General features: G+C 67.2%; 105 protein-coding genes and 6 pseudogenes (1 of these 111 only partly in view). 46 read left to right on the top strand and 65 right to left on the bottom strand.

Going from position 1 to position 114,461, the window contains the following annotated elements:
- The first annotated feature begins 8 nt into the window (after positions 1–8).
- Together C2R22_RS03255 and C2R22_RS03250 are read left to right on the top strand one after the other, a co-directional pair.
- The gene (locus C2R22_RS03255) at positions 9–815 is read left to right on the top strand and encodes an SDR family NAD(P)-dependent oxidoreductase (protein WP_103424480.1); all 807 of its coding nucleotides are present in this window, start codon (positions 9–11) and stop codon (positions 813–815) included.
- Positions 816–1,201: 386 nt separating this feature from the next.
- Positions 1,202–2,287, top strand: coding sequence for a type 2 periplasmic-binding domain-containing protein (locus C2R22_RS03250; RefSeq protein WP_103424479.1), 1,086 nt, complete (start codon positions 1,202–1,204; stop codon positions 2,285–2,287).
- Positions 2,288–2,407: 120 nt separating this feature from the next.
- Here the strand turns inward: C2R22_RS03250 and C2R22_RS03245 are convergent, their stop codons facing one another.
- Positions 2,408–3,205 (bottom strand): SDR family oxidoreductase, encoded by a 798-nt coding sequence (locus tag C2R22_RS03245; RefSeq protein ID WP_103424478.1) that lies wholly within the window; start codon positions 3,203–3,205, stop codon positions 2,408–2,410.
- A 69-nt stretch (positions 3,206–3,274) separates the two neighbouring features.
- Positions 3,275–4,657, bottom strand: coding sequence for an MmgE/PrpD family protein (locus C2R22_RS03240; RefSeq protein ID WP_103424477.1), 1,383 nt, complete (start codon positions 4,655–4,657; stop codon positions 3,275–3,277).
- A 132-nt stretch (positions 4,658–4,789) separates the two neighbouring features.
- Here C2R22_RS03240 and C2R22_RS03235 point away from each other — a divergent pair, with 132 nt between their 5' ends.
- Complete coding sequence (locus C2R22_RS03235; protein ID WP_103424476.1) at positions 4,790–6,142, top strand: MmgE/PrpD family protein; 1,353 nt, start codon at positions 4,790–4,792, stop codon at positions 6,140–6,142.
- Positions 6,143–6,185: 43 nt separating this feature from the next.
- Here C2R22_RS03235 and C2R22_RS03230 read toward each other — a convergent pair whose 3' ends face one another.
- Complete coding sequence (locus tag C2R22_RS03230) at positions 6,186–7,574, bottom strand: MmgE/PrpD family protein (protein WP_103424475.1); 1,389 nt, start codon at positions 7,572–7,574, stop codon at positions 6,186–6,188.
- 207 nt (positions 7,575–7,781) lie between these two features.
- Here C2R22_RS03230 and C2R22_RS03225 point away from each other — a divergent pair, with 207 nt between their 5' ends.
- Entirely contained in the window at positions 7,782–9,143 is a 1,362-nt protein-coding gene (locus C2R22_RS03225; protein WP_103424474.1) for an MmgE/PrpD family protein, read from the top strand.
- A gap of 45 nt (positions 9,144–9,188) precedes the next feature.
- Here C2R22_RS03225 and C2R22_RS03220 read toward each other — a convergent pair whose 3' ends face one another.
- Together C2R22_RS03220 and C2R22_RS03215 are read right to left on the bottom strand one after the other, a co-directional pair.
- Positions 9,189–10,739: an amidase gene (locus tag C2R22_RS03220; protein ID WP_103424473.1), complete on the bottom strand. Its 1,551-nt coding sequence runs from the start codon at positions 10,737–10,739 to the stop codon at positions 9,189–9,191.
- Positions 10,740–10,807: 68 nt separating this feature from the next.
- Positions 10,808–11,578, bottom strand: coding sequence for an IclR family transcriptional regulator (locus tag C2R22_RS03215; protein ID WP_103424472.1), 771 nt, complete (start codon positions 11,576–11,578; stop codon positions 10,808–10,810).
- 937 nt (positions 11,579–12,515) lie between these two features.
- Here C2R22_RS03215 and C2R22_RS03210 point away from each other — a divergent pair.
- On the top strand, positions 12,516–14,168 hold the full coding sequence (locus tag C2R22_RS03210) for an aldehyde ferredoxin oxidoreductase family protein (RefSeq protein ID WP_103424471.1): 1,653 nt from the start codon (positions 12,516–12,518) through the stop codon (positions 14,166–14,168).
- A 136-nt stretch (positions 14,169–14,304) separates the two neighbouring features.
- Complete coding sequence (locus C2R22_RS03205; protein WP_103424470.1) at positions 14,305–14,931, top strand: MBL fold metallo-hydrolase; 627 nt, start codon at positions 14,305–14,307, stop codon at positions 14,929–14,931.
- A 35-nt stretch (positions 14,932–14,966) separates the two neighbouring features.
- Here the strand turns inward: C2R22_RS03205 and C2R22_RS27255 are convergent, their stop codons facing one another.
- Both C2R22_RS27255 and C2R22_RS27250 read right to left on the bottom strand, forming a co-directional pair.
- A complete protein-coding gene (locus C2R22_RS27255; protein ID WP_343125783.1) occupies positions 14,967–15,392 on the bottom strand; it encodes an FAD-binding protein in 426 nt (141 codons plus the stop codon).
- A 98-nt stretch (positions 15,393–15,490) separates the two neighbouring features.
- Positions 15,491–16,327 (bottom strand): annotated as a pseudogene (locus C2R22_RS27250) (FAD-dependent oxidoreductase); the annotation flags it as partial.
- A 205-nt stretch (positions 16,328–16,532) separates the two neighbouring features.
- Here C2R22_RS27250 and C2R22_RS03195 point away from each other — a divergent pair.
- The 3 genes from C2R22_RS03195 (at position 16,533) to C2R22_RS03185 (ending at position 20,641) form a co-directional block, all read left to right on the top strand.
- Positions 16,533–17,489, top strand: coding sequence for a succinylglutamate desuccinylase/aspartoacylase family protein (locus C2R22_RS03195; RefSeq protein WP_103424469.1), 957 nt, complete (start codon positions 16,533–16,535; stop codon positions 17,487–17,489).
- Between the two features lie 101 nt (positions 17,490–17,590).
- Positions 17,591–18,343, top strand: a complete 753-nt coding sequence (locus C2R22_RS03190; RefSeq protein WP_103424468.1) for a DUF7260 family protein — start codon at positions 17,591–17,593, stop codon at positions 18,341–18,343.
- A 600-nt stretch (positions 18,344–18,943) separates the two neighbouring features.
- On the top strand, positions 18,944–20,641 hold the full coding sequence (locus C2R22_RS03185) for a glycoside hydrolase family 13 protein (protein WP_103424467.1): 1,698 nt from the start codon (positions 18,944–18,946) through the stop codon (positions 20,639–20,641).
- A 64-nt stretch (positions 20,642–20,705) separates the two neighbouring features.
- Here C2R22_RS03185 and C2R22_RS03180 read toward each other — a convergent pair whose 3' ends face one another.
- On the bottom strand, positions 20,706–21,500 hold the full coding sequence (locus C2R22_RS03180) for a CBS domain-containing protein (protein ID WP_103424466.1): 795 nt from the start codon (positions 21,498–21,500) through the stop codon (positions 20,706–20,708).
- Positions 21,501–21,848: 348 nt separating this feature from the next.
- Positions 21,849–22,913 (bottom strand): TrmB family transcriptional regulator, encoded by a 1,065-nt coding sequence (locus C2R22_RS03175; RefSeq protein ID WP_103424465.1) that lies wholly within the window; start codon positions 22,911–22,913, stop codon positions 21,849–21,851.
- A 387-nt stretch (positions 22,914–23,300) separates the two neighbouring features.
- Here C2R22_RS03175 and C2R22_RS03170 point away from each other — a divergent pair, with 387 nt between their 5' ends.
- Together C2R22_RS03170 and C2R22_RS03165 are read left to right on the top strand one after the other, a co-directional pair.
- Positions 23,301–25,064: a glycoside hydrolase family 13 protein gene (locus C2R22_RS03170; protein WP_103424463.1), complete on the top strand. Its 1,764-nt coding sequence runs from the start codon at positions 23,301–23,303 to the stop codon at positions 25,062–25,064.
- Entirely contained in the window at positions 25,061–26,584 is a 1,524-nt protein-coding gene (locus C2R22_RS03165) for a substrate-binding domain-containing protein (protein WP_103424461.1), read from the top strand. Before C2R22_RS03170 ends, C2R22_RS03165 begins: the two co-directional genes overlap by 4 nt.
- A gap of 91 nt (positions 26,585–26,675) precedes the next feature.
- Here C2R22_RS03165 and gfcR read toward each other — a convergent pair whose 3' ends face one another.
- A complete protein-coding gene (gene gfcR / locus C2R22_RS03160) occupies positions 26,676–27,329 on the bottom strand; it encodes a transcriptional regulator GfcR (RefSeq protein WP_103427550.1) in 654 nt (217 codons plus the stop codon).
- Between the two features lie 318 nt (positions 27,330–27,647).
- Between gfcR and C2R22_RS03155 the strand changes: the two genes are divergently transcribed.
- On the top strand, positions 27,648–28,766 hold the full coding sequence (locus C2R22_RS03155; RefSeq protein WP_103427549.1) for an MFS transporter: 1,119 nt from the start codon (positions 27,648–27,650) through the stop codon (positions 28,764–28,766).
- 27 nt (positions 28,767–28,793) lie between these two features.
- Here C2R22_RS03155 and C2R22_RS03150 read toward each other — a convergent pair whose 3' ends face one another.
- Both C2R22_RS03150 and C2R22_RS03145 read right to left on the bottom strand, forming a co-directional pair.
- A complete protein-coding gene (locus C2R22_RS03150) occupies positions 28,794–29,018 on the bottom strand; it encodes a hypothetical protein (protein WP_103424459.1) in 225 nt (74 codons plus the stop codon).
- A gap of 90 nt (positions 29,019–29,108) precedes the next feature.
- Positions 29,109–29,936 (bottom strand): alpha/beta fold hydrolase, encoded by an 828-nt coding sequence (locus tag C2R22_RS03145; RefSeq protein ID WP_103424457.1) that lies wholly within the window; start codon positions 29,934–29,936, stop codon positions 29,109–29,111.
- A 187-nt stretch (positions 29,937–30,123) separates the two neighbouring features.
- Between C2R22_RS03145 and C2R22_RS03140 the strand changes: the two genes are divergently transcribed.
- Positions 30,124–31,560, top strand: a complete 1,437-nt coding sequence (locus C2R22_RS03140; protein ID WP_103424455.1) for a CARDB domain-containing protein — start codon at positions 30,124–30,126, stop codon at positions 31,558–31,560.
- Positions 31,557–32,438, top strand: coding sequence for a PH domain-containing protein (locus C2R22_RS03135; RefSeq protein ID WP_103424453.1), 882 nt, complete (start codon positions 31,557–31,559; stop codon positions 32,436–32,438). The genes C2R22_RS03140 and C2R22_RS03135 overlap by 4 nt, the downstream gene beginning before the upstream one ends.
- Before the next feature lie 6 nt (positions 32,439–32,444).
- Here the strand turns inward: C2R22_RS03135 and C2R22_RS03130 are convergent, their stop codons facing one another.
- Entirely contained in the window at positions 32,445–33,065 is a 621-nt protein-coding gene (locus C2R22_RS03130) for a GTPase (protein WP_103424451.1), read from the bottom strand.
- A gap of 164 nt (positions 33,066–33,229) precedes the next feature.
- On the opposite strand from C2R22_RS03130, the gene C2R22_RS03125 reads away from it, so the two are divergent.
- Both C2R22_RS03125 and C2R22_RS03120 read left to right on the top strand, forming a co-directional pair.
- Positions 33,230–34,252, top strand: coding sequence for an aldo/keto reductase (locus C2R22_RS03125; RefSeq protein ID WP_103424449.1), 1,023 nt, complete (start codon positions 33,230–33,232; stop codon positions 34,250–34,252).
- A 90-nt stretch (positions 34,253–34,342) separates the two neighbouring features.
- Positions 34,343–36,586 carry a sensor histidine kinase gene (locus C2R22_RS03120; protein WP_103424447.1) on the top strand — a complete coding sequence of 748 codons (2,244 nt, stop codon included), beginning with the start codon at positions 34,343–34,345 and terminating at the stop codon, positions 36,584–36,586.
- Here the strand turns inward: C2R22_RS03120 and C2R22_RS03115 are convergent.
- Positions 36,583–38,109, bottom strand: a complete 1,527-nt coding sequence (locus tag C2R22_RS03115) for a sensor histidine kinase (protein ID WP_103424445.1) — start codon at positions 38,107–38,109, stop codon at positions 36,583–36,585. The genes C2R22_RS03120 and C2R22_RS03115 overlap by 4 nt on opposite strands.
- 637 nt (positions 38,110–38,746) lie before the next feature.
- On the opposite strand from C2R22_RS03115, the gene C2R22_RS03110 reads away from it, so the two are divergent.
- On the top strand, positions 38,747–39,472 hold the full coding sequence (locus C2R22_RS03110) for a DUF1028 domain-containing protein (RefSeq protein ID WP_103424443.1): 726 nt from the start codon (positions 38,747–38,749) through the stop codon (positions 39,470–39,472).
- Here C2R22_RS03110 and C2R22_RS03105 read toward each other — a convergent pair.
- From C2R22_RS03105 to C2R22_RS03090, 4 genes and pseudogenes are all read right to left on the bottom strand, one after another.
- On the bottom strand, positions 39,469–41,640 hold the full coding sequence (locus C2R22_RS03105; protein ID WP_103424441.1) for a dipeptide ABC transporter ATP-binding protein: 2,172 nt from the start codon (positions 41,638–41,640) through the stop codon (positions 39,469–39,471). The genes C2R22_RS03110 and C2R22_RS03105 overlap by 4 nt on opposite strands.
- A complete protein-coding gene (locus tag C2R22_RS03100) occupies positions 41,637–42,596 on the bottom strand; it encodes an ABC transporter permease (RefSeq protein WP_103424439.1) in 960 nt (319 codons plus the stop codon). Before C2R22_RS03100 ends, C2R22_RS03105 begins: the two co-directional genes overlap by 4 nt.
- The gene (locus tag C2R22_RS03095) at positions 42,596–43,555 is read right to left on the bottom strand and encodes an ABC transporter permease (RefSeq protein WP_103424437.1); all 960 of its coding nucleotides are present in this window, start codon (positions 43,553–43,555) and stop codon (positions 42,596–42,598) included. Before C2R22_RS03095 ends, C2R22_RS03100 begins: the two co-directional genes overlap by 1 nt.
- 21 nt (positions 43,556–43,576) lie before the next feature.
- Positions 43,577–45,228 (bottom strand): annotated as a pseudogene (locus tag C2R22_RS03090) (ABC transporter substrate-binding protein).
- A 300-nt stretch (positions 45,229–45,528) separates the two neighbouring features.
- On the opposite strand from C2R22_RS03090, the gene C2R22_RS03085 reads away from it, so the two are divergent.
- The 6 genes from C2R22_RS03085 to C2R22_RS03060 all read left to right on the top strand — a co-directional run bounded on the left by C2R22_RS03085 (position 45,529) and on the right by C2R22_RS03060 (position 51,418).
- A complete protein-coding gene (locus tag C2R22_RS03085) occupies positions 45,529–46,779 on the top strand; it encodes a Zn-dependent hydrolase (RefSeq protein ID WP_103424435.1) in 1,251 nt (416 codons plus the stop codon).
- 306 nt (positions 46,780–47,085) lie between these two features.
- Positions 47,086–47,901 (top strand): IclR family transcriptional regulator, encoded by an 816-nt coding sequence (locus tag C2R22_RS03080; protein ID WP_103424433.1) that lies wholly within the window; start codon positions 47,086–47,088, stop codon positions 47,899–47,901.
- A gap of 512 nt (positions 47,902–48,413) precedes the next feature.
- Positions 48,414–48,773, top strand: coding sequence for a hypothetical protein (locus tag C2R22_RS03075; protein WP_245902866.1), 360 nt, complete (start codon positions 48,414–48,416; stop codon positions 48,771–48,773).
- 10 nt (positions 48,774–48,783) lie between these two features.
- Positions 48,784–49,500, top strand: coding sequence for a DUF7546 family protein (locus tag C2R22_RS03070; RefSeq protein WP_103424432.1), 717 nt, complete (start codon positions 48,784–48,786; stop codon positions 49,498–49,500).
- Complete coding sequence (locus C2R22_RS03065) at positions 49,497–51,122, top strand: hypothetical protein (protein WP_162562358.1); 1,626 nt, start codon at positions 49,497–49,499, stop codon at positions 51,120–51,122. The genes C2R22_RS03070 and C2R22_RS03065 overlap by 4 nt, the downstream gene beginning before the upstream one ends.
- Before the next feature lie 8 nt (positions 51,123–51,130).
- Complete coding sequence (locus tag C2R22_RS03060; protein ID WP_103424428.1) at positions 51,131–51,418, top strand: DUF7410 domain-containing protein; 288 nt, start codon at positions 51,131–51,133, stop codon at positions 51,416–51,418.
- Positions 51,419–51,474: 56 nt separating this feature from the next.
- Here C2R22_RS03060 and C2R22_RS03055 read toward each other — a convergent pair whose 3' ends face one another.
- On the bottom strand, positions 51,475–51,777 hold the full coding sequence (locus C2R22_RS03055) for a hypothetical protein (RefSeq protein WP_245902865.1): 303 nt from the start codon (positions 51,775–51,777) through the stop codon (positions 51,475–51,477).
- A gap of 49 nt (positions 51,778–51,826) precedes the next feature.
- Complete coding sequence (locus C2R22_RS03050; RefSeq protein ID WP_103424426.1) at positions 51,827–52,495, bottom strand: helix-turn-helix domain-containing protein; 669 nt, start codon at positions 52,493–52,495, stop codon at positions 51,827–51,829.
- A 157-nt stretch (positions 52,496–52,652) separates the two neighbouring features.
- Here C2R22_RS03050 and C2R22_RS03045 point away from each other — a divergent pair, with 157 nt between their 5' ends.
- The 3 genes from C2R22_RS03045 to C2R22_RS03035 all read left to right on the top strand — a co-directional run bounded on the left by C2R22_RS03045 (position 52,653) and on the right by C2R22_RS03035 (position 55,104).
- Positions 52,653–52,901, top strand: a complete 249-nt coding sequence (locus C2R22_RS03045) for a hypothetical protein (RefSeq protein WP_103424424.1) — start codon at positions 52,653–52,655, stop codon at positions 52,899–52,901.
- A gap of 243 nt (positions 52,902–53,144) precedes the next feature.
- Complete coding sequence (locus tag C2R22_RS03040; protein WP_103424422.1) at positions 53,145–53,969, top strand: hypothetical protein; 825 nt, start codon at positions 53,145–53,147, stop codon at positions 53,967–53,969.
- A gap of 121 nt (positions 53,970–54,090) precedes the next feature.
- Positions 54,091–55,104 (top strand): hypothetical protein, encoded by a 1,014-nt coding sequence (locus C2R22_RS03035; protein WP_162562357.1) that lies wholly within the window; start codon positions 54,091–54,093, stop codon positions 55,102–55,104.
- Positions 55,105–55,182: 78 nt separating this feature from the next.
- Here the strand turns inward: C2R22_RS03035 and C2R22_RS03030 are convergent, their stop codons facing one another.
- Positions 55,183–55,419 (bottom strand): hypothetical protein, encoded by a 237-nt coding sequence (locus C2R22_RS03030; protein ID WP_103424418.1) that lies wholly within the window; start codon positions 55,417–55,419, stop codon positions 55,183–55,185.
- 197 nt (positions 55,420–55,616) lie between these two features.
- Here C2R22_RS03030 and C2R22_RS24820 point away from each other — a divergent pair, with 197 nt between their 5' ends.
- From C2R22_RS24820 to C2R22_RS24815, 5 genes are all read left to right on the top strand, one after another.
- Positions 55,617–55,766 carry an HVO_2142 family zinc finger protein gene (locus C2R22_RS24820; protein WP_162562301.1) on the top strand — a complete coding sequence of 50 codons (150 nt, stop codon included), beginning with the start codon at positions 55,617–55,619 and terminating at the stop codon, positions 55,764–55,766.
- 521 nt (positions 55,767–56,287) lie between these two features.
- The gene (locus C2R22_RS03020) at positions 56,288–58,375 is read left to right on the top strand and encodes a HAMP domain-containing methyl-accepting chemotaxis protein (RefSeq protein ID WP_103424414.1); all 2,088 of its coding nucleotides are present in this window, start codon (positions 56,288–56,290) and stop codon (positions 58,373–58,375) included.
- 322 nt (positions 58,376–58,697) lie between these two features.
- Positions 58,698–59,309: a TlpA family protein disulfide reductase gene (locus C2R22_RS03015; RefSeq protein ID WP_103424412.1), complete on the top strand. Its 612-nt coding sequence runs from the start codon at positions 58,698–58,700 to the stop codon at positions 59,307–59,309.
- 1 nt (position 59,310) lies between these two features.
- Positions 59,311–59,979, top strand: coding sequence for a cytochrome c biogenesis protein CcdA (locus tag C2R22_RS03010; RefSeq protein ID WP_103424411.1), 669 nt, complete (start codon positions 59,311–59,313; stop codon positions 59,977–59,979).
- 64 nt (positions 59,980–60,043) lie between these two features.
- The gene (locus C2R22_RS24815) at positions 60,044–60,205 is read left to right on the top strand and encodes a hypothetical protein (RefSeq protein ID WP_162562356.1); all 162 of its coding nucleotides are present in this window, start codon (positions 60,044–60,046) and stop codon (positions 60,203–60,205) included.
- A gap of 82 nt (positions 60,206–60,287) precedes the next feature.
- Here C2R22_RS24815 and C2R22_RS03005 read toward each other — a convergent pair whose 3' ends face one another.
- From C2R22_RS03005 to C2R22_RS02980, 6 genes and pseudogenes are all read right to left on the bottom strand, one after another.
- Positions 60,288–60,548: a cytochrome C oxidase subunit IV family protein gene (locus tag C2R22_RS03005; RefSeq protein WP_103424409.1), complete on the bottom strand. Its 261-nt coding sequence runs from the start codon at positions 60,546–60,548 to the stop codon at positions 60,288–60,290.
- Positions 60,549–60,560: 12 nt separating this feature from the next.
- Positions 60,561–63,209, bottom strand: a complete 2,649-nt coding sequence (locus tag C2R22_RS03000; RefSeq protein WP_103424407.1) for a cbb3-type cytochrome c oxidase subunit I — start codon at positions 63,207–63,209, stop codon at positions 60,561–60,563.
- Positions 63,206–63,916: a cytochrome c oxidase subunit II gene (coxB, locus tag C2R22_RS02995; RefSeq protein ID WP_103427547.1), complete on the bottom strand. Its 711-nt coding sequence runs from the start codon at positions 63,914–63,916 to the stop codon at positions 63,206–63,208. Before coxB ends, C2R22_RS03000 begins: the two co-directional genes overlap by 4 nt.
- A 114-nt stretch (positions 63,917–64,030) precedes the next feature.
- Complete coding sequence (locus C2R22_RS02990; protein WP_103424405.1) at positions 64,031–64,549, bottom strand: DUF6789 family protein; 519 nt, start codon at positions 64,547–64,549, stop codon at positions 64,031–64,033.
- Positions 64,550–64,667: 118 nt separating this feature from the next.
- A complete protein-coding gene (locus tag C2R22_RS02985) occupies positions 64,668–65,030 on the bottom strand; it encodes an SHOCT domain-containing protein (protein WP_103424403.1) in 363 nt (120 codons plus the stop codon).
- A 263-nt stretch (positions 65,031–65,293) separates the two neighbouring features.
- Positions 65,294–66,015: pseudogene (locus C2R22_RS02980) on the bottom strand (sporulation protein).
- A 100-nt stretch (positions 66,016–66,115) separates the two neighbouring features.
- Between C2R22_RS02980 and C2R22_RS02975 the strand changes: the two are divergent.
- Together C2R22_RS02975 and C2R22_RS02970 are read left to right on the top strand one after the other, a co-directional pair.
- Positions 66,116–67,236: pseudogene (locus C2R22_RS02975) on the top strand (site-2 protease family protein).
- 554 nt (positions 67,237–67,790) lie between these two features.
- Complete coding sequence (locus C2R22_RS02970) at positions 67,791–68,177, top strand: CBS domain-containing protein (protein WP_103424401.1); 387 nt, start codon at positions 67,791–67,793, stop codon at positions 68,175–68,177.
- Positions 68,178–68,246: 69 nt separating this feature from the next.
- Here C2R22_RS02970 and C2R22_RS26835 read toward each other — a convergent pair whose 3' ends face one another.
- The 6 genes from C2R22_RS26835 to C2R22_RS02940 form a co-directional block, all read right to left on the bottom strand.
- On the bottom strand, positions 68,247–68,369 hold the full coding sequence (locus C2R22_RS26835; protein WP_281259257.1) for a hypothetical protein: 123 nt from the start codon (positions 68,367–68,369) through the stop codon (positions 68,247–68,249).
- Between the two features lie 144 nt (positions 68,370–68,513).
- On the bottom strand, positions 68,514–70,286 hold the full coding sequence (locus C2R22_RS02960) for a histidine kinase N-terminal 7TM domain-containing protein (protein WP_103424397.1): 1,773 nt from the start codon (positions 70,284–70,286) through the stop codon (positions 68,514–68,516).
- 84 nt (positions 70,287–70,370) lie between these two features.
- Positions 70,371–71,249: a UbiA family prenyltransferase gene (locus C2R22_RS02955; protein ID WP_245902862.1), complete on the bottom strand. Its 879-nt coding sequence runs from the start codon at positions 71,247–71,249 to the stop codon at positions 70,371–70,373.
- Between the two features lie 367 nt (positions 71,250–71,616).
- On the bottom strand, positions 71,617–72,186 hold the full coding sequence (locus tag C2R22_RS02950) for a hypothetical protein (protein WP_103424393.1): 570 nt from the start codon (positions 72,184–72,186) through the stop codon (positions 71,617–71,619).
- A gap of 93 nt (positions 72,187–72,279) precedes the next feature.
- The gene (locus tag C2R22_RS02945; RefSeq protein WP_103424391.1) at positions 72,280–72,939 is read right to left on the bottom strand and encodes a helix-turn-helix domain-containing protein; all 660 of its coding nucleotides are present in this window, start codon (positions 72,937–72,939) and stop codon (positions 72,280–72,282) included.
- A 248-nt stretch (positions 72,940–73,187) separates the two neighbouring features.
- On the bottom strand, positions 73,188–73,901 hold the full coding sequence (locus C2R22_RS02940; RefSeq protein ID WP_103424389.1) for a hypothetical protein: 714 nt from the start codon (positions 73,899–73,901) through the stop codon (positions 73,188–73,190).
- Between the two features lie 168 nt (positions 73,902–74,069).
- Here C2R22_RS02940 and C2R22_RS02935 point away from each other — a divergent pair, with 168 nt between their 5' ends.
- On the top strand, positions 74,070–75,722 hold the full coding sequence (locus tag C2R22_RS02935) for an alkaline phosphatase D family protein (RefSeq protein ID WP_103424387.1): 1,653 nt from the start codon (positions 74,070–74,072) through the stop codon (positions 75,720–75,722).
- 9 nt (positions 75,723–75,731) lie between these two features.
- Here the strand turns inward: C2R22_RS02935 and C2R22_RS02930 are convergent, their stop codons facing one another.
- The 3 genes from C2R22_RS02930 to C2R22_RS02920 form a co-directional block, all read right to left on the bottom strand.
- Positions 75,732–76,313 carry a hypothetical protein gene (locus tag C2R22_RS02930; protein ID WP_103424386.1) on the bottom strand — a complete coding sequence of 194 codons (582 nt, stop codon included), beginning with the start codon at positions 76,311–76,313 and terminating at the stop codon, positions 75,732–75,734.
- Complete coding sequence (locus C2R22_RS02925) at positions 76,310–77,083, bottom strand: nucleotide-binding protein (protein ID WP_103424384.1); 774 nt, start codon at positions 77,081–77,083, stop codon at positions 76,310–76,312. Before C2R22_RS02925 ends, C2R22_RS02930 begins: the two co-directional genes overlap by 4 nt.
- Before the next feature lie 81 nt (positions 77,084–77,164).
- Positions 77,165–77,476, bottom strand: coding sequence for a transcriptional regulator (locus tag C2R22_RS02920; protein ID WP_103424382.1), 312 nt, complete (start codon positions 77,474–77,476; stop codon positions 77,165–77,167).
- A gap of 369 nt (positions 77,477–77,845) precedes the next feature.
- On the opposite strand from C2R22_RS02920, the gene C2R22_RS02915 reads away from it, so the two are divergent.
- Both C2R22_RS02915 and C2R22_RS02910 read left to right on the top strand, forming a co-directional pair.
- Positions 77,846–78,343, top strand: a complete 498-nt coding sequence (locus C2R22_RS02915) for an Lrp/AsnC family transcriptional regulator (protein ID WP_103424380.1) — start codon at positions 77,846–77,848, stop codon at positions 78,341–78,343.
- Positions 78,344–78,635: 292 nt separating this feature from the next.
- A complete protein-coding gene (locus C2R22_RS02910; protein ID WP_173862766.1) occupies positions 78,636–79,463 on the top strand; it encodes a TrmB family transcriptional regulator in 828 nt (275 codons plus the stop codon).
- 11 nt (positions 79,464–79,474) lie between these two features.
- On the opposite strand, the gene C2R22_RS26830 is transcribed toward C2R22_RS02910, so the two are convergent.
- Positions 79,475–79,603: a hypothetical protein gene (locus tag C2R22_RS26830; RefSeq protein ID WP_281259256.1), complete on the bottom strand. Its 129-nt coding sequence runs from the start codon at positions 79,601–79,603 to the stop codon at positions 79,475–79,477.
- Between the two features lie 215 nt (positions 79,604–79,818).
- Positions 79,819–81,126, bottom strand: coding sequence for a methyl-accepting chemotaxis protein (locus C2R22_RS02905; protein ID WP_103424378.1), 1,308 nt, complete (start codon positions 81,124–81,126; stop codon positions 79,819–79,821).
- Positions 81,127–81,366: 240 nt separating this feature from the next.
- On the opposite strand from C2R22_RS02905, the gene mobA reads away from it, so the two are divergent.
- Positions 81,367–81,987 carry a molybdenum cofactor guanylyltransferase gene (gene mobA, locus C2R22_RS02900; RefSeq protein ID WP_103424376.1) on the top strand — a complete coding sequence of 207 codons (621 nt, stop codon included), beginning with the start codon at positions 81,367–81,369 and terminating at the stop codon, positions 81,985–81,987.
- A 21-nt stretch (positions 81,988–82,008) separates the two neighbouring features.
- On the opposite strand, the gene yqeC is transcribed toward mobA, so the two are convergent.
- The 16 genes and pseudogenes from yqeC to C2R22_RS02820 all read right to left on the bottom strand — a co-directional run bounded on the left by yqeC (position 82,009) and on the right by C2R22_RS02820 (position 96,642).
- Positions 82,009–82,752 carry a selenium cofactor biosynthesis protein YqeC gene (yqeC, locus tag C2R22_RS02895; RefSeq protein ID WP_103424374.1) on the bottom strand — a complete coding sequence of 248 codons (744 nt, stop codon included), beginning with the start codon at positions 82,750–82,752 and terminating at the stop codon, positions 82,009–82,011.
- Between the two features lie 87 nt (positions 82,753–82,839).
- Positions 82,840–84,414 (bottom strand): cobyric acid synthase, encoded by a 1,575-nt coding sequence (locus C2R22_RS02890; RefSeq protein ID WP_103424372.1) that lies wholly within the window; start codon positions 84,412–84,414, stop codon positions 82,840–82,842.
- A gap of 85 nt (positions 84,415–84,499) precedes the next feature.
- A complete protein-coding gene (locus tag C2R22_RS02885; RefSeq protein ID WP_216824786.1) occupies positions 84,500–84,805 on the bottom strand; it encodes a hypothetical protein in 306 nt (101 codons plus the stop codon).
- 91 nt (positions 84,806–84,896) lie between these two features.
- A complete protein-coding gene (locus tag C2R22_RS02880) occupies positions 84,897–85,691 on the bottom strand; it encodes a cob(I)yrinic acid a,c-diamide adenosyltransferase (RefSeq protein WP_103424370.1) in 795 nt (264 codons plus the stop codon).
- 39 nt (positions 85,692–85,730) lie between these two features.
- Positions 85,731–86,288: a DUF7504 family protein gene (locus C2R22_RS02875; protein WP_449329043.1), complete on the bottom strand. Its 558-nt coding sequence runs from the start codon at positions 86,286–86,288 to the stop codon at positions 85,731–85,733.
- 172 nt (positions 86,289–86,460) lie between these two features.
- Positions 86,461–87,111 (bottom strand): DUF7504 family protein, encoded by a 651-nt coding sequence (locus C2R22_RS02870; RefSeq protein WP_162562355.1) that lies wholly within the window; start codon positions 87,109–87,111, stop codon positions 86,461–86,463.
- Positions 87,112–87,279: 168 nt separating this feature from the next.
- Entirely contained in the window at positions 87,280–88,566 is a 1,287-nt protein-coding gene (locus tag C2R22_RS02865; RefSeq protein WP_103424364.1) for an MGH1-like glycoside hydrolase domain-containing protein, read from the bottom strand.
- 80 nt (positions 88,567–88,646) lie between these two features.
- Positions 88,647–89,969: a cobyrinic acid a,c-diamide synthase gene (locus C2R22_RS02860; protein WP_103424362.1), complete on the bottom strand. Its 1,323-nt coding sequence runs from the start codon at positions 89,967–89,969 to the stop codon at positions 88,647–88,649.
- A gap of 16 nt (positions 89,970–89,985) precedes the next feature.
- Complete coding sequence (locus C2R22_RS02855) at positions 89,986–90,699, bottom strand: adenosylcobinamide amidohydrolase (RefSeq protein ID WP_103427544.1); 714 nt, start codon at positions 90,697–90,699, stop codon at positions 89,986–89,988.
- A gap of 22 nt (positions 90,700–90,721) precedes the next feature.
- On the bottom strand, positions 90,722–91,726 hold the full coding sequence (gene cobD / locus C2R22_RS02850; RefSeq protein ID WP_103427543.1) for a threonine-phosphate decarboxylase CobD: 1,005 nt from the start codon (positions 91,724–91,726) through the stop codon (positions 90,722–90,724).
- Complete coding sequence (locus tag C2R22_RS02845; protein WP_103424360.1) at positions 91,716–92,765, bottom strand: nicotinate-nucleotide--dimethylbenzimidazole phosphoribosyltransferase; 1,050 nt, start codon at positions 92,763–92,765, stop codon at positions 91,716–91,718. The genes cobD and C2R22_RS02845 overlap by 11 nt, the downstream gene beginning before the upstream one ends.
- 40 nt (positions 92,766–92,805) lie before the next feature.
- Positions 92,806–93,360: an NTP transferase domain-containing protein gene (locus C2R22_RS02840; protein ID WP_321169892.1), complete on the bottom strand. Its 555-nt coding sequence runs from the start codon at positions 93,358–93,360 to the stop codon at positions 92,806–92,808.
- A pseudogene (cobS, locus tag C2R22_RS02835) lies at positions 93,345–94,103 on the bottom strand (adenosylcobinamide-GDP ribazoletransferase). The gene C2R22_RS02840 and the pseudogene cobS overlap by 16 nt, the downstream one beginning before the upstream one ends.
- Positions 94,094–94,990 carry an adenosylcobinamide-phosphate synthase CbiB gene (cbiB, locus tag C2R22_RS02830; protein WP_103424358.1) on the bottom strand — a complete coding sequence of 299 codons (897 nt, stop codon included), beginning with the start codon at positions 94,988–94,990 and terminating at the stop codon, positions 94,094–94,096. The pseudogene cobS and the gene cbiB overlap by 10 nt, the downstream one beginning before the upstream one ends.
- Before the next feature lies 1 nt (position 94,991).
- The gene (locus C2R22_RS02825; RefSeq protein ID WP_103424356.1) at positions 94,992–95,621 is read right to left on the bottom strand and encodes an HAD family hydrolase; all 630 of its coding nucleotides are present in this window, start codon (positions 95,619–95,621) and stop codon (positions 94,992–94,994) included.
- A gap of 37 nt (positions 95,622–95,658) precedes the next feature.
- A complete protein-coding gene (locus C2R22_RS02820; RefSeq protein WP_103424354.1) occupies positions 95,659–96,642 on the bottom strand; it encodes an aldo/keto reductase in 984 nt (327 codons plus the stop codon).
- Between the two features lie 126 nt (positions 96,643–96,768).
- Between C2R22_RS02820 and C2R22_RS02815 the strand changes: the two genes are divergently transcribed.
- The 3 genes from C2R22_RS02815 to ftsZ all read left to right on the top strand — a co-directional run bounded on the left by C2R22_RS02815 (position 96,769) and on the right by ftsZ (position 98,934).
- Positions 96,769–97,332: a double zinc ribbon domain-containing protein gene (locus C2R22_RS02815; RefSeq protein ID WP_103424352.1), complete on the top strand. Its 564-nt coding sequence runs from the start codon at positions 96,769–96,771 to the stop codon at positions 97,330–97,332.
- A gap of 226 nt (positions 97,333–97,558) precedes the next feature.
- Positions 97,559–97,738, top strand: a complete 180-nt coding sequence (locus C2R22_RS02810; RefSeq protein WP_103424350.1) for a ribbon-helix-helix domain-containing protein — start codon at positions 97,559–97,561, stop codon at positions 97,736–97,738.
- Positions 97,739–97,740: 2 nt separating this feature from the next.
- Positions 97,741–98,934, top strand: coding sequence for a cell division protein FtsZ (gene ftsZ / locus C2R22_RS02805; protein WP_103424349.1), 1,194 nt, complete (start codon positions 97,741–97,743; stop codon positions 98,932–98,934).
- A gap of 302 nt (positions 98,935–99,236) precedes the next feature.
- Here ftsZ and ncsA read toward each other — a convergent pair.
- Positions 99,237–100,204: pseudogene (gene ncsA / locus C2R22_RS02800) on the bottom strand (tRNA 2-thiolation protein NcsA).
- Positions 100,205–100,268: 64 nt separating this feature from the next.
- Positions 100,269–101,762 carry a hypothetical protein gene (locus C2R22_RS02795; protein WP_103424347.1) on the bottom strand — a complete coding sequence of 498 codons (1,494 nt, stop codon included), beginning with the start codon at positions 101,760–101,762 and terminating at the stop codon, positions 100,269–100,271.
- Positions 101,763–101,853: 91 nt separating this feature from the next.
- On the opposite strand from C2R22_RS02795, the gene C2R22_RS02790 reads away from it, so the two are divergent.
- On the top strand, positions 101,854–102,501 hold the full coding sequence (locus tag C2R22_RS02790; protein ID WP_103424346.1) for a DUF7095 family protein: 648 nt from the start codon (positions 101,854–101,856) through the stop codon (positions 102,499–102,501).
- A gap of 17 nt (positions 102,502–102,518) precedes the next feature.
- Here C2R22_RS02790 and C2R22_RS02785 read toward each other — a convergent pair whose 3' ends face one another.
- Positions 102,519–102,704, bottom strand: a complete 186-nt coding sequence (locus C2R22_RS02785; protein WP_103424344.1) for a hypothetical protein — start codon at positions 102,702–102,704, stop codon at positions 102,519–102,521.
- Between the two features lie 88 nt (positions 102,705–102,792).
- On the opposite strand from C2R22_RS02785, the gene C2R22_RS02780 reads away from it, so the two are divergent.
- Positions 102,793–103,011 (top strand): zinc ribbon domain-containing protein, encoded by a 219-nt coding sequence (locus C2R22_RS02780; RefSeq protein WP_103424342.1) that lies wholly within the window; start codon positions 102,793–102,795, stop codon positions 103,009–103,011.
- A 13-nt stretch (positions 103,012–103,024) separates the two neighbouring features.
- Here the strand turns inward: C2R22_RS02780 and C2R22_RS02775 are convergent, their stop codons facing one another.
- From C2R22_RS02775 to C2R22_RS02760, 4 genes are read right to left on the bottom strand one after another with little or no spacing between them, the layout of a single operon-like run.
- Positions 103,025–103,483, bottom strand: a complete 459-nt coding sequence (locus C2R22_RS02775; protein WP_103424341.1) for an OsmC family protein — start codon at positions 103,481–103,483, stop codon at positions 103,025–103,027.
- A gap of 37 nt (positions 103,484–103,520) precedes the next feature.
- Complete coding sequence (locus C2R22_RS02770) at positions 103,521–104,360, bottom strand: class I SAM-dependent methyltransferase (RefSeq protein ID WP_173862765.1); 840 nt, start codon at positions 104,358–104,360, stop codon at positions 103,521–103,523.
- Positions 104,361–104,419: 59 nt separating this feature from the next.
- Positions 104,420–105,253: a deoxyribonuclease IV gene (locus C2R22_RS02765; RefSeq protein ID WP_103424339.1), complete on the bottom strand. Its 834-nt coding sequence runs from the start codon at positions 105,251–105,253 to the stop codon at positions 104,420–104,422.
- Between the two features lie 54 nt (positions 105,254–105,307).
- The gene (locus C2R22_RS02760; RefSeq protein WP_103424337.1) at positions 105,308–106,132 is read right to left on the bottom strand and encodes a lipoate--protein ligase family protein; all 825 of its coding nucleotides are present in this window, start codon (positions 106,130–106,132) and stop codon (positions 105,308–105,310) included.
- Between the two features lie 209 nt (positions 106,133–106,341).
- Here C2R22_RS02760 and C2R22_RS02755 point away from each other — a divergent pair, with 209 nt between their 5' ends.
- Positions 106,342–107,004, top strand: a complete 663-nt coding sequence (locus tag C2R22_RS02755; protein ID WP_103424336.1) for an AIM24 family protein — start codon at positions 106,342–106,344, stop codon at positions 107,002–107,004.
- Positions 107,005–107,065: 61 nt separating this feature from the next.
- Here C2R22_RS02755 and C2R22_RS27330 read toward each other — a convergent pair whose 3' ends face one another.
- The gene (locus C2R22_RS27330) at positions 107,066–107,197 is read right to left on the bottom strand and encodes a CDGSH iron-sulfur domain-containing protein (RefSeq protein WP_103424334.1); all 132 of its coding nucleotides are present in this window, start codon (positions 107,195–107,197) and stop codon (positions 107,066–107,068) included.
- 18 nt (positions 107,198–107,215) lie between these two features.
- Positions 107,216–107,653: a hypothetical protein gene (locus tag C2R22_RS24810; RefSeq protein WP_162562354.1), complete on the bottom strand. Its 438-nt coding sequence runs from the start codon at positions 107,651–107,653 to the stop codon at positions 107,216–107,218.
- 459 nt (positions 107,654–108,112) lie between these two features.
- On the opposite strand from C2R22_RS24810, the gene C2R22_RS02745 reads away from it, so the two are divergent.
- Both C2R22_RS02745 and C2R22_RS02740 read left to right on the top strand, forming a co-directional pair.
- Positions 108,113–109,015 carry a serine/threonine-protein kinase RIO2 gene (locus C2R22_RS02745; protein WP_103424332.1) on the top strand — a complete coding sequence of 301 codons (903 nt, stop codon included), beginning with the start codon at positions 108,113–108,115 and terminating at the stop codon, positions 109,013–109,015.
- A gap of 184 nt (positions 109,016–109,199) precedes the next feature.
- On the top strand, positions 109,200–109,694 hold the full coding sequence (locus C2R22_RS02740; protein WP_103424330.1) for an MOSC domain-containing protein: 495 nt from the start codon (positions 109,200–109,202) through the stop codon (positions 109,692–109,694).
- Between the two features lie 92 nt (positions 109,695–109,786).
- Here C2R22_RS02740 and C2R22_RS02735 read toward each other — a convergent pair whose 3' ends face one another.
- Both C2R22_RS02735 and C2R22_RS02730 read right to left on the bottom strand, forming a co-directional pair.
- Positions 109,787–110,077: a DUF6360 family protein gene (locus C2R22_RS02735; RefSeq protein WP_103424328.1), complete on the bottom strand. Its 291-nt coding sequence runs from the start codon at positions 110,075–110,077 to the stop codon at positions 109,787–109,789.
- Position 110,078: 1 nt separating this feature from the next.
- Positions 110,079–111,848 carry a nitrite/sulfite reductase gene (locus C2R22_RS02730; RefSeq protein WP_103424326.1) on the bottom strand — a complete coding sequence of 590 codons (1,770 nt, stop codon included), beginning with the start codon at positions 111,846–111,848 and terminating at the stop codon, positions 110,079–110,081.
- A 508-nt stretch (positions 111,849–112,356) separates the two neighbouring features.
- Between C2R22_RS02730 and nasA the strand changes: the two genes are divergently transcribed.
- Positions 112,357–114,461, top strand: the 5' portion of a protein-coding gene (nasA, locus tag C2R22_RS02725) for an assimilatory nitrate reductase NasA (RefSeq protein ID WP_103424324.1). 10 nt of this gene lie beyond the right edge of the window; 2,105 of the gene's 2,115 nt are visible here — the first part of the coding sequence; it begins with the start codon at positions 112,357–112,359; the stop codon falls past the right edge of the window.

The raw sequence follows: 114,461 nt of genomic DNA, 5'->3' as shown, positions 1-114,461 counted from the left end.
TCTGCACTATGGCGGAGACAGAGACGGTACGCTATCCAGGACTGGACGGAAAGACGGCCCTCGTGACCGGGTCGAGCAAGAACATGGGGCGGTCCATCGCCATCGCGCTCGCCGAATCAGGGGCGAACGTCGGAATCACCGCCCGGAGCGACCGAGCGGGCTGTGAGGAGACGGCCGAAGCGGTCGAGGCACTGGGCGGCGAGACGGTGATCACGCTCGGCGACCTGGGGAAGCCCGAAGACATCGAGTCGATGGTGGCCGACGTTCGAGACGAACTCGGACCCATCGACGTCCTGATCAACAACGCGGCGATCCGACCCTCGGTCCCGTTCGAGGAGATCACGCTCGAGGAGTGGCAGCACGTACAGGACGTGAACCTCCGCTCGGCGTTCCTGCTGTCGCAGGAGGCGTACAGGGACATGAAGCCCAGGGGCGAGGGGACGATCGTCAACGTCCTCGGACTGATGGCCCTGCAGGGACGACGAACGAAGGCTCACGGGGTCGTGACGAAGACGGGGCTCATCGGTCTGACGAAGACGCTCGCGGCGGAACTCGGGCCGAACGGCGTTCGGGTCAACAGCGTCATCCCCGGACGGAAAGTGAAGACCGAACGCGGCGAACTCACGCCGACCGAACGCGAGAACTTCCGGAAACTGGAGGAGGCGACACCGCTGCGCCGGCGTGCGGAGCCCGAAGAGGTGGCGAGCGTCGTCCGGTTCGTCGCCTCCGAAGAGGCGTCGTTCGTCACCGGCGAGGTCATCAAGGTCGACGGTGGCCTCAACACCTGCATGGACATCGAGAACATCTCGGTCTGAGTCACGGGCTCGCAGGCGGGCCCGTCGTCCGCGGCGAGTATTGCTGTGTCTGATTTCGCGTGCGCACACGCGGAGAGCGCAGAACCGAGAGCGAGAGGCCGCACCGCTGATCACGGTTTCCAATTCTTCGAGGACGCATATATGCACCAGAGTCATATCAGGTGTCCCACTCATAGAAAGAATTATTAAGGATGGCAAAAAGTGTGAAGCGTAGTACCATGGTAGACAGAAGACAGTTCGTTCGTGCACTTGCAGCTGCGGGTGCAGTAGGGATCGCTGGCTGCTCGGGACAGTCCGGCTCGTCCGAGGGTGGCTCGAGTAACGGCGGCGGAAGTACAGAGTCCGGGTCCGGTGGGTCCGGCGGCTCGGGTGACGGCGGTGAGAGCATGGAGACCGAGTCCGGTGGCTCGGAGTCCGGTGGGGAGGCGTCGTGGCCCCCGTCGCGGAGCATCGTCGACATGATGGTCGACACCGACCCGGGTGGGTTGATCGACATTCTCGCTCGGACCTGGTTCAACTACATGGACGACAGCGACGTGTATCCGGGCGACATCACGACGACGGTCACCAACCGTCCGGGTGCGCAGGGCGTCGTGCTGATGAACGAACTGGCCAACAACACCCCGACCGACGGCGGGGGACTCGGCGGGATGCGGATCAACTCCGCCATCGTGAACCAGATCGGCGCCAGTCAGGCGAACTACGACCTCAGCGAGCTTCGTGCGACCGTCAGGTTCTCCGCCGACACGCGCGCGCTGCAGTTCAACCCGCGGACGACACCGGTCGAGGACCACTTCGAGATGACGTGGGAGGACTTCCAGAACCTCGCGGAGGAGCGCACCCTGCGCTTCCCGTACTCGAACGCCGCACAGTTGGTGTTCGCGACGTACCTGCGCGCGAACGACCCGGTGCTGAACGAGGACAACTGGCAGTTCGTCGGCGTCTCCGGCGGGAGCGAGGCCCGCGCAGCGATCCAGCGCGGCGACCTGGACGGGTACTTCGGTTCGTACGTCTCGAACATCTCGACGCGGAACGACTCGTACTACACCCAGTTCTGTATGGTCAACCCCGAGGCGACGCCGGACTTCTACGAGGCGATCAGCCAGGTCCTGCCCGAAACCTCACCGACGGCCTCCCGCGAGGAGAAGACGCTGGCGAACAACGAGGACGCGATCATCATGAACACCTCGTACCCGCAGGAAGCGGCCGCGAAGGTGTCCGAAATCGTCAACGACCACCACATGGCGTGGCTCCCGCCGGGAACGTCGGACGAAATCTACGACATCCACGTCGAGGCGTTCCAGGCCGCGGCCGATTCGGAGGAAGTGGCGGAGCAAGTCGCGACCACGTTCAGCGAACCCGACCACAACCCGCTGGTCGGACAGCCCGTCCAGGACATCGCCAGCAACAAGTTCCAGACGCTGTACGAGGACGACGAGATCCGCACGCTGATCGAAGAGAACCTCTTCTGAGCTGAGGGTTCTTCCGCTCTTTCTGTTCTGTTCACCCGCCTGGAGCGACGGCGTTCGGTCGAGCGTGTCGGAGCCGTTCGAACCGGGGAGCGCCGCGACTCGATACCGCGCCGTCGGGAGCTACAGCGCGCCTCGCGTCCAGCCGCCGTCGACCCGGAGGACGTCACCCGTGATGTAGCTCGCCTGTGGCGAGACGAGGAACACGACCGCGGTGGCGAACTCCTCGGGCGTCCCCGGGCGGTCGAGCAGCACCTCGTCGTTGCGCGACTGCATCGCCTCCTCGCTCGTGATCTCTTCGTACTCCGCGCGTCGTTCGATCTTGTACTCGATCCGCTCCGTCATCACGTACCGAGGGGCGACGACGTTGGCACGGACGTCGGGGGCGTACTCGCGGGCGATGGTCTTCGTCAGCCCGTACAGTCCGAGGCGGAACACGTTCGACAGCGCGTGGTTCTCGGGGGGTTCCCGGGCGGACGCGCTGGTGATGGTCACGAGGCACCCGTCGTCACTGTCTGTGAGGTGTGGAAGCGCCGCTTCGCTCAGCCACACGTTGCTCTTGATGACGAGTTCGTACGCGTCGTCCCACTGCTCGTCGGTCGCCGCGTCGAAGGTGACGGCCGGGGGTCCGCCGTGGTTGTTGACGAGGACGTCGAGGCCGCCGAACGTCTCGACCGTCTCGGCGACCGCGGCCTCGATGTCCTCGCGGCTCCGCACGTCACAGGGCCGTGCGAGGAGGCGAGACGGGTCGACGCCCGTCTCGTCGAGCAGATACGCGCGCGCGTCGGCGAGGTTCGATTCGCTCCGCGAGGTGATGGTGACTGCGGCGCCCTCGTCGAGCAGTCGGCGGGCGATTGCTCGCCCGAGCCCCTTGCTCGACGCGGCGACCAGTGCCGTCTTATCCGTGAGTCCGAGGTCCATACGACGTGTCCGCACACCGCGTACTAACCTCTTCTGCTCCAGTAAAATCGCAGAGACGGGCGGAACTGGTCAGACCGCGAGCGCCTCGACGAGCGGATCGACCGCAGGCAGGGTTTCGAGGTCGTCACAACAGTCGACGATGACGTCGATCGCTTCGTCGCTCAGCAGCGGTTCAGCCATGGATCTCATCTTCGCTTCGAGCGCAGCCTGCGACAGCGGGTTGCGCGCGTGGCCAGGGGCGTAGTCGACGTGTGTCTCGTACTCCTCGCCGTCGACGATCAGCCGGACGAGAGAAGGGGTCGAGTCCGGGTGCCGGACTGCCTCGGCGTTCATCTCGTCGGAGGCCTCGACGGTGACGAGGTCCATCAGGCGGTGAACGGTCGGGTCCGTCCGGTAGGAGTTCGCATAGTGTTCCGGCCGAACGTCGCCGTGGATGGCCGCAATGGCCGTCGTGTAGGGGATACTGTGGTCGGCGCTCTCCCGCGTCAGGTCCGTCGACCACTTCTCCGCACCGCCGAGAATCGACGCCGCCTCGTCGAACGTCTCGACCTCGATCCTGTCGATGTCCTCGTGAGCGATGTCGTGTTCGGTGACGAGGTCGCGGACACCTGCGATCATCGGCTGCATGTAGTAGCCGCACGGGAACGGCTTGACGTGCGCATCCGTGATTCGATACGCCGCGCTGTCCCGTCCACCAACACGGTCGACGTCAAGCGGCCGGCCGGCGACGACCTCGAAGAACCCGCCGGGACCCTCGAAGACGCGTTCCGGACCAGTCATGCCGGCACGGGCCATCTGACACGCCTGGATGGCGTTGTGGGTGACGTACGGATGGGCGACGCCCTTCCACATGCTCACGTCGCCCTTCCGGGAGACGATGAGCGTCAGGTTCGACGCCCCCGCGATACCGACCGCGTGCTGGAGTTCCATCCGAGAGAGACCCATGAGCGTTCCCACAGCCACGGCGCTGGAGAAGCTCCCCCAAGTCACGTAGTCGTAGTCGTTACCCCAGAGGACACCCGTATCGAGACCCATGCCCTCTATCTCGTAGGCGAGCACGATGGCCTCGACGAGTTCCGCGCCGGTGCGGCCCTCGGCTTCGGCGACCGAGACGAGAGCGGGGATGTGGTCGCTCGGATGGCAGGCGCGACCCTCGCTGATGTAGGTGTCGTTGTAGTCGAGGTACCGGACCATCGTGGAGTTGATGAGGCCCGCGTACTCCAGCAGCGTGGACGTCCCCGAGCCGAAGACCGTCGCGGTCTGCGCACCAGGGCCGTCGAGGCGGCCGTACGTGGCTCGCAAGTGTTTGCTCGGGGGACTCGCATACGCCCCGAGACAGCAGCCGACCGAATCGAGGACGAGTCGCCGTGCAGCGGCGACCGCGTCGTCGGAGATGTCGTCTATCGAGAGGTGATACGCGTAGTCGCTGATCGTCTCGCTCGTGAACTCCATCGACTGTGGCTCGACCGGGGAGTGGATAAGCGTTGGCCCAGACACCGACTGGCGGGTTGTACGGGGTCAGAGAGGGTAAAATCGAACGTATCCAGTCGGTATGTTTATTTGGGAGTACTCAGACCGTAGGACGTGAACGAGACAGTAGCGTTAGCACGATTCGTCGAAGAGACATCTCTCACGGACGTTCCGGACGACGTTCGGCAGAAGGCGAAGGAAGCGATCACGGACCTCGTCGGAGTCGCCGTCTACGGATCGTACCACGAGGTCGGGGAACGGGTCGCGTCGTACGTCGACGCGACGTTCGCCGAGGGGACCGCTACGGTGTTCGGCCGTGGCGACGCGAGTCCACCCGGTGCGGCGCTGGCGAACGCCTCGTTCGGCCACGCCGTCGACTTCGACGACACGTTCGAATCGATCGTCATCCATCCGACGTCGCCGGTGTTCTCGGCCGCACTCGCGGTCGGCGAACAGGTCGACGCGACCGGGCCGGAGGTGCTCACTGCGTACGTCGTCGGGGTGGAGGCGGCCTATCGAACCGGACACAGCACGTATCCGGAGCACTACGAGAACGGGTGGCACAGCACCGGAACCGTCGGGACGTTCGGCGCGACGGCGGCGGCCGCCTCCGTGATGGGCCTCCCGACGGAACAGGTCCGCCACGCGTTCGGTATCGCCGCGTCGGGGTCGTCCGCGCTCAAGAAGAACTTCGGGACGATGACGAAGCCGCTCCACTCGGGACACGCGGCGCAGATGGGAGTCCGCGCGGCGACGCTCGCCGCCGAGGGCTTCACCGCCGACCCCAGCGTGTTCGAGGGGAAGATCGGATACGGCACCGTGATGACGCCCGGCGGAACGTACGACCCCGACGAACTCACCGAGGACCTCGGTGAGACCTGGGCGGTCATGGACATCGGTTACAAGCCGTACCCCTCGGGCGTCATCACCCACGCCGCGATGGACGCACTCAGAGAAATCGTCGTCGACCACGACCTCGAACCAGAAGACGTCGAAACCGTCACCGTCGCACTGGACGACGCGGCGTCGGAGATGCTCCACCACGCGAACCCCGAGACCGGGCTGGAGGCGAAGTTCTCCATCGAGTTCTGTCTCGCGTCCGTGCTCCTCGAACGGGACCCCGGCATCCACGAGTTCACCGACGAGTACGTCACCGCGCCGGCGACGCGCGAACAGACGCGGAAGGTGACGCGCGCGTTCGAGGAGAACCTCTTCGGCGGGAACTACGCGAACTACGCCGCGCGCGTCGAGGTGACGACCGTCGAGGGCGAGCGGCTCTCGAACGAGATGATCCACGCGCCTGGCTCGCCGAACAACCCCCTCTCCGAGGAGCGTCTCCGGGCGAAGTTCGACGAGTGTGCGCGTGACGTCCTCTCCGACGCGGACGCCGACGACGCGTACGAGGCCATCATGGACCTCGAATCGGACGACGCGGTCGACCGCCTGACCGACGCGGTAAGCGCGTAATCGGCTCTTTCTTTCGGCTCGTCAGCGGCGCATCAGCCGAGCGTCAGCCGGCGGTACGGAGCAGGTCGACGAGTTCGCGTCCCGTGGTCGATTCGAGGTCGCGGACGCGACCGACGAGGCGACGGCGGTCGTCCGCGTCGAGCGCCGGGACGAGGTCGGCGACCTTGCGTTCGAGGTCGTCCCACGTCATCGGGTGGTCGGGTTCGCCCTGGACCCACTCGCGGAACAGTTCGTACGACTCGGTCGCGGTCTCGACCGTGACGCGGGCGGGGTACAGTTCCGGGAGGTACGCTTCGAGTTCGTCGCTCGCGACCGTCGTCGTGACGTCCATCACGCGGTCGAACGCGGCGGGGCGGTCGTCGGAGAGCGCCGCCTCGAACGCGGAGAGTCCGGCCTCGCGATAGACGACGGCGAGCGCCGCCGAGAAGGGCATGTCGAACTGCGCCTCCGCGGACGAGGTCGGGTGGGCGTCGCCCTCGCTACGCCCGAACATCGCCGCGCCGGAGGTCGGCAGTTCGACGACGATGGACTCGACGTCGTCGGGGGCGAGTTCCTCCTCGGTGGCCAGGTCGATCAGCAGCGCGAGGGGGACGTGCGCGAACGTCCCGACGGGGTACGGCTTGATCTTCGTCCGGGCCGCCTCGTACACGTCGCCGAGACCCGCTGTCGCCCGTTCGGGCGCGGGCCTGTCGGCGTACGCCTGCAGGAAGCCGAGGTCGCCCTCGATAGGGTCGGGTGGCCCCTCGAACCCGTTCGTGGCGAGGGCGACGGCGACGAAGGCGTTTCTCGCGGCCAGTCCCGGGTGGATCCGTTTGTTCCACCCGCCGGTGATGCTGCACTGGTAGGACCCGCTCGCCTGGCTGCCGTTGACGGCGAACGCCGAGACGAGTTCGTCGGAAGCGAGGCCGTAGACGACGCCGACGGCGGCGGTGGCGCCGAACGTTCCGCACGTCCCCGTCGGGTGGAAGCCGCGTTCGTGCGAGGAGCGCGGGTTGCAGGCCATGCCGAGGCGGGCGGTGACGTCGTAGCCGGCGACGAGCGCACGGAGGAGGGTTTCGCCGTCCGCGTCGGCCGTCTCTGCGGCCGCCAACGCGGCTGTGACGACCGAGGAACCGATGTGGAGGCTCCCGGGGGAGTGTCGGTTGTCGTAGTCGAGGCTGTGTGAGAGCGCCCCGTTGACCAGCGCGGCGTCCGCGGGCGACAGGCGGTCGCCGGTCGCCAGCACCGTCGCGGTTCCCTCCGGCCCCCGTGTCCCGTGGAGGGCCCGACCGGCACCGACCATCACGTCGGCCGAGTCCGACCAGTGGTAGCCCCCGACGGTCGTTCCGAGCGTGTCCAGGAGAAGCCCTTTCGTGTACTCGACGGTCTCGTCGTGGAGGTCGTCGACCGACAGGTCGACGCAGTACTCGGCGAACTCGCGTGCAATCGTCATCTGACCACCTGCATACGCTCCACTCACGGAGGTCGGTCTTGATACTGTCGTCTGTGACCGCGTGAGGTGACGTGAAGCGATTCGACACCCCGGGGTGCCGAATTCGCCACCGACGGACAGTCGGCAGGACGAGCGTCCGCCCGGCAGCGCGCCGGCGGAACGGGTATGAAAGTATAAATCAGTGAGCCCAGAAGGCTAACCGAAGGCATGACCACGACAGCCGACTTCGCAGATTTCATCGACGCGACCGAGTACGACGACCTCTCCGAGGAGGTCGTCGAGGGGATCAAGAAACGGATCCTCGACTCGATCGGCATCGCCCTCGGATCGATCGGCGACGAACCGGTCGAAATCGTCCGCGAGACGGTCCGCGAACTCGACCCCGAGGGAGGCGCGTGCGGTATCTGGGGCTCCGACGAGACGGCCTCGCCCCCCGAGGCGGCGATGATGAACACGGCGCTGATCCGCTATCTGGACTACATGGACGCGCTGTTGCTCCCCGGGGAGACGCCGCACCCAAGCGACAACGTCGGTGCCGCCATCGCCAGCGCGGAGTACGCCGACTGCTCCGGGGAGGACCTCATCACCGGCGTCGGCATCGCGTACGAGGTGCACGGCGAGATGGCCGACAAAGCCCCGGGCCGTGACATCGGCTGGGACCACATCCACGTGACGTTCGGGTCGACCGCCGCGGCGTGTAAGCTCATGGGCCTCGACTACGAAGGGATTCGGAACGCGGTCGGTATCGCGACGGCGGCTTACAACCCGCTCCGCGTGACGCGCACCGGCGAGATATCGATGTGGAAGGGAATCGCGTCGGCGAACCTCGCGCGCAACGCGGTGTACACGACGATGCTCGCGAAGAACGGCATGGAGGGCCCCGTCGACGCGTTCGAGGGGCAGAAAGGCTGGAAGGAGATCGTCCAAGAGCGCGACTTCCAGGTCGAGTTCACGCCGTGTGAACGGATCCTCGAAGTCATGACGAAGAAGTACATGGCCGGCACGCACGCCCAGACGGCCATCGAGGGCCTGCTGGAACTGCTCGAACGCGACGATATCGACCCCCACGACATCGAACAGCTTCACCTGGTGACCTACGAGAGCGCGAAGCACGTCATGGGCGGCGGCGAGGGCGACCGCCACGTGCCGAAGAACCGCGAGCAGGCGGACCACAGCATCCCCTACACGCTCGCGGCGGCCGCCCTCGACGGGCAACTGATGAAAGAACAGTACGAACAGGAGCGCATCACCCGCGACGACGTCCGCGAGTTGATGGGGAAGATGACCGTCGAGGGGAGCGCCGAACTCACCGAGCGGTTCGAGGCGGGCGAACAGCCGTACAACATCACCGTCACGACGGCGGACGGGAGCGAACACCGCATCGAGAAGACCGCGTTCGAGGGGCACCCGACGAACCCGATGTCCTGGGAGCAACTGGAGGAGAAGTTCCACGGCATCGCCAAAGACGCGTTCCCCGAATCGCACCGGAACGAAATCGTCGAGACGGTCAGGAACCTCGAACAGTACGAGACGAGCGACCTCACGGCGTTGCTGAACGCCCGGTCGTAGGTCGCGTTCGGTCGCAGTCGCCCCTCGACGAGTCGAGCGGCGACGTTACGGGTTCCGTGCGGTCGAAAGCGCCTCGACGACGGACCGAGCGACGCCGAGGAGGGTCGCCTCGTCGAACCGGGAACCGAGCAGTTGGAGTCCGACCGCCGGTCCCGCGTCGACCCGGTTAGGTAGCGTGAGGGCGGGCGCGCCCGACACGTTGGCTATCTTCGTGTACCGGCCGAAGCCGTACTGCGCGCCTTCGACGCCGTCGTAATCGACGCCGGAGTCGCGCGCGTCCTCGACGAGCGGGGCCAGACGCGGGACGGTCGGCGTCAGAACCGCGTCGACGCCGTCGAGTCGCGCCCCGAGTTCCTCGCGAACCGTCTCCCTGGCGGCGAGCGCCCTGACGTAGTGGCGACCGTCGTGCGCCGTGGCGAGGCGAGCCCCGGTGAGGAGGCGACCCCGGTAGAACTCGTTGAGTTCGCCGTTCGCGGTGCGGGCCCGTCGGGCGAACCCGAGGTGGTCCGCCGTGTTCTGGACGCCACCGCGTCGGACGGCAGCACCGCCGTCACGCCAGTAGGCGGCGAGTTCGACGTAGCTCAGGACGTTCTTGACGTGTTTGACTTGGTCGAGAAACGGAAGCGCGACTTCGGTCAGTGTCGCTCCTGCATCCTCGAGTTCGTCGAGGGCGTGTCGGTGTCTCGCGGCGACGGTCTCGTCGATGTCGTCGTCGAGTCCCTGCGTCGCGACGCCGAGACGCAGGTCCGACACCGGCGGCGGCGACCGAACGGCGTCGCGGTACCCGCCGGTCTGATACTGTTCGTCGCCCGCCGCGGCCATGCTGGCAGGGTCGGCACTGTCCGTGCCGGCGATGGCTTCGAGTACAGTCGCGGCGTCCTCGACGGTCGACGCGATCGGGCCGACGTGGTCGAGCGTGTACGTGTTCTCCACCACGCCGGTGAGGGGGACGAGACCGTACGTCGGCTTCAGCCCGACGAGTTCGCAGAACGCCGCCGGTTTCCGGATCGACCCGCCGGTGTCGGTGCCGAGCGCGGCGTCGACGATGTCTGCGGCGACGGCAGCGGCGCTCCCGCCGGACGACCCGCCGGCGATCCGTTCCGCGTCGACGGGGTTGCGGACGAGGCCGCGGAACGACCGCCCGCGCCCGCCGCCCGCGAACTCGTCGAGGTTCGTCTTCGCGGTGATCGTCGCACCGGCCGCCCTGAGTCGCGCCGTCACCGTCGCGTCCCCGCTCGGGACGAACCCCTGCATCACGGCCGACCCACACTGCATCGGGACGCCGGCGACGGCGATGAGGTCTTTCAAGCCGAGCGTCGTGTCGGCGAGCAGTTCGCCGTGTCCCGGGGTCGGCGGGACGTGACACGCGACGCTGAGTGCGTTGTACGGGTCCGTCGGTTCGCGCCAGGTTCGCTCGCCCGGATTCGCCACCGAGTCGTCGACGGGAATCTCGTAGAGGCGGTCGAGTTCGTCGTCGAGTCGGTCGTTCACGGCCGACGCCAGTGCGGTCGACTCGTCTCGGCTCACGTCGAAGCGGTACAGGTCGGCCAGTCGCCGAACGTCCTCGCCGGAGACTCGTCTGAGCAGGTCGCGCATGGCTCAGTGTTCCAAGCCGAGTTATCTATAGTTTGTGAGCGGAGGGCCGACGACCGTCGCGGCGCGGGTCAGGAGTACCTGATGTTGAGTTCGATCTCGTTCGCGTGACCGAGGAGGAGGTCGGGTATCTCCTCTCGGTACAGCGGTCCCTTCAGGCGGTTGCTCGGGCCGGAGACGCTGAGCGAACCGAGGACGAATCCGTCGGCGCCCCGGACCGGAACGCCGACGGCGCGGAGTCCCTCGACCGACTCCTCGTTGTTGTACGCGACGTTCGACTCGCGAATCTGGTCGAGTTCGTCGAGGAGGTGCTCCCGGTCCGTGATCGTGTGCTCGGTCTCGGCGGGCAGTCCGTGCTCGTCGATGATCTCGTCGATACGGTGGTCCGGGAGGTTCGCGAGGATCGCCTTGCCGGCCGCGCTCGAGTGGAGGTACCGGCGGATGCCGGCGTGTCTATCCGTCAGGACGGCCCGCGCCTCCGAGGCCTCGGTGTGGAGGTAGATCCCGCGGCCGTACTCCTCGACGACGAACTGCGCGCGCTCGCCGGTCTCCTCGGAGATCTCTCTGACCTTCGGGATACTGAGTCGGTACCCCTTCTTCCGGTTCTTCGCGTACGTCCCCAGGTCGAGGAACTCCAGTCCCACGTGGTACACGTCGCCCTCCTTGACGACGAATCGCTCCTTGGCCAGGGTCGCCAGGTACTTGTGAGCGGTGCTCGGTGCCATGTCCAACTCCTCGGCCAGTTCGGTCACACGTGCACCCCCCAACTCGCGTAACGCTCGAGCCACCTCGAACCCCCGTTCGATGGTCGAGAGGGTTTCGCTCGGTCGTTTACGATTCATAATGAGCGTAACGTGGTGCACCTATATTAAATTCACTATGCCGAGAGCGAACTGTCGCGCTGTTCGGCCTATCGGAACGCACTATAATTATAATTCACTATAGATAAAACGAGGACGTGTGTCACGACTCGCCTCCGGACAGGTCCTCGAGACGACTCACTCGGGCGGGGACGAGTCCGTCCGAACAGTTGCATGGGACCGACGTCCGAGAGACGAAAGCGTGTCGTGTCCCTCCGCACTCGTGCCCGACGAACCGTTCACGGAGCGACCAGTACCGCCGGCCTGCGGCGACGGCGAGTATAAAAGGTTCATCATCCGGAAAACACGCGAAAACCGCCATCTCACCCACAAACGCGGGAGTTCGAGGAACTGAGCCACGAGGAGTGATGACTCTTGTCAGGGAGTGCCGTTCACTTCTTCGAAAACAACTCGTCACTCGATACCCTCACATCGAAGACAGTCCGTGTATCGGCCGGACGCCGATTCCGGTCGCCCGGACCGACACGCCGCGCGACGCCGCGTCGGACCGAGCGTGCTCCGCACCAGTACATTACAGTTGTACGACTGTAATGACGTGCTCAGATCCTCTTCAGCCGCTTACGTACACGAACGTCCAGATAATATCAACGCAGAGCTGTGGAGTACAAACGCACCACCGTCGGTGTGTCCGGTCGCCCGACAGAGCGGTCCACGTCGGTCCCTCACCAGACGGACACGTGCACCGGAGTGTCCGTCACGACGAAAAATTTTCGATCGATGCCCCCATATGCGTCGAATTCGGCGTTCTGAGCCGTTCTCGCAGCTTATCTATGATATGTGAATTTTAAGTCCTTTCGGGTGGGGGAGCGGAGTCCGACTCGTGGGGACGACACGGCGGGCAGCACTCGAACACACGGCCCAGGGAACGTTTATCCGGTGGACGCTCGTACGTGTCGCGATGCTCCGAATTACCGGGGAACTGCTCACCGTAGACGTGGGTGAGCGGACCTGGGAAACCACACGGATCGACGACGAGTTACGGTCGTTCATCGGCGGTCGAGGCGTCGCAGTGAAACTCGCACACGATCGGATCCCGTTCGACGCGGACCCGCTGGGGGCGGCGAACCGAGTGTACCTCTCGACGGGGCCGCTCCAGGCCTCGCGGATGAGTTTCACCGGACGGATGAACGCGACGGCGGTCTCTCCACTGACCGACGGACTGGTGTCGACGAACGCCGGGGGGTTTCTGTCGCGGAACTTCGTCGAGGCGGGCTACCCGTGCGTCGAAATCGTCGGCGAGAGCGACGAACTCCTCGCGGTCCACGTGACGGACGAGGAGGTGACTTTCGAGTCGGTCCCCGAACTCGCGGGTGCTACGGTCAGTGAGACGTCGGCGGCGATGACGGAACGCCACGGTTTCGGGGGAGACCACCTGGTGACGGTCGGACCGGCGGGCGAGAACCGCGTCCGCTACGCCGCCCTGATGACCTCCGACTCGCGGGCGTTCGGCCGTGGCGGCCTCGGCGCGGTGCTCGGGGCGAAGAACGTCAAGACCGTCTCGTTCACCGGCGACGCAGAGGTGGACGTCTCGCTTCCCGACGGGGACGTCGCCGACGAGATTCACCGGCAGGCGGCGACCGAAGACCACATCATGAAGCGACAGGGGACGACGAGCGGCGTCGACCTCAAGAACGAACTGTTCTCCCTGCCGACGAAGTACTTCGAACGGATGTCGTTCGACGAAGGCGTCGAGGGGATAAACGGGGCGGCCGTCGAGTCGAAGAAGTACAGACGCGGGACGTGTTCGATGTGTGCGTTCGCGTGTAAGCTCCCGACGCGGGACGAAGCGCGAGGCGTCGAAACGGAGGGTCCCGAGTACGAGACGGTGTTCTCGTTCGGGAGCAACCTCCTCGTCGACGACGTCGTCTCCGTGATGAAGTCGAACGAACTGTGTGACGAACTCGGCCTCGACACCATCAGCGCCGGGGTCACTATCGGCGCGTACCTCGCGTCCGAAGAGCGGTTCGGCGACTCGACGCTGATCCACGACCTGGTCGAGAAAATCGCCCGCCGTGAGGGAGTCGGCGACCTGCTCGCGGAGGGCGTCGACCGGGCCCACGAGACGCTCGGCGTGACCAACTGGACGTCGAAGGGGCTGGAGTTCCCCGGCCACGACGGGCGCGTGCTCCACGGACGCGCGCTCGGCTACGCCACCTCGAACCGGGGCGCGGACCACATGTACTCGAAGATCCACAACCTGGAGTACGAGGGACGGATACACCCGGAGGGGCTCGACGGGAAAGCATCGATCGTCGCCGACCTCGAAGATCTGAAGGCCGTGAACGACTCGGCGGTGATCTGTAAGTTCTCACGGGGCGCGATGAGCGACGAACGCTACGAACGACTGTTCGGGACGGAGTACGACCGACTACTCGAACGCGGGCGAGCGGTCGTCGAACTCGAACGACACTTCAACAACCAGCGCGGGTTCGACCGGAGCGACGACGTTCTCCCGTACGAGATCGACGGACTGGAGCGCGCTCTCGACGAGTACTACGCCTACCGCGGCTGGACGGCCGACGGTGTCGTGCCGGACGAGAACGTGGTGTGAGGCGGTGCGAACCGACGACAGTTCGCCAGTCGAACGGAACTGAGGTCGGACGAGACCCGAGCAGACGGCTTGTGTGGTCGGCAGCCCGGTCCTGCCGATACCACTATCGTGTCGGAGGCGGTACAGTCTCGGTGACATGCCTGTCGAAATCGTGGAAGACGTGTACGACATCACGTGCCTGGACGAACCCGAGGGGAAGCGGTTCCGTGCGTTCCTGTTCACGGCGGGGACGCCGACGCTGTTCGATACAGGACTGGAACGGACCACCGACGCGCTCGTCGAGGGAATCGCCGAGGTCGGAGTGAAGCCGGAACGGGTCGTGATCACCCACGGTGACGGCGACCACATCGGCGGGTTCGACCACGTCGTCGAGGCGTTCGACGTGGAGACGTGGGTTCCCGAGGGACTCGACGTCGAGACCGAACACGAACCGGACAACCGGTACGGAGACGGGGACCGGATCGGCCGGTTCACCGCCATCCACCTGCCCGGACACGAACCCGAGAATCACGGTCTCATCGACGAGGACGCGGGAATCGTGGTGCTCGGCGACGCCCTCTCGGGAGCGGACCAGCGGGGACTCCCAGCCGGCTACTTCCACCTCCCGCCGGCCGTCTACTCACAGGACCTGAACCTCGCCGAGGAGAGTCTCGAACGGCTCTTGGCGTACGAGTTCGAGGTCGGCCTCGTCTACCACGGGTCGTCGGTCACCGAGGACGCGCGGGCGAAGGTCGGTCGGTACGTCGAGTTCCCGGGGAAGTAACGGTCTCTCTCGGGGGAAGTCGTCTCGCGCCGCGCTCACCGCGCCGCGAGGTAGTCGTCCACGTGCTCGGCCGCGACCTTTCCGAAGACGGCCGCGTTCATCAGCCCAGTCCCGCCGGGGTAGTTGTCGTAGAAGAGCCCGCCGGTCGAGTTCCCCGCGGCGTACAGCCCAGGGATAACGCGACCACGGGTGTCGACGACCTCCGCGCCGGGTGTGATCTCGACGCCGCCGAAGGCGAACGTGATGCCGCCGGTGACCGCGTAGGCGGAGTACGGCGGCTCTCTGAGACCGATCGCCCAGTTCGACTTCGGCGGGCGAATCCCGGTCGTCGCGTTCCCGTCGAGGACGTGCGGGTCGAACTCGTCGGGGTCGCAGGCGTCGTCGTAGCGGCGCAGCGTTTCCAGGGCGCGTTCGGCGTCGACGTCGAGTTCGGCGACCAGTTCGTCGAGCGAGTCGACCACGTGGGGTTCGGAGGGTCCCGTCGCACGGGCGAGTTCCCCCCGCGGGCGTCCAGCACGACGTACGCCCGGTGACGCGGCTGCTCGAAGATCCGCCGGCCGAACTTCGCGTACGTGTGCGCCCGAGCGTCCTCACCCTCGTCGACGAACCGCTCGCCGTCGACGTTGAGGATCACCCCGTACTGGTAGCCGTCGACGCGGTTCGCGCCGCCTTCCACCTCGGGGGACGCCGCGTCGATGAGCGCCATGTGCGCCCCCGACCACTGGCCACAGGCGTTCGCGCCGGCGTCGAGCGCCATCTCGATGGCGCCACCGGTGTTGTACCGGCTCCCACGGACCTTCATGTCGTCGTAGCCGGCGCCGTAGTACCGCGCTCGCTTCTCCGGGCTCGATTCGTACCCGCCGGCGGCGACGACCACCGCGTCGCAGTCGAACCGGACGCGGTCGTCGCCGCAATCGGCCACGAGTCCGGTCACGCCGCCGTCGTCTCCGCGTCGCAGCCGCCGCGCCTCGGCCTCGTAGAACACCTCGGCACCCGCGTCTTCCGCGGCGGCGATCACCGCCGCGACGCCCTGCTCGCCGTCGAACCAGGTCCGCCCGACGGTGTAGCCCGTCGCGAGCGGCTCCATGTCCCACTCGATGCCGGCGGCGGTGAGCCACTCGACCGTCGGGGCCGCGTTCTCGACCAGCGTTCGGACGAGTTCGGGGTCGGCTCGGCCGTTCGTCCGGTCCATCACGTCCTCGTAGAACTGGTCCGGCGTGTAATCGTCGATGGCGAACTCGTAGCCCCACTCGGAGAGGTCCGTCTCCGCGGAGGGGACGCGAAACGACTCGCTGAACCTCGTCTGTCCGCCGCGGTGTTCCTTCGGCGATTTCTCCAAGATTGCGACCGACCGATCCAGTTCGGCGGCGCGGAGCCCAGCGGAGAGGCCGGCCATCCCACAGCCGACGACGACGACGTCGTAACGTAGTCTGTCCATGGCGTGTCGAGAAACCCGTTTTGCCCCGTCATATTAATAGTTCCGTCACCGTCGACTGGCGGGCGCCCGGCCAACAACTCCTGCCCGGACGATCCGAATCGCCCGACAGAACGAGGGTCGACGAAACCTAACACCTATTACGCCCTCCCACACTCGGTGACGTATGGTCACGATCGGGACAGCGAGCGCCCGTCCGGGAGAGGTCGACACCGGCCGTCTGGCGGTCGGCGAAACCCGGGACGGGAGCGCGTTCGGGCTCCCGGTCGCCGTCGTCAACGGCGAGAAGCCCGGCAAGACGCTGTACATCCAGGCCGCCAGCGACGGCGACGAACTGAACGGGGTCGGCGTCGTCCAGCGCGTCGTGCCGCGTCTGGACCCTGCGGAACTCTCGGGGACGGTGCTCGTCGTCGGAATCGTCAACTACCACGGCTTTCAGGTGGCCGAACACCGCAACCCGATAGACGGCGTGAAGACGAACCGAACCTACCCCGGCCACGAGAGCGGGAGTTCGAGCGAGCGAATCTCCGCAGCGACCTACGAGGTCGCGAAACGGGCCGACCTCGTGCTCGACCTCCACCAGGGGTCGACCAGCCGAATGCTGAACGAGGTTCGGGTTCGGTGCGGCCGCCGCCACCGTCTCCACGACGCGTGTCTCGAACTCGCCAAGGTGTTCGGGTGTGGCTACATACTCGACATGAAGGGACCGAGCGGACAACTCGCTCGCGTCGCACCCGACGACGGAATCCCGACCGTCGACCCCGAACTCGGCGGCTGTGTCGGGTGGGACGAGACGAGCATCCGACTCGGCGTTCGAGGCGTGTTCAACGTCCTGCGGTACTACGACTTTCTCGGGGCGGACGCCGACCTCGAACCCCAGACGAAGGCCGCGGGGTTCGAGTACTACACGTCGCCGGCCGGGGGACTGATCTCTTTCGCCGTCGAACTGGGCGACCGGGTCCGACGCGGAGACACGCTGTTCGAGGTCACGACCCCGTTCGGGGAGCCGAAAGCGACGGTGACGGCGGCGTCCGGCGGCGTGTTCTGGCGCAGTCGTCGGCTCCCACAGGCGGCGACGGGCGAGTACGTCTGCTCCGTCGGGACCGGCATCAGTCGGTACTGAAAGAGAGGTCACCGAAACGACAGTCAGTCCACAGCGACCCGGAGAGTTCGGGGAAATAGTTTTGTGGGAGCCACGGGGATTCTCGTGTACCAGTCCGGTACATGTGTTCACTCCACACGTCGATACTCGCCGACGCACACGCACTCGCACGAACCGAGAAGCGGCGACTCGCCGCCGAAGCGACCGCGTTCGAACGGTTCGTCCGGCGCGTCGGGAACCTCGAGTTCGCCGGTGCACGTCCGGACACCACCCCGAGACAGCCCACAGCGATACGAACCGCCGCTGTCACCGGTGAGGCGTCCTGTTTCCGGGAGATACGTGCCGCCTACCGCCAGACCGTACTGGCGGTGCCGCACTGGCAGGAGGTGTACGGCGAATCGACGGTCCCCGAGAGCCTCTCCGCCGAGTTCTCCGCCGACCTCGTGGAACTGGTGTTGGCTCCCGGTACGAGGCGGGAATCACCCGAACTCCGGTCGCGGTTGATCGAGGAGAGTCGGTGCTCGATCCGAATACGCGAGCGGACGCGCGCTCGTGTCCACGAGGAGACGAGGGAGCTGAAACGACTCGACCGGGCGCTGAACCCGGTGCTGGATCGGATCGACACGGTCCGGAACGGTCGAGAGACGGTCGTCCGACGGAGGACGCAGGCGCGGGACGCCCGCGCGCGCCTCGAACGCCTCCTCGAAACCCACCAGTCGTATCTCCACGGGCAACCGCGACGGCGCTACGAACCGCTCGTGACGTCGCTGTATGCCGACCTCGACGTGAAGCGGTACCCCGGCTTGGCGGCCATCGCAGGGGTGTGCGGTCGGCTCCAGCGGGCCGAACTCGGGCTGTGGGCCGGCCTCCGCTGACGGCGGTCGCTGCGTCCGCGACGACCGAACGTGCCGAGGTCAGACCGGGCGAGCGAGTTCGCTCTATCTCCATCTGGTGTATAAAAGTAGTTGTATATTTCAACAGTTCGAGAGACCAGACGAATCGAAGCGCTCGACTCTGAGCCGTCGAGACGACGGCGGTCGGAACCCCCCACGGGACGCGATAGAGGGCGAGACGAACGCTAGAAACCCACACAGATGTGAACCAGGAGACGAGTTTCACATGGTGATTCGTCTACCACGGAGGGAAAGCAGAGAGTACACGCCAGATCGGACGAAACCCCCGGCAGACACGGAACACGTGCCCCGTCTTCCGAGTCGGAGGGAGGAGACTGAGACTCGAACGGAGGCTCTTCTATCGGGCCGTCCTCGACGTGTCGTAATCCGAGTAATTATATCAACTATTCGAGACTCACCCGAGTCAGTTCGGACCCGACTTCGAGATGCGAACCGTGATTCTGAACGGGGAGAAACGTCTGGTGGTGTCTAGTTCGACTCGCCGCCTCGATTCCAGCCCGTCGCACCGCAACACCGATGTAGCGCGGGGCCACGGTAACGACTCACGATGGGGCTACGACGATGACCGAACGGAGCCGACACACAGAAATCGACGAGGAGTGGTGGAAAGAGGCGGTCGTCTACCAGATTTATCCGCGGAGCTTCAACGACTCGGACGGGGACGGAGTGGGCGACCTTCCAGGCATCGTCGAGAAAGTCGAGTACCTCGACTCGCTGGGGGTCGACGTCGTCTGGCTCTGCCCCGTGTACGACTCGCCCAACGCGGACAACGGGTACGACATCCGCGACTATCGGGCCATCATGGACGAGTTCGGGACGATGGCCGACTGGGAAACATTGCTCGACGAACTCCACGCCCGCGACATCAAACTCGTCATGGACCTCGTGGTGAACCACACCTCCGACGAGCACGAGTGGTTCGAGAAGTCGCGGCGTCAGGAGGGGAAGTACGAGGACTACTACATCTGGCAGGCGGGCGAGAGGGACGAACCGCCGAACAACTGGGGGTCGTTCATGGGTGGGTCGGCGTGGACCTTCGACGAGGTTCGTGGGGCGTGGTACCTCCACCTGTTCGACGAGAAACAGCCGGATCTGAACTGGCGGAACCCCGCGGTTCGAGCCGACGTGAAGGAGTTGATGCGGTGGTGGCTGGAGAAGGGCATCGACGGCTTCCGGATGGACGCCGTCAACTTCCTCTCGAAGGCCGATGGCCTTCCGGATGGAAACCCCGACGACTGGCCCGTCGGGAACGAGCACACGTACCACGGTCCCCGTCTCATCGAGTACCTCCGCGAACTGTACGACGACGTGCTCTCGGAGTACGACGTCATGACCGTCGCCGAGATGGATTCCACTCCCGTCGACCTCGCTGCGGAGTACCTCGGCGAAGGCGGCGCGGGGCTGGACATGATCTACCACTTCGAACACATGCACCTCGACGCGGGGCCGCGGGGACGGTGGGACCCCGAGGGGTGGGGCGAGTGGAGCCTCGTCGAGTTCAAAGAGGTTATGAGCCGGTGGCAGACCGGGCTTCGGGGGCGAGGATGGAACGCGGTCTATCTGGGGAACCACGATCAGCCGCGTATCGTCTCGCGGTTCGGGAGCGACGAGTACAGAGCTGAGAGCGCGAAACTCCTCGCCACCTTCCTGTTGACGGTGGGCGGGACGCCGTATCTCTACCAGGGCGACGAAATCGGGATGACGAACGCGGAGTTCGACGGACTCGACGAACTCGACGACCCGATGACTATCGGTGCCGTGGAGGACCTCATCGCCGACGGCGAAATCGACTCGTTCGACGAGGCTCGCGGCATGGTCAACTACACGAGCCGCGACCACGCGCGGACGCCGATGCAGTGGGACGGGAGCCCCAACGCGGGCTTCACCGACGGAGAGCCGTGGTTCGCGGTCAACGATACCTATCCGGAGATCAACGTGGCGGCCGCACTGGAGGACGAGGCGTCCATCTGGCACCACTACCGAGAACTGATCGACCTGCGACACGACAACGACGTGTTCGTCTACGGCGAGTACGACCTCCTCCTCCCCGACGACGAGCAGGTGTACGCCTACACGCGCTCCCTCGACGACGAGACGGTGCTCGTCGTGCTCAACTGGTCCGACGAATCGACCCGCTTTTCCGGCGACGCGGTCGACGACACGGACGCGACGGCCCTTGTCGGTACCTACCCGGACCCGCCGTCAGCGCCGACCGAGCGCGCGTTCAGGCCGTACGAGGCGGCCGTGTACCGGCTCTGACGGGAGCCATCGGTAGGTATCGCTCGGGACAGGTCGACGAGAACCGACCGCCTCGACGCGTGAACTACCCGCTCGGCTCCGTCTTCTCGATGAGGGGGTGCTGGACGTAGTCGTTGACGTCGACGTCGGCGAGCGAGTCCAGTCCGCCGAGACGAGCCATCTTGCGGAGGCCCAGTTCGGTGATCTCGTCGGGTGAGACGGTGAGCACGTGCGCGGGCATCCGGTCGATGCCGAGTCGCTGTGCGGCGAGCGCACGGTGGTGGCCGTCGACGAGGAGCGTCTCGTGCCCGTACGAGACGACGATGAGTGGCTCCGCGAGGCCGTTCTGTAGTTCGTACTTGCGTCCTTCGAGTTCGTCCCCGTAGACCTCCCGCTGGGTCGGAATCAGTGACGCGACGTCGACCGCTCGTTCCGAGACGCCGATCGAAACGCCGTGGGTCCGTTCGAGCATCTCGCGGGTGCTCTGGACCTTCGAGGGCGTCGTCCGCTCGATCTGACTCCTGACGGCGTCGCCGTTCGAGAAAATGCCCAAGAGCGTGCCCGCGTCGTCGACGACCGGGAGGAACTGGTGGCCCGTCCGGAAGATGACGCGAGCCGCGTCTTTCACCGTCATCTCCGGGCGGGCGACGACGAGTTCCCGCGTCATGACCTCCGCGACCGACTTCGCGCCGTACACCTCAAGGAGGTCGATGGCCCCGACGAAACCGAGGAGTCTGTCCGCCTCGTCGACGACCGGGAGGCCACCGTACGGCGACCCGCCCTTGAGGCGGTCGACGACGTCCGTCACCCACGCGTCCGGGCCGACCGTGTCGACCTCGGTCGTCATGTACGTCTCGACGGGAACCTCGTCGAACTCCATCGGCGTCATCGACGATCCTCGTTCGTCATAGGAGTGATTCGTTCACAGCCACTACTCGTGGTGACTAAGTACTATCGAACGTGTTCGTTTCTGTTCGTCTCGTCGGAAGGGCGCTCGAACGTCGACGGACCGTTCCCGAACACAGTCGGCCGTGGCGAGCAAAAACGAACGACGAGAGCGGATGTCCGTGTTCGATACCGTATTTGACCGATTACGCCCGGTCGATGGCCGCAGTCGGACACCTCGAACACGACGAGCGGTTCGAACACGCTGGCGGTCACGGTCGTCGACAGTCCCGACCGAGACGAGAGCGGAGCCGTGACCGACGGTTCGGCGTCCCCATCGACATCACGCGGTCCGGAGCGTCACCGTGTCGGCCTCGTAGTCCTCGATGAACGCGCCCGGCCCGCCGAAACTCACCTCGCCGTCGTCGGTGTCGAGGACGATGCTCGTCTCCAGCGTGTAGTCGTTGGTCGATGGCTCGACGAACGCCTGTTTGACGCGACACACCGACCCGGAGACCTCCTCGCCGCCCTGGGTCGTGACGTCCGCCCAGAGGTCCGTCCCCTGCTGACGATGCAGTAAGGCGTGGAGGACGGCCTGACGAAACCAGTCGAACGACTTGGGGAGTGCATCGGGGTCTGTCACGTACACCTCGGTCGAGGCCGGCCAGTAAGCGCTGAGGTACATCCCGTGGACGGAGCCGGTGAGGTGGTGCTGTGAGACGGTCACGGCCTGCTTGTCATCGTGTGGACCCGAGAGGAAGTCCGGATCGCCGATCATCGCCGACGCGTCGTCGACGGCGTAGACGAACGGGAGGCCCGCGTCCCAGACGCGAACGACGTCCGCGACGCCGGCGAACCGCTGCTCGTTCGCCTCGGAGTCCTCGCTGGCGTCCGCTTCGCCCAGCAACAAGAAGACGAGCAGGTCGCGGTCGACAGCGGCCCGGAGGACCGACTCGATATCGGGGAAGACGTTCTCGGGGACGGCGACGAAGACCTCCCGTTCGGCTCCCGCGACAGCGTCGTGAAGTCGCTTCCGCGCCGTCTCCCGGGACTTCACGATCTGAATCTCCGGCTCTCGTGGGGTGGTCGCATCGAACCGGTCTTCGAGGGACGGCGTGAGCGATTCGAGCCGCTCGGAGAGCGACTCGATCGCCTCGCGCGGGGGAATCGCACGGATCGTCTTCGGCGAGGCGTACTCCCTCACCCGGACGAGCCCGCGCCGTTCGAGGCGGTCGGCGATGTTGTAGACCGCCTGTTGGGTGACGCCGGCGTCCTCGGCGACCGTCCGAGTCGTCGCCTCACCCCGGGGAAGCAAGGCGAGGTACGTGTCTATCTCCGCGTCGGAGAGCCCGAAGAGACTCAACTCCGCTCTGAGCGTCGCGTCGTCCGGCTTCTCGGGGCCCGTCATCGATGCACCGCTGTTGGACGTCCGTACTCATAGTTCGTGTCGCTCACTCGTGCCGCGCGCGGCGACATCCGAACGAGTGGACCGTCGGCGAGTCGCCCCGGACACGACGCCGTTAAACCGCGAGTTGTACGAATACAGCCGTCTCTGATCTCCCGTCGCATGGCGTTTTCGACCTCGTTGAGAAAGTTATTAAATCTCTTGTTTAATATTTTTACAGTTAAGTGGATAGCTCCCGTCGTGTGAGGCACGCGAGGGCCGAACGCCCTCGCCTCCCACCGATGGTCTCGACACACAGAAACGGCGAAAGGAGGGCTCAGCCGACACGACGATGAACGACACAGGAACGTCTACACACACGGTGCGAACGCCCGTGAGGAGTGACGAGGGGTGAGTCGAGCAGTTCCGGCGACTCGGGAAGAACGCACCTGGTGGAAGGAGGCGGTCGCCTACCAAATCTACCCGCGAAGCTTCAACGACAGCAACGGTGACGGGGTAGGCGACCTTCCGGGTATCACAGAGAAGGTCGAGTACCTCGACTCGCTTGGCGTCGACGTCGTCTGGCTCTGTCCGGTGTACGACTCGCCGAACGCGGACAACGGGTACGACATTCGTGATTACCGCGCTATCGCCGAGGAGTTCGGGACGATGGCCGACTGGGAGGAACTGGTCGGGGAGCTTCACGCGAGAGACATGCGGCTCATCATGGACCTCGTGGTGAACCACACCTCGGCCGAACACGAGTGGTTCCAGAAGTCGCGGCGGCGCGAGGGCGGGTACGAGGACTACTACATCTGGCAAGCGGGTGAGAGGGACGAACCGCCGAACAACTGGGAGTCCATCTTCGGGGGGCCTGCGTGGTCGTGGGACGAAGAGCGAGACGCGTGGTATCTCCACCTGTTCGACGAGAATCAGCCGGACCTGAACTGGCAGAACCCCGCGGTTCGGGCCGACGTGAAGGAGTTGATGCGGTGGTGGCTGGAGAAGGGAATCGACGGCTTCCGGATGGACGCCATCAACTTCCTCTCGAAACGAGAGGGACTCCCGGACGGCGACCCGGACCGACCGCTCGTCGGTGCCGAACACTACCGGCACGGACCGAACCTGCAGGCGTACCTCGAAGAGGTGTCCGACGACGTGCTCTCGGAGTACGACGTCGTGACCGTCGGCGAGATGGGAGGAACGGCGGTCGACGAGGCCGCGGACTTCCTCTCGGGAGGCAGCCTCGACATGGTGTTCCAGTTCAACCACCTGACGGTCGACGAAGGACCGAACGGTGCGTGGGACCGTGAGGGGTGGGGCGAGTGGGAACTCACCGAGTTCAAGCGACTCGTGACCCGCTGTCAGCACGAACTCGCGGCGGAGTCGTGGGACGCGGTGTTCCTCGGCAACCACGACCTTCCCCGGGTCGTCTCACGGTTCGGAAGCGACGAGTACAGAACTGAGAGCGCGAAACTCCTCGCCACCTTCCTGTTGACGCTGCGCGGAACGCCGTTCCTCTACCAGGGCGACGAGGTCGGGATGACGAACGCCGAGTTCGACTCTCTGGACGAACTCGACGACCCGATGACGACCGGCATCGTCGAGGAACTGCTCGCCACCGGCGAGATATCGTCCTACGAGGAGGTGCGCGAGTTCGTCAACTACCGGAGCCGTGACCACGCACGGACGCCGATGCAGTGGACTTCGAGTCCCAACGCCGAATTCACCGACGGCGACCCGTGGTTCGCGGTCAACGAGAACTACCCCGAGGTGAACGTCGAGCGGGCGGTAGCGGACGAAGCGTCCGTCTGGCACCACTACCGGCGTCTCATCGGCCTCCGCCAGGACGAGGAGACGCTCGTCTACGGCGACTACGACCTCCTCGTCCCCGACGACGAGCAACTGTACGCGTACACGCGCTCCCTCGAAGACGAGACGGTGCTTGTCGTCCTCAACTGGTCGGAGCGGACCGCTCGCTTCGAGACGAACCTCGACACGGACGACGCGGACGTGCTCGTCGGCAACTACGCGAACGTCCCGACGACCCCTGTCGGACGCGAGTTCCGACCCTACGAGGCGGTCGTGTACCGACTCCGCGGGTCGACTGCGACCGACCCCACAGTGCGGACGAATCGGACGACAGAACACACAGAAGGCAACCACGACACATGAACCACAGCGACAGCAGTACACCGAAGAACAGCACCAAGTCAGTCTCGCGGCGGCAGTTCGTCAAAGCGGCGGGCGCGTCGGCGACGGCAGTCGGCCTCGCCGGGTGTGTCAGCACCGGCGGCGGATCGAGCGGTTCCTCCGGTGACAGCACTGAGGAACCGATCGACACCAGCGAACCGACGGAGGAAGTCACCGTCTCGTGGGCGGTCGGCCCGCGCGAGAAGAACCGGAGAGACGAGGTGGTAGCGGCACTCCGCAGTGCGGGCCTCTCGGAGAACATCGAACTCGAGATGCTCGCGGGGTCGAATCTCACGGACAACCGGCAGTCGCGGTACACCCAGTGGCTCTCGTCGGGGCGGGAGACCCCCGACCTGCTCCAGTTCGACAGCGGATGGACCATCCCCTTCATCCTCCGCGAGCAGTTGGCGAACCTCTCGAACGTCCTGCCCGAGGAGATGCTGACCGACGTCGAAGAGAACTACTTCAGCGCCTCCGTCCAGACGGCCTCCCACCCCGAGACGGGCGACCTGTACGGGGTGCCGCTCTTTCCGGACTTCCCGACGATACAGTACCGCAAGGACCTGCTCCGCGAGGCCGGGTACGGCGACTCGGACTTCCAGACCTGGGCGACCGAATCGATGTCGTGGGCGGAGTTCTCGCAGGTCACGAAACAGGCGATGGAGGCCAATCCCGACGTCCAGTACGGCTTCTCGTTCCAGGCGAACGCCTACGAGGGGCTGTCGTGCTGTGACTTCAACGAGTTCATGACCTCGTGGGGCGGCGCGTACTTCGGCGACCCCTCCCAGTACCTGTTCGGTCCCATCGGCGACCGGCCGGTGACGGTCGACGAACAGCCGGTCGTCGACTCCATTCGGATGGTTCGGACGTTCATCCACGGCGAGGACGACCCCGAGGGAATCGGCGGCGACTTCGCGGGCAACATCGCGCCCGAGGCCGTCCTGCAGTGGACCGAAGAGTCCTCGCGCAAGCCGTTCACCAACGGCGACGCCATCATGCACCGCAACTGGCCGTACTCCATCGGCATCAACGGCGCGGAGGACGCCTTCGGCGAGGACCTCGGCGTCATGCCCATCCCGTACGGCGTCACCGCCGACGAGGCGGAGTACCCGATGACGGGCGGGCCGGTGGCGGCACTGGGCGGCTGGCACAACGCCTTGAACCCGAACTCACAGAACAAGTCCGCGGCCGTGCAGGTGATGCGGACGATGATGGAGCCGGAGTTCCAACTCGAGATGTTCGACCTGCTCGGATACACGCCGCCCAGGACCGATCTGTTCGGCTCCGACCGCGCCCGGGAGGTCGCACCGTACGGCCGGTACATGGAGCAACTGCGCATCGCCGGGGAGAACGCCATCCCACGGCCGGTGACGACCATCTGGCCCACCCAGTCGATCCGCATCGCCAGACGCGTCAACGAGAGCTACGCCCAGGAACGGACGCCACAGGAGGCGATGACGCGGCTGAAAGAGGAACTGGAAGGGACCGAGGAGTCGGCCTGAGTCGGCTGGAAACACGGTTTCAGTTCTCGCGGGAGACGATAGAGACGAACGCGACCGAGAACGGGAGAACGGCGACTCCGAAAAGCGGCTGTCACTCGTCGCCGACGCGGACGACGTTGACGAGCGAGTAGACCGGGACGCCGTCGATTGCTTCGACGCCCTGCTTGTCGACGAGCACCGCGCAGGCGACGGGGTTACCGCCCTCCTCCCGAATGGCCTCGACGGTCTCCGTCATCGTCGTCCCGGAGGTGATGGTGTCGTCGACGACGTAGCAGTCGGCGCCGTCGACGGGGGCGAAGTTCTGCGAGAACGACCCGTCGAGGTCGGCGATGTCGCCCGCCTCCCACTGGTGCTTCGCGGGCGCGTACGACCCGAGGTCGGTGTCGAGGACGCGCGAGACGACCGTCGCGAGTGACGCGCCGGCCTTCTCGATACCGACGGTGAGGTCGGCCTCCCGCTCGACGGTCGAGAGGAGGTCGGCCAGCGCCGCACCGACGTGGTCGAGTCGCGCGCTCTTGCGACCGATGGCGCTCCAGTCGACGTGGACGTCCTGCGGACGGTAGCCGGCGCTCCGTGGCCCGGTCCTCGGGCGGTCGGTCCGCGACAGCGTCTCCGGTTCGCTCTTCCTGACGAGCCACGACGCCGTGTCGCGAGAGACGTTCAGTTCGTCGGAAATCTCGCCGTGGGAGGCGCCGCTCGCGGCGAGTGATCCCGCAGCCTCGATGAGTTCGTTGACGTTCATCATGGGTACCACCGTCCTCGTGACCGCGACGCGGCCGTCCGCGCGTCGACAGTCGACATGGGTTATCACAATCGTTCGGACGCTTGTGACTAAATACTATCGAATATGATTGTTTCTGATTTATAATACAGAAATATAATCATCACGGGCGACGGGCCTGCGTGACACGTGGACGAAGCGGACGGGCGTGGGCGTCCGAGCGCGCACGAGTCGACGAGAATACACAGACTCAAACCCCCGCCCCTCCGAAGCGAGCGTGTGGACGGTCGAACCCGGGGGTCACAACGGACGGAGCGCCTGACAAGCGGCCAGGCCGGTCGCCTGCTGGTCACGCTTTCGGTGGGGTGGGCGATCATCCAGGGGGGTCGGTTCGTCCTCTCGCCGCTCCTCCCGACCATCATCGCCGACCTCGGAATCACGGAGGCGACGGCGGGCCTCGCGTTCACCGCGCTCGGCGGCGTCTACGCCGTCGCACAGTACCCGAGCGGACGGCTCTCCGACCAGTGGACCCGCACGACGCTCATCGTTCCGGGCCTCGCGGTCCTCGTCGTCGGCTTCCTGCTGTTCGGGACGGCCTCGTCGTACCTGCCGTTCGTCGCCGCGGCGGTCGTCGTCGGTCTCGGGAAGGGGCTCTTCGCCATCCCCTCGCGGGCGCTGGTGTCGGACCGCTACGTCGAGCGCCGCGGACGAGCACTCGGCGTTTACGCGGCAGGAACCGACGCCGGCGGACTCGTCGCATCGGGGGTCGCGGTGGTCGTTCTCTCGTCGGCGACGTGGCGCGCTCCCTTCCTGCCGATTGCCGTCGCGCTCGCCCTGCTCACCCTCCTCTTCGTGTGGTGGTCGGACGAGCCCTATCAGGTGGAGCGTGCCGACCTCGAACTGGGGACGACGGTCCGGCGACTGGTCGCGTCGAGCGGCCAGCGTCGGACGCTCACCGCGTACGCCCTCTTTTACTTCATGGTCGGCGGCTTCATCACGTTCTTCCCCACCTACCTCGCCGGGTCGAAGGGGTTCACCGAGAGCCTCGCCTCCGTGGCGTTCGCCGTCGTGTTCGTCGTCGGCTTCGGCATCAAGCCGCTGGCGGGCGACCTCTCGGACCGCTTCCACCGACAGGACGTCGCCGCCGCCGGCATGGGGGCGGCGGCGCTCGCGCTGGTCGTGCTCGTGGTCGCCGAGTCGGCTCTCCTGATCTGGGCGAGTACGCTCGTCCTCGCGGTCGGCTACAAGACGCAGTTCCCCCTCGCCGACGCCATCGTCATGGACGCGGCGCCCGACGGGGGAATGGGCGCGGACCTCGGCGCGGCACGGGCGCTCTTCCTCGGGGCGAGCGCCGTCGGCCCCGCGTACGTCGGCATCGTCGCTACCGCCGTCGGCTACGCCGCCGCGTTCGGGAGCCTCGCGGCCTGTCTCCTCGTGGCGGCGCTCCTCGTGTGGCACTGAGAACGGTGGCGTCGAGAAGCGCCCGGGTCAGCGGGTCAACGGGTGCCACTCCGTCTCGCCCTGTGCGCGTTCGAGTCGACAGCCGTCGCCGCACTGCGGACAGGTGAAGAGCCGGTACTCGACGTGCGGACTGAACAGCCCGCCCGTCCGTCGCGACCCGGAGATGAACGGCTCCATCTCGGCCCCACAGTCACACAGGGGCGCACCGTTCGCTCCCAGTTCCACGTCCCCCGAGGTGTGTATCTGGGCCATGTGATACTAGACACCACATACCATATATAACTCCGACGCCGGGCCACCCGCGCGGGCGCATCGTCCGCCGAAGCGGCCGCATCGTCCGTCTCAGCCCTCGTCGCCGACGAGCCACCGCAGCGCCTCGCGGCGACAGTCGAGGAGGGTCCCGAGGTGGTCCGCGTCGAGCGTCCGCAGCGCTCCGTCCACGTCGCGGACGAGACGCTCGACAGGGTCGAGAGGAGCGTTTTCGTCCCGCGACCCGTGCCACGCACGGAGCGGAACGTCCCGTGGCGCTTCTATCCTGCCGACGGCGAACAGGCGATTCTCGCGGGCGGGTGCACGCGCTCCCTGGTCGAGCGCCTCGTCGAAGTCGGCGGCGACTGCTTCGGCGACGGCGTCGTCGACGTCGCGGTCGGTGTACTGCCCGACGACGACGCTCGGGCCGACGGCCGACGCGAGCAGAGTCGAGAGGCCGAAGAGCGCTCGGAGCGCGAACGGCACCCGTGCGAGCGTCGCGAGGCCGCCCTCGAACGGGGGGACGACCGCACCGACGAGGCCGACCCGCGTCACCCGGTCGCTCCGGGCGCAGGCGAGCGCGAACGGGCCGCCGCCCGAGAAGCCGAGCGTCGAGACGTCGTCGAGCGAGTCGGCCGCGAGGAGGGCCGTGCAGTCGGCCCGCCAGTCCGACCAGTCCCAGTCAGTCGGCGGCGGCGACGACCGACCGTAGCCGGGGCGGTCCGGAACAACGAGTCGCGCTCCGACGTCGCGGGCAGCGCCGTCCAGCAGTGCCGCGAACAGGCGCGAACCGGGTGTGCCGTGATGAACGAGCACCGGTGCGCCGTCGGGGTCGCCACAGAGCGTGTACGCCAGCGTCCGACCGTCGGGGAGACGGTGCTTCTCGGTCGTCAGCGAGTCGTGGAGCGTGGTGGAGGGCACGACGTGTCGACCGCCTCCCACCACGGCAATAGCTCCTGTGCTTCGCGGACCAGAGGAGGCAGGAGGAACGTTCGATGGGTCGGGAAATACAAGTATAGATCACATTCTCCAAATTTATCAATTTGATGATATCACGTCTGATACGGGGCACCTCGTCCTTATGTGGGGTCCGCGGAACCGGTCGGATATGCGTTCCAGCAACGACTGGCCCTCCCTCGTCGTCGCGGTGGCGCTCGCGTTCGTGCTGGTCACGGTTGCGGTCACGCCGGTGGCCGGAGAGTCCGTGACAGCACAGTCCGAGTCCAGCCCCGACGGGACGGAGGCCGACACGACGGCGGAACCGCAGTCGAACGAAACGCAGTCGGACGGGACGGAGACGACCGACCGCACGACACAGCGCCCGACCACGACGCCGGGCGAGTCGGCGTTCGTCGTCTCGAACCTGTCGGCGGCGTCGCGCGTCCGCGTCGGCGACAACGTGACCGTCACGGCCGCGGTCACGAACCACGGGACGGCGCGCGGCACCGAGACGCTCCGCTACTCGTTCGACGGCGAGACCGTCGCGACGAGAACCGCGACGCTCGACGCGGGGGCGACGACGCTCCTCACCGTCACCGTTACCGCCGACGAGATCAGCGCGGTTCACGACTCGGTCGAAGCCGGGACCCACGTCCACGGCGTCCGGAACGAGTCGGGGGCCGGCATCGCGACCCGACTCCGGGTGACGCCCGACGTCGACTTCACCGTCGAACGAATCGAGGCGCCGACCGAAGTCTCACACGGCGAACCGTACCTCGTCCTCGCGACGGTCGAAAATCCCGGCGACGTCGCCGTCACGCGGCGGGTGGCGTACGCGTTCGCCGGGCAACACGTCGCCGAGAAGGCGGTCACCGTCTCGGGGAACGACACCAGACAGGTCGCCTTTCAGATCCGCCTCGCGGACGTCGAAGCGGCGGTCGGGACGGTAGCCAACGAGACGACGTACGACCACGCCGTCGTCACCGGCGGCGACCGTTCCGGCGGTGCCGTCCGCGTCGTCGAGCGACCGCACGCCGACGCGTCGTCGCTGGCGGTCGAGTCGTTCGAGGCGGCCGACGACGTCCGGCCCGGCGACTCACACACCGTGAACCTGACCGTTCGAAACGTCGACACGGCCCACTTCGAGGGACAGGTGGCCTACTGGGTCGACGGCTCGGTCGTCGAAACCGAGTGGGTCCGCGTCCCCATCGGCGAGCAGCGGACGGTCAGCTTCCGCGTGCCGTACGACGACGTCGAGCGCGCGGCCGTCCCGCTGTCGGCACAGCGGACGACACACAGCGTCCGCGTCGGCGACGCGGCGCTCGTGACGCGACCCGTAACCGTCCACGCCCCGACGCGGACGCCGACCACGCCGCCGCCGACGTTCACCGTGACGTCGACGGCTCCCGCGCCCACACAGTCGCCGTCGCCCGCGGCCCCGACGCCGTCACCGACGACCGACGGGGGCGAGGGCGATGCGACCTGCCAGCGTGGGTTCTTCAGCGAGTGCGGCGGCAGCCCCTTCGGCGAGGTGTCGCTCACGCTCCTCGGGGTGTTCCTCTCGGGGTTCGGCATCGTCTACGAGATGTACCGGGGGCGACGATGACGCGCGGTCTCCCCGCCGTCTGGAGTTCGCTCTTCGGCCTCCCGTTCGTCGCCGTCGGGGCGTATCTCGTCGCGCTTCAGACGCGGTACCCGCTGACGGCGAACCAGCCCACGGTTCCACCCACCGCCGGTGTCGCGCTGGCCGTCTTCGGCCTGTTCGTCGCCGGGTTCGGCGCGTACGTCCAGTTCGTCGCGATGCCGGACCGACCGACGATGCGAGCGGACGAGTGGGTCGTCGACGACCGCAACCCCGCCCAGCGGAGCGCGCTCGCGAAGGCGCTCGCCGGGGTGCCGTTCCTCGGCGCGGGGCTGTCCCTGCTGTACGCCACCGACCACCCGCTCGTCTACCCGACCGTCGCGCTCGCGGTCGGACTGTACCTGCTGTCGACGGGCCTCCACCAGTACTGGCGGAACACGCTCACGACCTACCTCGTCACGAACAAGCGGATGCTGGAGGAGTACCGGTTCCTGTCGCTGGTCCGCACGGAGGTGCCGCTCGACAAGGTGCGCGCCGTCGAGGAGCGGCAGTCGGCGTGGGACGCCCTGTTCGGACTCGGGAGCGTCTCCGTCCGGGCGGGCGCGAGCGGTGACCTGTCGGTCACGGTTCGGTCGGTGTACGACCCGGACGAGTTCGCCGACGTGATCCGTGACCGACTCGGGCGCGTCGACGAGAAGCCGACCACGGAGTCCGCCGAACCCGACGCGACCGACGAGGCGGACCGACAGCAGCGACCCGAGACCACCCCCGCCGACGGGGTCGTCGTCGACGTCGGCGGCGGCGGTGGAAAACTGCCGTCGGACCCGCCCACCGCGCTGACCGGCCTCCCGGGACGGAAATCGGAGGAACCGTCGGAGACGGACGAGCAGTCGTCCGACTGAAACGCCTCAGCCGAACCGTTCCGCGATGGCCGTATAGAGCGCCTCGGTGTTCTCGCCGGTGAGCCCCGAGACGGGGACGACGTCGTAGTGCGGGAACGCCTCGGCCACCGCATCGGCGTCGGCGTCATCGTGGTCAACCTTGTTGGCGACGAGGACGAGCGGGAGTCCCTGGTCCTCGACGATGCCGAGGAGCATGTCGTTGACCTGCGCGCGGGGGTCCCCCGTCGAATCGAGGACGTAGATGACGCCCCCGACCTCCTCGCGGAGGACGCGCATCGACTCGCCGATGCCGCGGGTCGCCCCGCGAGCGCGCGCCTGTGCGTCGGCCTCGTCGAGGCCGTGTTCGAAGAAGGCGGCGTGGTCGACTTCCGTCGCGACGCCGGGCGTGTCGACGACGCTGACGGTGACGCTCCCCTCCTCGTGGTCTATCTCGATGCCGTCGGCGCGCTGGGCGCGCTGGGTCTCGTGGGGGACCTCGCTCGCCTCGCCGACGGACACGTCGGCCCAGTCGGCGGCGATACAGTTCGCGAGCGTCGTCTTTCCGGCGTTCGGCGGGCCGTACAGGCCGATAACCGCCGGTGCCGAGTCCGGAAACAGGAAGGATCTGAGTCGTGTGAGGATGCCCATCGTCTGTCGTGTCTCTCCGGGGACGCGTGCGGGGAGCTACCGCCCACCGGTACTTGAACTCCCGTCAGACACACGGCCGACACGGGGTGGGAGCGGCGCAGCCGACCCACGTCGACCCCGGAGACGACACGCACCGTTTTGCTCGCTGGCGACCTCTCTCACGCATGCGATACACGCTACTGGGGAACAGCGGCCTGCGGGTGAGCGAACTCGCGCTCGGGACGATGACGTTCGGCGAGGACTGGGGCTGGGGCGCCGGGCGGGAGGCGTGCGCGGAGATGTTCGAAGCGTACGTCGAGGCCGGCGGGAACGTCGTCGATACGGCGAACAACTACACGAACGGGACGGCAGAGGAAATCGTCGGCGACCTCCTCGACGGTCGGCGGGAGGAGTGCGTCCTCGCGACGAAGTACACCCTCAGCACCCGCGAGGGCGACCCGAACGGCTGTGGAAACCACCGCAAGAACATGATGCAGGCGGTCGACGCCTCGCTCGCTCGATTGAAAACCGACTACATCGACCTGCTGTGGGTCCACGCGTGGGACGGCCTGACGCCAATCGAGGAGGTGATGCGGGGCCTCGACGACCTCGTCTCTCGGGGGAAAGTCCACTACGTCGGCTTCTCGGACACGCCGGCGTGGGTGGTCGCCCGGGCACAGCAACTCGCCCTCGAACGCGACTGGGCGCCCCTCTCGGCGATACAGATCAAGTACACCCTCACCGAGCGGACGCCCGAACGCGAACTGCTCCCGATGGCCCGGGCGTTCGACCTCGGTGTGTGCGTCTGGGGAGCGCTCGACGGCGGGGTGCTGACGGGCAAGTACCTCGATGGAGGAGAGGGTCGTGCCACCACCACGGATCGAGAGATCACCGAGAGACAACACGAGATCACCCGAGAGGTGGTCGCAGTCGCCGAGGAACTCGACGTCTCGCCCGCACAGGTCGTCCTGGCGTGGGTACGCCAGCAACCGGGACAACAGCTTCCCATCCTCGGGGCGACGAGCCTCGAACAGTTGCGGGACAACCTCACGAGCCTCGACCTCACGCTGGACGGTGACCACCGCAGGCGACTGGACGAGGTCAGCGCGGTCGAACTGGGATTCCCCCACGACTTCCTCGCCGACGAGACCATCGAGCGAGTCATGTTCGGAGGGACCAAGGACAGCATCGACCCGTACACCGAGTGAGCCGCGTCCCCCGGACGACCCGGCCCTCTCCGCCGGTCGTGTTAGCGTGACCCAATCAACGTTTATTCTCACACGTGGATAACACGGCACATGACTCGGGAGGACTCGACCGAGAGCGTCCTCGCTCTCTGTGACGCGCTCGAACGCGTCACCGACGGTGTCGCCGCGCTGGACGCGGACCTTCGATACACCGTCGTCAACGAGGCGGCCGCGGAGCTGCTCGGTCGGAGCCCGGACGAACTGGAGGGGACGACCGTGTCGGGGTCGTTCGGCGGCGACACCGACGTCGAGGAACGACTCGAGACGGCGATGGAGACGGGGAGTCGGACCACGTTCGAGCACTACGACGCCGAACGGGACCGGTGGCTCGAAATCCGAGCCCATCCCGACGAGGGCGGCCTGTCGCTCGCGCTCATCGACGTCACCGAGCGCAAGGGGCGCGAACGCGAACTCGAACGACAGGAGTACCTCTTCGACAGCGTTCAGGGTCTGATCGACGTCGGGATGTGGGAGTACGACCCGGCGACCGACCGGCTGTTCTGGTCCGACGGCGTCCGCGCCATCCACGGCGTTGACGACTCGTACGAGCCGACGGTGTCGGAGGCGATCGACTTCTACCACCCCGACGACCGCGACGTGATCGCCGCGGCCGTCGAGGACGCACTCGAACACGGCGAGCGGTTCGACCTCGACCTCCGCATCGTGCGCACCGACGGCGAGATCCGCGACGTTCGGACCCACGGGGAGGTCGTCTCGGCCGACGGGCAAAGCGGTGGAGTCCTCCGGGGCGCCTTTCAGGACATCACCGAGCGCAAGGAGCGCGAGCGCGAACTCGAACGCGTCCGCGCGTTCGTCGAGAACAGCTCCGACACCATCAGCGTCGTCGACGAAGACGGCGTCATCCAGTACAGCAGCGCGGCGGCGTATCAGGAAGGGGGCGTCCCGCCGGAGTCGCTCGTCGACAGGAGCGCGTTCGAGCGCATTCACCCCGACGACCGGGCCGAAGCCGAGCGGACGTTCGAGCGGGCGCTCGCGAACCCCGGGGAGAAGTACGTCTGTCAGTATCGTGGCCGACAGGCCGATGGGTCGTGGGTGTGGCTCGAATCGACCTGCGTGCGCCCTGCTGACGGCGACATCGAGGGACTCGTCGTCGTCACCCGAGACATCGCCGAACGGAAGCGACGGGCGCAGGAGCGGCGGGCGCTGTCCGAGGAGTACGAGGCCGTGTTCGAGAACGCCGACGACGGCATCTTCCTGGTCGACGTCGAGACCGAAGACGGCGACCCGGTGTTCCGCTACAGCCGGCTCAACCCGTCGCACGAGGAGCGGACGGGGCTCACGACCGCGGCGGTCAAGGGGCGGACCCCGCGTGAGGTGCTCGGCGAGGACACGGGAAGGGTGGCCGAGACACACTACCGACGCTGCGTCGAGACGCGCTCGGCCGTCACGTACGACGAGTCGGTCACGCCTCCCGACGTCGACGGCGTCTGGCAGACCCGGCTCGCGCCCGTCGTCGTCGACGGCGAGGTCGCCCGAGTCGTCGGCATCGCGCGCGACGTGACCGAACGGGTCGAGCACGAGCGGGAACTCCGCCGGAAGAACGCGCGGCTCGACGAGTTCGCGAGCGTCATCTCACACGACATCCGCAACCCGCTCAGCGTCGCGCTCGGTCGGGTGCAACTGCTCGATGCGGGGTCCGAGAGCGAACACCTCCCGCCCGTCCTGCGGTCGCTGGTGCGCATCGAGGCCATCGTCGACGACACGCTGACGCTCGCCAGACACGGCGAGACCGTCGCGGAGACCGAACCCATCTCCATCACCGGGCTGGCCGGCCAGTGCTGGGGAACCGTGGACGTGGCCGATGCGATCCTCGAAGTCGACGACGAGTTCACCCTCCACGGCGACCGGGACCGGCTGAGACACGTCTTCGAGAACCTGTTCCGAAATTCGGTCGAACACGGCTCGACGAGCAGTCGGTCAGGGGCCGACGACAGCGTCGACCACGGTTCCACGGGCAGTCGGCCAGATGCCGACGACAGCGTCGGACACGGGGAACCGAGCGTGACCGTCCGCGTCGGCCGCCTCGGCGACGACGGTCTCTACGTCGCGGACGACGGGCCCGGAATCCCCGAACCGGAACGTGAGACGGTTTTCGAGCCGGGACACAAGTCGTCCGCCGGCGGGACGGGATTCGGTCTGACCATCGTTCGACGCATCGTTGAGGCACACGGGTGGACGGTCACGGCGGCCGAGAGCGAGACCGGAGGTGCCCGGTTCGAGTTCCGCGGCGTCGACATCGAGGACGCTGTCGATGACGAGACGTCGGGAGACTAACCCGCGGTCGCCACGCCGGTGAACTCGAACCGTGCTCCGCCCTCGGCGCTCTCGGTGAGCGTGACCTCCCAGCCGTGGACGTCGGCGACGCGCCGGACGATGTCGAGCCCGAACCCGGTCCCCTCGCGCCGCGAGGAGTACCCGCTCTCGAAGACGCGGTCGCGTTCCTCCGGTGGGATACCCCGGCCGTCGTCCTCGACGAAGAAGCCGCCGTCGAGGTCGCCGACGGTAATGGTGACGTGTTCGCCGTCGGTCCTGTCGCCGGTCTCTTCTCGCACACAGTGTTCGACCGAGTTCTGAAAGAGGTTCTCGAGGAGCTGTCGGAGGCGTGTCTCGTCGGCGCAAACGACCGCCCTCGTCTCGGCCTGCAGGGTCGCACGCGACGAGGGGACCGTCTGCCAGCACTGTCTGGCGAGCGTACCGAGGCCGACGTCGGTCACCTCACGGAGTTCCATCCCGGCGCGGGCGAGCGAGAGCAGGTCGACGACGAGGGAGTCCATGCGGTCGACGGCCTGCTGGCACCGCTCGAAGTGCTCGGGGTCGCCCGTCCGCTCGGCCAGGTCGAGCGAACCGGACACGACGTTCAGCGGGCTTCGCAGGTCGTGCGAGACCATCGACGTGAACCGTTCGAGCGTCTCGTTCTGCCGCTTCAGTCGCTCGCGGGTCGACCGCCGCTGCAGTTCGTAGCTGACCCACCGACTCATCAGGTCGACGAGCGTCACCTCCCACTCGGAGAACTCCTCGGGCCGCGGAGCCGTCCCGTACAGGCAGAACGTGCCGTACACCTCGTCGTCGACGAAGACGGGCGCACCCAGGTAACACTCGATCCCCCAGTCGGTGTAGCCGGCCCGCTGGTCCGCGTCGGCGACGTCGCGACCGACGTCACCCGCGACGAGCGTCCGCTCGGTCGTGGCCACGACCTCACAGTTCGTCGCGGAGACGGGGACGACGTCGCCAGCTTCGATCGAATCGTCGTCCACACTCACCACCTCGAAGACGTAGTCGTCGCCGCGGATCCGCGAGAGCGTCCCGTACTCGACGCCGACCACCTCCCGACCGAGGTCGAGCAGCGCCTGCACCTGCTCCTCGAACGGGGTATCGCGGTCGGCGATTATCTCGTGCATCGTCCGCAGCGTCCGCTCGCGCTGGTGGAGCCGTTCGCGCTCGCGCAGCGTCTCGGTGAAGTCCCGCCCGATACCCGCAAAGCCGACCGGGTCGCCCTCGTCGTCGATCACTCTCGACACGCTGAACTCGTACGGGATGTGCTCGTCAGCGGCGGTGACGAGGGCCGCCTGAACCGTCGCGTCACCCGTTTCGAGCACCTCTCCGATCGCCTGCTCGACCGCCTCGACGTCGGTTCCATCGAAGAAGTCGACCGGCGACATCGAGCGAAGTTCCTCGTCGGAGTAGCCTGTCACCTCGACCGCGGCCTCGTTCCACTCGACCAGTCGGCCGTCCTCGTCGAAGACGAAGAAGATGTCCGAGAGCACGTCGAGGAGCGAACGAGTCGTCGCGGAACTCATCGTGACTCCCCGCTCATCTGTCGTCCGGGTCCGTCGACACGGACAGGGTGACTGCGACCGAGAAGGGCCGTCGCCACACCGACGACTGCGTCGGTCGGTCGCGGCGGCCCGTACCGGATGCTGGCCCCGTCTCGGGGCGAGTGGGGATTCGGTTCCCGTACACGACGTCTGACGACTAGGGGAGCCAGACGTATATATTGTCCCGTGAGAACATTTCACTCGTCGATCAAGTACTCGTGACGGATGCGAGCGTATCTGATACAATTAGATATATTTATTTCGCGTCTTACTATCGCTCACGGGGGGAGGGAGCCGTCCTGTCTTCGCGTCTGTTTAGACACGTTTTGAGGGTCATCTCTGGACCGTATCGAGTGACAATGCCGAACGACGATCCGCGTCTCCGAACCACGGAAGTCAGGCGAGTATTTTATCTGATTTGGCGGCTCAAGACTCATCAATACTTAAGCTTCGTTTTTAAAAGTCATCTAATCCCGCGTGAACTCGTGCGACCGAACCTCTCGGGTGTAGAAATACTATGTATGATACTAATTAGACACGTGAGACGGCGAACTGGCCGTTGCTCTGGCCCACGTGAGCGCGTCGACAGCTACTTGCCGGCGTGTAACGACCCACGGACATGAAGGACATCGTCGAGCACCTCCCGGCCGAGGCACGGCCGGGGACTTTTTCCATCGCGGCGTACGACTCGGCCAGCGAGACGTTCGGGACGGCGGTGGCGACCGGTATCGTCGCGGTCGGGGCGACCTGCCCGTACGTGAGCGCCGACGCCGCGGTTCTCACCCAGTCGTTCACCCGGACGGAACACGGACGCGACCTGCTCGACCGCGTCGCCGACGGCGACGCGGTCAACGAGGCGGGCGGGGCGCTCCTCGCGGCCGACGACCACGCGGGGTACCGGCAGGTCCACGGCGTCGATGCCTCGGGGACGTTCACGTTCACCGGCGACGACTGCGTGTCGTGGTGCGGCCACCGCGCGGGTGAGCACGTCACCGTCGCGGGGAACATGCTCGTCGGCGAACGGGTCGTCGACAGCGTCTTCGAGGCGTTCGCCGACACCGACCCTGACGACCCGCTCGGCGACCGACTCCTCGCGGCGCTCGAAGCCGGCGACGACGCCGGCGGGGACAAACGCGGCGAGGTGAGCGCGGCACTGCTCGTCCACGCGCCGAATCCGTCGCTCGCACACAACCTCCGCGTCGACCGCGCCGACGACCCGGTCGGGGAGTTACGAGCGCTGTACGACCACGCGCGGTCGGTCGAGGCCGGACTGCGAGAAGCGACCGACGAACTCGTCGGCGAGAACTACCCCGAGGAACTCCTCCGAACGGGGATCAAGTACTAGTCGTCGGACGTGCCCGCGTTCGCGCTGGCGGTCTCCCACTCCGCCTCGCCGCCGACGGGTTCGCTCATCTCCTCGCGCGAGAGATGACACGCGATGCGGTGACCGTCGTCGCCGTCGACCGCTTCGAGGGAGGGGCACTCCTGCTCGCAGACCTCCCCGATCTTCTTCGGACACCGCGTCCGGAAGCGACAGCCAGACGGCGGGTCGATGGGGCTCGGGACGCTCCCTTCGAGGAGGATGCGGTCCGTCCGCGTGTCGGGGTCCGCGGCCGGGACCGCAGAGAGCAGGCTCTCCGTGTAGGGGTGGAACGGCGGGCCGAACACCTGTGGGACCTCGCCGAACTCGACGATTTCGCCGAGGTACATCACCGCGACGCGGTCGCAGATGTGTCGCACGACGCCGATGTTGTGGGAGATGACCAGGTAGGCGATGCCGAACTCCGCTTGGATGTCTTCGAGGAGGTTGAGGATCTGCGCCTGCACGCTCACGTCGAGCGCCGAGACGGGTTCGTCACAGACGATGAGCCGCGGTTCGACCGCCAGCGCGTGCGCGATGGCGACCCGCTGTTGCTGCCCGCCGGAGAACTCGTGGGGGTACTTGCTCGCGGCCTCTCGTGAGAGGCCGACGCGTTCGAGCAGGTCGCCGACGCGTTCGCGTTTCTCCTTCCCGGTCGCGATGTCGTGGCGCTCCATCGCGCGGCCGATGATCTTCCCGACCGACTTCCGGGGATTGAGCGAACTCCGCGGGTCCTGAAACACCATCTGGAACTCGCGGCGGAGGCTCCGGACCTCCGACGTGCCGAGGTCGTGTAACGGTTGACCGTCGAAGTACACCTCGCCGTCGGTCGGGTCGAGGAGTCGCAGCGCGGTGCGGGCGACGGTCGACTTCCCACAGCCGGACTCGCCCACGAGGCCGACCGTCTCGCCCTCGTAGATGTCGAAGCTGATGCCGTCGACGGCCTTCACCGACTGGCGTTCGATGCTCGGGAGGCCGCCGTCGCGCGAGAGGGTGAGCCCGTCGAGGAAGCCCTCGCCGGCCGGGAAGTGCTTCTTCAGCCCGTCGACGGCGAACAGCGGGTCGCCGCTCCGGTCGATGTTCGAACCGCCGGCGGTCGCTTCGGAGACCTCCCGCGCCTGTAAGTCGAGTTCCGACGCGCGGATGCAGGCCGCCTTCGTCTCGGAGCCCTCGACCGTCTCCAGCGGCGGGTCGCCCGACTGCCGGCACTCGTCGGTGGCGTGGGGACACCGCGGGGCGAAGTTACAGCCCGCCGGGAGCGCTTCGAGGTCCGGCATCGACCCGTCGAGCGTCGGCAGCCGGTCGTACTCGACGTCCGCGTGCGGGATGGAGTCGATGAGCCCGCGCGTGTACGGGTGGCGCGGCGTCCGGAACAGTTCGCGGAGCGGAGCGGTCTCGACGAGGTTGCCGGCGTACATCACGCCGACGTGGTCACACGTCTGGGCGACGACGCCCAGGTTGTGGGTGATCATCAACACGGCCATCCCGCGCTCTTCCTGCAACTCGTTCAGCAGGTCGAGTATCTTCGCCTGCGTCGTGACGTCCAGCGCCGTCGTCGGCTCGTCGGCGATGATGAGGTCCGGCTGACAGGAGAGGCCGATGGCGATGAGGACGCGCTGGCGCATCCCGCCGGAGAACTCGTGGGGGTAGTCGTCGATTCTCGACTCGGCGTCGGGAATTTCGACCTCGCGCATCGCCTCGATGGCCTGTTGACGGGCCTCGCGCTTCGACGTGCCCTGGTGGTGGGTGATGGTTTCGATGATCTGCTCGCCCACGGTGAGGACGGGGTTGAGCGACGTCATCGGGTCCTGCGGGATGAGCGCGATGCGGTTGCCTCGGACGGACTGCATCTCCTCTTTCGAGCGCTGGAGGAGGTCCTCGCCGTCGAAGACGACCCTCCCGCCGGTGATCTGTCCTGGGGAGTCGATGAGCTGGAGGAGCGACCGGGCGGTGACGGACTTGCCGGCACCGCTTTCGCCGACGAGTCCCATCGTCTCGCCGCGGTCGAGTTCGAAGGAGACGTCGTTGGCCGCGACGACGCGGCCGCCCTCGACGGCGAACTCGGTCCGGAGGTCCTCCACCCGCAGGAGCGGGGCGTCCTGTCCGTCGGTCGCGGTCGATGCGGTCGTATTGGGGGGCACTGAGTGACTCATTCTATCGCGTCCACCTTCGGGTCGAGGATGTCTCGGAGGCCGTCACCGAGCAGGTTGAAGCCGATGACGGTGATCGCGATGGCGACGCCGGGGGCGAGCACCATCCACGGCGCGCTCTGCATGAACCCGCGGCCGGTGTTGATCATCAGCCCCCACGACGGCGTCGGCGGCTGGGCACCGAGCCCCAGGAAGGACAGCGAGGCCTCCGCCAGCATCGCGAAGGCGATGTTCAGCGAGCCCTGCACCAGAAGCGGGGCCATGCAGTTCGGCAGCACCTCGCGGAAGATGATGTGGCCGTTCGTCTCCCCGCGCGCCACCGAGGCTTCGACGTACGCCTCGTTGCGCTCCGAGAGGGTGGCAGACCGGCCGATGCGAGCGATGTACGGCGTGTAGACGAACGCCAGCGCGAGGATGACGTTGTTCAGTTCGGGGCCGAGCACGACCATGACGGTCAGCGCGAGCAGGATGGGCGGGAACGACATCGCCGCGTCCATGACCCGCATGAGCGCCTCGTCGACGAGGCCGCCGTAGTAGCCCGACACCACCCCGATTATCGTCCCGACGAGGAGCGCGCCGGTGATGGAGCCGAATCCGACGTACAGCGAGATGCGCGACCCCATCACGACGCGGCTGAACAGGTCGCGGCCGAGGTCGTCGGTCCCGAACGGATGCTCGACGGAGGGTGCCTCCGAGCGGTCCTGAATGTTCGTCTGATCGACGGGGTACGGGGCGATGATGGGCGCGAACGCGGCGACGAAGAGCAGTCCCAGCACGATGGCCAGCCCGATGCTCGCCTTCGCGTTGTGGCGGAACTGCCGAAGGAACTCCCACGAGCGTCGGAGGGAGCGCCGCCAGCGTTCCTTCTGCGCGTCCGAGGGAGTAAAGCGCGACCCCGAGGTGACCTCGCCGCCGTCCGGTCGCGGCTCCCGCACCGGTGGCTCCCGGTCCTCCCGCATCACTCACCACCTCCGTACCGGATGCGCGGGTCGAAGTACGCGTACAGCACGTCGGCCGCGAGGTTCGACACCATGTAGATGAGCGCGACGACGATGATACACCCCTGCAGGAGGGGGATGTCGCGGGACTGGATGGCCGTCAGCGTCAGCCGGCCGATGCCCGGCCAGAAGAACACCTCTTCGAGGACGACCACGCCACCGAACGCGTAGCTGAACTGGAACGCGATGACCGTGATGACCGGGATGATGGCGTTTCGGAGCGTGTGTTTGAGGACGACGACGCGCTGGGTCATCCCCTTCGCGCGGGCGAGGTTGATGTACTCCTCGGAGAGGACCTCGATCATGGACGAGCGGGTCATCCGCATGATGTACGCGGTGAGCGCGAAGCCCATCGACGTCGCGGGGAGGACGAGGTGTTTCAGCGTGCCGACGGGGTCCTCGCTCGGGGAGACGTACCCGCCCGTGGGGAACCACCCGGCCCACACCGCAAAGACGAGGATGAACACCAGCCCCCACAGGAAGATGGGGATGGAGATGCCGACGAAGCCGAACAGCGAGGCGCCGAGGTCCGGGAGTTCGTTCTTCTTCACCGCGGCGATGATGCCGAGCGGAACGGCGAGGACGACGGCGACGAACGTCGACGCGGTCGCCAAGAGGAGCGAGCGCGGCAGTTTCTCCGCGATGAGCATCACGACCGGGTCGCCGAAACGGAGCGACTGCCCCATGCTCCCCTGGACGAGGCCGACGACCCAGTCGACGTACTGGACGTACAGCGGCCGGTCGAGCCCGAGTTGTGCCTGGAGCGCCTGGATGGACGACTCCGACGCGTTCGGTCCGAGGATGAGAAGCGCCACGTCGCCCGGGAGGATGGTGGTCACGACGAAGGTGATGAGCGTCACGAAAAAGAGCGTGATCGCCATGAACCCGAGTCGCTTCACCAGGTAGTTGTACATCGACATGGTGGTGAGTGAGGTGAGAGCTTATCCTTCGAAGTAGTTGTCGGCGAAGCGGAGCGTCGACCCGTCCGGCGAGCCCATGTCGCCCTGGTACTCGGGGACCGAGCCGTAGAGGTTCGGCTGCCACCAGAGGAACAGGTGGCCGGCGCGCTCCTCGTGGAGAATCTCGGTCGCGCGCTTGTACCGCTGTGCGCGCTCGGCCTCGTCGTAGATGGTGCGGGCCTCCTCGACGAGCCCGTTGTACTCGTCGTTCGTCCAGCCCGTGAAGAAGAACGCCCCGTCGGGGTGGAGGAACTTGTAGAAGGAGACGTCGGGGTACCAGAGCGCGAGGTACGACGAGGTGGTCGCCTCGAAGTTCTGGTTCGAGTAGACGTCCGAGAGCCACGAACTCCACGTGATCTGCTGGATGTTCATCGAGATACCCATGTCGGAGGCCTGGTCCGCGATGACCTTCGCGCCCTGGACCTGCGTCGGGTACGACTGCGGGATCTTAAACGAGACCTCGAAGCCGTCCGACAGCCCCGCGGCGTCGAGGTGCTCCTGTACCTTGTCGGGGTCCCGCGGCCGCGGCTGGACGTCCTCGTTGACCCACGGACTGCCCGGCGCGGCGGGGGTCGCGGTGGTCCGGCCCGTCCCGTACAGCGCCGCCTCGGCGACCGCCTCCTTGTCGATGGCGTAGTCGAGCGCGAGGCGGGCGTCCTTGTTGTCGAACGGGGCCTTGTCGCAGTTCAGCCCGAGGTAGATGAGCGCCTTCGGGAACTGCTTCTCGAACCGAATCGAGGGGTCGTTCTGGACCGACTGGACGTCCTTCGGGGGATGCCGTTGATGAAGTCGTACTCGCCGGCGCGGAACGACTGCAGGCGGACCGAGGGATCGGTGATCTCGCTTTTCACGACCCGGTCGAGCTTCGCGGGCTCGCCCCAGTAGTCGTCGAACCTCGTCATCGTGAACGACGTCTCGATCTCGCGAGAGTCGAACTGGAACGGACCCGTGCCGATGGGCTCTTCGATCTGGTCCTGTGCGGCCTGTTCCTCCGGGAGGACGGCCAGTTCCGACGTGGCCATCCGGGCGACGAACGGCGCGAACGGCTGGGAGAGGTTGACCACGAACGTGTAGTCGTCGGGTGCTTCCATCGAATCGACGAACTCGAAGAAGCCGCTGGCGAGGTACTCGCCGTTGGCGACCCGTTCGTACGAGGCGAGCACGTCCGCGGAGGTCATCTCCTCGCCGTTGTGGAACGTCACGCCCTCCCGGAGCTTCATCGTCAGCGTCGTGTTGTCGTCGGACTGCTCCAGCGTCTCCGCGAGGTGCGGTTCCAGCGAGTAGTCGGGCTGGAGCTGGACCAGTTCCTCGACGATGTTCTCCAGGACGCGCTGGGAGGCCGCAGCGCTCTCGATGTGCGGATCGAGCGACTGGACGGGAACCGCGCCACCCCACTGGAGCGTCCCGCCCGTGCTGGCCGACCCGCCCGAGGAGCCGCCCTCGGTCGACGAACTCGACCCACCGGAGCCGCCCGAACCGCCGGACGACGAGCCGGAGCTCTCGTTCGAACCGCCGGCGCACCCGGCTAGCGCGACCGGGACGCCCGAGGCGGCCGCTGCCGCGAGGAACTGCCGTCTGTCGAGCCGACGGCCGTCGCTGTGACTGGCGTCGGCGCCACTGCCATCTTGGGACATAGTTCGTTGTTCCGGTACCCGCTAATAATACTTTTGATTACTCCCGACGAGAACCGCGCAGTCACGGGTGTATTGTCACGATTGCCGGGCGAATTTGGGTTGATTCCTCGTTTTTGTGTGTAATCATTCACTCTAACCCGGTTCGTCGCTTCGTTCGAAGGAGGAGAGCGGACGTTCGCTTGGGTTCTTCAACATCGTTAATGTAGGTTCGAATTGTCCATCGTACACGCGCGCAACGCCCGGATTCGGCGGATTGGGAAACAGTCATATACTCGGTGGCGAATCACACAGCTATCGACCATGCAGGTCCAACAGCAACGACTGCGCGAGGACGTCCTGTCCAACGCGGCCTTCGGCGCGCTGGACGTCCCGGCGGGTCACGGCCGGACCGTCCTGACCGGGACCGACGCGGACCGACGGGCCCGCGAGCGGTTCTGCGACCGCCTCCGCGACGCGGGACTCTCGGTTCGCGTCGACGGGGTCGGCAACATCGTCGGCCGGTGGTGTCCCGACAGCGCCGACCCGTCGAAGGCACCGGTCGCCGCCGGAAGCCACCTCGACTCCGTCCCGGAGGGCGGCATCTTCGACGGTCCGCTCGGCGTGTACGCCGCCCTCGAAGCGGTCCGGGCGATGCAGGACGCCGGCGTCGAACCCGACCGTCCCGTCGAAGTCGTCTCGCTCACCGAGGAGGAGGGACAGCGCTTCGACGGCGGCCTCCTCGGGTCGGCGGTCGCCTCGGGGGAACTCGACGTCAGCGAGGCGCTCGCCGTCGAGGACGACGACGGCATCAGCCTGGGGGCGGCGCTCGAAGACATCGGCTTCGACGGCGAGGGCCGCGTCGACGCGAGCGAGTGGGACGCGTGGCTGGAACTGCACGTCGAACAGAGCGAACGACTCGAGTCGGCGGGCGTCTCGGCCGGCGTCGTGACGACCATCACCGGGCTCACGCGCTGCACCGTGGAAGTCGTCGGGGAGGCCAACCACGCCGGCGCGACGTCGATGACGGACCGGTCGGACGCGTTCGCCGCGGCCAGCGAGTTCGTCCTCGACGTCGAGTCGGCGGCCACCGAGTGGGCGACGAAGGAGTCCGAGACGGCCGTCGGAACGGTCGGCAAAGGGGTCGTCCACCCGAACGCGCCGAACGTCATCGCCGGGCGGACGGAACTGACCCTCGACGTCCGCGACGTGGAGTACCGCTCGATGGAGGCCATCGTCTCCCGGGCGCGCAAGAGCCTCGAACGCATCGCCGCGGAGCGCCCGGTCGACTACAGACTCGAACGACCGTGGGACCGCGAACCCGTCCCGATGAGCGAACGCTGTCGGGCGGCGCTGCACGACGCGGGCGTCGCCGCCGGCGTCGAGACGATGGACCTGCACTCGGGGGCGGCGCACGACACGATGCACATCGCGGGGGTGACCGACGCCGCCCTCCTGTTCGCGCCGTCGCGCGACGGCATCTCGCACAACCCACGCGAGTGGACTGACTGGGCGGACTGTGCCAACGCGACGGCCGTCCTCGCCGGCGCGCTGGCGCGTCTCGCGACCGAGTGACCGGCGTTCTCATTTCTCTAACCCCGTCGGTTCGGGCGCTCTCGGCCGACGTGAGCCGGTGATCGACCCGACGGCCGGTGCAACGAACCGACGAGAATGCCACACGTGCGGACGCGTCCGGAGTTACGGACGAGACGGGTAGGCACCAAATGAGAACACGGGAACGGGCGAGACACGGGCTGTTGGCCGGAGCATTCAGGGGTACACCTCTGAAGCGGTGCGAGCGGGGAGAGAGCAGGACGCTCGCGGATAGCTCGGAATGTCGCAAATACAAACAGCTAACACACAGAGCCCGAAACGTAGGGTATGACCGACCGACCGACCGCCCGTTCGCCGCGGACCCTGAAGACGGTCTCGCGCGCGATGGACGTGGTCCGAGCACTCGAAGAGCTCGACGGCGCCGGGGTGACCGAGTTGGCGGCGGAACTGGACACCTCGAAGAGCGTCGTCTACAACTACCTCACCACGTTGCGCGAGAACAAACTCGTGGTGAAGGAGGGGACCACGTACAAGCTCTCGCTGCAGTTCCTCCTCCTGGGAGAGTACGTCCGGAACCAGAACGTCCTCTACACCATCGCGAAGCCGGAGATCGAACAACTCGCCGAAGAGACCGAGGAGTACGCGCACCTCTCGACGGAGCAACACGGTCTCAACGTCAACCTCTACAAGGTGAAGGGCGCGAAGGCCGTCGGCAGCACGTACCAGACGAGCAAGCTCCAGCGGCCGGACTACCTCCACTTCTCGGCGACGGGTAAGTCCATCCTGGCGCATCTGCCCCGAGAGCGCGTCGAGGAGATAATCGACCGGTACGGGCTCGTCAAGAAGACCAAGAACACCATCACCGACCCCGAGGAACTGTTCACAGAACTCGAACGGGTGCGCGAGCGCGGCTACGCGTACAACGACGAGGAAGAAATCGAAGGGCTGCAGGCCATCGGAGCGCCGGTCCTCGACCGCCACGGGACGGTGCTCGGCTCCATCAGCGTCTCCGGGCCGGTCAACCGGATGAGCGAGGAGTCGTACCAGCAACGCCTCGTCGAGACGGTGACGAACACCGCCAACGTCATCGAGGTCAACATCAACATGGCCGAGTCCGAAGAGGAACTGCCCGACTTCATCTGATCGTTCTCATTCTGCGAATCCGCGTTTGGTCGTGGCGTTACGACAGTACTATCGTAATGGGATGTCGGCGAAGTTGGTCGGCGGGTAATATTTCGATAGAATTAATTGAACTATGCCGAGTTGTCCTCAGACAGGATTCTATTGTATATGTATATAAATAACAAGAACATTGGATATATCTGGTTTGTTCCCAAGATAAATTCAAAATAGACATATAGTATATCAAATTAGGCGTGCGGCAAGATACAGTGTGTTCAAATAATTATATCTAATACAGATCGAGATGCTTCGACCACCACGGCCGAAGCGTCTCGGCCTGCGTTCGGGGACCACCCGGGAAACAGGGGACCGAACAGGTGCCGTCCCGGGCGCGCTCGCCGAACGATTTATGTTCCGCTATAGGATAATCAATCGTCATAGAGGACTGTTCACATGGCTCAATCGATGTTCCTTCTCAGCGTCCTGACTGGAGTGGTGCTCGTCGCGACGGTAGTCTTCCTGAGCGGCCGCGGGTGGCGACAGTACACGCCCGCACCGCTCGGGGGACCGCGAAGGACGGCCGCTCCGGACTGATCGAACTGGCCGAGAACCCGACGGTGTGGATTCTCGCGTTCGTCGCGGCGATCGCCGTCTTCGGCGGAGCGACCATCGCGTTCGTCGGCGGGGGCGTCTCCGAATCCGCCGTCCAGTTGGGGGGTATCGTCCTCCTGGTCGCGGGGGGACTGGTGGCCGTCGGCTACCTCTTCTTCGGGACGTTCATCGCCGCACGGGGTCGCGGCCTCGGCAACGCTGCCGCCGCCGCGCTCGGGTCGTGGGTTCTCGGGCTGGCGTTCATCCTGGTCCTCGTGGCGAAGCTCATGGGGATGATCTGAGCCGCCGCCGATGCGACACCAGACGCGCGTCTCGCTCGAAAGTCGGTGGCTCCAGCGGCCCGAACTGTGGTGGCTCACGCTGTTGGTCACCGTCGAGGCGGCCGGCCTCGTCGGCTACCTGCTGCTCTCGAACACCGGCGTGGAGTCGGTTCGGTACCTGCTCTACCCGTTCGTCTGGATCAACGTCGGCGTCGTGGGCGTCGTCCACGTCACTCCGCGGGCCACGAGCCGCCGGGCACAGACCGTCGCGGGCATCCTCGCGGGGCTCTACTTCCTCGTCCTCGCGGGGCTCGCGGGGCTCGTGAGCGTCGACCTCGCCGGTCTCCTCGGCACGGCAGGCCACCACGGCCACAGTCACGCCCACGCGCACGTCCACGGCCTCCAGGTGACGATGACCGTCCCCGGGTGGGGCCCGCGCGTCGGCTACGCCGGTGCGGGCTTCACGGTCAACCTCGTCCCGTTCCGCGTCATCGGCTACCTCGCGCTGGCGTACCTCGTCTACGCCGCCCTCTGTGACCTCGCTGGAGCCGCCGTCTCGGGTGTGCTCGGCCTCGGCTCCTGTCTGAGCTGTACGCTTCCCATCGCGGGGTCGCTCTCGGCCGGCCTCGTCGGCGGGGCGGGCGTCGTCGCCGCGCTCTCGGCACTGTCGGTGGACCTCTCGACCGCCGTCTTCGTCGGGAGCGTCCTCCTGCTCGCGTTCCGCCCGAGCATCGGTGGAGCGTCGTGACCGCCGCCAGGTCGATGAACCCCGAGAAACCGCTCCGACGTCGACGCCTCGTCAGCGCGCGCGCGATTGGCGCGTTCGTCGGTTGTCTCCTCGCTCTCGTCGGACTCGCTCGACCCGCACTGGCGCACGCCGGGTCGCTCAGCGGGTCGCTCCAGTCCGCGCAGGCGCCGTTCTGGCTCGTCGTCGTCACCGGCGGGGGCGTCGTCGCCGCCTCGTTCCTCTTCGCCACGTTCGTCACCGACCACGAGGTCATCAGAGAGGTCAACGACCGCCGACTCCGCCTGCCCGTCGGCGGCGTTCGTCCACTCGTCCCGGTCGTTCGGGCGCTCGGCGTTCTCGGCCTCCTCGCGGTGCTCGTCGTCGGCGTCGTGGGGCCGCGCGACCCGCTGTTGAACCTCGCCGTGTTGACCGTGTGGGTCGGCTGGTGGGCGGGCTACACCATGTCGACGTACCTCCTCGCCGACAGTTGGCCGCTCGTGAACCCGTGGCTGACGCTCTCGTCGCTCGTCGAGCGGGTGCGCGGACGGGTCGGTACGGACCGAGCGCGGACGCTCCCGGAGGCGCTCGGCGTGTGGCCGAGCGTCGCCGGCCTCCTCGGACTGGTGTGGCTCGAAGTCGTCAGCCCCGTCGGCGAGCGGCCGTCGACGCTCGTCGCCGTCGTCGCCGGCTACACCCTCGTCACGCTCGCCGGAGCGGCCGTCTACGGCCGCGTGTGGTTCGACCGCGTCGACCCAGTCGCGCGCGTGTTCAGACTCTACGGCCTCGTGGCACCGATTCGACGGGGTGACCCGATCATCGAACCGCCGGAAGCCGCCCGGGGGCGCCCGCAGACAGCCCACGACGGCGGCGTCGCCCTCCCGGACGAGCGGGACGGCGAAAGAGCAGAGGGGGACCGCGAAGGAACCGAACCGGGCGAGACAGAGGGAACGGCAGCCGTTCGACGGTCGACGACGACCGCCGAAGAGCGCACAGGCGCGGCGGCGACGCTGACGCTCCCGGGGACGGCGCTCGTCCGCTACCCTCGCGCGATGGGACGCGACGACGTCGCGTTCGTCGTCGCGCTCCTCTGGGCGACGACGTACGACGGCCTCGTCTCGACGCCCGCGTGGAACGGCGTCGTCCGCGCGCTCGCGCTCGTCGTCCCTCCCCTGCTCACTCACCTCGTCACCGCCGTCGTCGGCTTCGGCCTCTTCCTCCTCGTCTACCACGCCTCGACGCGGTTCGTGGGGGAGACGGCCGAGACGTACGTCACCACCCGGTTCGTCGCGGGGTGGTTCGCCCCCGCGCTCGTCCCCATCGCCGCGGGCTATCACGTCGCGCACTTCCTCGGCTACTTCCTCTCGCTCGCGCCTGCACTCGGCACGCTCGCGCTCTCGCCGCTCTCGGCCCCGACGAGCGTCCCCCTCCTCTCGTTGCCGGCGTGGTTCGGGAGCCTCCAGTTGGGGTTCGTCGTCGCCGGTCACCTCCTGGCCGTGTGGGTCGCCCACGCCCGCGCGTTCGAACTGTTCCCCGGACGGCTCCAGCCCATTCGGAGCCAGTACCCGTTCGTCGTCGTGATGATCGTCTACACGATGACGAGCCTCTGGATCGTCGCTCAACCGTTCGCCGCACCCGTCACCTGACTCACGAGATGAACCACCACCCCAACCCCGAAACCGCCGTTCCCGACGGAGAGACCCCCGAAGCGACCTGTCCGTACTGTGAGCGCCCGTTCCGCCGCGAGCGCTTCCAGGTATTGCACGTCGCCGAGGTGCATCCGGACCGCGCGACGGCGACCGAACGCGAGAGCTACGAGGCGGTGCTCGACGAGGAGTCCGACGACCTGTTCGTCTACCACCTGAAGGTGCTGTTCGCCCTCGGCGCGCTGTACGCGGCGTTCATCATCTCCTCCATCGTCGCGTTCAGCATCGCCGGGTGAGCCGAACTACTCGTCCGTCGTCCAGTGCGTACGAGGGGCAACCGAGAAGAGACTGGTCAGTGACCGGTCTCGGCCTCCCCTTCGGGGTGGGGGACCATGGCGATGATGCCGGTGAGGACGCCGACGCCGACGAGCGCGACGACGCCCCCCACGTAGACGAGGGCGCCAGCGCCGTGGGCGGCCTCGCCGACCAAGAGCACGGCCACGCCGGCGGCGATAGTGAGCAGGGAGACACCGGTTCCGAGCGGGCCCTGCATCGCGGCGGGGCGGTTCCGGCTGTACAGCGCGAAGAGGACGGCCACCAGCCCGACGGCGCCCACCGTGGCGCCGACGAGCGGGACCCAGACGGTCTCGACCATGCGAAGAGGTACCACTACACAGTATTAAGCGTTGGTTGCCCCGACGGCGTCACGCGCCGCTGTCCAGTTCGTTCATCCCGACGAACAGCGTGTCCTCGACGAGCGCGTTCGTGGCTCGGCGGAGGCGCTCGGAGACCGCCTGGTGGGAGACGTCGAACTCCTCGGCGAGTTCCTGAAGCGTCACTGCGCGCGGGACCTCGAAGTAGCCCTCCGACGCCGCCGTGGCGAGGACCTCGTACTGGTCCTTCGTGAGCCCGTACCGGCCGGCGGGCTCGGCGTCGAGTTCGCGAATCGACCTGACGTCGAAGCTGAGCCCGTGTTCCTCGCAGAACTCGTGGGTCTTGGAGAAGAGCGACCGGCGCGGGTAGAGCATCCGAAGACGCCACTGGCTCTCGTGGCCGACCGCGTCGAGGACGGTCGCCTCGCTGTTGACGAGCATCTGGACCATGAGGTCGATGTGTCCCACCCACTCCATACGGAACAGCCACTCGTCGCCGAAATCACCGAGGAGCGTGACGTTGTCGGTCGTGGGGTCCTCCTCGAGCGTTTCCTCGACGCGTTCCCTGTCGGCGCCGCGAACCCACAGCAGCGGCATCAGCGCGTCGGTACCGCTGGAGACGACTCGCTCGACCTCGAACATCAGCTCCGGGAGCGTCTCCAGCGAGTAGCTGAGCGCGAACTCGTCCGCGGGGATGGTACCAGATACAATCGTGGGCATATCTGTACGCCGTGTGATGGAGATACGAGAAACTTTCTCTCCGTCGTCACGACTGTCGCGTTTGAATGACAATTCAGGGGGCGAAAAGCCACCCTCACGGGCGGCCGCAGATGCAAGCAGTACGAGGAAGCCTGACGGGACGAGACGTGAATACGCGATGCAATCAGTCCAGTTCACAGACGAAGACGTCGGGAAGAGTGTCGTCAACGGCGATGGTGACGAAGTCGGTATCATCAGCGCAGTCGAACACGGGACGGCGTACGTCGACCCCGACCCCGGAATCACGACGAAGATCACCACGGCCCTCGGGTGGGAAGACATCGACGACGAGGACGGCTACCCGCTCCAAGAAGAGGCGGTTGCGACGGTGACCGACGACGAGGTCCGACTCGCCTCGAACCTGTAACGGCCTCCTGGTCACTGCCGCGGCGGCCTCGTATCGGCGTTGCACCAATCGGTCGGAGGGGGAGAGGAGAACGGGGGGACGCCACGCCGCCGGAGCGACCGTTCGGCGCGCCGCCGGACGGACGCGAGTGGTGTGGCGAACCGTGCAGTCGTACGGACGTATTGACTCGACGACCGACGAAGCACCGGATCCGATAAGGACCGTACCGACGACGCGACAGCGACCGACCGACGAACCGCGTTCGTGATCATCGACATCTCCGTGGCCGACGGGTCGCGCGGAGCGCCCTCGACTATCACCATCGCAGTCGGCCACGCCGGCGTCGCGGCGCGCGGACTCGCCCCGTCCGACCTCAGCATCGACCACGAACACGACGGCGAGTGGACCGAACTCGAAACCCGCGCCCTCAACGCCGACGTTCGCCCGAGGTCGACGGACGTGGTCGTCCTCGAAGCCGACACGCCCCGATTCTCGCGGTTCGCGGTCGACCGACGCAGCGGCCGTCAGGAGACCACGACCGGGGCCAGTCCGGCCGGCGGCGACGCCGCTGACAGCGAGAGCGAAGAGATCGAACCGGACTCGGACGCGGCGACGACGGACGGCGCTACCGCCGACTCCGCGTCCGAAACGGCAGCGGACGAAAGAGCGGGGCCGACGAAGCGGGCGTGCGGACGGCAGCCACCTCCGAGACGACGACTCCCGGGGTCGGCGTCGGAGCGGTGGTCGGCGCCGGTGTTGGTCGTCCCCCCTCGGCGGGCGTCGGACGCTCCGTCGCCCGCGACCACCGGGTGGCGAGCGCCGAGACTGCGCGAGCGGCGCGCGGCTCCCGAACCGCGGTCGCCTGCGGTCGGACGTTCTACCGCCCCGGGCTGTCGTGAACACGCGGTGGTGGCACGTGCAAGCCCCGATCGGTCTCGCTCCGTCCGGTCTCCTCACGACGCACTCCCCGTTCGTCGGATTCCAGCGTCCGAGCGCTCGATCCGCACGACCGCTCCCGGGACGACGCGACTTGCAGGCACCGGCAGACCGCTTTTCGAGGCGGGGCGAGTGTCTTCGTACGACGTGTGAATCCGAACGACGACTCTCCAGATACGCATCGACGGATCCGCAGGAACCGCCGCCCCGACGGCGCCGGTCGGTCAATCCGACGACCGAACCGATTCGTGTGTCGAATGTCGGTGAGCCGACGGTGAGCGACTACTCGCCGACGGTCCCGGACCACGACGACCGGGGATGGCTCTTCGCCGCCTGGCGGTTCGTCTTCATCACCGGGAATCGACTCCTCATCGCAGCTGGAATGCTGGGAGCCGTGTACGGACTGCTCGTGGGGGTCGACGTGTTCATCGGCGGCGTCAATCAGGAACAGGTCGCGCCGCTCCTCTACCTGTTCAGCGCGCTCGTCGGGGGCAACTTCACGCTGATAACCATCATCCTCTCCATCTCCCAGCTCGTCATCTCGCGCCAGCTCGGCAGTCCGGGCGAACTCCGCGAACAGATCGAAGGAACGAACGCGTATCGGGAGGCCATCGAGGAGACGATGAACCTGGAGGTCGCTCCCGTGACGCCGACGGAGTTCCTCCACATGCTCCACGACTCGAGTGCGGAGATCATCGATCAGGCGCAGGAACATCTCGACACGGTCGACGGGGAACGACGAGACGAGTTGATAGCACACACAGAGCGACTCGACGAACAGATCGACGCGGTCATCACGTCGGTTTCGAACCCCGACGTGTCGGTGTTCGGCGCGCTGGCGGTCACGCTCTCGACGAACCACGGAGAGTCGATCTATCAGCTTCGTCAGCTCCGTGCGAAGCACGGCGACGCCTACCCGGAGGAGGTCAACGAGGCGCTCGACGACCTCGTGGTTCGGCTCAAGCAGATCGACGTCGCGCGTCAGTACCTCAAGACCGTGTACGTCCAGCAGGAACTGGCAGCGCTGTCCCGGCACCTCCTCTACGTCGGGGTACCGGCGGTGGTCGTCTCCGTGTTCGTGCTCCGAACCTTCGCCGTCGGGTTCGACGTCTTCTCCCCCGAGATGCTTTTCGGGGTCGTGCCGCTCGCGATCACGGTCGCCATCGCACCGCTGGCGGTGCTGTTCGCGTACGTGCTCCGACTCGCCAGCGTCGCCGAGCGCACCATCGCCATCACGCCGTTCACGCTGGCCGCCCCGAAGGAGGAGGCGACGCCAGCCGACAACTGACTCGACTCGGACCCGGACGCCGCCGGCAGACGGTCACAGCGTCCCGCTAACGACGGACCGGTGACGCGGTGGCGTCTCTCATCTCGTGTCGTACCCCCCGCGTGCGGCGAGGACGACGAGCGCGAAGACGCCGCCACCGACGACGAGTCCGGGAGCGACGACGAGCGCGAGCGGGCGTCCTCCCGTCACCTTCAGCATCATCACCGTGACGCCGATCCAGACGGGGACCGAAAAGAGCAGGGCGTACCCGAGCGCAGTCCGGTCCAGTCCACGCTCCCCGCGCGCGTCGGGCGTCGACCCGGCCGTCTCGTCCATACCCCCGCGTCGCGCGCGGACGGTATCAATCCCCCGCCGCGGCGGACGGTATCGAATCCCCCAACCCGCGTGGGGCACAGAGGGCCGGTCCGTCCGGTTTCTTGAGGACGTCTCGACGCAAAATCCACGGTGAGTCGAGAAAATCCTATGGAAGATGGTTAGGATTTAATAGCAGTACCCGCAAGACAGTACCACACATGAAGCTCCAGCGGCCCGAAGAGATTCCCGCCCAGTACTGCCCCTCGTGTGACACGGAGATGCTGTTCAGCGGGACGCAACCGGCCGGCCTCGCGCAGTTCTTCTGTGAGGTGTGTGACTACCGCCACGACCGACTCATCAACTCGTAAACGGAGAGACGGCCCGACTGAAGCGTCTTCGGCGCTCTCGTCCGAAGCGGCCCGCGTTGTGGAACGAGAGCCACGGCAGCGGCGTCCGGCCCCCCGCACAGTTCGTCTGTGAGGCGTGCCGGTATCGGTACCATCGGTTCGTCGGAGTCGGGGTCTCGGACTCGGGGATACCAGACGCTATCGGATCAGCACCGAATAGACCCGTCCCACGAGCGGCTACAGCAGTTTTAGTATCAGAGGTACTCTCGGCCGTTGAGGTCAGTGCGCAGGTGTCGATGTCGATGTGAATATTGCATAATGGAATATGAACTCACGAAGTACAGCGCCGTACATACCACATCGTAGGGGGTATATATCAAGCATAATACTCAGACGAGAACGTTCATATCACATCTTCGAGAGTGTTCAATATAGCTGAATGAAATGGCCGAGCTGGAGCGAAAAAGGGGTTTGTCCGGACGACGAGACGGGTTGACTCCTCAAAAAACTCGTCGGTTGGTCGGTCAATCAGCATACCATACATGATAGAGAAGATAAAAATCGACGGAGTCAATCTCGGGCCGAAGCTGATACTCGCGTTCGTCCTCGTTGCACTGCTCGTCGGTGTGACGGGGTTCGTCGGGTACCAGGGCGTCACCACGATCGACGAAGAGGCCCACCTGATCGCGGAGGACGGACTCAAGATGGACCACTCCGCGGAGATGGTGATCGCGATCGAACAACAGCGAGCAGCGGTCCAAGCTGCCCAGCTCGGAAAGCCGGGAGCACACGAGGAGTTCAACACGGCGAGCGAGAAGTTCACCGAGGAGGCACAGGGGTTAGCGGGGACCCATCTGAGCGAGACGCAGGAAGAACAGCTCGCCACGATTCGGACCCAGCACGACGAGTACGACCGGCTCGCCGAGGAGTTCTTCGAGGCGCAAGCGGCCGGCGAGACCGAGCGCGCCGCACAGACGGCGGCGGAGATGGACGCGCTCCGAACCGAGATGGAGTCGGAGGCACACGCCATCGAAGCGTCCGCACAGTCCGATCTGGAGACACAGGTCGCCGTCGCCGACCGGACCGCCCGCCAGACACAACTGGAGATACTGGGGCTGACCGTCGGGGCGTTCGTCGCCGCCATCGGCATCGGCCTGTTCGTCTCACGGCGCATCACCAGACCCGTCGAACGGCTCTCTGAGTGTGCGGTCGCCATCAGTCAGGGCGACCTCGACGCCACGGTCGACGACCACGTCGAGGACGACGAAATCGGGCAGATGGTCGAGGCGTTCAACGAGATGCAGCGGAACCTGCAGGGACTGTTCGGAGAACTCGAACGGATCAGCCGGAACGTCCAGACGGGCGAGCTGAATCAGGAGGTCGAGACGGACTACCCGGGCACCTACGGGGACGTCATGGGCTCGCTCGAAGCGGGAGTGAAACAGCTCTCGGCCGGGTTCGACCAGATCTCCGCAGCGAGCGAGGACCTCGAACGGGGAGACCTCGATCAGACGCTCGACACCGACGCTCCCGGGACGTACGGCAGGGTGCTCGTGAACCTCCAGAACGGCATCGATCAGTTGAGCGCGAGCCTCACCACCGTCCAGCGCGTCGCCGACGAGGTAGCCGCGTCGAGCGAGGAGGTGACGGCCAGCGTCGAGGAGATCGAAATCGCCAGCGAGGAGGTAGCGGGCTCCGTCGAGGAAGTCTCCCAAGGCGCCGAGGAACAGAACGAGAACCTCCAGCGGATCTCGGAGGAGATGACCGAGCTATCGGCGACCGTCGAGGAGATCGCCGCGTCGACCGACGAGGTCACCGACACGGCGTCGACCGCCGTCGAGCGAGGGATCGAAGGGAAGGAGTACGCGTCCGAGGCGACCAGCGAGATACAGGCCATGGAAGCGCAGGCGAAGGAGGCCGCATCGCGGGTCGCGGCCCTCGAAACGGAGATGGGCGAGATCGGAGCGGTCGTCGACATCATCACCGATATCGCCGAGCAGACGAACCTGCTCGCGCTGAACGCCTCGATCGAAGCCGCCCGCGTCGGCGAGGCCGGCGAAGGGTTCGCCGTCGTCGCGGACGAGATAAAAGAGCTGGCAGGGGAGGCCGCGAGGGAGACGTCCGACATCGAGCGTCGCATCAACGAGGTCCAGTCGACGACGAGCGAGACGGTCGACGGCATCCGCGAGATGACAGCGCGCGTCGAGTCGGGCTCGGAGACCATCGAGAACGCGGTGGCGATGTTCGACGAGATTTCCGACGCTATCGAGAACGCCGAGAGCGGCATCCAGGAGATCAACGACGCCACCGGCGACCAGGCTGCCTCCGCCGAAGAGGTCGTCGCGATGGTCGGCGAGGTGGCCAGCGCGAGCGACCAGGCGGCGGCCGAGGCGAGCAACGTCTCCGCGGCGACCGAAGAGCAGGCCGCCTCGCTGTCGGAGGCGTCGACGACGATCAAACGCGTCTCCGCACTCGCCGACGACCTCCACGACCAGGTCTCGAAGTTCGAGGTGCGGGCCGAGGCGTCCCCGACCACGCCCGAGAGCGGTCCGATCGAATCCGCGTCACCGAGTGGGGACACGAGCACGGCGTCCGCACGAGCCGACGGTGGGGTCGACGCGAGTCGATGAGTCGATAACGATAGACGAGAACCGAGAGGAGAGAGCACCGAGTTGGCGTCTCGAACACACGCGGGAGAACGCCCGAATCGTCCGGTCCCGCACGGCCCGTTGGGTTCGCGCAGTCCTTTCGTGAGGTGTGTCAGTACCGCCACGACCGGTGGTCGGCGCCGGGGGCGGAGGGCGAGTCGACCAGCGACGGTCGCCGGCGGTCCAGCCACGACTAGACGATGCACGACACGTCGGCGAGAGCGGAGACGCCGCCGAAGAATGGTGTGAGATTTGGAAGAGAGTTTGAAAAACGGCTATTCGGCCCGTGCGCGTGCGGTAGGTCATGCCGACGACACCCGCGACGACGGGGCGTTCGAGACGAGCCGTGCTCAGAGGGAGCGGGGCAGTCCTCGCCGCCCTCGCCGGCTGTACGTCGGGGGCCGACGGCGGCGGTGGCGCTTCGAGTGACACCACTCCGATGGCAGCCGACGTGACGGCGACCACGACGGGTACGCCAGACACCCTCCCCGACTGGCGCGCGGTCGAACTGACGGACGTCACCACCGGCGAGACGTTCTCCATCGAGGGGTTCGCCGGCCGACCGGTTCTCGTCGAGTTCTTCGCCGTCTGGTGTCCCGTCTGTACCAGTCAACAGGAGGAGGTGGCCGTGCTCGTCGACCGGACGGACGACCTCGTGGCCGTCAGCCTCAACGTCGACCCGAACGAGGACGCCGAGCAGGTCAGGACGCACGCGAGCGAGAACGGGTTCGACTGGCACTACGCCGTCGCGCCGTCGTCGATGACGCGCGCGCTCGTCGAGGAGTTCGGCACCGTCGTCACCAACGCGCCGGCGGCACCCGTCGTCACCGTCTGTCCCGGCGGCGGCCCCTCGCTGGTGGAGGGCCGGGGCGTGAAGTCGGCCGACGACCTCGCGGCGGCGTTCGACCGGTGTTAGAATGGCGACGGCCGCACAGCTAGGGAGTTCGTTCGCGCTCGGGCTCGCCACGCCGCTGACGGCCGTCTGCGTCCTCCCGCTGTACCCGAGCTTCCTCGCGTACCTCTCGAACCAGCGGGAGACACGGCTATCCATCTCCCGCCTCGGCGTGCTCGTCGCCGCGGGCGTCCTCTCGTTCATGCTGGCGCTGGGGCTCGTGTTCACGACGCTCCTCGAATCGTCGCTGACGCGGGTCGTCGGCGTCGTCTCGCCCGTCGCGTTCGGACTCCTGGCCGTCGGGAGCCTGCTGTTGCTCGCCGACGTCGAGTTCGCCCACCGCTTCCCCGCGGTCGAACCACCGCAGACGGCCCACCCCGTGGCGTCGGCGTTCGGCTACGGCTTCTTCTTCGGCGCCATCGTCGTCCCCTGTAACCCCGGGTTCATCGCAGTCTTCTTCGTTCGCGCGTTCCTCTTTACCGACCCCGTAGGGAGCCTCCTGCACTTTCTCGCGTTCGGGTGCGGAATCGCCGCCCCGCTGGTCGCGCTAGCGACCGTCTCCGACCGGTGGCAGTCGCGGGTCCTGAGCGCGCTCACGGGTCATCGGTCGCTCGTCAACCGGGTGACGGGGGCCGTGATGCTCGCCGTCGCCGTCTACTACCTCGTGGTCGTCTTCGGCGTCGGGCCGCTGTGACTGTCCCGTCAGGGGCCGCGTGCAATGGACGGGGGGAGGTTTTGTACGTTCCCGGCGGGGTCAGATGAACATGAACCAGTTGGAGTCCTCGGGCGTCGTCCTCATCGGAATCGGGTGTATCGGGGGAGCAGTCGCAGCGATTCAGGAGCTCCCGGGAGCGGTTCTCACATCGGTTCTTATGGTCCTCGTCGGAGTTGCGGTGACGCTCCGGGGAAGAGACCGGTGACGTACACGCGCCAGCGATTCCGGACGCTGACCGGGAGGCTCGACGAGGGAAAAGAGAAAAAAACGACGGCCGAGCGACGCGGTCAGAGGATGGAGTACGACGCCGCGAGCGTGAGCGCCAGCGCCGCCGCGAGGCCGATGCCGACGAGGTACGTCAGCGAGCGCGGCTCCCACCGGAGGTGCTGGAAGTACGCCGCGACGATGACCGCTTTCACGGCCGACAGCACCATGATGAGGCCGAACGCGAGCCAGTACGAGAGGCCGGCGAACTCGACCAGCACCTGCACCGTCGCCGAGACGAACAGGAACGCGAAGATTATCGTGTACAGTTTGGTTGATGTCATGTCTTTGTCACCTCACAGGATGTAAAAGAGCGGGAATAAGAACAGCCAGACGATGTCGACGAAGTGCCAGTAGAGGCCGAAGTACTCCAGCGACCGGTTGTCCTCCAGGTACGCGCCCCGCCAGGCGCGCGCGATGAGGAAGAGGGTGATGAACAGGCCGACGATGACGTGCGCCGCGTGCAGCCCCGTGGTGAGGAAGAACGTCGACGTCCGCACGTTGGTCGACAGCCACATTCCCTCGTGGAACAGGTGGTTCCACTCGATGGCCTTGTTGCCGAGGAAGCCCACCCCGAGTAAGAACGTCGTCGCGAGGGTCACGATGACGCCCCACTTGTGTTTCTTCTCGGCCGCGACCAACGCGAGGACGACCGTGAAACTGCTCGTCAAGAGGAGGTAGGTGTTCATCAGCCCGGGAATCGGGTTGTTGGGGACGGGCTCCCAGGCGGTCCAGCCGAACGCGACGCGCGTGAAGACGTACGCGCCGATGAAGCCGCCGAAGAGGACGACGTCGCTGGCGAGGAAGATCCACATCCCGACCTTGCCGTTCTCGATGCCGGCGAAGGGCCACGCCTCCCCCTCGCCGCCGGGGAACGCCGTGAACGGTTCGAGCCCCCACGAGAGCAGCGAGCCGACGGTGACGGCACCGCCGACGGCCGCCGCGGCCATGTAGACGTTCGCCATCATCCCCTCGCCGAACGAGGCCTCCTGGACGCCCGAGAGCCCGAGGAAGAGGAGGAACATCCCCGCGCTGAGCGCGAGGGGCCAGATGCTCGCGTGGTCCGCGTGGAAGTCGTCCTCGACGACGTCGACCTCGCGGACGGGGACGAGCGCTCCGGCACCCGTCGCCACGCCGCCGTCGGTCTGTGTGCCGCCGTCGGCGTGTGCGCTGGTGCCCGACGAAGACGAGGGCTTCAGGAACTCCAGTTTCCCGTTCTCGTACGTGGGGGTACCGGGGAAGTTTTCGAGTTCGGGCGGCGAGTCGACGGCCCACTCGGCGGTCGTGGCGTACTCCCAGGGGTTGGCGCCGGCCGGTTCGCCCGAGAAGGTGCTCTTGATCAGGTTGTAGAACATGATGAGGAAGGACGCCCCGATGACGAACGCACCGATCGTCGCGATCTTGTGCCACGGTTCGAGTCCGGGCGCGTAGTCGAACACCCTCCGGGGAGTCTCCCACGCGACGAACAGCGGGAAGTACAGGAGGTTGAAGCCGACGAAGTAGATGCCGAAGTGGAGTTTGCCCAGGAACTCGTCGTACATCCGGCCGGTCATCTTCGGGAACCAGTAGTAGAGCCCGCCCACCAGCGCGGTGATGCCGCCGACCATCACGTAGTGGAAGTGTGCGACCACCCAGTACGTGCCCCTGAACTCGTAGTCGAGCACGACGGCGCCGAGGAAGACGCCGGTGATGCCGCCGATGATAAAGAGGAGCAGGGCACCGAACGAGAAGAGGAACGGGGTGGTGAAGCGAATCCGCCCCTTGAGCATGGTGTAGATGAGCGCGAACACCATCAGGTCGAACGGGAGCGAGATGCCGATGGTGGTGATCATGAAGAGCGTCTTGATCTGGAGGTTGATCGTCGTCAGGAACATGTGGTGCATCCAGACGACGAACGACTGCAGCGCCACGAGCACCATCGCGGCGATGAACCACTTGCGGCCGACGATCCGTCTGCCCGTGAACGTCTGGAAGCACTCGGCCATCACGCCCAGCGCCGGGAAGAAGACGATGTACACCTCGGGGTGGCCGAAGAACCAGAACAAGTGCGTCCAGAGGACCGACCCCGCCGGCGACTCCATCGCGAAGTACGTCGTTCCCAGCAGTCTGTCCGAGGAGAGGATGATGAGCGCCGCGAGCAGCGCCGCGAACGCGAACAGCATCATCCACACCGTCAGGAGGATGGACCACGTAAACAGCGGGAGGTTCCGGAGCGTCAACCCCTTCGCGCGCATTCGGTGCATGGTCGTCAGGAAGTTCACCGACGACACGGTGACGCTCGCGACGAAGAGCGTGAGCGCCAAGACGGCGGTAGACGCGCCCACGTCGGGGGTGAACGTTGGAACGTTCAGCGGGGCGTACATCGTCCAGCCGCCCGCGAACGTCCCGCCCTGGAAGAACGAGACCATGAACAGGAGTCCCGAGGCGAGGTAGAGCCAGTAGCTGAGGGCGTTCAGTCGGGGGAACGCGAGGTCCTTCGCGCCGATCTGTAGCGGGACGATGTAGTTCGCGAAGCCGAACGCGAACGGCGAGAGGAACCAGAAGACCATCAGCAGGCCGTGTGCGGAGACGGCCTGGTTGTACGCGCCCGCGCTGATGACGGCCTCACCGGCCGCTCTGGGCGCCCACAGTTGGATGCGCATCAGCCACGCGAGCACCCCGCCGAGGACGAGGAAGAACAGCGACGTCACCACGTAGAGGATGCCGATGTCCTTGTGGTTGGTCGTGATGAGCCACCGCTTGATCGAGTTCGTGCCGGGGAACTCGTGTCCGTGGTCGTCGTCGTGGCCCGACTCGCTGCCGGGCACCGCGAGTTCGCCGCTCACGGTGCCGCCGTCGGGCTGTCCACCGTCCGTCGCGTGCGCGTCCGTGTTCGTGCTCGTACTCTCGGCGTTCGTGTTACGGTCGGTACCCGTCTCGTGTGTCGTAGGTTCGTCGTCGCTCATGATGCGCTCTCGTTGAGATTATTGTACCACGCGCGGTACTCGTCCGGTTCCATCACGATGACCGGGGCCGTCATGTAGGAGTGGCCGGCCCCACAGAGTTCGTAACAGTTCGCCGTGTACCGCCCGGTTTCGCTCGCCTCGAACCAGGTCTCGGAGGTCTGCCCCGGGATGGCGTCGGTCTTCACCTTCATCGCGGGGATGCCGAAGTTGTGGAAGACGTCGGTCGACGTCACGCGTAACCGGACCGCCTGGTCCTCGGGCACGCGCAACGCGCCGCCAGCGGTCGAGTCCTCGACGTGACCGTTCGGGTAGATGAAACGCCAGCCGAACTGGTAGCCTTCCACCTCGACCTCCAGCGACTCGGCCTGTGAGGGTCCCTCCTCGACGTACAGGAGCGTCCCGTACGTCCACGCGACGAGCGAGATGACGACGACGGCGCTCAGCGCGAACGAGGTGAACAGCTTCTTGCCTTTCCCCCCGCCGGATGGGAGTTCGCCCAGCACCATCCGGTCCGCGTCGTCGAACTCCTGGCCCGTGTCGCGGTACTTGTACGCGTTGTACAGCATGTAGCCGATGACCACCACCCCGACGAGCGTGCCGAGGACGAGGAACACGACGAAGATGCGCTGGAAGACGAAGACCCGCGTCCCCCTCGGGATGAGTCCCGACTGTGCGAGGAGTCCAGACAAACCGCGTGATACGAGCATGGACATTGGTAACACACAACCTTCAACAATAATAATTAGGGCGATACTTAGCGGTTTCGGGACGGGAGGTGGCGCTGGAGCAAAAGCGAGCCACGAGGCTGGCGGAGAAGCGCGCTAGACGTCGTGCTGGGGAATGCCGGTCGTCCGGTGGAGGACGTATCCGAGGGTCGCGCCGTACACCCAGTGGGCGAGGAGCGAGACGACGAGGAAGACGGCGACGGCCAGCGCACCGGTGCCGGGCCAAAAGGCCGGGGCGAACCCGGTCCAGAAGAACGTCGCGAACGTCATCCCGCGGAGGTATCGCGGTTCGCGCGGCGGGAGGAACGACCCGACGACGAGGAAGATGAGGGGGAGGACGAACGTCCCGCCGAGGCCGAAGACGACCATGCCGAGCGCGGCCGTCGGTTCGATGCCGAAGAACGCCGCGAAGCCGGCGAACTGGGTGATTGGCTCGGTACGGAACAGCCCCAGCGCCTGCGGAATCCCGACCAACACGGGCAGCATCAACACGGTGCCGAGCAAGCCGCCGGCCATGGACATCAGAACGACCTTCGCCGAGATGGGAAGCCCCAGTTCGGCGATACCCGGTTGTTCGAGCGCGACTGCGTCGGCCTCGGAGGTCTCACTGCTCATACTCACCCCTGTTCTCACTCATTCATGATAAATGGTGACATCATTCACGGGGCGTGCACACAGTGGTCACGATCCGTGCGCGTTCGGGCGCGGAGGGAACCGGACGGAGACAGGTCGGTTAGTCGCGTTCGAGCACCTCGCGCCGTCGTTCGTACTCGTCGTCGTCGAGGTCGCCGCGAGCGTACGCCAGCCGTAACTCGGCGAGCGCGTCGTCCTCCGTCTCACGGGTCACTGCCCGGTAGACGAGGTACACCCCGCCGACGACGACGGCGAGGAACGCCAGTTGCATCACCGCGCCGACGACGAACACCCAGCCGGGCGTGGCGTCACCCCACATGCCCCCCTGGACGCCCATCATGGGTCCGCCGCCCATGTAGCCCATCATCCCCCCACCCATGAACAGGAGCGGGAGCAAGACGAGCGCCGCGAGCGCAGCGAGAACGACCGTCACGAGTCGAGTGTCCGATGATGTCGTGGTCATGGGTATCTTCCTGTGTTGTGCGTTCAACACAACATCACTGAGAGATACGCGTTCGTCGTTCAATGCAGTTGCTGTTCGGTCTTCGATGGTTTCTCGGCTCCAAAACCTTCGAATCGAATGAGAACTCGGGCGAGAAAATATATATTTATGCGATGTGGCGGGAGAGCGACCCGAGTGCTCGGCGTCGGTCATCGAGGAGACGGGTGAGGCGGACGGGACGAACGAAATGGACGAGGCAGAGGAGACGGACGGAGCGGACGGGACTAGGTGAACTCCTCGATGGTCGAGGTGATGCGGCGAGCGATCATCTCGGGGTTCGCGTACTCGACCGTGACGGAGAGTTCCTGTTCGTTGAAGTCCTGTCCGACGGCCTCGGCGACGTCGTCGTGGGTCTGGACCTCGATGTAGAGCCGGAGGTCGTCCTCGCGCGGGATGGTCGTGAAGACGAGGCGCTGGACGTCGCGCTCGAACCGTTCCCCGGGGTCGAACGCGAGCGCCTGCGCGAACGGCCGGTCGTCGAGCCACGGCGTCTCCTCGACCGTCGAGCCGGCGAAGTCGAACCCGAGGTCGGTCGCCGCCTCGAACAGTGCCGCCACGTAGGAACCCGGCTCGACCGTGACGTCGTCGGAGTCCGTCGGGTCGACGGCCCAGTCGATGTCGACGCCCGTCTCCAGCCAGACGCGCGGCCCTCCCCTCGTAACGGGCGTCCACAGCGGTACCCTGACGGTGACCCGCTCGGTCCGTTCCTCGTCGGGTTCGATGGAGAACACGCCGTCGATGTCGAAGTCGAAGCGGTCGATGACCCACTCGTCGCCGTCGACCGCGGTCTTGAGCGTGAAGTAGAGGCCGTCGATGCGCTGGGTGGTGTCCCCCCGCGCAGTTCGACGTCGAGGTCGACCCGCTCGCCGGGGCGGACGGCCGCCTGCGGGAGGATCGTATCGACGGTCGCCGCGCCGATGCCGATACTGGAGAGGAGCCGCTTCATACCCTCTAGAGAGGGGGTCGAGCGTAAAAGGGTTCGACTCGGAGGGAGTCGAGGGTCGTCCACGACAATTCCTATACCCGTTCGGTCCCTAGCGCGGCTGATGCAGACGCTGCCGGCGGACGCGCCCGCTCCGGAGGTGTTCACCGACTACTTCCACGTCTACGAGGTGAACGTCACCGACGACGAGATTCGGTACTACGGCGAGCCGCTGGCGTCGCAGGAGGCCGTCGTCCAGCGACTCGCCCCGGCGTTCCGCGCCCGGGGGTACCGCGTTCGGGTCGAGCGGCGCCTCGGCGAGCACGTCCTCGTCGCCGAGGAACGCTCGCCCGGCGTCGACGGCGTCCCGTGGACGAACGTCGCGCTGTTCGTCGCCACCGTCGTCACGACGCTCCTGGCGGGGGCGGGCTGGTACGGCATCCCCATCACCGAGCAGCCGCTGCGGGCGGTCGAGGCGTGGCCGTTCACCGTTTCCGTGCTGGGCGTGCTCGCAGTCCACGAACTCGGCCACTACGTCATGAGCCGGTACCACGACGTCGAGGCCTCCCTGCCGTACTTCATCCCCGTTCCGACCCTCCTGGGGACGCTCGGCGCCGTCATCCGGATGAACGACCACATCCCGAGCCGGAAGGCGCTGTTCGACATCGGCGTCGCCGGGCCGCTCGCGGGCCTCGTCGCCACCGTCGTCGTGACCGCCGTCGGCGTCTCGCTCCCACCCATCCAGACCGGCGCGATGGTCGGCGGAGCGCGACCGCCGCGACCGCCGCGACGCAGGTCCAGTTGGGCTACCCGCCGCTCATTCAGCTCGTGGCGTGGGCGGTCGGTCAGCCCCTGACCTACGCGGAGCCGGGAGTGATGGTCAACCCCGTCGTCGTCGGCGGGTGGGTCGGCGCGTTCGTCACGTTCCTCAACCTCCTCCCCGTCGGCCAACTCGACGGCGCACACGTCACCCGCGCGCTCGTCGGCGACGCGCTCTCGGCGGTACAGAAGCTCGTTCCCGCGGCCCTGTTCGGCCTCGCGGGCTACCTCTACGTGTTCGAGGGAGGGCAGGCGGTGGGCATCTGGGTGCTGTGGGGGTTCATCGCCCTCGTCTTCGGTCGGGTCAGCGGGGTGACGCCCCTCGACCGCTCGCCCGTGGGCCGTGGTCGCTGGTTCCTCGGCGTCGTCACGCTCGTCCTCGGCGTGCTCTCCTTTACGCCGATTCCCATCGTCGTCGGGATGTGAGCGTGTGTGACTGAGTGGCCGAGACTAGGTGGAGGGGGCGTCGTGGGCGAGTGTCGTTCGAGCGTGTGTCGAGGCGATGAACGACAAGAGGGACAACCGCGCGGTACACGGGCGCGATGAGACCACGTCCTCCCCAGCCGATTCGCTCCGTCACTCACTCCGTTCGTTCAGTCGCTCATCCCTCGCGCGTGAGGTGCGCGGCGGGACCGCGCACCGTCGCGCGCCACCGCACCGCCGCTGCAAGCGGCGGTCGGCGCGCGGAAGTGAACGAGCGGAGCGAGTGAACGGCGCGCGAGGGGGCTGTGCTCGCGCCTCCGTGCGCGAGCACCCGGTTGGGGTGGTGTGAGGCTGCGGTTCACCGCGTCCGTGTCCCGTGCGGTCTTGAGTTCCCGCCCATCACAGTACGGACGACTCACACCCGCCCGCTCTCACAGGACAACACGACTCACACCCACCCGCTCAGTAGCCACACCCGCCCGCTCAGTATCGTACCGGGACTCGCCTCCTCTTCCGGCGTGCCAATTCTTATCAGCCGTGACCGAGAGCCACCAGGTATGGAGGACATCTTCGTCGGCCGACTCATGTCCGCACCCGTCGAGACCGTCAGGCCACACACACCGCTCGACGAGGCGGCCGCACAGCTCTTAGAACACAACATCGGCTCGGTCGTCGTCGTCGACGAGGACGGCCACCTCGAAGGGATTCTGACCGCGACGGACTTCGTCCGCCTCGCCGCCAACGACGCCGTCGCCAGCGACGTACAGGTGGGGGAGTACATGTCGACGGACGTCGTCACGACGACGGCGAACCACCCCATCACGAGCGTCGCGGACACGATGATCGACAACCGCTTTCACCACGTCCCGGTCGTCGACGACGAGGAGGGCGTCATCGGCATCATCACCACGACGGATCTCACCGCGTACGTCTCCGGACGCTGACGAGCGGCCTGCCTTTCGCTCCCCGAATCGCGTTCGACGCGCTCACCGGGCGCCGAGTGCCGGGCGAGTTCACTCGATGAACTCGATGTCCGTCGAACAGAGCGGGCAGGAACGTGAGTTCCCGTCGCCGTCGAGTTTCGTGGGCTGACCGGTCCAGCCGCAGTCGGGACAGAGCACTGGATTGTCACTCATACCGACTCGTCGAGAGCGGACCCACCTAAGTGTGCGGTCCGGAGAACGGTTTCTCGGTCCTGAGAACGGCTCCTCGGTCCGGACCGTCCCGGACGACAGTCGCGAGAGCGTCGTCCGGAAGTCGCCCTCGGTGAGTCGGTCCACTCACCGGTCGACGACACGACCGTCGACCGGGTAAGGCGGTGACGGACCCGTCTCGGCGTCCCGGTCCGCGTCCCACGCAACTCGTTCGGCGGGCCACTCCCGCGCCGGGAGCCGCGGCACCTCGACGGTGACGACCGAGCCGGTCGGGTCGTTCTCCGCGAACGTCACCTCCCCGCCGGCGATCTGCGTCCCCCAGGTGATGAGCCAGAGGCCGAGGCCGCTCCCGTGTTGCAGCGGGGTTTCGGTCCCGCGTTCGAGGACGGAGCGCTCGTACTCGTCGATGGTGGGGCCGTCGTCGGTGACGATCACCCGTACGGTATCGTCGTCGAATTCGGTCTCGACCCACACGTGCGGGTCGTCGTCGGTGTTGTGTTCGGCGGCGTTCTCGATGACGTTCCAGAAGACGAGGCCGAGTCCGGACGAGACGAAGACGTCGTGCGGAACCGGCTGACACGCGAGCGTGACCGAGGGGAACTCGGTCCGCGCCGCGGAGACCGTGTCACGGAGGAGGACTGCGAGGGGTGCGGAGTCCGTTGGCAGGTGCGACCGCTCGAAGGCGTCGAGTATCTGCCGCGCCTTCGCGCTCATCTCGTCGATACTCAGCGCGCGGCGTTTGATGATTTCGGCCTCGGCGTGCGTCCCGTCGTCGCCGAGCAGGTCGGCGTAGCCGTAGATGAGGTTCGTCTCGTTGCGGATGTTGTGCCGGAGGACGCGGTTCAACACCTCCAGCCGCTGCTGTTGGCGCAGGTAGTCACCGATGTCGTGGAAGGTGATGACCCGTCCGACGGTGCGCCCGTGAGAGTCGGTGATACGCGTCGCCGTGACGTCGTACGGCGTCTCGTGGTCGTCGCCCGGGAGGGTGAGATGCTCGCCCATCGACCCGTCCGCCGGGAGGTCGCCGTACCGCGGGATTATCGACGTAGCGGGTCGGCCGAGCGCCTCGCGCGGGGAGACCCCGAGCGCGGCAGCGGCGCTCTCGTTCAGGTCGACCACGTAGTCGTGGCTGTCGACGACGACGGCCCGCTCGTGCATCCGCTCGAAGACGAGTCGGCGGGCGCGCCGGTTGGGCGACGGACTCGTGCCGAGGAGCCGAAAGCGCGTGAGCGCACCGAGGTACGCGACACCCGAGACAGCGAAGGCGATGGGCGTCGGGTCGAGTCCGGGAAGCGGACTCCCCCCGGTGAGAAACAGCACGTTGCTCGCCCACGGCGCGACCGTTCCGACGAGGAGGGCGACGCTCTGACACCGGAAGGCGAGCGCGTCGCTCCGGACGAACCGGAGGAGCGGGATCGAACCCAGCAGGCCGAGGAGGTACGTGTACCCCGCGATGACCCAGTACCACACGCCCGGCGTCCGGTCGAGCACCGGAAAACCGGCCTCGACGACGAGCGACGAGTCGAGGTACAGGATCGAGTGGAAGTCGTCCGTGGCGGCGAAAACGACCGTGAGCGCGGGAACGACAGCGAGCGCGGCGAGCGACTGGCGGGTGACGTACCGGTCGTGGCCCGTGTACTCGAGCGCGAACACCAGCCAGGCGACGGGGATGACGACCACGCCGAGCCACTGGACGTCCGACCAGAGCACCTTGCCCGCGAGCGTCGCCGCCTGAATCTCGAAGACGAAGAACACGGACCACCAGCACTGACCGGCGAGGAGCGCGGTGAGCGCTGTCGCACCCGGTTCCGGCCGCTCTCGCCACGCGAGAAACGCGGCAGTCGTCCCGACGAAGACGGTGAGCAACGACACCGCTGTCAGGAGGCTGGTCGGCGACACGTCTACACGAGACGAGTAACCCCGTCTGTATTAAACCGACCCGGAAAATATCAAACGAGAAAATGTGGGACAGGTTGCGCCGGGTCAGCCCGTGAACACGAACGGGAGCAGCGTCACCGCGACGAACACGTACTCGCACTCGGGGAGCCTCGCCAGCAGCTTCTCGTCTTCGAACCGGCCGACGAACGAGACGATGCCGAACGAGTAGAACAGCCCAGCGACGAGTGCGGTCGACAGCGGAAGCGACAGCACCCCCGCAACGGTCGCGTAGCCGACGAGCGCGAGCGTGCCGAGGTCGACCCCGTACAGCGCGCGCCGCGTCCCGGACACGCCGAGGACGACGGGTAACGTCGCGACGTCCGTTCGCCGGTCCGCCTCGACGTCGCGCACGTTCGGAATCTCCGTGTCGACGAACGACCGGAGGAAGAAGTAGGTGAAGACGACTGCCGTCACCGACGTCACCGGGGCGTCGGCGAAGGCGAGCGGCATGAACGTCAGCGTCACCGCCCACGCGAGGGCGACGACGGCGGAGTTGACGACGAGCACCTGCTTCAGCCGGCTGACGCGCAGGCCCACGTCGGGAACCCAGTCGGAGGCGTAGAGCACCCAGAAGGCGCCCGGCAACAGCGTGATGCCGAACGCGACCGGGCCGCCGAGCAGCGAGAGGGTGACCGCGAGGGCGTACGACGCGGCGACCAGCACGTACAGCACGTCACCGTGCCGGCGCACGAAGGCGGCCTGCCGCGGGTTCGACACCTCGTCGTCGTCCGCGTCGGCGAGTCGGTCCCCCGTGTACACCGCGAAGGTGACGAGTCCGACCACGACCGGGGCGAGCGTCAGCGGAAGCGACAGCAACACCGTTGCGATGACGACTTCGGTCATCGCGATGAGCGTGATGTACGCCGAACTGTACACCGACGCGCGCCCGGCGCGGGTGGCGTGGGTCGTAACCCACGTACTCAAGGTTCGATACAACGAGTCGATCGATTCAGTCCCCGTGGACTGTGGTTGGGCGTCGTTTGCCATGTCGGTTCGGCGATGGAACCGACGCTCGTGCCGGCCCCACCGCCGCTGGCATCTCGTGAGTCGGGAGACAAGGGAGTTGACGCGAAATTCCGGACGATGAGAACTAGACACGCGGGTGACGCGGTCGAGCGGTCACCGGCGGGTGGAGCGACGACCTCGGTCTGTCGGCGGGGCCGCGACACGCGTCGAGTCCGGATGTCGGAGACCAGCGCGGGACCGGCGGTGTCGGGCGGACTGCTGTCGCTCCCGGAGTGACCGTGTCCCGTCCGCACGCTCGACCGGGATGCGGTGACCGCGCGCCGTCTCAGTCGTCGTGGGCGTCGACGAGCGCGCGACGGTCGTCCCAGATCTGTCGGTCGAGTTCGTGGTCGGCCGCGTCGGCGTCGAGCAGGTCGGCGAACTCCGTCGCGTAGCGGTAGTTCACGCGTCGGGCCGCCTCACGCGCCCGCAGGAGACGCGCGAGGCGCTCGACGGCAGCGCGAGGCGCGTCGGCCGCGACGGCTTCGACCGACTCCCCCTCGCGGAGTCGCCGGACGAGCGGGTCGAGTTCGGGCGGGGCGTCCGCCGGGGAGAAGAGGTGGAGGTTCATCCGCGCCCGGAAGACCGTGCCCGCCGAGACGCCGAGCGCGTCGGCGAGGGCGGCGTCGGACCGCCCCGCGTGGAAGCCGCGAACGACCGCAACGAGGTCGTCGGCCGAGAGCGTCGTGCGGAAGTCGCTCTCCGCGCGCAGTTCGTCGATGACCGCACGGACGTCCCGGTCGACGGCGGCATCGGAGCGGACGGCCCCCCGGGGCTGCTGCTGTGGTTCGGTGAACTCGGAGGTACCGCCGAGGCGAGAGTAGATGTCTCTGAGACGGTCGACTCGGTCAGTCATAACCTCCTAGCGTAAGCGCCGAAACCATATGACGTTTTCTCGGCGGGGAACCGCGAAGCCGAGCGGAGCATGACACACCATGGCATTCGACGGTCACTCCTCGACCGTGTCCGTCGGCAAGAGCGTGTGCTCCACGAGGCTGGCGATGCCGCGGCGGAGGCGTTCGGTGATCGCCTGGTCGGAGATGCCGAACTCGTCGGCGAGGTCCTGCGTCGACATCCGACGGGGGATGTCGTAGTAGCCCCCACGGACCGCGCTGACGAGCGTCGTTCGCTGTTCGGGGGTGAGCCCGAACCACGGTCCCATCCCCGGTGTGGTGGGGCTGTAAATGCGGTCGACCGTGATGGGAATGTCAGCTTCTTCACAGTACTCGTGGAACCGCGACAGCGCCTCGTGGGAGGGAAACCGGAGTTCGAACGTCCAACTGTCGGGGGTGCCGGTGGCGCTCACGAGCTGTGCGCCGGTCTCTGTCATCGCACTGAAGAACCGGTCCCGAGAGGCAATCCACTCCAGCGCGTACAGCGTCTCGCCGTCCTGGCGGTGGAGTCTGGTGAGAGTCTCCACCGAAGGGTGTCGCTGGAGGGTCCCCTCGAACGTGTCCCGGTCCGCGTCGCGAACGCGGAAGAACGGGACGGGCGTCTGTCCCAGAGGCACCATTCGTTCGAGCACGACCGTCGTGTGGTCGCTTAGGTTCATCAGCCGCCCCAGTTCGAACTCGTCGGGGGCGACCCGCAGTTCGGTGATGACGCTCATTCGTTCAGTCCTCGGTATATCGTCGCTCAGCGAATATATACCACATGCGTATGTGCGCGGTCGAGAGGAAAGTGACCCCGAAACGAGCCGTTGGCGAGGAAGCGCCGGTGCGTCGCGTCAACGGCGACAGCCGCGTGATCCCCTCCCCGGCACGGTACTTCCCCAGCACCCGAGTGGGGTCAGCGGAGAGAGAACCGGCACCTCCCTCAACGTGCTGCATGGTCTATCAGGCACCAGTGACGACGCGCTCAGAGTCGTTCGCGCTCGCGCGCGAGCAGACGCTCCCAGAGACCGAACAGGGTGCTGTCGAGGTCGTAGGCGTCGTCGATGTCGCGGACCCACTCGTCGTCGGCGAAGAGCAGTCGCTGGAAGTGACGGACGTCGTCGGAGAGGTCGCCGTTGCCGGTGTAGTACGCGACCGTCTCCTCGCGGGCGCGCTCGACGAACCCGCTCGGGACGTGGATGCCGGACTCGCGGGCGACGTGGACGTACCACTCCAGGTGGAGGACGGCGTCGGCGAGGACGAACCGGCGGGCGAAGCCCGAGACGTACGACACCGCGGGCCGACCGTCCACGAGGACGTCGTGCGGGCGGGAAAAGCGCGGGACGGTGACGTGGGACAGGTCGCGGGTGTACCGGCGGGCGACGCGACGGAGGCGGAACTCGGCGTAACTCACCGGGCCGACGAGGGCGAGTTCGTACCACAGCGGCATCCACTCCAGATAGGGCGCGGAGAACGTCGCATCGGCGAGGAGGTCGGCGGCGATAGAGCGCGCGATTTCGGGTGGCACGTCGGTCCGGTTCGACCGAAGGGCCGCCGTCGCCTCCTCCGCACGGAGCGGGAAGTCACCGACACTGAACCCCATCCCCTCGGAGACGGTGAGCACGTACTCGGCACCGATGCGGTACCAGTCGGCGAAGTGGTCGGGACGGAACAGTCCGAACAGGCGCAGCAGTGACACGCTCTCCCGTCGGAGGGCGAGGGGTAAAGCCCGACGGTCCGCCGTCGGCGCGTCTCACACCATCGTCGACTGTTCGACGGTCCTTGCCGCAACGGCTTTGCCCGGCGGCGTTGGAGGCCACTACATGTTCGGGACTCGACATCGTGTCGCGGGGAGTACTCGCTACTGATGGCGGGCGAGGCACGCCCGGACGTGACATACGCGGCGCTCGACCTCGCCAGCGCGGCCGACTGCACGTTCGACGCCGCCCGTCGCCCACGCGAGACGTTCCCCCAGTCGGTCGCCAGCGGCGGCCCGACGCCCACGGGCGTGGTGCTCTGGACGCGCATCGCGCCGGCGGCCGTCGTCGAGAGCGAACCGCTCGCCGTCGAGGTTGCGACGGACGACGACTTCGAAGAGCGCGTGGTGCAGGGGCTCGTCCCCGCCGAGCGCGTCGGCCCCGAGTACGACTACACCGTGCGCGTCGACCTCGACGAGGGGCTCGCGCCCGATACAGCCTACGCGTACCGGTTCGTCTACCGAGACGTCGCCTCGCCGGTGGGTCGGTGTCGGACCCTCCCCGTTCCGGACGCGACGCCCGACTCCATCCGACTGGCCGTGGTGTCGTGTCAGGACTTCGAGAACGGCTACTACGGCGCGTTCGACCACGTCGCCGACGAGGAGGTGGACTTCCTCCTCCACCTCGGCGACCTCATCTACGAGTCCGCGGACCGACTGTACACCGGGCTCGGGAGCCGAAAATACCCCGGCCGCGAGATGACGCTCCCCAGCGGCGAGGACCGCGCGTGGTCGCTCGCGGACTTCCGGCACATCTACCGGCGGTACCGGAGCGACCGCTTCTTCCAGCGGGCGCTCGAACGCCACACCGTCGTCGCCGGCTGGGACGACCACGGCGTCGCCAACAACCGCTACTGGGACTACCAGGTGAACGCGCCGGCCGCCCCGGGCCACCCCCGTGGCGACGACCCCGCGTTCATGCGCGACCTGACACGGGCCGGCATCCGCGCGTGGTACGAGTACCTCCCCGCGCGGATCAGCTACGACCCCGACACCGAACACATCCACGACTCCTTTCGGCTGTACCGCGCCGTCCGGTTCGGTGACCTCGCAGAGCTCACCCTGACCGACCAGCGCCTCTTCCGGAGTCGACCCGGGGGGCGGTACCTCTTCGGCGTCAACGTCGACCTGCGACGGGACCCCGACCCGACCCGGACGATGCTCGGCGACGAACAGTTGGCGTGGTTCACCGACCGTATCGAGGGGTCCGAGGCGACCTGGTTCGCGTGGGCCAACGCCGTCCTCTCGCTCCCCCTCCGGGTCGGGGTGGGACCGCTCTCTATCTACCCGAACGGGGACTCGTGGGACGGCTACGCCGCCGAGCGCGACGAGGTGTACGGGGCGCTCGCGGCGGCCCGGGACACGGGCGTGGTGACGCTGACGGGCGACATGCACTCGTCGCTGGCGGGCTACCAGCAGACCGCCTACCCCGAACTCGGAGACGGGGGCGAACCGACCCGGGTGGGCGTCGAGTTCATGACGCCCGCGGTCACGAGCGTCAACGTCGCCGAGGCGGTCGGCGTGAGCGGGACGGTTCTCGACCCGCCGACGCGCCGACTGCTCTCGCGGGCCGTCCGGTCGATGAACCCCCACATCCCCGCGTTCGACAGCCACCACTGGGGCTACTCCGTCGTCGAGTTCACCCCGGAGACGTGTACGTTCACGACCTACGCGGTCGACAAGCACGCCGACGCCCCGGGGTCGAAACGGGAACTGGTCCGGTTCGCGGTGCCGGCCGACCGCTACGAGATTCGGGTCTCTTGACGGAGGCTCTCACGACCCTCGAATCTCGGCGTCGCCATCGGGTTCGGAGGGAGGGTCGTCGAGCGCGTCGGAGAGCCCCCACTCCGTGGCACGACGCTGTGCCTCCTCGCGGGCCTGTTCGCGGATGGCTTCGATCTTCGCCTCGTCGGCGAGGAACGCCTCGACGGCGCTCCCCGCGGGGGCGTCGTCCAGACGCTCGTCGGGCGCGGCCTCGCGCGTTCGCGCGGCGAGGTCCGGGTCGCCGGCGAGGCGTTCCGCGGGCATCGCGGGCGGAACCCGACACGTCCGCTGGTCGTGGAGGTCCGAGACCTCCCGTGCCGAGAGTTCGTAGAGTTCGACGCGCGAGGGGCCGGGAGAGGCCATCTCGGCGAGCGCGTCGGGGCCGCCCCGGTCGGTCGCCGCGTCGTAGACGAGGACGGGCACCCCCGTCTCGAACGTGACGACACAGCGGGCACCGTCGTCGAACAGCAGGGCGTCCTGCGGCTCGAAGACGGCGTACCCGGTCAGGGCGTCGTCGAGTGCCGCTTCGAGGACCGTCCCCGGTTCGTCGACCACGCGGGACCGAACGAGTCGCCCCCGGGGAACGTTCATAGTCGCTCGGGGATGACGGCGCTCCGGAAGCGGTCGGCGACGTCTTCGCTGCTGCCCGGGCGGACGTCGAGTCGGCGTGCCGCCTCCCGGTACGCCGCCGCGGCCGCCGAGTCGGGCGCGTGTGCCAGGAGGGGTTCGCCCGCGCGGCGGGCCGCGCGAACGAGGTCGCTCTCGGGCACCATCGCGAGCGTCTCGCCGCCGAAGTACCGCTCGGCCTGCCGGGCGATGGTCTCGGTCTCCTCGTCGTCGCGGACCCGGTTGAAGATCACGCCCGCGGTCTCCGCGCCGTAGGTCCGAGCGTACTCCTGAGCCTTGATGCCGTCCGAGAGCGCCGGAATGGTCGGCTGGAGGACGACGACGACCCGGTCGGCGAGGACGATAGGGAGGATGGCCGACTTCGAGTCGAGCGCGGCCGGCGAGTCCAAGAGGAGCACGTCGGCGTCGGCCGCGAGGTCGGCGACGACCTCCCTGAGAAGGGCGGGTTCGGCGCGCTCGAACGCCGCGAGGCTCGTCCCACACGGAACGACCCGCATCCCGAAGCGTTCGTAGGTCGCCTCCTCGACCCCCGTGGCCGTCTCCTCGACGAGGAGGTCGTGGAGGGTGACGTCGACGTCGTCGAGGCCGGCGTGGAAGAGCAGGTTCGCCATCCCCGTGTCGGCATCGACCACGGTGACGTCGTACGTCTCCGCGAGCGCCATCCCCAGGGCGAGGGTGCTCGTCGTCTTGCCGGTTCCCCCCTTCCCGCTGGCGACGGCGAATGCCTCTACCATGGCTGTGCTGCGAGAGTACGGGGTATAAGGGTTCGGTGGCAGTTCTCGGAGGCGAGAGTCAGCGTTCCGAGGGGGAAGGCCCTAGTCTCCCAGTTCGACCTCGGAGAACGTGGACCAGTTGGCCAGGAGCACGCGGAGTAACGGCCGGAGTTCTTCGAACTTCGGTCCGCGTGTCACCTGCCACGTCTCCTCGTTCCAGTCGATGTAGCCGTGGGCGACCAACTTCGGGAGGTGAACGTGACGGAGAAGGAGGTCCTCGAACTCGGGTCCGTGAGAACCGGCCTCGGTCGATGAAAGAAGGCGTGCAGGCCGCGTCGACTTCGTCTCCAGTGAAACCAGAAGCTGTCTCCGATACTCGTCAGCCAGTGCGCTGAACTGCTCGTCTAACGTCATAGACTACCCCCTCGTCGTCGACTGCTCGTCCGACGTCAGAGGCTCTTCCCCCCAAAGCGACAGCATGTCAGCAGCACTAATAACCCCGTCCGGTTTTCCGGATTTCTCTACGTGTGAGAAACCGAGTGACAACACTGTGTGGCCGCCCGAGGAGGGAGCGCTCTCGCCTGGAACCGATAAACCGGAGAGGGGAAGTGGCGCGGAGTAACGGTTGGTTGGGACCCGTCCGAACTCCGCACCACCTGCTCCTACGACATCCCCTGGGTAATCTGTTACGATTATCCGGGTGAACGATTTGGAATCGACCGCCGACAGCCTTCGGGACCGTGACACGCGGTTTTCATATGTATCGGTCGGTATCTAGGTCGCATGGCCCGCGAATTGGACGAGGTGGACAGGGGCATCCTGTATCTCCTGCAGCGTGAGGCCCGGAGCACGACGGCACAGGAGATCTCGGACACCGTCGGGGTGTCACCGAGCACCGTGCGGAACCGGATCGACCAACTCGAGGCGGACGGCATCATCGAGGGCTACCATCCCGAGATCGACTACGAGGCGGCGAGTCTCCCCCTTCGAGTCCTCTTCATCTGTACGGCCCCCGCCAAGAGGCGGACCGAACTCGCCAAGGAGGCGATGGAGGTGCAAGGCGTCATCGACATGCGGGAGATGATGACCGGCCGACGAAACATCCACATCGAGGTCGTCGGGACGAGCACGAGCGACATCACCCGTATCACCGACGCGATTCACGCGCTGGGGCTCGAAATCGAGAGTTCGGAACTCGTCAGACAGCGGCAGGCACAGCCGTTCAACCACTTCCACTTCAGCGGGGCCGACACTGGGGAGGAAGCCGAGGACTCGTCGTAGCATCCAAAAGAACAGACTCAGGGGAGTTGTTGAAAACGCAGAATTTTGTGCTTATTTTGCGCATTCTACACATGCGGTGGACCGACAAACCGCATCGAGCACCCCGTTATACTGCGGAATGCGCAATATGGTTAGCGAGCGACAAGAATAGTTCATGTTCCTCGCACTCCTCTCCGTCGTATGGAACGGACTCCCGGACTTGCAGGCCGAGTCGTGACACAGGAACTGACTTGTGACCGGCCCCTAAACGGGAGAGACGGTACCGGCGTTCCCGGTATTATGGTTGGGACCCATGAAAGAACGACCTAGTCAACAGCGGGCCGTAGAGTTGCTTCAACAGTTAGGATTCAAAGAGTACGAGGCGAAGTGTTTCGTCGCGCTGTCACGGCTCCCGAAGGAGACAGCGAAGACCATAAGCCAGGCGTCGGACGTGCCACGGACCCGGGTGTACGACGCTATTCGGGTGCTGGAGGCGAAAGGCCTCGTCGAGACGCAGCACACGAACCCCCAGCAGTTCCGCGCAGCACCCATAAGCGAGGCAGTCGCACTCCTCCGACAGGAGTACGAGTCGCGAGCCCAGGAGTTGACGAGCGTGCTCGAAAACCTCGACTCGCTCCCGCTGGACAGGGAAGAAGAAATCACCCACGAGGTGTGGTCTCTCTCCGGGGCGACGGCCATCGAGAGCCGGACGAACGAACTCATCGAATCGGCCGACGAGGAGGTCGTCCTGGTCGTCGGTCGAGCGGAAGCGTTCACCGACAACCTCGCGGCGCAGTTGAACGCGGCGGCGGCTGAGGGTACTAACGTCGTCGTGGGGGCCGTGACGGATCAACTTCGGGACGAGATGCGAGAGAAACTGTCGGGGGTCGAGGTGTTCACCTCCGGGCTGGAGTGGCTCGAAAGCGTCCCCAACGACTCCGACGACACCACGACCATCAGCCGACTGTTGCTGGTGGACCGACGGACGATTCTGATCAGTTCGAGTCACAGTACGGCCAACGACACCGTGACGGAAAGTGCGGTGTTCGGACGCGGGTTCGACAACGGAGTCGTGGTCATCACCCGTCGGCTGATGGCGACCGGACTGAACCAGAACCGCGACCACGGGAAGTCCTCGTGACAGCGACGTCGTTACGCGACTAGCTGGAGCGCCTGTCGGAGGTGAAATCGGACCTCCGGTTCGGTCGACTCGGCCAGTGCGGCCTCCAGGTGACGTCGAACGACGCTCGGGGTCGGAGCGGGGAGGGTGTGAGTGTCCATACCGAGAGTGAGTCGCATCTGGTATATAAATCTCTGCTCCAAAATACCGGTTTGGATAACTAGACGCGGGGTTTTCGAACGTGTTACCAACAGAATACTCGACAAATATATAATCGCCCAATATTGAAGGAACTGTACTCCGACAGTATCGCGCGGACGAGCGGCGGAGGGAACGTGGGGAGACCGAAGACGGAGAAGAGTGAAGCGGGAGCGACTCAGGCCGAAAGCTCGTCGAGGTCGTCGGTCAGTTCGTCGAGCGCGGCGGACTCGTCTTCCTCGACGCGGAACGCGTCGACCAGTTCGTGGAGACACTCGCCGCGCGAACTCAGTCGGAGCGCAGTGTCCGAAATCTGTTCCATCGCCGTCGCCTGCTCGTCGACGCTGGCCGACACCTGCTGGACCGAGGCGCTCATCTCCTCGGCGAGCGCCGACGACTCCTCGACGACGGTCGAGACCCGCTCGGTGTTGTGCGCCTGCGTCTCGACCGCGTCGGATATCTCCCCGACGCCGCGGTCGGTCTGTTCGACCCGCTCGCGGATCTCGGTGAGCGTCGAGACGACGTCCTCGACCGCGTCGGCACCCTCTTCGACCTCGGTGTTGGCGCTCCGGATGCTCCCGACGACCTCCTCCGACTGGGTCTGTAGTTCCGTGATGATGTCCGCGATGTCGTCGGCGGAGTCCTGTGATTCGCGCGCGAGCGACTTCACCTCGTCGGCGACGACGCCGAACCCCTCGCCCGCGTCGCCCGCGCGGGCGGCCTCGATGTTGGCGTTGAGCGCCAGCAGGTTCGTCTGGTCCGCGATGGAGACGATGAGGTCGACGATGTTGTTGACCTCGGTCATCCGCTCCTCCAGGGCGTCCATCTCCTGGGCGACGTCACGGGAGGCCTGCGTCGCCGCGCGGATCCGGTCGAGCGCGCGCCGGGTGTCGTCGGTGCCGCCCTCGACGAGCGCCGTCGCCTCCTCCGAGCGTGCGCGAATCTCCTGCGTCGAGGCGGTTATCTGCTGAATCGACGCGGAGAGGTCGTCGACGTTCTGACTCGCCGTCTGCGTCTGTGTGGCCAGTCGTTCGGAGCCGCTGGCCACCTCCGCGGTCGACGACTCGATCGACTCGACTGCCGAAGTCACTTCCTCGGTCGAGGCGCTGACCTCCTGGCTGGTGTCGGCGAGGTCGTCGGAGACGTCCGTCGCCTCGTCGACGACCGCGCGGATGTTCGTCGTCGCGCGGGTGAGGTTCGTCGAGAGTTGGTTGAACTCCTCGTAGGCCGTCTGGAGTTCCGGGTAGTCGGCCGGCGGCTTAGGGACGTCGGCCGTGACCGTGAGGTCGCCGTCGGCGAGGCGGGTGACCTTGCGCTGAAGGTCGTCGAGCACCTCCCGCTGGTACGCTTCGAGCGCCGCCGTGCGCTCGTCCGCTATGGCTGCTGCCTCGGCCGTCCCCTCCGTGTTCGGCCGGTCGTTCCTGTCGTCCGTCGTGTCCCGCTGCCCCATCGTCGAGAGCATCGAGACGTGTGGCGTGAATCTCATCTTCGGACCGCACGCTGTCAGGTCGTGCTACCCGGGTCCACGCGGAACACCCGCTTATTCGTCTCCGCGTAACTATCCGGTATGAATTCTCACCCGTGAGAAGAATCATCCGAATTGGTATTTCGTGGAAATCACAACGAGAATCACGCACGGTGCGTCCACGGACCGGTTCGGGCCCGCTCCGTGCCAGGGACGAACGGGGAGCCGTAGTCTCTTGACACCGGAGACGGTACACCGCGCATGCGCAGTGGAGTCATCGTCGCCGGCGGTCGGTCGACGCGCTTCGGCGACCGCGACAAGGCCGTCGCCGACCTCGCCGGGATGCCGATGATTCGTCGCGTCGCCGACCGGGTCGCACGCGCCTGCGACCGACTCGTCGTCAACTGCCGAGCCGACCAGCGCGACGCCATCGACGCCGCGCTCGCAGGGGCCGACCCGACGTTCGCCGTCGACGCCGACCCCGACCGGGGCCCGGTCGCCGGCATCCGGACGGGCCTCCGCGCGGTCGAGACCGAGTACGCCGCCGTCGTCGCCTGCGACATGCCGTTCGTCGACCCCGACTTCCTCGCGTACCTCTTCGAGCGGGCGGCGGGTCACGACGCGGCGGTTCCGCGTCCGGGCGAGTTCGACGAACCGCTGCAGGCGGTGTACCGAGCCACGGCGATGGCCGACGCCTGTGACGACGCACTCGCCGCGAGCGAGGGACGCGAACCGCGGGTCCTCACGCCCATCGAGACGCTGGACCGCGTCGTCGTCCGGGGAGACGAGGTGTTCGCACACGCCGCGAGCGACACCTTCGAGAACCTCAACACCGAGTCGGAGTTCCGCGCGGCGAACGAGCGACTCCGGGGCCAGGAGTAATCGGGGGACGGGCGCGTCGTCTCACGCGAACACCTCGACGACGGGGTCGGGGGCGACTAGCTGGGTGAGGACGACCCGGTCGAGACGGTCGGTGAGCGAGAGCGCCTCGGCGGCGATGTTCCCGCCGACGGCCCGAAGCGCGTCGTCGTCGACCATGTTCACCACGGCGACGACGGCCGCGCCGTCGGGGACACCCTTCAGTCCACCCGCGGGGCTGGCGAGGACGCGCGCGACGGCCGCGGCGTCGATGTCGTCGCCGAGGGCCACGCCCGCGAGGTCGGAGACCAGTTCGGGCTGGTGGACCCACTCGTCGGACAGGGGCTTGCCGACGACCCGCGCGCTGACGAGCGGGAGAACCGTGTCGACGCGGGAGGGGAACTGCGGTTCGCGTCCGTCGGGCGCCTTGAGCAATCGGTTCCGGGCGCCGTCGGCTTTCACCAGCACGGGACCGTCGTGGGCGGACACGATGCCGTCGACCGTGTGGGGAGCGTAGCCGCGGTAGCGGTCCTCGCGTTCGCGCTCGGGGACGAGACCGAGCGGCCACACGTCCCCGTCGTCGGAACGCGCGCGGAGCGTCGAGACGGGGTCGGCAGTGACGACGACGTCCCCGACGTGTTCGTCGAAGATCGGAATCCGAACCGTGGCCGTCACGACGGCATAGTCGAGAAGCCGACCGAGGCGGTAGAGCGTCGTCTTCTTGCCGCCGGCGCCGACCGCCGCGACACACTGTCCGTCGTCCGCGGCGAGGACCGAGGCGAGAGACATCACCGGACAATGTGATGTCGGGCCGAAGAAGGTACGGGCTCGGTCGGCCTCGGTCCGCGTCGCCGACCTCGGTTTACGCCGACAGCCTCAGCCGCGACGGCGGCCTCGGTCCGCGTCGTCGACCGCGACGTCGAGACCGACCGCGTCGACCACTGCGTCGACGTTCATCCCCGAGACGAGTCGGGCCGCGCGGTCGTACGCCGTCCCGACCGCGTCACCCTCACCGACCCACTCGCTCCCCTTCGCTTCGAAGAGCGGATTTATGAACGACTCGCGCACGGAGCGGTTCTCGAACAGACCGTGAAGATACGTGCCGACCACCCGTCTCCGGGAGGCACCGAGCGCCGCCGTCGGCTCGCCGTCGAGAGGTGCGAAGGGAGTCTCGACCGCGTCCGTCGCCCGGGTTCGGCCCTGGTGGATTTCGTACCCCGTGACGACGTCGCTGACGCCGGCCAGCGGCCCCTCGGTGGCGTCCAGCCGCAGACTCGTCTCGACGACCCGTTTCTCATCGGAGAAGCGCGTCTCGACCGGGAGGAGGCCGAGTCCCTCGACCACCCTGTCGTCGCCCGTCCCCTCGACCGCCGCGTTCGTGAGCCGTTCGCCGAGGAGCTGGTAGCCGCCGCAGAGGCCGACGACGGGGCCGGAGAAGACAGCCAGTCGAGCGCCGAAGTCGTGTGCGTGCAGCGCCAGCAGGTCGTCGACGGAGTTCTTCGTGCCCGGGATGACGACCGCGTCGGCGTCGTCGAGAGGCGCGTCGAGCGCGCGGTAGGCGACCCGAACGCCAGGGAGGGATTCGAGCGGGCCGAGGTCGGTGTAGTTGGCGATGTGCGGGAGCCGCGGGACGACCACGAGCACGCCGTCGTCGTCCGCGTCCGCACCGTCGCTCTCGTCGACCCCTCGGACGGTCCCCGAACGGGGAACGGCGACGCTGTCCTCTTCGGGGAGGCCGGGGTCGTCGTGCGGGAGGACCCCGAGGACGGGCACACCGGTGCGGGACTCCACCGCTTCGATGCCGGAGTCGAGCAGCGAGGCGTCCCCGCGGAACTTCGTGATGACGACGCCACGAATCAGTTCCCGGAGGTCGTCGGGGACGAGTTCGAGCGTGCCGACGATGGACGCGAAGACCCCGCCGCGTTCGATGTCGGCGACGAGGACGATCGCCACCGAGTCCGTCTCGCGGGCGAACCGCGGCGTCTCGACGTTGGCGAGGTCGCGGTGGTGGAGGTTGATCTCGGCGATAGAGCCGGCGCCCTCGGCGACGACGAGGTCGTGAGCCGCCGCGAGTCGCGCGTGGGCGGTGGCGGCGGCCTCGCGGGCACGGTGCCAGTGGTCGTCGTAGTAGTGCCCGGCCGCGACGCTCGCGGCGACACGGCCGTGGAGGAGCAACTGCGACTCGCCGCCACCCTGCGGCTTGAGGAGGACGGGGTTGTGGTCGGTGGTGGGGGAGACGCGGGCGGCCCGGGCCTGGACGTACTGGGAGATACCGATTTCGCCGAAGCCGTCGCCCGTCGCACGCGGGACGGCGCGGGCGTTCGTGCTCATGTTCTGCGCCTTGAACGGGACGACGTCGACGCCGCGGTCGGCGAGGAGTCGACAGAGACCGGCCGCGACGGTCGACTTCCCCACGTGGCTCGCGGTGCCGGCGACCAGGAGCGTCGGCATACGAGACCGGGGGCTCTCGGACTACAAAGCCGTGGCGCTCGCGCGTGTCGGCGACAGAGTCGGACGTCGGCGTCGGACCGTACCGTTACTGCGTCGCGCGCGGAGTCGAGTCCGGGAGTCGACGGGCCGTCTCGCTCCCGCCGCGACCGGTCGGTCCGACGCTCGTCACCCGCCAGCAGTTCCCCCGGGTGTGGAGCCGCTCCATCTCGACCGGGATGGTCGTCCCCGTGGGGAGGTTCGCGAACACGGCGCGCAGATCCGCGGCGAACGCGACGACCTGCCGGTACTCGTTCGAGTCGTGTACTTCGACGGTCATCGTCCCGTGCTCGTTCACCGTTCGTCGAACGGTGACGAGAGACCGGCCGTGCTCGACGGGATTATCAGAGGTCACATTTTCACCGAACGACCCGAGCCCCACACTACTGGTGCTTGTTCGCTCAGGCCATTCAAAAGGAAGCCGGCGTGTGAGTCGGTCGATCGCCTCAGTACTCCGCCCCGCGGCGCGCGCGCTGGCCGTCGTCCATCGGATGCTTCGACTTTCGAACCTCCGTGACGAGGTCCGCGTGGTCGAGGAGGTAGGTCGGCTCGTCGTGACTTCCCGTGAGGACGAGTTCGAGGCCGTCTGGCGCGTCTTCGACCAGTTCGAGCAGGTCGTCGGGAGCGAGCAGATCCATCGAGACGGCGTACAGCACTTCGTCGAGTACGAGCATGTGGACCCCGTCCTCGGGAGGTGAGTCGAGGTCGAACGGGGTCGAGAGGTCCGCATCCGCCGCACTGTCGACGAGTTCGCGGGCCCGTTCGAGGCCGGCCTCGACCTGCGCCGCGTGGTCCGCGTCGTCGCTCCCGTCGGCCATGCCGGCCCACCCGTAGTGACCGAGGTTCTCGTAACTGAGTCCCGGGAGGGCCGCGATGGCGTTGTACTCGCCTCTGACCGCCTCGACGGAGTCGGCGCCGCCTTTCAGGAACTGGAGGAGGTGGACGCGGAAGCCGTGACCGGCGGCGCGGACCGCCATGCCGAGTGCGGCCGTCGTCTTCCCCTTGCCGTTCCCCCACCAGACCTGGACGAGGCCGAACTCCTCGGGCGCGTCGGGCGTGATGGACTGTGCCCCGGGACGGACCCCTCCCCCCGGGGTGTTGCGACGGACCGCCCCCGGGGACCGGGAACTATCACGTTTCGAACCTGAATCACTATCGTCAGGCCCGGTATCCGTATCGATATCTACACCGGTGGTCCCGTCCGTGCGTCCCGCGTCCGCGCGGTCGTCGCCGTCGCTCATCGACCAGGCTCGGTGGCGCGGGAACAAAAAGCCAGGCCCTCATCGGTGGGTCAGCGAGACCCCGTCGTCCTCGACACGGACCTGCGTGTCGAAGATGGACCCGAGCGCGTGGACCGTCTGGCTGTCGTGGGCCATCGGGTCGAGGTGGAAGTGCGAACGGACGCCGGCGTCGGCGAGTCTGGTCGTCAGGACGTGGAGGAACTGGCCGAGTCCCTCTCGGCTGACGTACTGAGAGAGCGGCGTCAGCGAGTCGAACCGCAGGCAGACGTCGACGGCCTCGTCCTCGTCGTCCGCCTCGACGGCCGAGAGCGCGTTCAACACGCGCACGCCCAGCGTCGTGAGGTCGGCCGGGTCGTCGACGGTGTGAACGCCGACGTGTGGACCCGGGACGGTGTCCGCGACCGAGAGTCCGTCGCCGACGAGGACGACCTGAAGCCGGTCGGGACGAGCCGGGCAGTGGTCGTCCCAGATATCGACGACTTCGCGCGGGGTGTTGAGCAGCGTGATCCACAGGACGCGGCTTCGCCCGGAGTGGCCGCCGGTGAGGAGCGAGAAGCCGGTTTCGAGCGTCCGCGAGTCCATCGGTGACCCCAGCAGGAGGACGTTCGCGGGGCCGTCGAGGACGTCACTCGATAGGGCAGCGTGCCGCTCTCGTCCCCCTCGTACTCTCCTCCCACGGTCGCTTTATCGTGAGTGATACGTGGTATTAAAAGTATCGGATAGATAATATTTCATATATTCGATGATGAATGGGCGGGGCCAGCGGCGATCAGCGCCGCTCGACGACGAGTTCGTCGCCGCCGACGTCGACCCGTATCTGGGCGTCACAGACGGAGAGGAACGTGTGTATCTCTCGCGGGTCGTGGAGCGCAGGGTCGAGGTGGAACCAGACCGCCGCCTCGGCCCCGGCGAGGTGTCCGGTGAGGGTGTGGACGAATCGGAACGCGTCCGCGGGCGGGACGAACTGCAGCAGCGTCGAGAGCGACTCGAACCAGATCCGGTGTCGACCCGTCGACGGCGACGCGAGCCCCTCGGTGAGCCGAAGCCCGAGGGTCGTCAGGTCCGACGGCGACTCGACGCGCGCCGTCGTGTACGAGGGCTCGTCGCCGTCGACAACCTCCCCGTTCCCGCCGAACGACCGTCGCGTCTCGCCGACCTCGACGAGCGTCAGCGAGTCGGGCGGAGCGGTCGCGTGGTCGGCCCACGTGCGGGCCGCGTCCGCCGGGGAGCGGAGCATCGTCGCCCAGTGAACGTGGTTCGTCGTCGGCTCGGGAGACGCCAGGAACGACACAGCCGTCGCCGTCACCCGGTCGTCGCCGGTCGGGCCAACGAGAAGAGCGCTGGTGGCGTCACCGACGACCGCAGAGAGGGTCGACGGCTCCGACGGGATGTCGAGGTGGTCCACGGGAGTCCAGTACACTCTAATTATAGAGGACGAAAATCAACGTATCGGTTCACCGAATCCGTATCAATCTTGGGGTCGGCTCGAAGTCAATCGCCCGTTATATCGGACGATGTGGCCATAGTTCGGGACCCCGGTCGAGTTTATCGGCGTCCGGTCGTATCCCTGTCCGGCCGTCGCGGGAACTCAGCGTTGAGATTCGCCCGTCCACGCGAGGTACAGCGCCGCGCTCCACGCGAAGTCGTCGCTCCCCCGACCCGCGCCCGACCGGGGATTGAAGTACTCGCGGAAGCCCTCCCGGTCGCAGAGTGCGAGGCTGTCCGCGCGAACCCGGTCGGCCGCGTCGGTCGCGTCGTACCGTCGCAGGCCCCGTTCGAGGAGCCAGTTGGTGTTCATCCAGACGGGGCCGCGCCAGTAGCGGTCGGGGGCGAAGTCGTCGCCGACGTAACTCGGCGCGGCGTACTCGAAGGCGAAGAAGTCGGTCGTGAGCGTCTCGTGGAGGCGCTCGAACTGTGCGGCGGTGGGGACCCCTCCGAAGACGGGGACGAGTCCAGCGACGGTGGGTTCGAGCAACTGCTCGTCGGTGACGCGGTCGTAGGAGACGAACAGCCCCAGGTCGTCCGACCAGAGGCGCTCGCGCATTCCCTCCCGCGTCTCCTCGGCCTGTTCCCGCCAGCGCTCGGCGGACGCGTCTTCCCCGGCGCTCGCGTAGAGCGCGGCGAGGTCCTCACACGCCCGGACGTACACGCTGTTCGTGAGGACGTCCTCGACGCGGAACGGACACGTCCCGCGCAGCACCGATTCGTCCCACTCGGCCTCCCGTCCCTGCCGGAGGAGCGCGACGTAACGGTCGTAGTCCCAGTCGGTCGGTCGCTGGTCGGCGAGTTCCGCGGACTTGCGGTCGGCGCGCTCGTAGGCGACGTCGCCGGGGTCGAACCGTTCCAGAGGCAGGCGCCACGCGGGCGAGTCGTCCATCCCCGTCTCCCAGGGGTGACGGGTGTAGACGACGCCGTCGGTCGAGCGCTCGCGTCGCCACCACGAGAGGTGCCTGTCCAGAGGGTCGAGCACCCTGTCGCGAAAGTCGTCGTCGCCGGTCGTCTCGTACACGCGGCGCGCGGCGGTCGCGACGACCGGCGGCTGGGAGATACCGCTCGTCTCGACGTCGTCGAACCCCGCGTCCCACTCGTCGGGACCGGGGAAGTAGCCCTCTGCGTCGGCCCAGAAGACGATCTGCGGGAGCAGGCCGTTCGGCCACGTCGCCGAGAGGAGCGTCTCGACCTCGCGCGCGGCCGCTGCGGGGTCGACGCCGGCGAGGCCGACGGCGATGAACGCCGAGTCCCAGTTCCACTGGAACGGGTACAGGGTCTCTGAGGGGACGGTGTAGCCGTCGCGGCGGTTCGCTTCGAGCACCTCGATGGCCTCGGCCCGTCGGTCGTCGCGAGTCTGCTCCCCGTCGTCGGCGCGGTCGGTCATGAGACGAAGCGACGCGCAGGGGCCGAAAGGACGTTTCGATTCCGGGGTCGGTCTCGTCCGTTCGAGGGTGTCGGACCCCGTCAGTCCGACGTCACGGCGTCGAGGAAGCGGTCGACCGCACCGCTCTCGGCGTGCAGGTGCGCGTACGTCCCGAGCGTCTCGTACGCGACGAGGCCGTCGTGACCGTCGATGCCCCGTCCGCGCGCGACGTCGAAGGCGAACCGCGCGTCGGACGCGACGTCGGCCGTCGAGTGGTGGAACTCGTGACCGCGGCGCGTCTCGTCCCGCCGCGCGGTGAGCGTCTCGCGTTCGGCGACGAGTTCGACGTGGTCGAGCGCCGCGAGGCCGTCGGTCATTCGAACCCGGGCGGGGAGGACGCCCGCCATCCGATGCCCGATGCCGTCGACGGTCAGCGTCTCCGACAGCGCCATCAGTCCGCCGCACTCGCCCCAGACGGGCACGCCGTCGGCGGCCGCGTCCGCAATCTGGTCGAGCGTCCCGCCCGAGTCCAGGTCGGCCGCGAACCGCTCCGGATAGCCGCCGGGGAGATAGACGCCGTCACACGGCGGGAGCGTGTCGTCAGCGACCGGGGAGAACGTGACGACGGTCGCTCGCTCGCCGAGACGCTCCAGCGTGGCGGGGTAGACGAAGCAGAAGGCGTCGTCGCGAGCGACTGCGACCGTCGCGTCGGTGGGGTCGGTCACGTCGGCGGGACCATCCGGAGTCGCCGCCTCGTTCGACAGCCACGACGGTTCGCGCGCCGCGTCGAGCACCCGGTCGACGGCGAGACAGTCGGCGGCGGTGCCGAGCGCCTCGTCGGGGAGCGGTGCCTCCGGGCCCAGGTGGAGGCCGAGGTGACGCTCGGGAATCGTGAGGTCGTCGCGCGGCGGCGTCCGTCCGAGGTACGCGAGTCCGTCCGGGAGCGCGTCGCGGATGCCGGCTTCGTGTCGCCCCCCGTGCGCGCGGGCGGCCACGACGCCGACGACGTCGACGTCGTGCGGTGACTCGCGGGCGTACGCCCGAAACCCGAGCGCCGTGGCCGCGACGCTCTCCATGCCAGCGGAGGCGTCGACCACCAAGAGGACGGGGAGATCGAGTCCGGCGGCGACCGCGGCGGTCGACGTGTCGCCGTCGTACAGTCCCATCATCCCCTCGACGACGCAGACGTCGCCCTCGCCGCGGGCGTAGTTCCGGCGCATTCCATCCCTTCCCTGGAGCCACGGGTCGAGCGTTCGTGACGGGCGACCACAGACGACCGAGTGGTGACTCGGGTCGATGAAGTCCGGGCCGGCCTTCGCTGGCTGGACCTCGTGTCCGAGACGCTGGAGCGCGCGGCAGAGCGCGAGCGTCGCGACGGTCTTGCCGACGCCCGAAGCGGTCCCTGCCACGACGACGCCCTTCACCGCGCACCACCCCCACTCATAGCCGCGTCACCGTCGCTCGGACGTCGGTGACGACGCCGTACGGCGCGTCCGCGACGGTCGGAACCGAACGCTCGGCGTAGCGCGAGGCGAGACTCGCCAGGACGGCGTCGCGGACGCACGCCCGCGCGGCGCGGCCGACAGGCGTCGCGCTGCCCGAGAAGGACGCGAGGGACCCGTCGGGGTCGCACGCGGCCACGACGGCGTCGGTGGTCGTCCCGGGGACGTCGGCGACCGAGAGGAGCGTCGCGGCCTTCGCCTCCGCGGCGACCGTGAGGAGGTTCGGAAGCGCTCCCGGGGCGAGGGCGTGGGTGGTGCCGACGACGACGTTGACCGTGCCGGGCGGTCTGGAATCGTCGGTCGCATCCGTGCGGTCGGTGGTGTGCTCGTCGCCGTCGAGGGACTCGACCGGCAACGCCGCCGGGTTCGAGACGCCCGCGGTGGCGACGGCCTCGACGCTTCCCAGGCGCGCGCGGCGGGCGTGCTCCTGTGAGACGCCCGTCAGGAGCGTCGGACCCGGGGCGTCGAAGTCCGCATCCTCGCGCCGCGAGGCGACGTACGCCGCGAGGTCGGTCTCGGGCCAGCCCTCGGGAACCGTGACGTTGTACGCGGCGTCGCCGTGAGAACCGCCGCCGTCCCACCCGGTCGAGAGCCACCGCGTCCCCCGTCGAAAAAGCTGACAGACGCCCGCCCGGACCGTCGGCTCGAACACCCCATCCGTGTTCGCCCCGAGGTCAGACACGCGCGAGCGCCTCCAGCAGTCGGTCGTTCTCCTCTCGTCGCTTGACCGCGACGCGGACGTGGTTCTCCAGCCCGAAGCTCCGGCAGTCGCGGACGGCGATGCCCTCATCGGCCATCGCTTCGACGACCGCCTCGACCGACCGCGAACCGACGTCGAGGAGGAGGAACGGCGCGTCGGACTCGAAGACCTCGTACCCCGACTCGGCGAGTATCTCGCGCATCCGCTCGCGCTCGCGCGCGACCCGCTCGCGGGTGCGCTCGACGAAGGCGCCCTGGCGGAGGCAGTGCGCTCCCACCGCGGCGGCGGGCGTCGAGAGGTTCCACGCGGGGCGGGCGGTTTCGATCCTGTCGTAGGAGTCGCCCGTCGCACACGCGAATCCCATTCGGAGTCCGGGGAGACCGAACAGTTTGGTGAGCGAGCGGCAGACGACCGTGCCCTCCCTGCCGGCGAGCGAGTCCGCGTCGGTGAAGTCGAGGAACGCCTCGTCGACGACGAGGAGCGTCCCTTCCTCCCGACACCGGGCAGCGAACGCGGCGAGCGCCTCGGGGTCGGCCACCTCGCCCGTCGGGTTGTTCGGCGTGCAGACGACGGCCGCCGCGTAGCCGTCGGGGGAGGAGTCGACCATCTGGTCGTGGGGGACGAACTCGGGCGTCGCGCCCTGGAGTCGGACCTCGCGGGCGTACTCGCCGAAACTCGGCGTCGGCACGAGCACCGAGTCGCCCGGCGAGACGTGCGTCGCGAGCGCCAGCCGGATGGCCTCGGTCCCGCCCGCCGTCGGCACCACCTCCTCGACCCGACAGCCCACGTAGTCGGCGGCCGCCGTTCGATACTCCCGATAGGACTCGTCGGGGTAGCGTGTCGAAGACTCGAACGCCGACTCGTACACCGTTCTCACACCGGGTGGGCGCTCCGGGTTGGTGTTGGCGCTGAAGTCCAGGTCGTGCGTCGACCCGCCGTGGACCGCCCGGCCGACGGCGGAGACGGAGTCAGGGTCCACGGCCGTCCTCCCCTGCGTCATACCCGGTCTCATCGTCGCGTTCGTTCTCGCGGTGGGGCACGTCCGAGTCCTGGGCCGCGGAGAGGGCGTCCAGAATCGAGAGCGTCCGCGGTTCGACCGCGCCGAGGTCGCCCGCGCGGTCGGCGAGCGCCAGCGCCCCACCCATCGCCGCGCCCTCCTTGCCGACCGTCGCGTACTGCGAGAGGCGGTCGTCCGTGAAGCCCGGGTCGGTGACCGTGAGGTCGAGGTCGAGGCCCTCGGCGGCCGGTCCGAGGTCGACGCTCTCGGCGAGGTACGACGTCGTCGCGAGTTCCATTCGGTCCAGGCAGCCGGCGTGTCGGACGAGCGCGGCCGCTGCGATTAACTGTGTGCCGCCGGCGAGCGTCACCCGCGTCTCCGATTCGAGCGCGCCGACGCAGAGGCCGGCGACGACCGCCAGAACCGGGTCGCCGACGAAACGGACGGCGAGTTCGGGGCGGTGGGCGGCCTGTCCCGGCGAGATTTCGGAGGAGTCGAACGCCGCCTCGACGACCTCCTCCTTCCGTGTGAGGGGGTTGTCCGGAAGCGACGACGACACGGGGTACGGTTCGCCGAGCGCGCGCAGGACCGCGAGGGCCGTCGTCGTTCCGCCGGGGACCGTCTCGCCGACGACGAGATGGTCCTCTCTCAGCCGAGCGCCGACGTCCCTCGCGGCGGCGAACACCCCTGGTGCGGTGCGGACGGGGTCCGGGGTGCGGATGTCGTGTCCGGGTTTCGCCCCGAAGTCGACGGTGGGCGCGCCCGTCGGCTTCGCCAGACCGCCGTCGCAGACGACGACGTCGAGGTCGAGCAACTCGACGACGGCCCGCGTCACCAGCGCGGGCGTCGGACAGCCGGTCGGACTGAGCGGAAGAACGGGCGAGCGGACGAGTCGGCCATAGCGAACCAGTTCGGCGTCGGCGCTCGGCGTGTGCCAGCGAAGGTCGGGTGAGGCACCCGCGGCGCTGAGGCCGTCGATGGCGGCCGTGTGGGTCGTCCCCGCGACGAGGGTCAGTCGCATCGTGCCTCGGCCACCGCTCTGTCCGCGGGACGGTTGACGTTCACGGCGAGGCGTTCGTCGTCGACCACCGACACGGTTTCGGTCTCGACCCCCCACCGCCCACGACGTTCAGTCCAGTCGGGGCGACCGTCCGACCCTGATACTCGAAGGTGGTGTCGACGCTCACGCCCAGCCGTCGTTTCAGGTCGGCGGGCACACAGACCGTGAGCGACCCGAACTCCTTCCCGTCGGACGCGTCCGACAGTGCCCCGTCGACGTGTTCGGGAGCGAGGAACGGGAGGTCGGCGACGACGGTGAGGGCGGGAGTACCGACGACGTCGAGCGCGTGCTGGAGGTCGGCGACGTAGCCCTCGCCGGGCGCGTGGACGACGTCGAGGCCGAGGTCACTCGCGTGCGCGCGCGTCTCGGGCGTGTGTAGAGAAGTGACGGCGTGTGTCGTCGAAACGCGGCTCGCGCGGAGGGCGCGAACCACCCGGTCGAACATCGGCTCCCCACAGACCGTGACGAGCGGCTTCTCGTTCGAACTATCGAGTCGCGTGCCCCGACCGCCACAGAGAACGAGCGCCGGCAGGTCGGCAGTCAGAGGAGCGCCCACGCGACCACCCCCGTGGACGCCGACGACGCGGCCGAGTTCGTTCGTCGCTCCGAAGACGTCGCCGCTGACGCCCCGAGTGCGACCCGCGCCCAGCGGAGCGTGAGCAGCGCGACGACCGGCCCGCCGAGGAGCGCCGCGACGACTGCGGGCGTCCCCAGGGGCGCGGCGAACGCCAGGACGGGGAGGGCGGCGACGAACACGGGAGCCAGCGCCGTCGGGTCCGCGTGTTCGGTGAGCGCGGAGCCGAGTCCCTCGTGGGCCGCGTCGCCGAGACAGACGAGCATAGCCATCCCGACCTTCGCGCCGACTTCGGCGGCGATAGCGATGGAGAGGGCGGCGCGCGGGCCCGACCCGGCCATGCCGAGCGCGCCGAGTGCGAGCGTCGCGAGGACGAGCGCGACGGCGAGGGTGCCACCGACGCCAGTCTCCGAATCCTTCAACACCGCGAGACGGCGCTCGCGGTCGGTCGAGTCGTCGTGGACGACGCTCGCGTCGGCCGTGTCGGCGAGGCCGTCGACGTGGGTGACGCCCGTGAGAAGGTAGAGCGTCCCCAGATAGAGCGCCGCCGCCGTCGAGACGGGCAGGGGCAGCGCGAGGGGAAGGGCGGCGAAGCCGCCGACGACGTAGCCCGCGAGGACGAACGCGACGGGCGTTCGTCGGAAGGCCTCCCACGAGCGGTCGTCGCCGCCGACGGGGAGTCGGGTGAGGAAGGCGAGCGCGCCCTGCAGCGCCCTCAGAACCACACGACCACCCCCACGGCGAGGACGAACAGCCAGCCGGTGCGGGCGACGAGCGCCCGCGCTCGCTCGGCGTCGGCAGGTGTGGGAGCGGAGCCGAAGTCGAGGACGTAGACGCCGGGTTTCTCCAGTCGAAGGGAGAGAAGGGCCGCGAGCGTCGCCATCGGCCACCCCGAGTTCGGCGATGGCGGGTGGTCGGACTGTTCTCGCGCACGCGCGAGCGCACGAGCGTCGAGCGCGGCGAGCGCGAGGAACACGGCGGTGAGGCGGGCAGGGAGCCACATCGTCAGGTCGTCGAGGCGGGCGCTGGCGGCCCCGTGTGGCTTGTGGGGGTACCCGAACATCGAGTCCAGGGTGTTGACCGCCTTGACCCACGTCGCGGCGGCCGCGCCGCCGGCGAGCGAGACGGGGGCGACGAGGGCGAACGCGAGCAGGGGCGCGACGAAGCCGTCGGCGAGGTTCTCCGCGAGGCTCTCGACGGCGGCGCTTCGGACCTCGGACGCGGAGAGAGAATCCGCCTCGCGCCCGGCGAGCGACCGGAGGCGTCGGCGAGCGGCCGGGAGGTCCGCCTCCGAGAGCGCGACGACTTCCCGCGCCTCCACGAGGAGCATCCGGAGGCTGGTGGTCGAGAAGAGCACCAGTCCCGAGAGGAGCGCGGCGAGGAGCGGAACCGACGAGAGCGCCGAGACGAGTCCGAAGACGACGCCACCGACGAGGAGGGGGAGCACGACGGCGACGACGACGCCGGCGAGCGACGGACGCGACCAGTCCCGGTCCAGGGGCGCGACGGCGCGACCGAACAGCGCGACCGGGTGTATCCGCGAGGGTGGTTCGGCGACCAGTCGGTCGAGGAGCGCCGCGAGTCCGACGGCGGCCGTCGCGGTCGCGGGCATCCTACGCCTCCTCGCGGGCATCGAGCCACGCGGGGAACTCGGCCAGGGGCACGTCGGCCACGTCGACGAACGTGCCGCCGAGGGCCTCGATTCCGCCGTCGGTCGCGGGTGAGTCACCGACGTGAACGAGTTCAGAGGGGTCGACGCCGAGTCCGTCGGCGACGACTTCGAACGCCTGCGGGGCGGGCTTGCGCCAGCCACAGCCGACGCTGGTGACGACGCTGTCGAACGCGCGGTAGTCGAACTCGGAGCGGACGAAAGTGCGGCCGACGAGTTCGGGGACGCTGCAGTTCGAGAGGACGCCGACGGGGCCGCGGTCGCGCGCGGCCTCGACGGCGGCGACCGCCCCCTCGCGCGTCCGAACCGTGGGGTCGAACGCGGCGACGACCGCCCGGCGGGCGGCGTTCTGAGGGACGGACACGCCGCGAGAGCGGAGGGCGGCGCTGACGTGTGCCGGCAGGGGGACCTCGGCACCCTCGGGGGCGTCGACGTGTGACTGGCCGTACGCGGCGGCGAAGTCGTCGGGGACGGCGACGTCGCGCGCGCGGAGTTCGTCGGCGACGACGGCCGCCGGGTCCGGAGGGACGTCGACGTCGACGAGCGTGCCGAAGAGGTCGAACGAGACTGCCACGCTGGACGTGCGGACAACGCGGACTTGAACTCTTCCCTTACCAGCGGTGGTGGACGTGTTCTCGGATGTACTCGTCGTAGACGTCGGCGACGATACCGTGCTGTTCTTGGGTCAGCGAGTCGGCCTCGCTGGCGGCGACGTTCTCGCGGATGTGTTCGGGGCTCGTCGATCCCGGGATAACCGCGCTCACGGCGTCGTGGTCGAGAATCCACCGGAGGGTGAACTGCGCGAGCGTCAGGTCGGCGGGGACGGCGCGTTCGAGTTCCTCGACCGCGTCGAGGCCGGTCTCGAAGGGAACTCCCGAAAAGGTCTCGCCGACGTCGAACGCGTCGCCCTCGCGGTTGTAGTTGCGGTGGTCGTCCTCGGGGAAGGTCGAGTCGCGGGAGAGCGCACCGGTGAGCAGTCCGGACGCGAGCGGGACGCGGACGATGACGCCGACGTTCCGCCGAGCGGCCTCGCGGAAGAACAGGCCCGCGGGGCGCTGGCGGAACGGGTTGAAGATGATCTGGACCGTCTCGACGCCGGGGTATTCGATGGCCTTCAGCGCCTCCTCGCAGCGCTCGACGCTGACGCCGTACGCGTCTATCTTCCCTTCCTCCTTCAGTCGCGCGAGCGCGTCGAACGTCTCGGGCTGGTAGTACGCGTCGGTGGGGGGACAGTGCAACTGGACGAGGTCGAGGCTCTCCGTCTCGAGGTTCTCGCGGGAGCGGTCGACGAACGAGGAGAGGTGGTCGTAGTCGTACTTCTCCGAGACGTGGGGGTCGAGTCGACGGCCCGCCTTGGTCGCGACGACGACGTCGTCCGACGCGTCGCGTTCGTCGAGGACGTGCGCGATGTGTTTCTCGCTCCGGCCGTCGCCGTAGACGTCGGCCGTGTCGAGGAAGGTGATGCCGGCGTCGAGTGCTTCGCGGACAGCCTCGCGGCCCTCCTCGTCGGACACCTCGCCCCAGTCGGCTCCGATGTTCCACGTCCCGAGTCCGACCTCTCGTACCTCGTACGACCCGAGTTGGCGCGTTTGCATGCGCGTGAGTAGCGGAGCGCCCCCTGTAAGTGCGTTTCCGCAGGCAGGCCATGCCGGTTGGGGACGACAGACAGTTGTCCGACACCGTGTAAACGTTCAAGTACCTCGGCGCGTATCGAACAGTCGATGAGCAAAATCACGTTCCGCGCTGACGACGACCTCGTCCGACGCCTCGAGGAGTTCGACTCCTCGAAGAGCGAGGTCATGCGCGATGCGCTCCGCGCGTATCTCGACGGTGCGGGACGTGAGACGGACGCGTCGACGTCGTCGTCGGAGGGTGACAGCATCGACGACGCGCTCGCCGCGCGGGTCGACGCGCTGATCGACGAACGTCTCACAGAGCGTTTACGCGGGAGAACCGCCGGTACAGCCCCCCAGGACGTCAACGTCAACATCACGGTCGAGGGCGCGGCGGAGCACCGGGAGACGGAAGCGTCCGACGACACACAGGAAACGGAACCGCGTAAGACAGCCGGCGCATACGCGGGAGACGAGATGCAAACGTCGGAAACGTCGTGCGGGCAATGTGGCGAAAACGTCGACTCTGACCACGTTTACTGCCCGAACTGCGGAGAGCTGATCACCCAACCCGCGTGTGGCGAGTGCGGCGAGGAACTCCGCTCGGACTGGGCGTTCTGCCCCGGTTGTGGCCGACGAACGCCCGCAGCGGACGTTCTCGACAGAACGTAAACGTCGAATTCGTCCGTTTGAGCCCGTTTGGAGTTCGTTCGGACATATTGTCTTACGGTCGCCGGTAGATTTATAATATAGCGGCCAGTCCATACGAGCGCGTAAGACGGCCGTCTTACAGCCGAGACGGAAGGGGGCACGGTGTGTCGCCTTCGGTCGGTTCAACGGTGTAAGACGGTGACACGGACACCACGTCCGATGCGTCTTACCGGGGGAATGCAAAACCATGGAGCGTGTGACACTACGGATCCCGAAGGAGCAGATCGAGAAAGTCGAGCGAATGGTCGAGACGGGCGAGTTCCCGAACCGGAGCGAGGCGATCCGGGCCGCCGTTCGCGAAATGATCAACGAACAGAGCGAGACCCGCGAGTCGACGTCGGGTAAGCGCAGCTGGGCGAGAGTGTAACGATGCAGGACATCGTCCAGGAAGCGATGCAGCGCGACGAGGCCGAGCGGAAAGCGCAGGCCGAATCGACCGGCGACGACACGTTCGGCGACCCGCGAATCGTCATCGTCGGCTGCGGTGGTGCCGGTAACAACACCATCAACCGCCTGTACAACATCGGCGTCGACGGCGCCGAGACGGTCGCCATCAACACCGACAAGCAGCACCTGAAGATGATCGAGGCCGACACCAAGATCCTCGTGGGCAAGTCGCTCACGCAGGGACTGGGTGCCGGCGGCGACCCCTCGATGGGTGAGCGCGCCACCGAGATGGCGCAGGGCACCATCAAGGAGGTACTCGGCAACGCGGACCTCGTGTTCGTGACGGCCGGGATGGGCGGCGGTACCGGGACCGGTGCCGCACCCGTCGTCTCGAAAATCGCCAAGGAACAGGGCGCCATCGTCGTGGGCATGGTGTCGACGCCGTTCAACGTCGAGCGCGCCCGGACCGTGAAGGCCGAGGAAGGCCTGGAGAAACTCCGCAACGAGGCGGACTCCATCATCGTCCTCGACAACAACCGCCTGCTCGATTACGTCCCGAACCTACCCATCGGCAAGGCGTTCTCGGTGATGGACCAGATCATCGCCGAGACGGTCAAGGGCATCTCCGAGACCATCACCCAGCCCTCGCTCATCAACCTGGACTACGCGGACATGTCCACCATCATGAACCAGGGCGGCGTCGCGGTGATGCTCGTCGGCGAGACGCAGGACAAGAACAAGACCCAGGAGGTGGTGAACGACGCGATGAACCATCCCCTCCTCGATGTCGACTACCGCGGTGCATCCGGTGGTCTGGTCCACATCACCGGTGGCCCCGACCTCACGCTGAAGGAGGCCGAGGGTATCGCGAACAACATCACCGAACGGCTGGAGGCGAGCGCCAACGTCATCTGGGGCGCGCGCATCCAGGACGAGTACAAGGGCAAGGTCCGGGTCATGGCCATCATGACCGGCGTCCAGTCCGCGCAGGTGCTCGGCCCGACGACGCAGAAACAGGCCGACCGCTCGCGCCAGAGCATCGAAGCGCAGTCCGCCGGAGGGTCGAACTCGAACGGCCAGCAGTTCGACGCCCGGCAGAACGCGCAGGCCGGCTGGCAGTCCGACGGCGGCCGCGACGAGCTCGAGAAGAACAACGGGCTCGACGTCATCCGCTGACGACGGCCCGCGTCGGAACCAGCTGTTTCAGCCGTCTCATACACTGAAATACATATTTTTGTTCCCAAAGCAGTAGACTATAGAGCAAATAGCGTATGACGCGTTCCTTGAGTATATAGACTATATAGTATTCTGCCGGGCGAGCATCGTACGACTCGGACACAGATTCTCGGAGAGAGACGGCTCCTCGCTACTGTTTACGACTCACTCGAAGTTTCGAGGAAAACGTTGCCACATCGTGCGTCGCGCGTGTGACAGAATTCGGTGTAAAACGAACCGAGCGTCGCGGCGGGCGAGTCCCTTCAGGCTTCGTTGACCGCCTCGACGAGGTAGCACTTCCGGCAGATCTCGCGTGCGGTCGGCGCGCCACAGCGGTCGCACTCGCCGAAGTCGCTCTGGCCCTCCTCGTCGCGGTACCGCTGTGCGGCGAGTTCGGCGAGTTCCTCGTACCCGGAGAGGATGGAGTGACGCGTCCCCGGGTGGGACTCCTCCATCCCCAGGAGGAGTTTCTGAATCTCGCCCCGGTAGGCCTCGCTCGCGTGCGGACACTCAGTGATGTGCGCCGGGAGGTCCATGAGGTGTGCGTAGAGCGCGACTTCCTTCTCCGGGACGTCCCGGAGGGGTTTCGCGCGCGGGACGAATCGGTCGCTCTCGGCGCGCGCGGGAACGGCCCTAGCGAGGCGTCGAAGTGTTTGGCCATCTGTTTCACGTCCCCGGAGAAGAAGTTCATCAGCGCGGTCTGGGCCTCGTCGTCGAGGTTGTGGCCGGTGAGGAGTTTGTCCGCACCCAACTCGTCGGCGTGCCGTTCGAGGACGTCCCGCCGGAAGACGCCGCAGTACGCACACGGGGCCATCCCCTCGGGGTCGTCCTCGACGACCCGGTCCATCCGGAGGCCGAACTCCTCCTCGTAGGTGACGACTTCGTGTCTGATGCCCAACTCTTCGGTGAGTTCCTCGCTCGCGTCGAGGGAGGCGTCGCGGTACCCCTCGATACCCTCGTGAATCGAGAGCGCGACGAGTTCGACCCGGGGGTCCTTCCCGAACGTCTCCGCGAGGATGTGGGTGAGTACGACGCTGTCCTTCCCGCCCGAAAGGCCGACGACCCACGCCTCGGGGTCGTCGGGCGTCGCCGCCGCCGAGAGCAGACCGTCCTCGCGGATGCGGCGGCGGACGCGCTTTTCGACCGAGACGCAGAAGTGGGTCTCACAGAGGTGTAACCCCGAGTAGGCCGCGTGCATGACCGCCTCGCGACCGCACTTGTCGCACTCCATCACTCCCGCCTTGCCCGGCGGCGCTCATGACGGTTTCGTCTGCCGCCACTGGGGTCGGTCGGCCTCACGCGGCACCGGAAACGGGAGTCGGCGAACGGGTCGCGTTCTCGGGCGGGGTCTCACTAGCGGGCGGCACCCAGTCCGGACGGCTGACGTTCGGGTCGTCGACGAAGTCGTACGTCGCTCGGACCGAGACGGTGACGTTCGACCCCCGCTCGACCCACCGGGCGTCGACGACGTGGACGACGCCGTCGGGGGCGACGACCGCCGTCGCTCGGTACCCCGTTTTGGCCGGGTCGGGCGACCCCGACAGCGACACCTGGTAGCGGACGGTCCCGCGCGTGTCGCTGTGTGCGCGCACCGAACTCTCGTTGGCGTGGAGCAGGCGGGAGAGGGCCGCCTCGGCGTGGCCAGCGTAGTGGTCGCGCGCCTCCATCGACCGACGACGGGCCCGGTCGTAGCGGACGTACCGCCGGTCGCCGTCGGCGTACGCCGGTCGAGGAGCGAAGTAACCCGGGTCGGTGACGGCGACGCCCGTCGTCTCGACGTCGACGCGGAAGACGGTCGCGCTCCGGATGCGGTGGACGGTCCGGACGCGTGCGACTTCCTCGTCCGACCGCTCCGTGTAGGTCACGCGCCAGACGTACGACCGGCCGTCGACCCTGCGGGCGTGTGCCTCGGCGAGGACGTCCGGACTCGTCACGCCCTCCGCCGTGAGGCCGGGAGCGAGCGTGGAGTCGGTCGCGTCGTCGCGGTCGTTCGCACTCCCGTCCGGTGGACCGGTCCCGAACGGATCGACGTCCCCGAACCCCTCGGCTTCTCCGGTGTCGGAAGCGGTGCTCGGTCGGTCCCTATCGCCGACCGACTCGGCCGCGGACCCGTCGCCGACGCCGACGAATCCGATGCCTCCGGTGACGAGGAGCGCGGCGACGAGCACCAGTCCCACCACGGCGACGACCAGCGCGTAGTGTCCATTCCCGTCGTCGCCCCGGAGCCGCGTCCACGACGTTGCTGGCGCGTCGGGAGGTCGTGCTGGCTCGTCGGGAGTCGGTTCCGGCTCGATAGCCTCGATACCGTCCCCCAGATGTCGACGGAAGACGGCGTCCGCCTCGGCGCGGTCGAGGCCGTAGAGCGCGAGGTCGGAGAGCGAGCGGGCGTCGTAGACGCGGGCATCGAAAGCGGCCGCGAGCGCCTCCGCTCTCGCGTCGGGGACGGGTGAGACGACGATGTCGACCGCGTTCGCGTCGGCGGCGTCCGTGTCGATAGTTTCCCCAGCGGTCGTTGGTCCGCCACCACCGCCCTCACGGGTATGACCACCGGGACGCAGTCGTGTACGGACGGCGCGCCCCAGTGGCGCGAAAACGGACCGTCGCTCCGGGAGCAGTACCGTCGTCGCCCTGTCCTCACACGTGCAGACGATACGCGTGCCCGAGTCGGCGGTTTCGACGCGCGTCTCGTAGCCCCGGGCGGCCCAGAGGTCCGCGACGAACGCGGCCAGCGCCGATGGAGAGAGCCCTGCGAGCGTGCGCGCGAACGTCTCCGAGGAGGGGTCTCGCACGGGAGACGCTACGAACCACGGGGTGTCAACTGTTTTCCTCTCTCATCCCAGGTGCGAAAACCGTTTCCGGTTCCTCTCCCGAGTGGGGGTAATGGACCGAGACGTCGCTCTCGACTACGTGCAGCGGATACTCGAAACGGTCGAGACCGGGGAGATGCCCGTTCCCGTCCGCGAAGTGTGGGTGTACGGCGACGTCGCCCTCGGTCTCGACCCCGTCGACCGGCTCGACGTCTACGTCACGAAGGACATGCTCATGCGCGGTGACCGCTCCGCGGGGGAGCGGTTCGAGACCGAGTACGGCGTCAAGGGCGTCGGCTCCTCGGTCAGGGCGTCGTGGGCGGAGGGCTTCCCGGAGTTCCTCCGGACGAACGACAACGGCTACGCCGCACCCGAGAAGTGTCTCGCCGCGCATCTTCTGAGAGAGGTCGACGACGAGGTCCACCTCGAAGTGTGCAACGCGAGCTTCGACCAGAACGTCACCCAGCGGATGAAGGGCGCGGTGGCCCGGGAGGCGTACGAGGAAATCCTCGACCCGCGTGGGGTTCAACTGTGGGTCGACGGGACGCGCGACGAGGAGGCGCTGTCCCGTCTGAGAGAGGGGAGCCTCGCGTTCCCGACGCTCTCGGCGGCGCTAGAGATGCTCGGACTCGACGAGGAAGCGGCGGAAGAGGCGGCGGACGTACTCAGGGAGTACCGCGCGACCCAGTCGGGAACGACTGTCCGCGGGGACGTCGTCTGAGTTCGAGATTCGAACCGTCACTCGCGCGTCCCGTCGTCAGCACCGTCGCCGTATCGTTCGCTCGCACGTTCGCGGGCGTACGCTTCCGCGTCCGCCCGGTTCATCTCAGTCCGTCCGCGGGTCTCCCCCTGAACGAGCAGATACAGAACGAGCGGCGCGCCGACGACGAGGGCGAGAGCGAAGATGAGGGCGGCTTCGGCCACGGGAGCAGATTCCGCCGCGGGGGGTGTATGTCTTGTTCACACCGACCGAGCGACGAGTTTTTCATCGAGCCGACACGAGTTCGGGAGGATGAGCCCTCCAGCACATCACGACGACGGATCGGGCTGTCCGAAGTGCGGCCACACCGAGACCGAGGTCGACGACATCGCGACGTCCGGAACCGGACTCTCGAAGATGTTCGACATCCAGAACCGAACGTTCACGGTCGTCTCGTGTACGAACTGCGGCTACTCCGAACTCTACCGAGGACAGTCGGGCGGGAACCTCGTCGACCTCTTCTTGGGCTGAGGTCGGCCCCCCGTCAGTCGTCGACTCGAACGTCGACGTCGACGCCGACCGGCGTCGGCCGAGCGATGGTGTCGAGGACGGGGTTCCGCCGCTCCGTCTCGCGCCGCCACGCTTCGAGTTCCTTCGCCGTGGCGGTGGTCTCGACCTCGACCGAGACGCGGATGCGGCCGTAGCCCGCGCGAGTCCCCTCTCCGGTCAGGTACGTCGTCGTGTCTAGGTCGCCCGACGCCGAGACGGCCCGGATGGTCAGATCGAGATCCATCTCCCGCGCCACGTAGCTCCCGGTCACGTTGAAACACCCGGCCAGCGACCCGAGGAGGAACTCGACGGGCGTCGGTCCGTGGTTCGCACCGCCCGAAGACTCGGGCGCGTCGATCTCGACCGCGAGGTCGCGAACGGTCACCGTCGCGGCCTTCGGCCCGGTACAGTCGGCCGCAACCTCGTACGTCTTCACCGCAGGGGTCCCAACCATGACAGTAGATCGCCACTTGACGGCTTAACGTTGGTTGCTAGCTGACACCGTCGGAGAAACTCTCGAACGCCGTGCAGTCCGGGACACGGCCGACGACCACGTCGAACGGTACCACCTCGGCGCGGCGGTACTCCTCGGCGCTCATCTGCTCGGCGACCGTCCGTCCCATCGCACGCCACTCGCGCCGAAGGTCGTCGTACGCGACGTCCGTGAGCGCCCGGCGGAGTTCAGTCCCGTGGGTATCGAGCCCCTCGCCGGTGGCCTTCCGCTTCGCGTCCTCGACGTCGACGGCGTCGTAGGGTGGTTCGACGCGTTTGTCGTGGTGGTATCGCTCGGTTCGGACGTCGCCGAGGCCGGCCGTGGCGAACAGTTCGGGGAGGTGGTCGCCGAGGGCGACGTCGGTCTCGACCCCCTCGAGATACGCCTCTCGAACCCGTCGTTCGAGTTCGACCTCCCGTTCGACGGTCGAGTCGACGCCGACGGCGGCGTTGTCGGGTTCGACCGCGGCCACCCGGTTCGAGGAGACGCGGGCGAACTCACGGAGCGCGTGTTCGGGGACAGGGAGGTTCACGAGCAGCGCCTGGCAGACCACGAGGTCGAACGAGTCGTTCGCGAACGGGAGTCGCGTGGCGTCGCCGACGACCACCGGGAGGTCGGTCTCCGCGCGTGCGACGTCGAGCAACCGCGGGTCGGCGTCGAGACAGACGACCGCTCCGCCCGACTCCTCGGCGAGGACGCGCGAGAGTTCGCCCGTCCCCGCGCCGACGTCGAGAATTCGCTCGCATTCGGGGAGTTCCAGCGGTGAAAGCGCCGCACGCGACCCGTCCCACATCCCCTCGCGCGTCCGTCTGAGGTAGTCGGCGGTGAACCTGCGCACAGGTCGCGTACTCGGTCGGCGGGGAAAACCGCGTTGGGTCCAGTGGGGCGAACTCAGTGTCAGGCCTCGTCCGCGAGTTCTCGCACGCGCGAGATGTTCCACGCGAACCCCTTGTCCTCCCCGTTCGGCGTCTCCAAGACGAACGGGACGTCCGCGAGGTCCGGGTGAGTGACGATGCGGCGCATCCCCTCGACGCCGATTTCTCCCTCGCCGATGTGAGCGTGTTCGTCCTTGTTGGTCCCGCAGGCGTGTTTGGAGTCGTTGAGGTGGATGCACTGGAGGTGTTCCAGCCCCACCACGTCGTCGAACTCCGTCACGACCGAGTCGACGGCCTCGGCGGTCGAGAGGTCGTAGCCCGCCGCGAAGGCGTGGGCGGTGTCGACGCAGACGTCGAGGTCCTGTGCGGACTCTTCGAGCACGTACGCGAGGTGTGCGAAGTCGCCGCCGAGTTTCGTTCCCGACCCGGCGTCGCTCTCGATGAGCACCGTGACGTCGTCGGGAATCGAGAGGTCGTCGAGGACGCTCACGGCGTTGTCGAGGCCCTGTTCGACGCCCGCTCCCGTGTGCGCGCCGAGGTGGACGTTGACGTACTCGATGTCGAGGAAGGAAGCGGCGTCGACCTCCTTCTGCATCGAGTCGAGCGACTTCTGGCGGAGGCCGTCCTTGGGAGTGCAGAGGTTCACGAGGTACGACGAGTGGATGACCCAGGGGCCGACGCCGTTCTCCTCGGAGAGCGTTCGGAACTGATCGGCCTCGTCGTCAGCGATGTTCGGGTCCTGCCAGACTTGCGGGGAGTGCGTGAATATCTGCCCGCAGTTGCCGCCGTCGTCGAGAAGCAAGTCCACTGCGTTGAACACGCCGCCAGCGATAGATTCGTGTGCGCCTACTCGCATGTGGTGGGGCAAGAGGCAGGGGGAGAAAGGCGCTTCGGAGCGTCGGCGCGGCGCTTACGAACGAGCCCTGGACCGCCGGCGGACCCACTCGTCGGTCGCGTACTTCTCGTCCGCACGCTCGCGCGCACGCGAGAGTTCGTCGTCCGTCCACGACCCCTCGCTCGCGTCGCACCACGTCGCGAGCGTCTCCTCGAACGCCGCGACGGTCTCCTCGCGCGAGGCGTCGGTGTGTTCGTCGAGCCCGGTGACCCGTTCGGCGAACTCCTCGCTCGTCACCGCCGGGTCAGCAAACGTCGCGAGGTGCCTGTCGGGACGGGTCGAAAAGGTGATCGAACCGTGCTGGACGACGGCGTCGCGCTGGCGGTACTGGGCGTTCCCGCTCACCTTTCGACTCGTCCCCGAGACGACGAGGTCGTGCGCGGGGTTCAGCGCCCGGAGGTAACACGCCGGTTCGTACAGCGCCGGGACCTCGCTGTCGACGAATTCGACGGGGACACCGAGCGATTCGAACGCGTCGAGGACGGGGGCCAGCAGGTAGTGATAACAGTCCATGAGGCTCCCCGGGAGTTCCTCGCGCGGGGCCGTGATGGAGTAGGAGATGTCGCCGAACGAGTCGTGGTAGATGCCGCCGCCGCCGGTCGGCCGGCGGGTGACGTCGACGCCCTCCGCCGCGCACCACTCCCAGTCGACCGTGTCGGGCTCTTGGTGGTAGCCGAGCGAGAGGCACGACGGGTCCCAGCGGTAGAGTCGAACGGTCCGCGGACCCCCGGCTGCGGCCGTCTCCGCGGCGATTTCGTCGAGCGCCATCTGCATCGGTCCCGGTCGGGACTCCTCGCGAATGAGCCGCCACTCGCCGGTGGGCGGAGGTGTCTCGTCCATGGCGGGAGACTGGACCGACGGAGGCAAAGCGGTTGTGCCTCCCGGTCCCGAGCGCGACCGTTTCCCGCTGTCGACCGGAGCACACGGCGGGAGACAGACGAACGGACCACCCGCGCGACTCTCAGCCGTGAGACACCGTCACGAACACAAGGTTATATCGTCGGGCGTATACGTTCACCTGAGCCACACGGGTGGCGGGAGTACAATCCATGGATCTCGATCAATTCATCAGCGAGAACGCACCGCAGGAAGGCGGCGACGGCTTCCAACTGGAGAACTCGAAACTGCTCGACGTCTCACTCGATGGGAGCGTCATGGCCAAGGCCGGCGCGATGGTCGCGTACACGGGCGACATCTCGTTCGAGCGGAAGACCGAAGGCGGCATCTCGGGGCTGCTGAAGAAGAAGGTGACCGGCGAGGGAAGCGTCATGATGCAGGCCTCGGGGACCGGCCACCTGTATCTCGCCGACCAAGGCAAGGAGGTGCAGGTGCTCGAACTCGACGCGGGCGAGGAGATCAGCGTCAACGGGAACGACATCCTCGCGTTCGAGAGCGACGTCGACTGGGACATCAAGATGATGGACAGCATCGCCGGGACCTCGACCGGCGGTCTGTTCAACGTCTACCTCAAAGGGCCGGGGCAGGTAGCCATCACGACCCACGGCAAGCCCATCGTCGTGCCGACCCCCGTGCGGACGGACCCGCAGGCGACCGTCGCGTGGAGCGGCAACGTCTCTCCGGGGACGAAACGGGACCTCAACCTCAAGAGCTTCATCGGGAGGTCCTCGGGCGAGACGTTCCAACTCGACTTCTCACAAGAGGGTGGATTCGTCATCATCCAGCCGTTCGAGGAGCGAAACCCGGTCCAGTAAACGAAGCCCTCGATTTTTTTCGTCGTTCAGGACCGTGTGGGGATACGCCGCCACCACCGGGTCATACGCCGTCTCCGTTCTCGAATCCGACCGACACGTGGGTCCCGTCGCAGAACGGCTTGTCCGCCGACGCGCCGGACCGACAGAGCGCAGTTGCGGTGCGTCGTTCGACCGCGTCAGTATTATCGAGCAATGAGGCGTGAACTGTCGGTCATTTGTTCGTAAAGGAGAAGTCGATCGACGAACCTGTGAGGTCGATATCGAGCGCACCCATCCCGGCCCGCCAATCGAATGCACCGCTCGGACCGTCTTGGACATCGACCGCGACTTGGAACTCGTCTGGAGGTTCTCGCATATCTGCCGTCGACGAGTCGCGCACCCCAGTACAGCGAAACGGCCTCCCATCACCTGCCGAAAGCTCGATAGTGGTCGAGAACACCGCCGGTTCTCCCGAGAGAGGCAGTATTTCGTGTGGGGCGTCCGCTGGTGGTCGTGCGGTAACGTCCTCTGGAAGTCGAGTGACTGTGATTTGGCTGGTCAGAGTCTCGGACGTGGAATTAATTAGCACGAAATCCGTTGGGTCTGCTTCGACGATTGCGGTACCGTCCGTGAACGGTGTCGTGTGACAGATTCGTGTAGATTCAGCCATCTCTCGTCCCGTGCAACCGGTCACGAGAGCGGTACCAGCGGCGGCACGGACGAAGCGTCGCCGTTTCACACCTAAATGTATTCTGAATAATATTAAAAATGATCCCTTCGAGCCACTAACGCCACTGAACGTATCAGCTGTCTGCTGGAGAAGTTCGGTGAAGCGGACGGTACTCCTCTCTTCATCCGCCGGTCAGAGCGGGTCATTTTCACGAGAGCCGTGCTCTGAGCGACGACCGGTGAACTGTGTCCGCGGGGTGCACGGTAGGACACGGCGGGAGTTCAGTTGTGTACGCTTCCAAACGGCCACGTTCTGGCTCGGCTTCGAAAGGTTTCGTATAGCAGTATAGGATACATCGCATCCGGTACCGGCTCTCGGGGCCACTCCGAGATTCGACCCGAAACTCGGTCCTACCGGTAACACGCGGGGCTTTTACCGCGTGCTCGCTCATCCTCAGGTATGGTGCGGAACGTTGCCCCCTTGATGACCGAACTCGAACCCGAGGACTTCTATCTGCTCTCGGGCGTCGAGCAGGGGATGCGCTTCTCCGAGTGGGTCAACCGGGACAAACTCCCCGCTCTCGCCAACCTCACGGCCGAGAACGTCGACTACCGGCTCGACCGGTGTATGAGTCGCGACCTCGTCCAGCGGAAGACCATCCAGTACGAGGGGTACCAACTCACCTTCGAGGGGTACGACGCCCTGGCGCTGCGGACGTTCGCCCAGCGCGACACCGTCGATGGCGTGGGCGCCCCTCTGGGGGTCGGCAAGGAGAGCGACGTCCTGGAGGTACAGTCGTACAAACCGCTCGCGCTGAAGTTCCACCGGGAGGGGTACACGAACTTCCGGGAGGTGAACAAAGAGCGCGAGTACACGGCCGACCACCACCACGTCTCGTGGCTCTACACCGCGCGGAAGGCCGCCGAGCGCGAGTACGAGACGCTCACCGACCTCTACCCCGACGTAGCGGTCCCCAGGCCGGTCGACCACAACCGTCACGCCATCGTGATGGAGAAGTTCGCGGGCGTCGAACTCGGCCGAGCGAAACTCGACCCCTCCCAGGCGGTGGGCGTCCTCGACCTCGTCCTCCGGGAGTTACAGAAGGCGTACGAGGCGGGCTACGTCCACGCGGACATGTCCGAGTACAACGTCGCCGTGAGCGAGGAGGGGATCACGGTGTTCGACTGGCCGCAGGCCGTCGCGACCGACCACGACAACGCGCGCGAACTCCTCGAACGCGACGTCCGGAACGTCGCCGGCTACTTTCGGCGGAAATACCCGCGCCCCGTGCCTGACGTCGACGTCGGGCGGGTGACGGATCGGATCGTCGACGGCACGTTCGAGTCGGTCCGCGACGACTGAGGCTCACATCGCCGTTTCTCGGGAGTGTTGACCGGTCACGACCGGGGCGTCTCGCGGTGCGTATAAACTGAATACCGCGATACAAAATGTCCAGAACCCGTCGTACGAGGGTGGCGACGCGTGCCGCGAGCGACGCTCTCGACGGGGCAGCGATTTTTTGTCCTCCGACCGGGTGGTACGACCCATGACGCAGCAGAAGGAGACGTGCGGGACCCGGGTAGGGGAAGTCAAGCGTATTCATATCGCTCCGGAGACGGGTGGCGGTCCGGAATCGCGGGAATCAGTCAGCGCTGTCGCGGGCCGGGGTCTCGAAGGGGACCGATACTTCAGCGGCGACGGTCTCTACAACGAGCGGGACGACCTCGAACCGAGCGACGTCACGCTCATCGAAGCCGAGGCGCTGAGCGCCGCCGCGGAGGACTACGGCGTGGAGTTCGACCCCGGCGCACACCGTCGGAACATCACGACGCAGGGCGTCGCACTCAACCACCTCGTCGGAGAGCGTTTCCGCGTCGGGGAGGCGGTGTTCGAGGGGACGGGTCTCTGTGAACCCTGTGGCTACATGCAGTCCCTCGCGGACCAACCGGACGCGGTGACGTCGCTCAAACACCGTGGCGGACTCGACGCGCGTATCGTCGAATCGGGGACCGTCAGCGTCGACGACGACGTCGTCTGGTGAGCGAATCCCCTGGACCAGGAGCGACACCACAGCCACCCCGGGTTAGAACGCGTTCGGCAACGTCGGAGGCGTCGAGGGACGTCGGCACCACGTCAGTCGTGCTCGCTCTCCACGCGGTCGGCGTACTCTAGTAGGTCCTCCGCGAGCGTGCGCGCCTGCGCGGGGGAGAGTTCAAGCCGGTCGACGTGTGGTGTCACCCCCGCTAACTGGGTCCCGTCGAGTTCGACGCTGAGCCTGACGACGTCCGCCCCCTCCTCGTGGTCCTCGGGCGCGTCGACGTCGACGACGGCCGGTGCCTCGTCGGTCCAGTCGATACCGTACGCGCTCGCGTCGACGAAATCCAGCGTCGTGTACGCCGTGACGTCGAGCAGGCGGCGACGCATCTCAGTCGTCCGCCGAGATGGGGTTGCCGTGTGCGTCGGTCGGAGCCGGGCTCTGCCCGTCGTCGAACGGGTACCACGACTGCTTCGCGTCGGTCAGACAGGGGTCGACGTAGTCGGTCTCCTCGGGTTCGGCGAACTCGACGAGCGCCTCCTCGCCGGTCGACTCGACCCACTGCCGGAAGGTCTGTCCCTCCTCGCGGTGGGCCGCGAAGGCTTCGAGCAGGTTTCGAAGCAGGCCCGGAACCTCGTCGGCGGGCACGCGCTGGCGGATCCACTCGACGAACGAGGGTTCGGCGCCGATGCCGCCGCCGACGCCGACGTCGAGCGCCTCGACCATCTGACCGTTCTTCCGGGCGCGCATCCCCTGGAAGCCGATGTCGGCGGTCATCGCCTGTCCGCAGTCGGCCGTACAGCCGGAGTAGTGCATCTTGACCTGGGAGACGTCGTCGGGGAGTTCGACGTTCGCGCGCAGCCAGCGAAGCATGACCGCCATCCGCGCCTTCGTCTCCGTCAGCGCCAGCGAGCAGAACTCCGTCCCCGTACAGGCCATGGACCCGCGGGTGAAGAGACTCGGGTCGGGGCTGTGCGTGTCGAGCAGGTCGGCGTCCAGCAGCGCGTCGAGTTCCGACTCCGGAACGTCCATCACGAGCGGGTTCTGCCGCCGGGTGAGCCGCACGGCACCGGAGCCGTGGTCGTCCGCGAGATCGGCCAGTTCGATCGTCTCCTCGGCGGTCAGCCGACCCACTGGGACCGACAGGCCGACGTAGTATCGGCCGTCCGTCTGCTCGTGGACGCCGACGTGGTCGTGTTTGCCCGCCTCGTCGGGCCTGCCGGCGTTGTACGTGTACTCCTCGCGGAGGTTCCGTCCCTCGCTCAGCAACTCGAAATCGACGTACTCCTCCTGCAGGAGCGAGCGAATGTCCTCGGTACCCCACTCGTCGACGAAGAAGCGACTCCGGTTCTTCTGGCGGTTCTCCCGGTTGCCGTGCTCGTAGTAGAGTTCGACGAACCCCCGGACGACGTCGTACGCACGGGAGGGTTCGACGAAGACGTCGAGGCTACGGGCCCGCCGCGGCTGCCGACCGCCCAGTCCGCCGCCGACGCGAACGTTGAACCCACGGACCGCTTCGCCATCGACCGTCTTCTCGGCGGGTTCGAGGCCGATGCCGTTGATCGAGTCCTGCGCACACCCCTCGCGACAGCCCGTGACGCTGATGTTGAACTTCCGGGGCATGTTGGCGAGCGCGTCGTCGCCGCGGAGTTTCTCGGAGAGTTCGTCCAGAACGGGCTGTGAGTCGACGAACTCGTGTTCGTCCCGACCGGCGACCGGACAGCCCGAGATGTTGCGCATCGTGTCGCCGCCCGCGGAGCGGGAGGTGACGCCGACGGCTTCGAGTTTCTCCCAGATAGCCGGGATGTCTTCCAGTTTGAGCCAGTGTAACTGGACGGACTGCCTCGTCGTGAGGTCGATCCAGGCGTCGCCGAACTCGGGGTTCCGTACGGGGCCGACGGCGTAGTCGCGGGCGACCTCGCCAATGGCGCGCAACTGACCCGGTTCGAGCACGCCGTTCGTGTTGGCCAGGCGCATCATGAAGTAACTCTCCTGGCCCGAGCGGTGGTGGAACACCCCCCAGAACTTGAACCGCGAGAACCACATGTCGCGCTCGTCCTCGGGGATGGAGTCCCACCCCTTCTCGGCGAACTCGATGAGCTTCTCACGGACCTCGTCGCCGTACATCTCCTCCTTCCACGCCTCTTTCTCGTTCGCCATCCGAGTCAGACACCCCCCATCAGACCGAACGGGAACTCAATTTCGAACATGGTTTCGGATTGATTCGTTTGCATGGTCAGAAGTTTTCATAGCGGCATAAAGTAGTTCTCATTTAACAAATACGGAATTTCGAGGGGAGAAGCAGACGGACACAAACTCGGGTCCGAAGAGGCAGTATATTTCATACACGATGGGACGAATTTATCTTCGGCGAGCGAGGGCGACGACAACTGGACGATATCGAAGTTCGTCGACGACCGACGCTGCCCACTCTCCATCGCGTGTACGTATGCGAACGCACATGTGTGTATTTATTTGACTCAGGAGAACAAATAATCCATATCGAAAGGCCTATAGTGAGATTTATTAAAATGTTGGGCAGGAACCACCGAGCAATGGGAGCGTACACACACGGTCACGACGTCCCGGCGAACGCGGCAGGCGGGACGGCGTTCGCGAGCGGATCGAACGGACGACCAGGGTATCCCGTGGCGGGGCGGAGCGGCCGATGAGCGAGTGGACGCCGACGACGTGTATGCGGTGTGCGGTCGGCTGTGGACACCTCCAGCAGGGCGTCGACAGCGGCTACGGGCTCGACACCGTCCGCGGCGACGCGAACCACCCCGTCAACCGGGGACTCGCGTGCCAGCGCGGCGTTCGCGAGACCGCCGACCCCGACGGCGAGTGGCTCACCCGGCCGCTCGTCCGGGAGGGCGGCGAACTCGTGGCAACGAGTTGGGACACGGCGCTCGACATCGTCGTCACGCGGTTCGACGAGGCGCTTCGCGAGGGAAGCGACAACGTCGCCGTCCTGGGAAGCGGTCAGCAGACGAACGAGGCCGCCTACGCGCTGGGAAAACTCGCCCGTGGCGGGTTCGGCACCCGCTACTACGACGCGAACACGACGCTGTGTATGGCGTCGGCGGTCACCGCCTACTACCAGGCGTTCGGCAGCGACGCGCCCCCACCGACGTACGACGACATCCCCGACGCGGAGACGCATCTGATCTGGGGCGCGAACCCGGCGGCCGCCCACCCCGTGATGTACCGATGGATCGTCGACTCGGCCGAAGACGGGACGCTGATGGTCGTCGACCCCGTCGAGAGCGAGACCGTCGACGACGCCGACTGTCACGTCCAGCCCGAACCCGGCACCGACCTCGCGCTGGCGCGGGCCGTCCTCGCGTCGGTCGTCGACGCCGGGGCCGTCGACGAGGCGTTCGTCGACAGGTACACGTCGAGGTTCGACGACCTCCTCGCCGACCTCCCGTCGGTGGAGGCGGCCGCCGCCGCCGCCGGCGTCCCGGTCGAAACCGTCGAACGCGTCGCGGAGGCGCTCGCCGACCCGACGCTCGTGTACTGGGGAATGGGCGTCAACCAGTCGGTGCAGGGCACCGCGACGGCACGGGCACTCATCGACCTCTGTCTGGCGACGGGCAATCTCGGACCCGGCACCGGCCCGTTCTCGTTGACGGGACAGGCCAACTCGATGGGGACGCGGGTCTGTTCGTCGAAGGGGACCTGGCCCGGTCACCGAGACTTCGAAGACCCCGACCACCGTCGGACCGTCGCCGAGACGTGGGGGGTCCCCGTCGAACGCCTCCCCGACGACCCCGGTCCCGGTCCCGTCGGCATCGTCGACGCCATCGCCGACGGGGACGTCGACGCGTGCTGGGCGGTCGCGACCAACCCGGTCGCCGGGATGCCCGACGCCGACCGCGTCCGGGACGCGCTCTCGGACGCGTTCCTCGTCGTCCAGGACACCTTCCGGACCGAGACCTGCGGGGTGGCCGACGTGGTCCTTCCGGCGGCGACGTGGGGCGAGTCCGAAGGGACGGTGATGAACATGGAGCGGACGGTTTCGCGGGTCCGTGCGGCCACCGACGTCCCGCCGAAGATCAGACAGGACATCGACATCGTCGCGACGGTCGGCCGTCGGCTCGAACCGGCACTGTTCGACGGTCCACGGATCGACCCTCGGGAGGTGTTCGACGAACTCCGCGCACTGACGGCCGGGACGCCCGCGGACCTCTCGGGCATCTCCTACGACCGCCTCGACGCCGAGTACGCGGTCCGCTGGCCGGCCCCCGAACCGAGGGGGCAGGGGGGGTATCGGTACTACGCTTCCGAAGGCGACGGCTGGGACTTCCCGACGCCGTCGGGTCGAGCGCGGTTCTCGACGGGGGGACACGGCGGACTCGCCGAACCGACCGACGAGGAGTACCCGCTCACGCTGACGACCGGCCGTCGGCCCGGCGCGTACAACACCGGCGTCAGAAGCCGAGGAGGCGAGACCGACGAGTTCCCGGTCGCGCGCGTCCACCCCGAGACGACGCTCGAACACATCGAGGCGCTGGACCGCGGCCGGACCGTCGTCGCTTCGCGGCGCGCGTCGGTCACGGTGCGGGTCCAACCGGACGACGGCGTCCCGACGGGGATGATCTGGCTCCCCATCCACCACCCGGCGGTCAACGCGCTCACCCTCCCGGTCGTCGACCCCGAATCCGACGAGCCCAACCTCAAGCAGTGCGCGGTCGACGTGCGGGCACCCCATCCCGAGAACCCGCTCACCTACCAGGGAATCGCGAGTTCCGACGACGTCGCGCCGGCGGG

The organism is Salinigranum rubrum (genome assembly GCF_002906575.1).
Taxonomy (GTDB): Archaea; Halobacteriota; Halobacteria; order Halobacteriales; family Haloferacaceae; genus Salinigranum; species Salinigranum rubrum.
This window is presented reverse-complemented; position numbering and strand designations above follow the sequence as displayed.

Bases quoted from the DNA above. Each gene is read 5' to 3' on its own strand.
- C2R22_RS03240 (WP_103424477.1), bottom strand. From the start codon at position 4,657: ATGGAGTTCACGAGCGAGACGATCAGCGACTACGCGTATCACCTCTCG.
- gfcR (WP_103427550.1), bottom strand. From the start codon at position 27,329: ATGATGAACGTCAACGAACTCATCGAGGCTGCGGGATCACTCGCCGCG.
- C2R22_RS03030 (WP_103424418.1), bottom strand. From the start codon at position 55,419: ATGGACGAGACGGCCGGGTCGACGCCCGACGCGCGCGGGGAGCGTGGA.
- C2R22_RS03215 (WP_103424472.1), bottom strand. From the start codon at position 11,578: ATGAATCGTAAACGACCGAGCGAAACCCTCTCGACCATCGAACGGGGG.
- C2R22_RS26835 (WP_281259257.1), bottom strand. From the start codon at position 68,369: ATGAGTGACAATCCAGTGCTCTGTCCCGACTGCGGCTGGACCGGTCAG.
- C2R22_RS03205 (WP_103424470.1), top strand. From the start codon at position 14,305: ATGCCTGTCGAAATCGTGGAAGACGTGTACGACATCACGTGCCTGGAC.
- C2R22_RS02760 (WP_103424337.1), bottom strand. From the start codon at position 106,132: ATGGACGAGACACCTCCGCCCACCGGCGAGTGGCGGCTCATTCGCGAG.
- C2R22_RS02815 (WP_103424352.1), top strand. From the start codon at position 96,769: ATGAGCAAAATCACGTTCCGCGCTGACGACGACCTCGTCCGACGCCTC.
- C2R22_RS02880 (WP_103424370.1), bottom strand. From the start codon at position 85,691: ATGAGCGACGGCGACGACCGCGCGGACGCGGGACGCACGGACGGGACC.
- C2R22_RS02775 (WP_103424341.1), bottom strand. From the start codon at position 103,483: ATGGTTGGGACCCCTGCGGTGAAGACGTACGAGGTTGCGGCCGACTGT.
- C2R22_RS24820 (WP_162562301.1), top strand. From the start codon at position 55,617: ATGAAGCTCCAGCGGCCCGAAGAGATTCCCGCCCAGTACTGCCCCTCG.
- C2R22_RS02890 (WP_103424372.1), bottom strand. From the start codon at position 84,414: ATGCCGACGCTCCTGGTCGCCGGCACCGCGAGCCACGTGGGGAAGTCG.
- C2R22_RS03140 (WP_103424455.1), top strand. From the start codon at position 30,124: ATGCGTTCCAGCAACGACTGGCCCTCCCTCGTCGTCGCGGTGGCGCTC.
- C2R22_RS02990 (WP_103424405.1), bottom strand. From the start codon at position 64,549: ATGAGCAGTGAGACCTCCGAGGCCGACGCAGTCGCGCTCGAACAACCG.
- C2R22_RS02970 (WP_103424401.1), top strand. From the start codon at position 67,791: ATGGAGGACATCTTCGTCGGCCGACTCATGTCCGCACCCGTCGAGACC.
- C2R22_RS03255 (WP_103424480.1), top strand. From the start codon at position 9: ATGGCGGAGACAGAGACGGTACGCTATCCAGGACTGGACGGAAAGACG.
- C2R22_RS02765 (WP_103424339.1), bottom strand. From the start codon at position 105,253: ATGCGAGTAGGCGCACACGAATCTATCGCTGGCGGCGTGTTCAACGCA.
- C2R22_RS03225 (WP_103424474.1), top strand. From the start codon at position 7,782: ATGACCACGACAGCCGACTTCGCAGATTTCATCGACGCGACCGAGTAC.
- C2R22_RS02790 (WP_103424346.1), top strand. From the start codon at position 101,854: ATGGACCGAGACGTCGCTCTCGACTACGTGCAGCGGATACTCGAAACG.
- C2R22_RS02865 (WP_103424364.1), bottom strand. From the start codon at position 88,566: ATGACCGACCGCGCCGACGACGGGGAGCAGACTCGCGACGACCGACGG.
- C2R22_RS26830 (WP_281259256.1), bottom strand. From the start codon at position 79,603: ATGGACACTCACACCCTCCCCGCTCCGACCCCGAGCGTCGTTCGACGT.
- C2R22_RS03000 (WP_103424407.1), bottom strand. From the start codon at position 63,209: ATGAGCGACGACGAACCTACGACACACGAGACGGGTACCGACCGTAAC.
- mobA (WP_103424376.1), top strand. From the start codon at position 81,367: ATGCGCAGTGGAGTCATCGTCGCCGGCGGTCGGTCGACGCGCTTCGGC.
- C2R22_RS02845 (WP_103424360.1), bottom strand. From the start codon at position 92,765: ATGCGACTGACCCTCGTCGCGGGGACGACCCACACGGCCGCCATCGAC.
- C2R22_RS03015 (WP_103424412.1), top strand. From the start codon at position 58,698: ATGCCGACGACACCCGCGACGACGGGGCGTTCGAGACGAGCCGTGCTC.
- C2R22_RS03110 (WP_103424443.1), top strand. From the start codon at position 38,747: ATGAAGGACATCGTCGAGCACCTCCCGGCCGAGGCACGGCCGGGGACT.
- C2R22_RS03130 (WP_103424451.1), bottom strand. From the start codon at position 33,065: ATGGGCATCCTCACACGACTCAGATCCTTCCTGTTTCCGGACTCGGCA.
- C2R22_RS03210 (WP_103424471.1), top strand. From the start codon at position 12,516: ATGCTCCGAATTACCGGGGAACTGCTCACCGTAGACGTGGGTGAGCGG.
- C2R22_RS03100 (WP_103424439.1), bottom strand. From the start codon at position 42,596: ATGCGGGAGGACCGGGAGCCACCGGTGCGGGAGCCGCGACCGGACGGC.
- C2R22_RS03055 (WP_245902865.1), bottom strand. From the start codon at position 51,777: ATGGTCGAGACCGTCTGGGTCCCGCTCGTCGGCGCCACGGTGGGCGCC.
- C2R22_RS03080 (WP_103424433.1), top strand. From the start codon at position 47,086: ATGACCGACCGACCGACCGCCCGTTCGCCGCGGACCCTGAAGACGGTC.
- C2R22_RS03060 (WP_103424428.1), top strand. From the start codon at position 51,131: ATGAACCACCACCCCAACCCCGAAACCGCCGTTCCCGACGGAGAGACC.
- C2R22_RS02810 (WP_103424350.1), top strand. From the start codon at position 97,559: ATGGAGCGTGTGACACTACGGATCCCGAAGGAGCAGATCGAGAAAGTC.
- C2R22_RS03045 (WP_103424424.1), top strand. From the start codon at position 52,653: ATGCAATCAGTCCAGTTCACAGACGAAGACGTCGGGAAGAGTGTCGTC.
- cbiB (WP_103424358.1), bottom strand. From the start codon at position 94,990: ATGCCCGCGACCGCGACGGCCGCCGTCGGACTCGCGGCGCTCCTCGAC.
- C2R22_RS03085 (WP_103424435.1), top strand. From the start codon at position 45,529: ATGCAGGTCCAACAGCAACGACTGCGCGAGGACGTCCTGTCCAACGCG.
- C2R22_RS02745 (WP_103424332.1), top strand. From the start codon at position 108,113: ATGGTGCGGAACGTTGCCCCCTTGATGACCGAACTCGAACCCGAGGAC.
- C2R22_RS24810 (WP_162562354.1), bottom strand. From the start codon at position 107,653: ATGGCTGAATCTACACGAATCTGTCACACGACACCGTTCACGGACGGT.
- C2R22_RS03095 (WP_103424437.1), bottom strand. From the start codon at position 43,555: ATGTCGATGTACAACTACCTGGTGAAGCGACTCGGGTTCATGGCGATC.
- C2R22_RS02920 (WP_103424382.1), bottom strand. From the start codon at position 77,476: ATGACGTTAGACGAGCAGTTCAGCGCACTGGCTGACGAGTATCGGAGA.
- C2R22_RS03050 (WP_103424426.1), bottom strand. From the start codon at position 52,495: ATGCCCACGATTGTATCTGGTACCATCCCCGCGGACGAGTTCGCGCTC.
- C2R22_RS03005 (WP_103424409.1), bottom strand. From the start codon at position 60,548: ATGACATCAACCAAACTGTACACGATAATCTTCGCGTTCCTGTTCGTC.
- C2R22_RS03135 (WP_103424453.1), top strand. From the start codon at position 31,557: ATGACGCGCGGTCTCCCCGCCGTCTGGAGTTCGCTCTTCGGCCTCCCG.
- C2R22_RS03220 (WP_103424473.1), bottom strand. From the start codon at position 10,739: ATGCGCGACCTGCTCAGACGAGTCTCCGGCGAGGACGTTCGGCGACTG.
- C2R22_RS03245 (WP_103424478.1), bottom strand. From the start codon at position 3,205: ATGGACCTCGGACTCACGGATAAGACGGCACTGGTCGCCGCGTCGAGC.
- C2R22_RS03010 (WP_103424411.1), top strand. From the start codon at position 59,311: ATGGCGACGGCCGCACAGCTAGGGAGTTCGTTCGCGCTCGGGCTCGCC.
- C2R22_RS03165 (WP_103424461.1), top strand. From the start codon at position 25,061: ATGAACCACAGCGACAGCAGTACACCGAAGAACAGCACCAAGTCAGTC.
- C2R22_RS02915 (WP_103424380.1), top strand. From the start codon at position 77,846: ATGGCCCGCGAATTGGACGAGGTGGACAGGGGCATCCTGTATCTCCTG.
- C2R22_RS03070 (WP_103424432.1), top strand. From the start codon at position 48,784: ATGCGACACCAGACGCGCGTCTCGCTCGAAAGTCGGTGGCTCCAGCGG.
- C2R22_RS24815 (WP_162562356.1), top strand. From the start codon at position 60,044: ATGAACATGAACCAGTTGGAGTCCTCGGGCGTCGTCCTCATCGGAATC.
- C2R22_RS02740 (WP_103424330.1), top strand. From the start codon at position 109,200: ATGACGCAGCAGAAGGAGACGTGCGGGACCCGGGTAGGGGAAGTCAAG.
- C2R22_RS03250 (WP_103424479.1), top strand. From the start codon at position 1,202: ATGGAGACCGAGTCCGGTGGCTCGGAGTCCGGTGGGGAGGCGTCGTGG.
- C2R22_RS03105 (WP_103424441.1), bottom strand. From the start codon at position 41,640: ATGAGTCACTCAGTGCCCCCCAATACGACCGCATCGACCGCGACCGAC.
- C2R22_RS02820 (WP_103424354.1), bottom strand. From the start codon at position 96,642: ATGCAAACGCGCCAACTCGGGTCGTACGAGGTACGAGAGGTCGGACTC.
- C2R22_RS02925 (WP_103424384.1), bottom strand. From the start codon at position 77,083: ATGGTAGAGGCATTCGCCGTCGCCAGCGGGAAGGGGGGAACCGGCAAG.
- C2R22_RS03115 (WP_103424445.1), bottom strand. From the start codon at position 38,109: ATGAGTTCCGCGACGACTCGTTCGCTCCTCGACGTGCTCTCGGACATC.
- C2R22_RS02735 (WP_103424328.1), bottom strand. From the start codon at position 110,077: ATGCGTCGCCGCCTGCTCGACGTCACGGCGTACACGACGCTGGATTTC.
- C2R22_RS02755 (WP_103424336.1), top strand. From the start codon at position 106,342: ATGGATCTCGATCAATTCATCAGCGAGAACGCACCGCAGGAAGGCGGC.
- C2R22_RS03150 (WP_103424459.1), bottom strand. From the start codon at position 29,018: ATGGCCCAGATACACACCTCGGGGGACGTGGAACTGGGAGCGAACGGT.
- C2R22_RS02985 (WP_103424403.1), bottom strand. From the start codon at position 65,030: ATGACCACGACATCATCGGACACTCGACTCGTGACGGTCGTTCTCGCT.
- C2R22_RS03020 (WP_103424414.1), top strand. From the start codon at position 56,288: ATGATAGAGAAGATAAAAATCGACGGAGTCAATCTCGGGCCGAAGCTG.
- C2R22_RS02935 (WP_103424387.1), top strand. From the start codon at position 74,070: ATGGCGGGCGAGGCACGCCCGGACGTGACATACGCGGCGCTCGACCTC.
- C2R22_RS03190 (WP_103424468.1), top strand. From the start codon at position 17,591: ATGTGTTCACTCCACACGTCGATACTCGCCGACGCACACGCACTCGCA.
- ftsZ (WP_103424349.1), top strand. From the start codon at position 97,741: ATGCAGGACATCGTCCAGGAAGCGATGCAGCGCGACGAGGCCGAGCGG.
- C2R22_RS03125 (WP_103424449.1), top strand. From the start codon at position 33,230: ATGCGATACACGCTACTGGGGAACAGCGGCCTGCGGGTGAGCGAACTC.
- yqeC (WP_103424374.1), bottom strand. From the start codon at position 82,752: ATGTCTCTCGCCTCGGTCCTCGCCGCGGACGACGGACAGTGTGTCGCG.
- C2R22_RS03185 (WP_103424467.1), top strand. From the start codon at position 18,944: ATGACCGAACGGAGCCGACACACAGAAATCGACGAGGAGTGGTGGAAA.
- C2R22_RS02930 (WP_103424386.1), bottom strand. From the start codon at position 76,313: ATGAACGTTCCCCGGGGGCGACTCGTTCGGTCCCGCGTGGTCGACGAA.
- C2R22_RS03180 (WP_103424466.1), bottom strand. From the start codon at position 21,500: ATGGAGTTCGACGAGGTTCCCGTCGAGACGTACATGACGACCGAGGTC.
- C2R22_RS02780 (WP_103424342.1), top strand. From the start codon at position 102,793: ATGAGCCCTCCAGCACATCACGACGACGGATCGGGCTGTCCGAAGTGC.
- C2R22_RS02945 (WP_103424391.1), bottom strand. From the start codon at position 72,939: ATGAGCGTCATCACCGAACTGCGGGTCGCCCCCGACGAGTTCGAACTG.
- C2R22_RS03120 (WP_103424447.1), top strand. From the start codon at position 34,343: ATGACTCGGGAGGACTCGACCGAGAGCGTCCTCGCTCTCTGTGACGCG.
- C2R22_RS03175 (WP_103424465.1), bottom strand. From the start codon at position 22,913: ATGACGGGCCCCGAGAAGCCGGACGACGCGACGCTCAGAGCGGAGTTG.
- C2R22_RS03195 (WP_103424469.1), top strand. From the start codon at position 16,533: ATGGTCACGATCGGGACAGCGAGCGCCCGTCCGGGAGAGGTCGACACC.
- C2R22_RS02905 (WP_103424378.1), bottom strand. From the start codon at position 81,126: ATGAGATTCACGCCACACGTCTCGATGCTCTCGACGATGGGGCAGCGG.
- C2R22_RS02950 (WP_103424393.1), bottom strand. From the start codon at position 72,186: ATGACTGACCGAGTCGACCGTCTCAGAGACATCTACTCTCGCCTCGGC.
- C2R22_RS03230 (WP_103424475.1), bottom strand. From the start codon at position 7,574: ATGACGATTGCACGCGAGTTCGCCGAGTACTGCGTCGACCTGTCGGTC.
- C2R22_RS02730 (WP_103424326.1), bottom strand. From the start codon at position 111,848: ATGGCGAACGAGAAAGAGGCGTGGAAGGAGGAGATGTACGGCGACGAG.
- C2R22_RS02910 (WP_173862766.1), top strand. From the start codon at position 78,636: ATGAAAGAACGACCTAGTCAACAGCGGGCCGTAGAGTTGCTTCAACAG.
- coxB (WP_103427547.1), bottom strand. From the start codon at position 63,916: ATGCTCGTATCACGCGGTTTGTCTGGACTCCTCGCACAGTCGGGACTC.